General features: G+C 47.7%; 95 protein-coding genes, 8 tRNA genes and 1 riboswitch (1 of these 104 running past the window's edge). Of the genes, 60 read left to right on the top strand and 43 right to left on the bottom strand.

The features are described from left to right. The 10 genes from ndk to EOPP23_RS18930 all read left to right on the top strand — a co-directional run. Window positions 1-183, top strand: partial view of a nucleoside-diphosphate kinase gene (gene ndk, locus EOPP23_RS18975; protein WP_153767551.1) — the 3' end only. 249 nt of this gene lie to the left of the window's left edge; only the last 183 of its 432 coding nucleotides appear in the window; its start codon lies off the left edge, out of view; the stop codon is at window positions 181-183. Window positions 184-253: 70 nt separating this feature from the next. Further along, window positions 254-1402, top strand: coding sequence for a 23S rRNA (adenine(2503)-C(2))-methyltransferase RlmN (rlmN, locus tag EOPP23_RS18970; RefSeq protein WP_153767550.1), 1149 nt, complete (start codon window positions 254-256; stop codon window positions 1400-1402). Between the two features lie 96 nt (window positions 1403-1498). After that, window positions 1499-2224, top strand: coding sequence for a type IV pilus biogenesis/stability protein PilW (pilW, locus tag EOPP23_RS18965; protein ID WP_153767549.1), 726 nt, complete (start codon window positions 1499-1501; stop codon window positions 2222-2224). A 20-nt stretch (window positions 2225-2244) separates the two neighbouring features. Further along, window positions 2245-3297 carry a RodZ domain-containing protein gene (locus EOPP23_RS18960; protein WP_153767548.1) on the top strand — a complete coding sequence of 351 codons (1053 nt, stop codon included), beginning with the start codon at window positions 2245-2247 and terminating at the stop codon, window positions 3295-3297. 138 nt (window positions 3298-3435) lie between these two features. Further along, a complete protein-coding gene (hisS, locus tag EOPP23_RS18955) occupies window positions 3436-4713 on the top strand; it encodes a histidine--tRNA ligase (RefSeq protein WP_153767547.1) in 1278 nt (425 codons plus the stop codon). A 96-nt stretch (window positions 4714-4809) separates the two neighbouring features. Further along, on the top strand, window positions 4810-5484 hold the full coding sequence (locus EOPP23_RS18950; protein ID WP_153767546.1) for a tetratricopeptide repeat protein: 675 nt from the start codon (window positions 4810-4812) through the stop codon (window positions 5482-5484). 4 nt (window positions 5485-5488) lie between these two features. Next, on the top strand, window positions 5489-6643 hold the full coding sequence (bamB, locus tag EOPP23_RS18945) for an outer membrane protein assembly factor BamB (protein ID WP_153767545.1): 1155 nt from the start codon (window positions 5489-5491) through the stop codon (window positions 6641-6643). Window positions 6644-6801: 158 nt separating this feature from the next. Then, on the top strand, window positions 6802-8277 hold the full coding sequence (gene der / locus EOPP23_RS18940) for a ribosome biogenesis GTPase Der (protein WP_153767597.1): 1476 nt from the start codon (window positions 6802-6804) through the stop codon (window positions 8275-8277). Between the two features lie 22 nt (window positions 8278-8299). Beyond that, window positions 8300-8671: a cupin domain-containing protein gene (locus EOPP23_RS18935; RefSeq protein ID WP_153767544.1), complete on the top strand. Its 372-nt coding sequence runs from the start codon at window positions 8300-8302 to the stop codon at window positions 8669-8671. Between the two features lie 188 nt (window positions 8672-8859). Continuing rightward, window positions 8860-10653: a hypothetical protein gene (locus EOPP23_RS18930; protein ID WP_153767543.1), complete on the top strand. Its 1794-nt coding sequence runs from the start codon at window positions 8860-8862 to the stop codon at window positions 10651-10653. Window positions 10654-10765: 112 nt separating this feature from the next. Here the strand turns inward: EOPP23_RS18930 and xseA are convergent, their stop codons facing one another. Then, window positions 10766-12181 (bottom strand): exodeoxyribonuclease VII large subunit, encoded by a 1416-nt coding sequence (gene xseA, locus EOPP23_RS18925; protein WP_228550782.1) that lies wholly within the window; start codon window positions 12179-12181, stop codon window positions 10766-10768. A 144-nt stretch (window positions 12182-12325) separates the two neighbouring features. Between xseA and guaB the strand changes: the two genes are divergently transcribed. The 5 genes from guaB (at window position 12326) to EOPP23_RS18900 (ending at window position 21575) form a co-directional block, all read left to right on the top strand. Then, window positions 12326-13795 carry an IMP dehydrogenase gene (guaB, locus tag EOPP23_RS18920; RefSeq protein ID WP_153767542.1) on the top strand — a complete coding sequence of 490 codons (1470 nt, stop codon included), beginning with the start codon at window positions 12326-12328 and terminating at the stop codon, window positions 13793-13795. A 105-nt stretch (window positions 13796-13900) separates the two neighbouring features. After that, window positions 13901-15478: a glutamine-hydrolyzing GMP synthase gene (guaA, locus tag EOPP23_RS18915; RefSeq protein ID WP_153767541.1), complete on the top strand. Its 1578-nt coding sequence runs from the start codon at window positions 13901-13903 to the stop codon at window positions 15476-15478. A gap of 199 nt (window positions 15479-15677) precedes the next feature. Further along, window positions 15678-15869, top strand: a riboswitch (Lysine riboswitch). 188 nt (window positions 15870-16057) lie between these two features. Next, complete coding sequence (locus tag EOPP23_RS18910) at window positions 16058-17650, top strand: Na+/H+ antiporter NhaC family protein (protein WP_153767540.1); 1593 nt, start codon at window positions 16058-16060, stop codon at window positions 17648-17650. Window positions 17651-17764: 114 nt separating this feature from the next. Beyond that, window positions 17765-18175: a CesT family type III secretion system chaperone gene (locus EOPP23_RS18905; protein WP_255471737.1), complete on the top strand. Its 411-nt coding sequence runs from the start codon at window positions 17765-17767 to the stop codon at window positions 18173-18175. A gap of 10 nt (window positions 18176-18185) precedes the next feature. After that, window positions 18186-21575 carry a glycosyltransferase gene (locus tag EOPP23_RS18900; protein ID WP_153767538.1) on the top strand — a complete coding sequence of 1130 codons (3390 nt, stop codon included), beginning with the start codon at window positions 18186-18188 and terminating at the stop codon, window positions 21573-21575. 23 nt (window positions 21576-21598) lie between these two features. Here the strand turns inward: EOPP23_RS18900 and EOPP23_RS18895 are convergent, their stop codons facing one another. The 4 genes from EOPP23_RS18895 to sctD are packed head-to-tail and all read right to left on the bottom strand — an operon-like array spanning window position 21599 to window position 23974. Then, a complete protein-coding gene (locus EOPP23_RS18895) occupies window positions 21599-21973 on the bottom strand; it encodes a M48 family metallopeptidase (RefSeq protein WP_153767537.1) in 375 nt (124 codons plus the stop codon). Between the two features lie 31 nt (window positions 21974-22004). Then, complete coding sequence (sctF, locus tag EOPP23_RS18890) at window positions 22005-22235, bottom strand: type III secretion system needle filament subunit SctF (RefSeq protein ID WP_153767536.1); 231 nt, start codon at window positions 22233-22235, stop codon at window positions 22005-22007. A 19-nt stretch (window positions 22236-22254) separates the two neighbouring features. Beyond that, complete coding sequence (locus EOPP23_RS18885; RefSeq protein ID WP_194842677.1) at window positions 22255-22509, bottom strand: EscE/YscE/SsaE family type III secretion system needle protein co-chaperone; 255 nt, start codon at window positions 22507-22509, stop codon at window positions 22255-22257. Beyond that, entirely contained in the window at window positions 22484-23974 is a 1491-nt protein-coding gene (gene sctD, locus EOPP23_RS18880; RefSeq protein ID WP_153767534.1) for a type III secretion system inner membrane ring subunit SctD, read from the bottom strand. Before sctD ends, EOPP23_RS18885 begins: the two co-directional genes overlap by 26 nt. A 357-nt stretch (window positions 23975-24331) precedes the next feature. Between sctD and EOPP23_RS18875 the strand changes: the two genes are divergently transcribed. Then, window positions 24332-26038 (top strand): AMP-binding protein, encoded by a 1707-nt coding sequence (locus EOPP23_RS18875; protein WP_153767533.1) that lies wholly within the window; start codon window positions 24332-24334, stop codon window positions 26036-26038. Window positions 26039-26072: 34 nt separating this feature from the next. On the opposite strand, the gene EOPP23_RS18870 is transcribed toward EOPP23_RS18875, so the two are convergent. The 12 genes from EOPP23_RS18870 to acs form a co-directional block, all read right to left on the bottom strand. Beyond that, window positions 26073-26504, bottom strand: coding sequence for a hypothetical protein (locus EOPP23_RS18870; RefSeq protein ID WP_153767532.1), 432 nt, complete (start codon window positions 26502-26504; stop codon window positions 26073-26075). Window positions 26505-26622: 118 nt separating this feature from the next. Next, window positions 26623-27201: a DJ-1 family glyoxalase III gene (locus EOPP23_RS18865; protein WP_153767531.1), complete on the bottom strand. Its 579-nt coding sequence runs from the start codon at window positions 27199-27201 to the stop codon at window positions 26623-26625. A gap of 193 nt (window positions 27202-27394) precedes the next feature. Beyond that, a complete protein-coding gene (locus EOPP23_RS18860) occupies window positions 27395-28312 on the bottom strand; it encodes a patatin family protein (protein ID WP_153767530.1) in 918 nt (305 codons plus the stop codon). A gap of 45 nt (window positions 28313-28357) precedes the next feature. Then, window positions 28358-28434: transfer RNA gene (locus EOPP23_RS18855), tRNA-Met, on the bottom strand. 62 nt (window positions 28435-28496) lie between these two features. Continuing rightward, window positions 28497-28573: transfer RNA gene (locus EOPP23_RS18850), tRNA-Met, on the bottom strand. A 63-nt stretch (window positions 28574-28636) separates the two neighbouring features. After that, window positions 28637-28713, bottom strand: a tRNA-Met gene (locus EOPP23_RS18845). A 62-nt stretch (window positions 28714-28775) separates the two neighbouring features. Further along, window positions 28776-28852, bottom strand: a tRNA-Met gene (locus EOPP23_RS18840). Window positions 28853-28915: 63 nt separating this feature from the next. Then, window positions 28916-28992, bottom strand: a tRNA-Met gene (locus EOPP23_RS18835). A gap of 63 nt (window positions 28993-29055) precedes the next feature. Continuing rightward, window positions 29056-29132, bottom strand: a tRNA-Met gene (locus tag EOPP23_RS18830). A gap of 89 nt (window positions 29133-29221) precedes the next feature. Continuing rightward, window positions 29222-29298, bottom strand: a tRNA-Met gene (locus EOPP23_RS18825). Between the two features lie 103 nt (window positions 29299-29401). Further along, window positions 29402-29478, bottom strand: a tRNA-Met gene (locus tag EOPP23_RS18820). 269 nt (window positions 29479-29747) lie between these two features. Continuing rightward, complete coding sequence (gene acs, locus EOPP23_RS18815; protein WP_153767529.1) at window positions 29748-31703, bottom strand: acetate--CoA ligase; 1956 nt, start codon at window positions 31701-31703, stop codon at window positions 29748-29750. Window positions 31704-32264: 561 nt separating this feature from the next. Between acs and EOPP23_RS18810 the strand changes: the two genes are divergently transcribed. Then, window positions 32265-35720: a PAS domain-containing hybrid sensor histidine kinase/response regulator gene (locus EOPP23_RS18810; protein ID WP_153767528.1), complete on the top strand. Its 3456-nt coding sequence runs from the start codon at window positions 32265-32267 to the stop codon at window positions 35718-35720. A 31-nt stretch (window positions 35721-35751) separates the two neighbouring features. Here EOPP23_RS18810 and EOPP23_RS18805 read toward each other — a convergent pair whose 3' ends face one another. Beyond that, window positions 35752-36687 carry a GlxA family transcriptional regulator gene (locus EOPP23_RS18805; protein ID WP_153767527.1) on the bottom strand — a complete coding sequence of 312 codons (936 nt, stop codon included), beginning with the start codon at window positions 36685-36687 and terminating at the stop codon, window positions 35752-35754. A gap of 100 nt (window positions 36688-36787) precedes the next feature. On the opposite strand from EOPP23_RS18805, the gene EOPP23_RS18800 reads away from it, so the two are divergent. After that, window positions 36788-37324, top strand: coding sequence for a cysteine hydrolase family protein (locus EOPP23_RS18800; RefSeq protein WP_370514826.1), 537 nt, complete (start codon window positions 36788-36790; stop codon window positions 37322-37324). 159 nt (window positions 37325-37483) lie between these two features. On the opposite strand, the gene EOPP23_RS18795 is transcribed toward EOPP23_RS18800, so the two are convergent. Together EOPP23_RS18795 and EOPP23_RS18790 are read right to left on the bottom strand one after the other, a co-directional pair. Next, window positions 37484-38143 carry a response regulator transcription factor gene (locus EOPP23_RS18795; RefSeq protein ID WP_153767526.1) on the bottom strand — a complete coding sequence of 220 codons (660 nt, stop codon included), beginning with the start codon at window positions 38141-38143 and terminating at the stop codon, window positions 37484-37486. 46 nt (window positions 38144-38189) lie between these two features. Further along, window positions 38190-38801 (bottom strand): lysophospholipid acyltransferase family protein, encoded by a 612-nt coding sequence (locus EOPP23_RS18790; protein ID WP_153767525.1) that lies wholly within the window; start codon window positions 38799-38801, stop codon window positions 38190-38192. A 415-nt stretch (window positions 38802-39216) separates the two neighbouring features. Here EOPP23_RS18790 and dinB point away from each other — a divergent pair, with 415 nt between their 5' ends. Both dinB and EOPP23_RS18780 read left to right on the top strand, forming a co-directional pair. Further along, on the top strand, window positions 39217-40317 hold the full coding sequence (dinB, locus tag EOPP23_RS18785; protein WP_370514825.1) for a DNA polymerase IV: 1101 nt from the start codon (window positions 39217-39219) through the stop codon (window positions 40315-40317). A gap of 58 nt (window positions 40318-40375) precedes the next feature. Next, window positions 40376-40768 carry a DUF2721 domain-containing protein gene (locus EOPP23_RS18780; protein ID WP_153767524.1) on the top strand — a complete coding sequence of 131 codons (393 nt, stop codon included), beginning with the start codon at window positions 40376-40378 and terminating at the stop codon, window positions 40766-40768. Between the two features lie 161 nt (window positions 40769-40929). Here the strand turns inward: EOPP23_RS18780 and EOPP23_RS18775 are convergent, their stop codons facing one another. Both EOPP23_RS18775 and recJ read right to left on the bottom strand, forming a co-directional pair. Continuing rightward, window positions 40930-41538, bottom strand: a complete 609-nt coding sequence (locus tag EOPP23_RS18775; protein WP_153767523.1) for a paraquat-inducible protein A — start codon at window positions 41536-41538, stop codon at window positions 40930-40932. Window positions 41539-41605: 67 nt separating this feature from the next. Continuing rightward, on the bottom strand, window positions 41606-43330 hold the full coding sequence (recJ, locus tag EOPP23_RS18770; RefSeq protein WP_153767522.1) for a single-stranded-DNA-specific exonuclease RecJ: 1725 nt from the start codon (window positions 43328-43330) through the stop codon (window positions 41606-41608). 163 nt (window positions 43331-43493) lie between these two features. Between recJ and EOPP23_RS18765 the strand changes: the two genes are divergently transcribed. Continuing rightward, complete coding sequence (locus EOPP23_RS18765) at window positions 43494-44090, top strand: hypothetical protein (protein WP_153767521.1); 597 nt, start codon at window positions 43494-43496, stop codon at window positions 44088-44090. Here EOPP23_RS18765 and EOPP23_RS18760 read toward each other — a convergent pair. After that, complete coding sequence (locus EOPP23_RS18760) at window positions 44087-47320, bottom strand: hypothetical protein (RefSeq protein ID WP_153767520.1); 3234 nt, start codon at window positions 47318-47320, stop codon at window positions 44087-44089. The two genes, EOPP23_RS18765 and EOPP23_RS18760, sit on opposite strands and share 4 nt — an antisense overlap. A gap of 288 nt (window positions 47321-47608) precedes the next feature. Between EOPP23_RS18760 and EOPP23_RS18755 the strand changes: the two genes are divergently transcribed. The 7 genes from EOPP23_RS18755 (at window position 47609) to EOPP23_RS18725 (ending at window position 53619) form a co-directional block, all read left to right on the top strand. Beyond that, window positions 47609-48685 carry a TRAP transporter substrate-binding protein gene (locus EOPP23_RS18755; protein WP_153767519.1) on the top strand — a complete coding sequence of 359 codons (1077 nt, stop codon included), beginning with the start codon at window positions 47609-47611 and terminating at the stop codon, window positions 48683-48685. Between the two features lie 84 nt (window positions 48686-48769). Next, window positions 48770-49306: a TRAP transporter small permease subunit gene (locus EOPP23_RS18750; protein ID WP_194842676.1), complete on the top strand. Its 537-nt coding sequence runs from the start codon at window positions 48770-48772 to the stop codon at window positions 49304-49306. 18 nt (window positions 49307-49324) lie between these two features. After that, window positions 49325-50617 (top strand): TRAP transporter large permease subunit, encoded by a 1293-nt coding sequence (locus EOPP23_RS18745; protein ID WP_153767517.1) that lies wholly within the window; start codon window positions 49325-49327, stop codon window positions 50615-50617. Between the two features lie 133 nt (window positions 50618-50750). Continuing rightward, window positions 50751-52106: a cache domain-containing protein gene (locus EOPP23_RS18740; RefSeq protein ID WP_370514824.1), complete on the top strand. Its 1356-nt coding sequence runs from the start codon at window positions 50751-50753 to the stop codon at window positions 52104-52106. 2 nt (window positions 52107-52108) lie between these two features. Then, window positions 52109-52750, top strand: a complete 642-nt coding sequence (locus EOPP23_RS18735; RefSeq protein ID WP_153767516.1) for a response regulator transcription factor — start codon at window positions 52109-52111, stop codon at window positions 52748-52750. A 113-nt stretch (window positions 52751-52863) separates the two neighbouring features. Further along, window positions 52864-53223, top strand: a complete 360-nt coding sequence (locus EOPP23_RS18730) for a VOC family protein (protein ID WP_153767515.1) — start codon at window positions 52864-52866, stop codon at window positions 53221-53223. Window positions 53224-53376: 153 nt separating this feature from the next. Beyond that, complete coding sequence (locus tag EOPP23_RS18725) at window positions 53377-53619, top strand: YdcH family protein (protein WP_153767514.1); 243 nt, start codon at window positions 53377-53379, stop codon at window positions 53617-53619. 49 nt (window positions 53620-53668) lie between these two features. On the opposite strand, the gene thrC is transcribed toward EOPP23_RS18725, so the two are convergent. The 3 genes from thrC to EOPP23_RS18710 form a co-directional block, all read right to left on the bottom strand. Next, the gene (thrC, locus tag EOPP23_RS18720) at window positions 53669-55069 is read right to left on the bottom strand and encodes a threonine synthase (RefSeq protein ID WP_370514828.1); all 1401 of its coding nucleotides are present in this window, start codon (window positions 55067-55069) and stop codon (window positions 53669-53671) included. 158 nt (window positions 55070-55227) lie between these two features. Then, the gene (locus EOPP23_RS18715) at window positions 55228-56529 is read right to left on the bottom strand and encodes a homoserine dehydrogenase (protein ID WP_153767512.1); all 1302 of its coding nucleotides are present in this window, start codon (window positions 56527-56529) and stop codon (window positions 55228-55230) included. Between the two features lie 311 nt (window positions 56530-56840). Next, complete coding sequence (locus EOPP23_RS18710) at window positions 56841-58160, bottom strand: hypothetical protein (protein ID WP_153767511.1); 1320 nt, start codon at window positions 58158-58160, stop codon at window positions 56841-56843. A 688-nt stretch (window positions 58161-58848) separates the two neighbouring features. Between EOPP23_RS18710 and EOPP23_RS18705 the strand changes: the two genes are divergently transcribed. Then, a complete protein-coding gene (locus tag EOPP23_RS18705) occupies window positions 58849-60276 on the top strand; it encodes a hypothetical protein (protein ID WP_153767510.1) in 1428 nt (475 codons plus the stop codon). 244 nt (window positions 60277-60520) lie between these two features. Beyond that, a complete protein-coding gene (locus tag EOPP23_RS18700; protein ID WP_153767509.1) occupies window positions 60521-61963 on the top strand; it encodes a hypothetical protein in 1443 nt (480 codons plus the stop codon). 54 nt (window positions 61964-62017) lie between these two features. On the opposite strand, the gene EOPP23_RS18695 is transcribed toward EOPP23_RS18700, so the two are convergent. Continuing rightward, window positions 62018-62887 (bottom strand): LysR family transcriptional regulator, encoded by an 870-nt coding sequence (locus tag EOPP23_RS18695; RefSeq protein ID WP_153767508.1) that lies wholly within the window; start codon window positions 62885-62887, stop codon window positions 62018-62020. Between the two features lie 283 nt (window positions 62888-63170). Here EOPP23_RS18695 and leuC point away from each other — a divergent pair, with 283 nt between their 5' ends. From leuC to asd, 4 genes are all read left to right on the top strand, one after another. Then, on the top strand, window positions 63171-64604 hold the full coding sequence (gene leuC, locus EOPP23_RS18690; protein WP_153767507.1) for a 3-isopropylmalate dehydratase large subunit: 1434 nt from the start codon (window positions 63171-63173) through the stop codon (window positions 64602-64604). Next, window positions 64604-65251, top strand: a complete 648-nt coding sequence (gene leuD / locus EOPP23_RS18685; RefSeq protein WP_153767506.1) for a 3-isopropylmalate dehydratase small subunit — start codon at window positions 64604-64606, stop codon at window positions 65249-65251. Before leuC ends, leuD begins: the two co-directional genes overlap by 1 nt. An 89-nt stretch (window positions 65252-65340) precedes the next feature. Beyond that, window positions 65341-66423, top strand: a complete 1083-nt coding sequence (leuB, locus tag EOPP23_RS18680) for a 3-isopropylmalate dehydrogenase (protein ID WP_370514823.1) — start codon at window positions 65341-65343, stop codon at window positions 66421-66423. A gap of 11 nt (window positions 66424-66434) precedes the next feature. Continuing rightward, window positions 66435-67544, top strand: coding sequence for an aspartate-semialdehyde dehydrogenase (asd, locus tag EOPP23_RS18675; protein ID WP_153767505.1), 1110 nt, complete (start codon window positions 66435-66437; stop codon window positions 67542-67544). A 34-nt stretch (window positions 67545-67578) separates the two neighbouring features. Here asd and EOPP23_RS18670 read toward each other — a convergent pair whose 3' ends face one another. Beyond that, complete coding sequence (locus tag EOPP23_RS18670; RefSeq protein ID WP_153767504.1) at window positions 67579-68097, bottom strand: hypothetical protein; 519 nt, start codon at window positions 68095-68097, stop codon at window positions 67579-67581. A gap of 169 nt (window positions 68098-68266) precedes the next feature. Here EOPP23_RS18670 and EOPP23_RS18665 point away from each other — a divergent pair, with 169 nt between their 5' ends. The 12 genes from EOPP23_RS18665 (at window position 68267) to purF (ending at window position 81905) form a co-directional block, all read left to right on the top strand. After that, window positions 68267-68710 carry a PaaI family thioesterase gene (locus tag EOPP23_RS18665; RefSeq protein ID WP_153767503.1) on the top strand — a complete coding sequence of 148 codons (444 nt, stop codon included), beginning with the start codon at window positions 68267-68269 and terminating at the stop codon, window positions 68708-68710. Further along, window positions 68707-69165 carry a PaaI family thioesterase gene (locus EOPP23_RS18660; RefSeq protein ID WP_370514822.1) on the top strand — a complete coding sequence of 153 codons (459 nt, stop codon included), beginning with the start codon at window positions 68707-68709 and terminating at the stop codon, window positions 69163-69165. Before EOPP23_RS18665 ends, EOPP23_RS18660 begins: the two co-directional genes overlap by 4 nt. Window positions 69166-69365: 200 nt before the next feature. Next, on the top strand, window positions 69366-70364 hold the full coding sequence (locus EOPP23_RS18655) for an Asd/ArgC dimerization domain-containing protein (RefSeq protein WP_153767502.1): 999 nt from the start codon (window positions 69366-69368) through the stop codon (window positions 70362-70364). Between the two features lie 304 nt (window positions 70365-70668). After that, window positions 70669-73194, top strand: coding sequence for a FimV/HubP family polar landmark protein (locus EOPP23_RS18650; RefSeq protein WP_153767501.1), 2526 nt, complete (start codon window positions 70669-70671; stop codon window positions 73192-73194). Between the two features lie 127 nt (window positions 73195-73321). Next, a complete protein-coding gene (gene truA, locus EOPP23_RS18645) occupies window positions 73322-74125 on the top strand; it encodes a tRNA pseudouridine(38-40) synthase TruA (RefSeq protein WP_153767500.1) in 804 nt (267 codons plus the stop codon). A gap of 269 nt (window positions 74126-74394) precedes the next feature. Continuing rightward, a complete protein-coding gene (locus EOPP23_RS18640) occupies window positions 74395-75033 on the top strand; it encodes a phosphoribosylanthranilate isomerase (protein ID WP_153767591.1) in 639 nt (212 codons plus the stop codon). Window positions 75034-75045: 12 nt separating this feature from the next. Then, on the top strand, window positions 75046-76269 hold the full coding sequence (gene trpB, locus EOPP23_RS18635; protein ID WP_153767499.1) for a tryptophan synthase subunit beta: 1224 nt from the start codon (window positions 75046-75048) through the stop codon (window positions 76267-76269). Window positions 76270-76281: 12 nt separating this feature from the next. Then, window positions 76282-77085 (top strand): tryptophan synthase subunit alpha, encoded by an 804-nt coding sequence (gene trpA, locus EOPP23_RS18630; RefSeq protein ID WP_153767498.1) that lies wholly within the window; start codon window positions 76282-76284, stop codon window positions 77083-77085. A gap of 111 nt (window positions 77086-77196) precedes the next feature. Continuing rightward, window positions 77197-78132 carry an acetyl-CoA carboxylase, carboxyltransferase subunit beta gene (gene accD, locus EOPP23_RS18625; protein ID WP_153767497.1) on the top strand — a complete coding sequence of 312 codons (936 nt, stop codon included), beginning with the start codon at window positions 77197-77199 and terminating at the stop codon, window positions 78130-78132. A 204-nt stretch (window positions 78133-78336) separates the two neighbouring features. Continuing rightward, window positions 78337-79626 (top strand): bifunctional tetrahydrofolate synthase/dihydrofolate synthase, encoded by a 1290-nt coding sequence (folC, locus tag EOPP23_RS18620; RefSeq protein WP_153767496.1) that lies wholly within the window; start codon window positions 78337-78339, stop codon window positions 79624-79626. A gap of 42 nt (window positions 79627-79668) precedes the next feature. Next, window positions 79669-80163: a CvpA family protein gene (locus EOPP23_RS18615; RefSeq protein WP_153767495.1), complete on the top strand. Its 495-nt coding sequence runs from the start codon at window positions 79669-79671 to the stop codon at window positions 80161-80163. 230 nt (window positions 80164-80393) lie between these two features. Beyond that, complete coding sequence (gene purF / locus EOPP23_RS18610; RefSeq protein WP_153767494.1) at window positions 80394-81905, top strand: amidophosphoribosyltransferase; 1512 nt, start codon at window positions 80394-80396, stop codon at window positions 81903-81905. Between the two features lie 28 nt (window positions 81906-81933). On the opposite strand, the gene EOPP23_RS18605 is transcribed toward purF, so the two are convergent. After that, entirely contained in the window at window positions 81934-82722 is a 789-nt protein-coding gene (locus EOPP23_RS18605; protein WP_153767493.1) for a 5'-3' exonuclease H3TH domain-containing protein, read from the bottom strand. Window positions 82723-82804: 82 nt separating this feature from the next. Between EOPP23_RS18605 and EOPP23_RS18600 the strand changes: the two genes are divergently transcribed. The 5 genes from EOPP23_RS18600 to EOPP23_RS18580 all read left to right on the top strand — a co-directional run bounded on the left by EOPP23_RS18600 (window position 82805) and on the right by EOPP23_RS18580 (window position 90483). Beyond that, complete coding sequence (locus tag EOPP23_RS18600) at window positions 82805-85072, top strand: lipopolysaccharide assembly protein LapB (protein WP_153767492.1); 2268 nt, start codon at window positions 82805-82807, stop codon at window positions 85070-85072. Window positions 85073-85169: 97 nt separating this feature from the next. After that, complete coding sequence (locus tag EOPP23_RS18595) at window positions 85170-86366, top strand: O-succinylhomoserine sulfhydrylase (RefSeq protein ID WP_153767491.1); 1197 nt, start codon at window positions 85170-85172, stop codon at window positions 86364-86366. 203 nt (window positions 86367-86569) lie between these two features. Continuing rightward, entirely contained in the window at window positions 86570-87469 is a 900-nt protein-coding gene (locus tag EOPP23_RS18590) for a MoxR family ATPase (RefSeq protein ID WP_153767490.1), read from the top strand. 9 nt (window positions 87470-87478) lie between these two features. Further along, the gene (locus tag EOPP23_RS18585; RefSeq protein ID WP_153767489.1) at window positions 87479-88450 is read left to right on the top strand and encodes a DUF58 domain-containing protein; all 972 of its coding nucleotides are present in this window, start codon (window positions 87479-87481) and stop codon (window positions 88448-88450) included. Further along, on the top strand, window positions 88447-90483 hold the full coding sequence (locus tag EOPP23_RS18580) for a DUF3488 and transglutaminase-like domain-containing protein (RefSeq protein WP_153767488.1): 2037 nt from the start codon (window positions 88447-88449) through the stop codon (window positions 90481-90483). Before EOPP23_RS18585 ends, EOPP23_RS18580 begins: the two co-directional genes overlap by 4 nt. Here EOPP23_RS18580 and EOPP23_RS18575 read toward each other — a convergent pair. The 4 genes from EOPP23_RS18575 to ppnN form a co-directional block, all read right to left on the bottom strand. After that, window positions 90480-91544, bottom strand: coding sequence for a hypothetical protein (locus tag EOPP23_RS18575; protein WP_194842675.1), 1065 nt, complete (start codon window positions 91542-91544; stop codon window positions 90480-90482). The genes EOPP23_RS18580 and EOPP23_RS18575 overlap by 4 nt on opposite strands. 191 nt (window positions 91545-91735) lie before the next feature. Continuing rightward, a complete protein-coding gene (locus tag EOPP23_RS18570; protein WP_153767486.1) occupies window positions 91736-92191 on the bottom strand; it encodes a YiiD C-terminal domain-containing protein in 456 nt (151 codons plus the stop codon). Window positions 92192-92288: 97 nt separating this feature from the next. Next, window positions 92289-94880, bottom strand: coding sequence for a bifunctional aconitate hydratase 2/2-methylisocitrate dehydratase (locus tag EOPP23_RS18565; protein ID WP_370514821.1), 2592 nt, complete (start codon window positions 94878-94880; stop codon window positions 92289-92291). 489 nt (window positions 94881-95369) lie between these two features. Continuing rightward, the gene (gene ppnN / locus EOPP23_RS18560) at window positions 95370-96743 is read right to left on the bottom strand and encodes a nucleotide 5'-monophosphate nucleosidase PpnN (RefSeq protein ID WP_153767485.1); all 1374 of its coding nucleotides are present in this window, start codon (window positions 96741-96743) and stop codon (window positions 95370-95372) included. A gap of 183 nt (window positions 96744-96926) precedes the next feature. On the opposite strand from ppnN, the gene EOPP23_RS18555 reads away from it, so the two are divergent. The 3 genes from EOPP23_RS18555 (at window position 96927) to EOPP23_RS18545 (ending at window position 98812) form a co-directional block, all read left to right on the top strand. Further along, complete coding sequence (locus tag EOPP23_RS18555; RefSeq protein ID WP_153767484.1) at window positions 96927-97403, top strand: aminoacyl-tRNA deacylase; 477 nt, start codon at window positions 96927-96929, stop codon at window positions 97401-97403. 195 nt (window positions 97404-97598) lie between these two features. Continuing rightward, on the top strand, window positions 97599-98144 hold the full coding sequence (gene yfcD / locus EOPP23_RS18550) for an NUDIX hydrolase YfcD (RefSeq protein WP_228550781.1): 546 nt from the start codon (window positions 97599-97601) through the stop codon (window positions 98142-98144). A gap of 50 nt (window positions 98145-98194) precedes the next feature. Further along, window positions 98195-98812: a riboflavin synthase subunit alpha gene (locus EOPP23_RS18545; protein ID WP_153767483.1), complete on the top strand. Its 618-nt coding sequence runs from the start codon at window positions 98195-98197 to the stop codon at window positions 98810-98812. Window positions 98813-98826: 14 nt separating this feature from the next. Here EOPP23_RS18545 and EOPP23_RS18540 read toward each other — a convergent pair whose 3' ends face one another. Together EOPP23_RS18540 and lon are read right to left on the bottom strand one after the other, a co-directional pair. Beyond that, window positions 98827-102030 carry a hypothetical protein gene (locus tag EOPP23_RS18540; RefSeq protein WP_153767482.1) on the bottom strand — a complete coding sequence of 1068 codons (3204 nt, stop codon included), beginning with the start codon at window positions 102028-102030 and terminating at the stop codon, window positions 98827-98829. A 225-nt stretch (window positions 102031-102255) separates the two neighbouring features. After that, window positions 102256-104766, bottom strand: coding sequence for an endopeptidase La (lon, locus tag EOPP23_RS18535; protein WP_153767481.1), 2511 nt, complete (start codon window positions 104764-104766; stop codon window positions 102256-102258). A gap of 146 nt (window positions 104767-104912) precedes the next feature. Here lon and EOPP23_RS18530 point away from each other — a divergent pair, with 146 nt between their 5' ends. Beyond that, entirely contained in the window at window positions 104913-105506 is a 594-nt protein-coding gene (locus EOPP23_RS18530) for a DUF924 family protein (RefSeq protein WP_153767480.1), read from the top strand. Between the two features lie 90 nt (window positions 105507-105596). After that, window positions 105597-106187 (top strand): chalcone isomerase family protein, encoded by a 591-nt coding sequence (locus EOPP23_RS18525; RefSeq protein ID WP_194842674.1) that lies wholly within the window; start codon window positions 105597-105599, stop codon window positions 106185-106187. Here the strand turns inward: EOPP23_RS18525 and EOPP23_RS18520 are convergent. Then, window positions 106184-106549, bottom strand: coding sequence for a hypothetical protein (locus EOPP23_RS18520; RefSeq protein ID WP_153767478.1), 366 nt, complete (start codon window positions 106547-106549; stop codon window positions 106184-106186). The two genes, EOPP23_RS18525 and EOPP23_RS18520, sit on opposite strands and share 4 nt — an antisense overlap. A gap of 229 nt (window positions 106550-106778) precedes the next feature. Between EOPP23_RS18520 and EOPP23_RS18515 the strand changes: the two genes are divergently transcribed. The 3 genes from EOPP23_RS18515 (at window position 106779) to EOPP23_RS18505 (ending at window position 109317) form a co-directional block, all read left to right on the top strand. Continuing rightward, window positions 106779-107057, top strand: a complete 279-nt coding sequence (locus EOPP23_RS18515) for a hypothetical protein (protein WP_153767477.1) — start codon at window positions 106779-106781, stop codon at window positions 107055-107057. A gap of 213 nt (window positions 107058-107270) precedes the next feature. Then, window positions 107271-108461, top strand: a complete 1191-nt coding sequence (locus EOPP23_RS18510; RefSeq protein ID WP_370514820.1) for an acetyl-CoA C-acyltransferase — start codon at window positions 107271-107273, stop codon at window positions 108459-108461. Between the two features lie 82 nt (window positions 108462-108543). Next, window positions 108544-109317, top strand: coding sequence for an enoyl-CoA hydratase (locus EOPP23_RS18505; RefSeq protein ID WP_153767476.1), 774 nt, complete (start codon window positions 108544-108546; stop codon window positions 109315-109317). 96 nt (window positions 109318-109413) lie between these two features. Here the strand turns inward: EOPP23_RS18505 and EOPP23_RS18500 are convergent, their stop codons facing one another. The 5 genes from EOPP23_RS18500 to ectA all read right to left on the bottom strand — a co-directional run bounded on the left by EOPP23_RS18500 (window position 109414) and on the right by ectA (window position 112909). Next, window positions 109414-109695 (bottom strand): peptidylprolyl isomerase, encoded by a 282-nt coding sequence (locus EOPP23_RS18500; protein ID WP_153767475.1) that lies wholly within the window; start codon window positions 109693-109695, stop codon window positions 109414-109416. Window positions 109696-109807: 112 nt separating this feature from the next. Continuing rightward, entirely contained in the window at window positions 109808-110332 is a 525-nt protein-coding gene (locus EOPP23_RS18495) for a ProQ/FINO family protein (RefSeq protein ID WP_153767474.1), read from the bottom strand. A 279-nt stretch (window positions 110333-110611) separates the two neighbouring features. Further along, window positions 110612-111010 carry an ectoine synthase gene (locus tag EOPP23_RS18490; RefSeq protein WP_153767473.1) on the bottom strand — a complete coding sequence of 133 codons (399 nt, stop codon included), beginning with the start codon at window positions 111008-111010 and terminating at the stop codon, window positions 110612-110614. A 46-nt stretch (window positions 111011-111056) separates the two neighbouring features. Beyond that, entirely contained in the window at window positions 111057-112364 is a 1308-nt protein-coding gene (gene ectB, locus EOPP23_RS18485) for a diaminobutyrate--2-oxoglutarate transaminase (protein ID WP_153767472.1), read from the bottom strand. A 17-nt stretch (window positions 112365-112381) separates the two neighbouring features. Next, complete coding sequence (ectA, locus tag EOPP23_RS18480; RefSeq protein WP_153767471.1) at window positions 112382-112909, bottom strand: diaminobutyrate acetyltransferase; 528 nt, start codon at window positions 112907-112909, stop codon at window positions 112382-112384. 226 nt (window positions 112910-113135) lie between these two features. On the opposite strand from ectA, the gene EOPP23_RS18475 reads away from it, so the two are divergent. After that, window positions 113136-113633: a MarR family winged helix-turn-helix transcriptional regulator gene (locus EOPP23_RS18475; RefSeq protein WP_153767470.1), complete on the top strand. Its 498-nt coding sequence runs from the start codon at window positions 113136-113138 to the stop codon at window positions 113631-113633. A 31-nt stretch (window positions 113634-113664) separates the two neighbouring features. Here EOPP23_RS18475 and EOPP23_RS18470 read toward each other — a convergent pair whose 3' ends face one another. Next, complete coding sequence (locus EOPP23_RS18470) at window positions 113665-114945, bottom strand: tetratricopeptide repeat protein (protein WP_153767469.1); 1281 nt, start codon at window positions 114943-114945, stop codon at window positions 113665-113667. A gap of 8 nt (window positions 114946-114953) precedes the next feature. Beyond that, window positions 114954-115343: energy transducer TonB (locus EOPP23_RS21585; protein WP_228550780.1), on the bottom strand; the 390-nt coding region annotated here is incomplete at its 5' end.

The raw sequence follows: 115343 nt of genomic DNA, 5'->3' as shown, positions 1-115343 counted from the left end.
CTGGCTCACCGTGACCTGATGGGCGCTACTAACCCGGCTGAAGCGGCTGAAGGCACTATCCGTGCTGATTTCGCTTCTACCATTGATGAAAATGCTGTGCACGGTTCCGATTCTCTGGAATCTGCTGCGCGCGAAGTGGCTTACTTCTTCGAAAGCGAAGAAATCTGCCCGCGCACACGATAAGTAAAATTGCGGGGCGGTTGATCTGTGGGAAGGACAGATCAACCGCCCCGTAGTTTTTTGAGGTAAAAAAATGTCCGATATCATCACCGTCAGTTCCGCATCGGAACCTGTTCAGGAACCCAAAATCAATCTGCTGGATTTCTCCCAGGAGAAGATGGTTGAGTTCTTCCTCAGCATCGGTGAGAAAAAATTCCGTGCGACCCAGATTCTGAAGTGGATTCATCACTTTGGCGTCTCTGACTTTGACGAAATGACCAATGTCAGCAAAGCACTGAAAGAAAAACTGAAAAAGATCGCTGAAATTCGTGGGCCGGAAGTCGTCAATAGCCTGTTCTCTGAAGACGGTACCTGTAAATGGATTGTACGCGTTGCCAGTGGCAGCTGTGTGGAAACCGTTTATATTCCCGAAGGTAAGCGCGGTACGCTCTGCGTATCTTCCCAGGCCGGTTGTTCACTGGACTGCAGTTTCTGTTCAACAGGCAAGCAGGGTTTTAACTCTGATCTGACTGTGGCTGAAATTATTGGTCAGGTGTGGATAGCTGCCAAGCATTTGAATAATGTGCCTGCCAAAATGGATCGTTCCATCACTAACGTTGTTATGATGGGTATGGGCGAACCTCTGATGAATTTTGACAATGTCGTCGACTCCATGAACCTGATGATGGACGACTTTGGTTATGGTCTGTCAAAGCGACGAGTCACCCTGAGTACTTCTGGTGTTGTGCCGGCCCTTAGAAAGCTGGGCGACGTGACCGATGTATCTCTGGCCGTTTCCCTGCATGCACCTAACGATGAACTGCGTAATGTTCTGGTTCCCATCAACCGCAAGTACCCACTGGCGGAATTGCTGGATGCCATTGATCAATACATGAGCGGCCTTCGCGACAAGCGCGTAGTGACTATTGAGTACACTATGATGGCCGGTATCAATGATCAGCCTGAGCATGTTGAGCAGTTGATCAAGCTGTTGAAAAAGGTACCTTGCAAGATTAACCTGATACCCTTTAATCCGTTCCCGCATTCCGGTTACGAGCGTCCAAGCGGTAATGCTGTACGTCGTTTCCAGGAAAGCTTGCAGCTGGCCGGATTTAATGTGACTGTAAGAAAGACCCGTGGCGATGATATTGACGCCGCCTGTGGTCAGCTGGTTGGTCAGGTTGCCGACAAAACTCGAAGAAGTGAACGTTATCAGTCTGCCAGGCAGCTGAGCGAAGCGTAATCGAGTAATTAAAAACGGAGCCAGAGGCTTCGTTTTTTTTAATTCAAAAAATGTGATATTCGATTACGTGTGTCTACACACTGATTAAGGAACTGCATGGCTGCTATGTTAAGAGCGATTTTTCTGGTTGTTACCGTGCTGCTGGTGGGCTGTGTGTCCAACGGTGGTAATCGCCCGGTCAATAAGAACAATGCTGTGCAGAGCTATCTTGAGCTGTCTCGGGGCTATCTTCAGCAGGGATACGCCGAACGAGCTATTAATCCGGTGAATCGGGCCCTTGAACTGGACCCTGATTCAGCAGAAGTTTACGGTACGCTGGGTCTGATTTATCAGGTGCAGGGTGAGAATTTGCTGGCGGACCAGTCGTTTAAAAAGGCTCTCTCTCTGAAGTCGGATGCGGCCGATATTCGTAACAATTACGGAGCTTTCCTCTTTGGTGAAGGTCGCCTCAATGAAGCTTATCGACAGTTTGCCGTGGCTGCGGATAATGTGAAATACAGTAGTCGCAGTCGTGCCTATGAGAATATGGGTTTAGTGTCGTTAAATCTTGGACGACTTTCTCAAGCACGGGAACATTTTCAAAAAGCCCTCAAGCTTAATGGTAACCTTGCCAGAGCAAGACTTGAGCTGGCCACCATTCTGGAAGAGCAGGGTAAATCGAGAGAGGCCTGGGGTCACTATCAGATTTTTACTCGTCTGGCTGGTCAGAATGAACAAAGTTTGAAACTGGGTATCAAGCTCGCAAAAGCAAATGGCGATAACAGTGCCGCCGCCAGCTATACCCTGCAATTAGAACGTTTGTACCCATCATCCACACGATGAAGGGGTGGGAGTAAGCAGTAATGAGTAGCGAACAATCTGCTGAACAGCAGTCAGAAGCATCAGCAACCGGACAGCAAAAACCGGGTGACTTTCTCAGGCAGGCCCGTGAAAAGGCCGGACTTTCTATCGCTGATATCGCTGATCGAATGAAGCTGCCTGAATCCTATATCATTGACATTGAAAGCAGTGACTACAGTCGTTTGCCTGGGCTGGTGTTCGCCCGTGGCTGGATCAGAAGCTATGCGAATGTTCTTGAGTTGAGCGCCGAGGAGATGGTCGACCGGTTTGACCGTTTTACCGGTGATGATCGTTCAGAAACCCCGCATCTGAAAGAAGGTAATCCTATTTCCAATCGTAGACCTATGTCGCCTGTTGTGGCACTGAGCGGTCTGATTGTTGCGATTATTATTGCCGGTGTTATCAGTTACTACGGCTTTAAAGGTGATGATGAAGCACCGATTCAGGAAGATATCGAGACGGCCCCTGCCTTGATTGAACAACCTGCTGAATCTTCTTCTGAAGAGCCAAAGCAAACTGATGCTTTTAATCAGTCTCAGGAGCAAACTCCGATAACAGTCGCTGAAAAACCGGATCCGGTTGAGATACCTCTGGAAGAGGCTGAAGCTGTAAAGGAACAGGAAATCATTGATGATCTTGCTTCAGAAAGGTCGGTGGTGAGAGAGGCTGAGCCGGAGACTGCAACCGTTGAAAAGGCTGTAGCGGTTGAAAAAGTTGCTGCAGAAGAACCAAAGGCAGAACTGATTAAACCGCTTGCTGAGAACAAAGCTGAATCGCAGGTGACTGAGTCGGCTTATGTGCTGGTGAAGCTGTTAGTCAGTTTTTCTGATGATTGCTGGGTGCAGGTAAAAAACCTCAGTAATAAAGTGTTGTATACCGACGTGCAAAAAGCCGGTTCCACACTGGATTTAGAAGTGCCTGAAAAGGTCATTGTCCGTTTCGGTAATGTCGGTGGTGTCAGCAGCCTGACCTTTGCCGGCAGAGAACAAACCATTAAAAGCAGACCAGGCAAGAACGTGGCCAGTCTGGTTCTGGATGCTACTGAAGCGGGTTAATACGGCATAGCGTGTACTCACAGGCCTTGAAAGGGTATAGTTGACCATTTTGCGGGCCGGTTTTTTCTTCGGTGCGCGTAAGTGATTGATGCAGCTGCCGAATGTTGTGCTGCAGTTGAGGATTGAGGACGTTAGAAGTTGGCCAAGCAACTCCAAGCCATTCGCGGTATGAACGATCTCCTGCCTGAGCAGAGCCCTGCCTGGCAATACCTGGAGTCCAAGCTTCGACATTCGATGGCCGCCTATAGCTATCGTGAAGTCCGTATGCCGATCGTTGAACCGAGCCCACTGTTCAGTCGTGGTATTGGTGCCGGTACTGATATTGTTGAAAAAGAGATGTACGCCTTCGAGGATCGCAACGGTGAAGGCCTGGCTCTGCGCCCTGAAGGGACTGCCGGTATTGTTCGCGCCGGTATCCAGCATGGTTTGTTTTACAACCAGACCCAGCGTCTCTGGACCATGGGGCCAATGTTCCGTTATGAACGTCCACAGAAAGGTCGTTACCGTCAGTTCCACCAATTCAGTGTTGAAGCTTTTGGTATGGCCGGTCCGGACATCGATGCCGAACTGATTCTGCTGACCGCTCGTCTCTGGAAAGAGCTGGGCATTGATAAGCACGTTCGTCTTGAACTGAATACGCTCGGTACTCTTGAAGCCCGCACTGCATACCGTGCCGCGCTGGTTGAGTATCTGAGTCAGTATGAAAGTGAACTGGATGAAGACAGTCAGCGTCGCCTGAGTATTAATCCGCTGCGTATTCTCGACAGCAAGGACAAACGTACTCAGGAAATTGTGGCTGATGCGCCGGTAATGTCTGATTACATGGATCAGGAGTCTGCTGAACACTTCCAGCAGTTGCGTGATATTCTCGACGCTGCCGGTATTGAGTATGTTGTGAACCCGACACTGGTTCGCGGTCTCGATTACTACAGTAAAACCGTATTTGAATGGATTACCGACAGCCTCGGTGCCCAGGGTACTGTGTGTGGTGGTGGTCGTTATGACGCTCTGGTCGAAATGCTGGGCGGCAAGCCTACGCCGGCTATCGGTTTCGCCATGGGTATTGAACGTCTGGTACTGATGCTTGAAACTCTTGAACTGGTTCCGGAGTCTGTTAACAAGACGGTTGATGTCGCCGTGGTGACTCGCGGTGAAGGTGTCAGCGGTAAAGCCATGCCGATGCTGGAAGAAATTCGTACCGGTTTGCCTGAGCTGAAGATGCTGGTGAACTGTGGCGGTGGTTTTAAAGGCCAGATGAAGCGCGCCTTTAGCAGTGGTGCCGATTTTGCTCTTATTATTGGTGAGGATGAGCTGACAGCCCGTCAGGTGTCCATCAAGCCATTGACCACTGAAGGTGAGCAGGTCACCATGTCGGTAGCAGAAGCTATCAGCTTTCTGGCAAAGCAGTCGTTTTAAATAAAAAATGATCGCTGACGTCAGTAGAGGTCAGCGAGAGAAACGTTCCAAACCTTGATAATAAACTCTGAAGTTTCTGGATTCAGGAGAGATTGAGTGAGTCGTACAGACGAAGAAGAAGTTGAACAGCTTAAGAACCTCTGGCAGGACTATGGTAAGCCAGTTATTGCCGGTGTAGTGATTACTCTGGTCGCTGTTTTTGGTTATAAAGCCTATAAACAGAACCAGTATGAAACGTCTGCAGCCGCTTCACAGTTGTATCAAAGTCTACTGGATGCTTCTGCCAGTGCTGCTCAGGGTCAAAGCCTGACTGAACAGCAGAAGTCTACTGTCCAGCATGTTGCCGAAACATTGAAGGCTGATTACAGCGGTTCCCGCTATGCAGCCTACGCCATGCTTCAGCAGGCCAGGGTACAGGTTCAATCCAATGATCTGGATGGCGCTCGTGCCAGCTTGCAGTGGGTTGTTGATCAGAACACCAATCAGGAAACCGAGCTGCTGGCTCGTACCCGTCTGGCGCGCGTCATGCTGGGTCAGTCTGCGGACAATGCTCAGGCGGCGCTGGATGTACTGGCCGCTGCCAGTTCTGAGGCCGGTTTTGTTGCCACCATTGAAGCCGTTCGCGGTGATGCACTGTTGGCCAAAGGTGACAGGGATAGTGCCCGGGCTGCTTACCAGAAAGCTCTGGATGCCGCTCAAGCCAATGGTGAAGCTCGACCACTGTTGCAATTCAAGCTGGATGATCTGGCGGTAAAGACCACAGAGGGCTAAAGGAATGATGGAGAGGATTTGCCGGCTGGCAGTGGTTGTTGCACTGGGTATGAGTGTAACGGCCTGCAGCATGTTTTCTTCCGATGAGGAAGAAGTACGTAAACCAAAAAGTCTGACCGAATTCAAAGCGGATGTTGAGCTGACCGAAGTCTGGTCAAAAGGCATTGGCGAAGGAACCAGAGGCAGTCTTGAACGTCTGGTGCCGTCCATTTCCGGCAACGTTATCTACACCGTGGGTGCTGATGGTGAGGTTACAGCTCTGAATCGGGAAACCGGTAAGGTGCTCTGGAACAAGGAACTCAAACTTAAAGTCAGTGGTGGTATTACCGCTGATGCAGGTTTGTTGTTATTCGGAACGCTGAATGGCCGCCTGGTTGCTCTGAAAGAAACAGACGGTACCCTGTTGTGGAATATTTCGGTCAGCAGCGAAGTAATTTCCTCTCCGCAGACTAATGGCCAGATCGTTATTGTTCAGTCCATTGATGACACCGTAGCGGCTTACGACGCTACAGACGGTAAACAGTTGTGGCGTCAGGAAAACCTGCAGCCAGCACTGACCCTGCGTGGTACCAGTACCCCTCGTATTGAAGGCGAAGCTGTGTTTGTTGGTCTTTCCAACGGTGAAGCGAAAGCGTTTCGTATGACGGATGGTGCGCCACTCTGGTCCAGTCGTGTGTCTATTCCAAAGGGAACGTCTGAACTGGAACGTATGGTGGACATCAAGGCGCAGCCATTGATTGTCGGCGACAGTATCTTCCTGGTGAGTTTTCAGGGTAATGCTGCGGCCATGGATAAGTATTCCGGCCGTGTAAAGTGGACCCGTGAACTGTCCAGCTACAAGACCATTTCCGAAGGCTTTGGTTCTTTGTACCTGACCGATGACAGCAGCTATGTCAGCTCACTTGATCAGCGTTCCGGTGCAGTAAGCTGGCGTCAGGACAAGCTGGAATACCGTCTGCTGACAGCGCCTGTGACTTACAGCAGTTATGTCGCTGTTGGTGATGCCGAAGGCTATGTGCACCTGATGTCTCAGGTTGATGGTGGCCTTGCAGGTCGTTACAAAGTGGGTGGCGCTATTAAAGCACCACTGACAGTTGGCGGTGACTATCTGTATGTATTGAATGCTGACGGCAAACTGACAGCACTCAAGCAGAAGTAATACCGATTCAGTAGGCCTGTAGCAGGTCTCTGAAATGAATGGGCTGAATCCGAAGGGGTTCAGCCCTTTTTCTGTTTCAAGGCGTCGGTAATATATCCGAAGCTAAATGAAAAATTATCACTGCCGTGCAGTATCGGCAGTGAGTGGAAATGAAGAGTATGGTTCCTGTAATTGCCCTGGTAGGGCGTCCGAATGTGGGCAAATCTACCCTGTTTAATCGTTTGACCCGTTCCAGGGATGCACTGGTAGCCAATGTTGCTGGTTTGACCCGTGACCGTAAATACGGTGAAGGGAAAATGGGCGAACGCCCTTACATTGTTGTTGATACCGGTGGTATCAGTGGTGACGAAGAAGGCATTGATTCCGCTATGGCGGAACAGTCTCTGGCCGCTATTGATGAAGCCGATATTGTGCTGTTTATGGTCGATGCCCGCGCTGGCATGACGGCGGCCGACGAAATGATTGCTGACCATCTGCGAAAGCAGGGTAAAAGCTACAAGCTGGTATTGAACAAAACCGACACCGTAGATGCCGACCAGGCGGAAGCGGATTTTGCCAGACTTGGTTTTGGCGAAGCTTACCATGTCGCTGCGGTACACGGCCGTGGTGTTAAGCAGATGATTGATGATGTGCTTGAAAGAGTCACCGGCCTGACGACCGAAGAATTTGAAGCGCAAGCTGAGGAAGAGGAAGAAGACGATAAAACCCGTGGTATCAAGATTGGTATCGTGGGTCGTCCAAACGTCGGTAAATCAACACTGGTTAACCGTCTACTGGGTGAAGAGCGGGTTGTTGTATACGACCAGGCTGGTACAACCCGGGACAGTGTTTATATTCCCTATGAGCGTTTTGGTCAGGATTACACCCTGATTGATACCGCCGGTGTTCGTCGTCGCGGTAAGGTGCATGAGATTGCCGAGAAGTTCTCGGTGGTTAAAACCCTGCAGGCGATTGAAGACGCTAACGTAGTGGTTCTGGTGCTGGATGCTCGTGAAGGTATTGTTGAGCAGGATCTGCACCTGCTGGGCTTCATTCTGGAATCCGGTCGTGCCGTCGTTCTTGCTGTCAACAAATGGGACGGGATGAAGGAAGAAGAGCGTAAGAAGGTGAAGGAAGAGTTGAGTCGTCGTCTGGACTTTATCAACTTTGCCCGCATTCATATGATCTCTGCCATGCACGGTACCAATGTCGGTCACCTGTATGAGTCTATTGATGAAGCTTATGAGTGTGCAACCAAGAAGTTGTCCACTAACCAGCTGACCCGTATTCTGGAAGATGCTGTTAAGGTTCACCAGCCTCCGTTGGTTCGTAACCGTCGTATCAAGCTGCGTTACTGTCACGCTGGTGCAATGAATCCGCCGACCATTATTATCCACGGTAACCAGACGGAGGAAGTACCAGCTTCCTACAAACGTTATCTGGAAAATACCTTCCGTAAGGTGTTGAAGATTATGGGTACGCCAATTCGCATCGAGTTCCGCTCTTCCGAGAACCCTTTTGCTGATCGTAAAGCAGTGCATAAGAAGAGTCATGGTGACGGCGAGCGCAAAGTGACTCATAAGCGTCGTACGATTGAGTTGAAGAGTAAGAAGAAAGACAGTCCGAATAAGAAAAAGCAGAAAGCGCGTCGTTAATTCTCTAAGGAGATAAATAGCCATGAACCTCTTTGATACTATTCAGGGCGTCTCTTCTGAAGGGTCTTCTGGAGGGTTTTCTGAAGACTGTTCAAGAGAGCTACCAGGAGAGCTACCTGAAGAGTTGATAGAGGTTCTGGCTGAAAACGATAATGTTACGATTGAGCGCATTGTGTCCCGTGGTCACGCCACTCCGAAAGGTGAGTGGTATGATCAGCCGCGGGATGAATGGGTTGTTTTACTGTCCGGTGCTGCCCGTTTGAAAATAGAGGGGCAGGATCAGGAAGTTGAAATGAAGGCGGGTGATTATCTTTTGCTGCCTGCTCATCTTCGACACAGGGTTGAGTGGACAGATCCTGCGACTGAGTCGGTTTGGCTGGCTGTGCACTATTAAATAGACCTACGCACTGATCAAAGAATACTTCTTCTTTGAGGTTATTTTATGATGTTTTCGGGTAAGATTTATTTGTATCTTTCTAGGTCGGTTGCTGTCAGCTGTTCTAACTGAATGGTTAGGGGAAATAGAAACTATTTGGATTCTTATACTTCTAAATATCAATATTAATTTATTGGTGTTGTATTATGTTTGGAAAGAATCTTCCTCAAGCTGCTATGGATAAGCTCTTTCAGAATCCTGAGCAGTACTTTGATTATGAAAATGGTACTGAATCTGCGCGGATTAGTTCAACTATAACCATGAGGGACGGCTCAAAAAAGACATTTCGTGTCAGGAGTGATGTTTATCCTGTTGTAAAAGATCATCTTCAGCATTGTGAGTATGATGAGGAAATGATTAAAGAAAGAGAGGTCGGAGTTTTAGGTTGGTCATATTGCTCTTTTCAAGACGAAGAAATAAATTTTAGGGCTGTTGATTTTGAAAGACTACCTCCTGATGAATTATTGGTTCCAAGTAAAAAGTTAATGGCGGCTATGCATGACCACTCGATTGGAGATTTTCAGTCCTCCTATGCAGCAATTTTAAAGAAAAAGTATCAAAAAGAATTTGAGAAATTAACTGAGATTGATCGCCTTAAAGCAGAAAAAATTCTCGATAAAATTTTGGATAAAAGGAATATGATTCCAACCTTGTCAGAGATAGGAGGGAAGTTAAGAGCAAGCTACCAGGAAAAAAATGACAAACAGATACCTCATAGCAAAGTTAGAGTAGGGAACGATGTCCCTCTCTTTAAAGTGCATAACTCAGACAGATGTAAGCGACAAAAATTTGGTACAAGTTGCGATAATGGCGAGTTCTTTAGAGGGCATATAGGTTATGTGAATACAAGTTTCAATGAGCTTTTAGATAAGGAGCTTCCCGATATTTCTGGAGAGATTCGAAATATACTCTTAAATAAATTTAGGTCGGCTGGAATTAATGCTTCCGGCTTAATTTTGGCAGGTTATGCTCCAGTACCAATTGGGAATGCGGTCGCAGAGAATGATGCCTATCAAGAGTTACCAGAGCTTGTGTATGTAGAACATGGAGTGTTCTCTCATATGTATCAGCTTGTAATGCTTTTTGAATCAGGTTTGTTAAATCAGGAGCTTTTGAAAAAAATTGTCAGGGCTGGCTTGTGGAACTGTATATTTGATCTTGAGACAACCATACACCCAAATTATCTCGATTACCCGTTTAGAGCTGACTCCGGTGTTGAAAAAGGTGTTTACTATCATTTGAACAGTGTGTGTAGCGCCTATCCGCAAAGTCTATATCGAATGCTGTCATCAGGCGCATTGAGTAGAGGTATTGACACTATTCTAACAGAGGGAGACCCGGAGCGGATAAAGAAACTGGCGTTAGTTGCATTGTGTGAAAGTAATGATGCTGTAGATAAAATGGGGCTGGGTGACCTCGTTCAGAAGCTTGAAGTCGTTAGAGATAATTTGAGAACCTTAGAGGTCGGAGATATAGATGGGCAATATAAAGCATTAAGAAGGATTTATCCGGATAGTGATGATGTTCATAAATTATGCTTTGGAGGCAAGCGAAGGTTCTTGATTGACACTTGTAACCTCTCAGAGATTAGGAGTTATCAGCAGAATGGTTGGAAAATTTATGAAATAGAGAGTAAGAATGATAGCCATGAGTTGAAAATACTGTCATCTGAAGAGCTTGCTGTTGATAGAAATGGTAATTTTGTCTTACTTCCCCCTGAGGTGTCAGAGCTTCCTCCTTACCTTGCTGAATTTCAAAGTAAGGAAGGCTTTAATACAGGGAGTGAATTGTCAGGAAAACGCACCTTAAAGGTTGGTGCTAAATGTGTGATTAAATGTTTATTTGATCGCCTGGTCAGCAAATGTGACCGAGCTATTGCCCCTAGTGTAAGTAATAAAACCAGTTTCTTGCTTCCTCTTCGTTATCTATCACGAAGTTAATACCTGCTGACATGATCGATTGTCTTAACTCTTGTTGAGAGTCGTCATATCGTATATGAGCAACTGTCTTGTTTATATACTGTTCTGAAAATCTGGCCAGAAATATGCCTGCTTATCTGGAAACAGAAATAACCTGCATATCCGCTTTTCCTTCCTTAAACAGGGTTTCAATCTGATCACCAGGATTCAGTTGCTCTGAATCGGTAATCACGCTGCCACCGCTGCGAGTAATAGAGTATCCCCGCGAAAGAGTAGCCAGGGGGCTGACAGTAGTCAGCTGACCGCAAAGATTCTGGAACTTTGACGCCTTTCTTTCAAGAACTCTTTGCATCAATGTGGCCAGTGTTTCTTTTCGATGTTCAAGCCGGGATTTAATCTGGCTTACTCGATGTTTCGGTGAATTCTGCTGCAAACTTCCCTGTGATTTTTGCAGACTGGACTGCTGCATTTGCAGCTGCATTCTGATGGCCTGCTGCAAGCGAATATCGAGATCAGCCAACCGCTGGCTGTGTTCACTAAGCTTATCTTTCGGATTACGCAGTCTAAGGCTGGAATTGTCCAGTGCCTGAGCGGATATCTGAAGTTTATGTTGAATCAGGGTGTTCAGCTTTCTCTGGAAAAACTGCACCTTACTCAGCCATTCCATACGGTCCGGACTTAACACTTCTGCTGCCGCCGAAGGTGTTGGTGCTCGGTAATCGGCAACAAAGTCGGTAATGGTAAAATCAATTTCGTGACCTACCGCACTGACGACAGGTGTTGCAGATGCAGCAATGGCACGGGCAACCTTTTCTTCATTAAAGGGCCATAGGTCTTCCAAAGAGCCACCGCCTCGGCCAACAATCAATACATCAAACTGTTGTGACTGATTAGCAACTCTCAGGGCATTTACCAGTTCATCGGCTGCCGCATCGCCCTGAACCAGACTGGGAATAACGGTCACCGGAATGGTCGGAAAACGTCGTTTAAGTACGGCCAGAATATCCCTGATAGCGGCGCCTGTTGGTGAGGTGATTACACCAATATGTTGTGGCAGCTCGGGCAGGGGGCGTTTATTTTCGGTGTTAAACAGACCTTCAGCAGCAAGCTTGCGCTTCAGTTCTTCAAAGGCTCTCTGCAGAGCACCCACGCCCGCTTCTTCCACATGGTCTGCGATCAGCTGATAGTCGCCTCTGCCTTCGTAGAGACTTACTCTGCCCCTGACCAAAACCTGCTTGCCTTCCGCTGGCAGGAATTTAACCGAACGATTTCTGCCCTTGAACATGGCGCAGCGAATCTGGGCAGAGGAATCCTTCAGAGTGAAGTACCAGTGTCCTGAAGCAGGTTTAACAAACCCTGAAATCTCGCCTTCTACTCGAATGCTGGCGAAACGTGTCTCCAGCAGACGACGTGCCTGACTGTTCAGTTCGGTAACGGTAAGCGGCTGGTTTTCCTGCTGTGAACCCTGATTCAGGAACGAAGGAAGGTCTTGGTCATACATAGTCGGACATATCAATTCAGGCTGGCCAGTGGTTATCCTACCACTCATCCATTCCGTGACCCACTGTGACTCTAGGTCGATCAAATAACAGTCAATTTATTTGAATGTATTTTCTCTTTGTCAGAATGGGCTGCTGATGTATAATCATGGCGATTCTTTCCATCCATTCAATTGTCGGATCGGTAACAGGTAATGCTGAGAATCGCCCAAGAAGCCCTTACGTTTGATGATGTCCTGCTCCTGCCAGGGTATTCTGAAGTCCTCCCCAAAGATGTTTCCCTGTCTACTCGACTGACTCGTGGTATCGAACTGAAAATCCCGCTGATTTCTGCAGCCATGGATACAGTGACCGAAGCCCGTTTGGCTATTGCCATGGCTCAGGAAGGTGGCATCGGTATCATCCATAAAAATATGACCGTTGCCCAGCAGGCTAATGAAGTGCGCAAGGTTAAGAAGCATGAAAGTGGTGTGGTGAAAGACCCTATCACTATCGATTCTTCTGCCAGTGTTCGTGACCTGCTTGATCTGACCACCTACCACAAAATTTCTGGCGTACCGGTTCTGGAAGGTGATGATCTGGTCGGTATCGTAACCAGCCGAGACGTTCGTTTTGTTTCTAACCTGGACAAAACCGTTGCGGAAATCATGACCCCTAAAGATCGTCTGGTCACCGTTAAAGAAGGTACCGATCAGGAAACTGTTCGCAAGTTGCTGCATAAACACCGCATTGAGAAAGTGCTGGTGGTGGATGCTGACTTTGGTCTGGTCGGCATGATGACCGTTAAAGACATCAAGAAAGCTCAGGATTACCCTAACGCCAGTAAAGACAGTCATGGCCAGCTGCGTGTCGGTGCTGCTGTCGGTACGGGCCCAGAAACGCCGGATCGTGTAGCCGCACTGGTTGATGCCGGTGTTGACGTAATTATTGTTGATACCGCCCATGGTCACTCTATTGGTGTGATTGATCGCGTTCGCTGGGTTAAGGAAACTTATCCACAGGTTCAGGTGGTTGGCGGCAATATTGCTACCGGCGCTGCGGCTAAAGCTCTGGCTGAAGCTGGTGCTGATGGTGTGAAAGTCGGTATTGGTCCAGGCTCTATCTGTACAACCCGAATCGTTACCGGTATCGGTGTACCGCAGATTACTGCAGTAGCCAATGTTGTAGAAGCACTGAAAGGCACCGGTGTTCCTGTTATTGCTGACGGTGGTATCCGTTTCTCCGGCGATTTGGCCAAGGCTATTGTGGCCGGTGCCAGCACCGTAATGCTGGGCAGCATGCTGGCCGGTACTGAAGAAGCTCCGGGTGAAGTTGAGCTGTTCCAGGGTCGAAGCTACAAGGCTTACCGTGGTATGGGTTCTCTGGGCGCCATGTCTCAGGCGTCCGGTTCCAGTGACCGTTACTTCCAGAGTGCAGAAGACGGCACCGAGAAGCTGGTACCGGAAGGTATTGAAGGCCGTGTTCCTTACAAAGGTCCTATCCATGCCATTGTTCACCAGATGGTGGGTGGCTTGCGTTCTTCCATGGGTTACACCGGTTCAGCTGATATCGACACCATGCGTACTCTGCCGGAATTTGTTCGAGTGACAAATGCGGGCATGAAAGAGTCCCATGTGCACGATGTCACCATTACCAAGGAAGCACCTAACTATCGCGTAGGCTAAAGGTCCTCGTATCGGTTAATAGTTAGGCCAGTGAATTATGGCGGAACAGGTGAAGAGTATTCAGCTGTTCCGTTTTTGTATCTGAAGAATCATTAGAGAAATAAGATGTCACAGGATATCCATGCTGAACGAATTCTGATTCTGGATTTCGGTTCCCAGTACACTCAGCTGATTGCTCGTCGGGTTCGTGAAATTGGTGTTTATTGCGAGCTGCACCCATGGGATATGGATGAAGCTGATATTCGCGAGTTTGCGCCAAAAGCCGTCATTCTTTCCGGTGGCCCTGAATCTGTAACCGGTGACGACTCTCCAAGAGCACCACAGCTGGTATTTGAACTGGGTGTACCGGTTCTGGGTATTTGCTACGGCATGCAAACCATGGCTGAGCAAATGGGTGGCAAAGTGTCCACTTCCAACCTGCGTGAGTTCGGTTACGCTCAGGTTGATCTGGATAATAAGACTCGCCTGTTTGATGGTATCGAAGACCATATCAATGCTGCGGGTAAAATGAGTCTTGATGTCTGGATGAGCCACGGCGACAAGGTATCCGAATTACCGGAAGGATTTGTAGTTACCGCTTCTACCGATTCCTGCCCGTTTGCGGCCATGGCCAATGAAGAGAAGCAGTTCTATGGTATTCAGTTCCACCCGGAGGTGACTCACACCAAGCAAGGCGGACGTATTCTCGAACGTTTTGTTGTTGAACTGGCTGGCTGCCAGAAACTCTGGACACCAGGGCAGATTATTGAAGACGCGATTGAGCGTGTTCGTGAACAGGTAGGCGACAGAAAGGTTCTGCTGGGTCTGTCCGGTGGTGTGGATTCCAGTGTTGTTGCAGCACTGCTGCACAAGGCTATCGGTGATCAGCTGACCTGTGTATTCGTAGACAATGGTCTGTTGCGTCTGAATGAAGGCGATCAGGTGATGTCTATGTTTGCTGAGAACATGGGTGTCCGTGTAATTCGTGCCGATGCTGAAGAGCTGTTCCTGGGTAAGCTGAAAGGTGTCAGTGATCCGGAAGCCAAGCGAAAGGTGATTGGTAATACCTTTATCGATGTTTTTGATGAGCAGGCAACTGCGATTAAAGACGTAAACTTCCTGGCTCAGGGTACTATCTATCCGGATGTTATCGAGTCTGCCGGTGCCAAGTCCGGTAAAGCCCATGTCATCAAGTCTCACCACAATGTCGGTGGCCTGCCTGATGATATGGAGATGGAGCTGGTAGAACCACTGCGCGAATTGTTTAAAGACGAAGTGCGCAAAATTGGTCTGGAATTGGGTCTGCCATACGACATGGTTTACCGTCATCCATTCCCGGGACCGGGTCTGGGTGTTCGTGTTCTGGCGGAAGTGAAGAAAGAGTACTGCGATATTCTTCGTCAGGCTGACGCGATCTTTATCGAAGAACTGCACAATTCTGGCTGGTACCAAAAGACCAGCCAAGCCTTTGCGGTATTCCTGCCGGTTAAGTCTGTGGGTGTAGTAGGTGACGGTCGTCGCTACGAATACGTGATTGCTCTGCGTGCCGTCGAAACCATCGATTTCATGACTGCTCGCTGGGCGCATCTGCCTTATGAACTTCTAGAGAAGGTGTCTGGTCGAATCATTAACGAGATCGAACATGTGTCCCGTGTGACCTATGATGTTTCCAGTAAGCCGCCTGCGACTATTGAGTGGGAATGATCAAACGGTAGTAATTAACAGGTTAATTTACTGTTTCTAATAATAAAAGCAGTAAATATAGGAGTCGTTTTTATCTTTACAGTTGCCAGGCATTGGCTACTGTGGATAATGGCTCTCTAATCAGGGGTGACGTGGCAGGATGCCGTCGCTACGTCCCTGCCTGTGATCCTCTTTACCGGGAGCTCCACAAGGAGCTTCAGAAGAGAGTAGAGGCGCACCATTTATCAGTAATCCGGAGTAGGGTGACTCCATTGAACAGCCATTGCTGTTCAACAAACCGGATGAAAGGGAAGGGTGCCGAAGTAGACGAGACCGTCATGTTCGTCTGCTGGTGATGCATTTAACAGGTGTATCACTGTCACAGTTTTTACTGTGGAGCGCTACTGGATTCAGTTGTTCAAGAGTCTGCTTACCGGCAGATTCTGAACAGCTAAAAGCAAGAGTCGTATTTTCATACAACTATTACAGACTCTTCCTTTCCTCCATTGCCCTCCTGATCCGACATCATAAGAGTTTTATCAATCGCCCAGATAATGGATTTCTGTGCCTGTTCTGCTCTTATCCAACGAGATCAGTTTTATGGACTTGATAAGTTACGACCAATCTTTTTTATCCTTGCTGGCACCGGCAGTAGCCATTGTGCTCGCTATTGTTACCCGCCATGTGCTGCTTTCTCTGGGGGCGGGCATTCTTACCGGCAGCCTGTTGCTGACCAATTTCAATATCATGCATACTCTGGAGTATCTGGCTAAGGGCTTTCTGGAAGTATTCTGGGATGATGGCCTGAACACCGGCAGTGTTTTTATTCTGCTGTTTCTGGTGATGCTGGGTGTTATCACAACCCTGATTGATGTATCCGGTGGTGCCCGCGCTTTTGGTGACTGGGCGCGTCAGCGAGTGAAAACCCGTCAGGGTTCCCAGCTGCTGACTGTACTGCTGGGTGTGATTATCTTTATCGATGATTACTTCAATGCCCTGGCAGTGGGCAACATTGGTCGCCCACTGACCGATCGTCACGGTGTTTCCCGTGCCAAGCTGGCTTATCTGATCGATTCTACTGCTGCGCCGGTTTGTGTTATTACCCCTATCTCCAGCTGGGGTGCTTATATCATTGCCCTGATTGGCAGTATTCTGGTGGCTCATGAGATTACTGAAATCAGTGCTATTTCCGCCTTTGTCACCATGATTCCAATGAATCTCTATGCAGTGTTCGCGCTGGCTCTGGTGATTTGTACCGCCGCTATGGATCTTAATGTAGGCCCTATGCGAATCCATGAGCGTCGTGCCAAGGCCGGTGAACTGTATGATTGCAAGAAAGGTACTCCCCCTGGTGGTGTGACCATCAGTTCCAGTGAGAAAGGTACGGTAATGGATCTGGTATTGCCGATTCTGGCGCTGGTGATTGCGACTACCGCTTCTCTGATCTGGACTGGTGCAGAAGCTCTGAAAGAATCAGGTACTGCTTTCTCCATTCTGGGTGCCTTCGAAAACACCAATGTTGTGAACTCACTGGTTTATGGTGGTTTAGTGGGACTGCTGTTTACCGCTGTTCGTATGACCCGTCATAAGCTGTCTGCGGATATCTGGGTCAAGGCGATCGTGGAAGGTACCAAATCCATGTTGCCTGCCATTTATATCCTGATCATGGCCTGGGTGCTGGTGGACGTTATTGGCTCGCTGGAAACTGGTGAGTTTCTGGCTGGACTGGTTAAAAGTTCTGAAATTGATCCGGGTTACCTGCCACTGATTATGTTTGTGGTGTCCGGAGCTATGGCCTTTGCTACCGGCACCAGCTGGGGCACTTTCGGCATCATGCTGCCGATTGCCGGTGATATGGCAGCTGCTGCGGAGATAGGTATGATGCTGCCAATGCTGGCCTCTGTTCTGGCCGGTGCGGTATTTGGGGATCACTGCTCCCCGATTTCCGATACCACTATTCTTTCCTCTACCGGTGCCTCCTGCCACCATATTGACCATGTGATGACTCAGCTACCTTATGCTATTGGTATCGCTCTGGTAGCCACTATAGGTTATCTGGTTATGGGTATTACCGACTCGGCTGGTACCGGCTTTATGGCATCCAGTGTTGCCTTTGTTGCTCTGGTTTTGTTGTTCAGGAAGTTATCTGGCTGCAATCAACCCAAGCCGTTGAACAATGCTCTTACGGATTAAGTTGCTGCTGCATAATCCGGCTTCAGGTTTTCATCCCGATTGCCTGAAACCGGATTAAACTGAAAGAAATGGATTTCTTTTCAAGGCACGGATGCTATGAGTTTTGATCATCTTATGAAATCAGTTGCTCAGCGCAATGAGCTGGGCGACCTGGACTTTCGCGATAACCGTTACCACCTCACCATTGATGGCCGTATTGAGCTGACCTGCTTTCAGGCCAATGGTAAATTCTATCTGCACGGTTTGCTTGCAGGTTTACCTGCAGGTGCCAGTGAACGTGAAAAAGTGTTGAGAGATATCATGAAGAAAACGCTGGGTCTTTCCACAACCCAGCGTGTCATTCTCTCTGTAGAGCCTGATCAGGATGCGCTTGCGCTCCATTACTCTTGTAACCTGCAAGGGCTGGATGAAGAGGCTATAGAAGAATCTTTGTCTGAATTTGCCAATAATTTTGAGTATTACACCAGCCTGATTCATCAGGATCAGCTGATGATGCCAGCTATGCCAACCATGATTATGCCTTGAAGGAGTGCTTATGAGTTCTTCTCTGTTTGGTGCACTGGTTTCTTGGTATTCCTACGATAACCGCAGTATTAATGGTCTTCGAAAAGCCAACGAAGATTTTATTCGAGCGGTTATTCGATACAGCAATTTTGATCAGCTTCACCTTTTCTTCCTGCCGGAACAGATTGAACGATTCACAGAAGATAACCGTAACTGGATGCAGCTGTTTGGCGCCGATAAAAAAATATCGCTTATTTCGGTCAATGAGCTGCCAGAGTATCTGGCACAGTATACCTATACAGTCTTTCATCAGGGCGATCATCACCTTGTCCATCTGGCTGAATTGCGCAACCAGTTTTCCGAAACACTCTTTCCTGTAACAGGTAGAGCTCATAGCTTGAGTGATGATCCTTCGCTGTCCAGAGCGCGTGATCTGATTCTTGCTCCGCTGAAAGCCTGTGATGCCATTTTGTGCAGTTCGAGCGCTCAGAAGAAAGTGATGTCCAAACTATTGTCAGCTGCCAGTGCTTCCTTGTCAGATTCTGTAGGCATTGCTGTTCCTTTTTCGGGGCAAGTTTCTTCGCTACCGTTGGGAATGGCCATTACCGAGAGTCGGCAGGATTTTGGGAATCCGGTTAATGGTGTGATGAAGGCTGAGCTTAAAAACAGTCTGGGTCTTGATCGTGCAAAGCCTGTCATTCTCTGTCTTGGGCGAGTTACTGCAGCGGATAAAGTGGATTTACAGCCGCTACTGGTGGCACTGAATAACCTGATTGAGCAGAAAAACAGTCCTGACTTTCAGCTGGTGGTAGCAGGTGCTGGTGACCCGGGTTCGGAAGAAATCAGAATGCTGACGTCTATGGCGTATGAATTAAACCTTGAAGACAGAGTCAGATTCGAGCTGTCCATTGATGAGCCACGTAAACAGATGCTGCTGTCTGCGTCCGATATTTTTGTTTCAATATCAGACAATACTCAGGAAAGCTTTGGGCTGGCTATTGTCGAGGCCATGAAAGCGGGGTTGGCTGTGGTTGCCTCTGACTGGAATGGCCACCGGGATTTAATTGAGCATGGACAGTCGGGCTATCTGATAGAGACACAAACGCTTAACTGTGAGTTATTAAGCCGGCCATTAAGTCTTTTGAATAAGCCAATAGCGAACTTTATTGAAGCGCAAAGCACTGCTGTGAACAGTGAAAAACTGACGGTTACTCTTAGTGAATTATTGGCTGATGAGCAGCTTCGACTGGAGACAGGAGCTGCAGCCAGAAGCAGGGCAGAAGAGTTGTATGACTGGCCTGTTGTTATGGCACAGTACCACGACCTGGTTGATCAGCTTGGGACCAGAACAGAGGGCCAGTATCAAAGCCGCCGTCTTTGCGGAACGCCTTACCTTGACGCTTTTGGCCACTATCCTTCCCACTATCTTCAACAACAAAGCCTATTACAAACCACCGACCGTGGACTGCGGGTTTATCTGGAATCTGAAAGGCATCCGGTTTATAAGCAGCTTCGTTTTCTGTTTGATCAAGAAAACATTCGGACTGTGCTGGAGCAAGCTATTAGTGGGGAGGAGGTGGTTAAGCTTCAGTCACTGATCAAGCGCGACAACGGTGCAGCTGCTGTGCTGGGCTGGATGCTAAAGCACAATCTGTTAAAAACGGTAGACAGCAAGGTACAGAGAAATGTGCCTTACCGGCTCAAACTCCCCGAATATATTGATGACTGCGGAGTCGTTTACCCGGAAAGTATCAGGTCAGAACTCCTAAAGCCTGTTGTCAGTCATTTTGTAGACTGTCTCAGGCAATCTGTTAAGCAGCCTCTTGTCTGCGAGCAATCGCTGGCTCAGTTATTTGCCGGGCATATGGATGTCAGACTGTTTCAGGCTATCTGCTGGTATGGAGAGGAAGAGCAGCTGCTTGACTACCATGAGATGCTTAAGCAGTTGCAAAAAGCGGGAGGGCTCGCAGTCCTCGCAGAACGTTACCCTCTTTGGTTTCGCAATAGCAGGCGACAGTTTATCCGTGAGTTGAAGCAATATCGTCGTCTGTTGACAAGATTCAATAAGAACCTGAGTGATATCAATCGTGTTTTTTTTGCCGATGAGACGCAGGCTGCTGACATTATCGAAGTGAAGTCCCTGTTTTCCGAGCAGGCTGGTCGAGTCTATAAACTTACCCTGAATAGTGGCCAACAGCTTGTCTACAAGGAGCGCAATCTCAGGGTTGATAATGCACTGACTGGCAAGGAAGGTTTGATGGCTAACCTGGCTGGGTGGTTATCGGACTTTCCATGCCCGGTTGTTCACAATATCCTGCCACTGGCTGATGAGCAGGGTGATTTTGGGTTCACAGAATATGTCGAAACAGAATCATCTGTTGCTAGTTATCAGAATTATCAAAAGGCTCTGGGTGCATTAGCGGGTTTTTGTCTTATGAGTGGACAGGGTGATATACACCACTTGAATGTACTGATTAAAAATGGCTTGCCCTGTCTAATTGACGCTGAAGCGCCTTTTCACAACCCCGTGATTATGAGTCTTGCCAGTGAAATCAATAATCCTGAAGCCGCCTTTGCACGGGGACTGAGAGAGTCCAGTCTGGGTCATACCAATCTGCTGGATATCTGGGAATCATTTCATACTTTTAGAGTAAGTCTTTGCAGCCATGAGCTAGTGAATGGCAGTTTGCAGGAAAGTCCTGCACAGCAGTTTCAGGCAGTTACCATTCATTGTCTGCAGCAAGGTGCTCGCCATGTGCTGGATGGCAGGCAACCATCTTTAGCCGTGGTGCATTCAAAATATGTCGAAGAAGGCTTTGAACAAGCGGTTAGAGCGATTATTGCCCATGCTGATTTGTGGTGTCAGGCATTGCAGGGGTTAAGTCAGGAAGCGATCAGTTACAAGCCGAGACTTGACTGTGTGGCGGTCAAGCAGCAATCACGGCACTCCTTTGTTGAGAAGGCATTTCAGCAGTTGTCGCTGAAAGACAGTAATGACTACTTCCGGCGAATGGCTCACAGGATCGCTGGTGCTGCAGAAATCAATCAGCGTTGGCTAGAGCCTCAGTGGCAGGAGCCCTCCAGTAAACTATCGAATGCAGTGTATAAGTCGTTTGTTCGCCAGCATGATATTTATTTTTCCCGGGTTGCCAGCGATCATCCATGCAGCATGCTTGTCAATTCAGGTAAGGGGGGGAAGGTTGTGGAAAACTTTTTTGCTACGAATCCCTGTGATGCTCTGGTAAATCAAGTGGCGGGGCTGGCATCGAACAAGGATAAGCTGGAAGATTTTCTTAAGTGTTATAAGAGCGCTCTTGAGGACTGGTTTAAGAATGACTGCCAGCCAGGTCGAGGACTGGGTCCTGACCATTTGAAAGAAGTCGTTAACAGGAGTGGTTTGAAACCCGAGCAATCAGGGTAATCTGAGAAGTTAATCGACAGGGGCTAGCCCTGACGTATTTCGGCCAGCAGTTCTTCGGCCATCACTTTTGCTTCCGGATCTTTAGTCGCTGCAGCATCAGCCAGAGTGTCTTCGCTTTCCTTGTTACGACCTTCCAGCATCAGCGCTAAACCGATAAAGGCTTTTACAGCGGGGCTGTCAGGATCTTTGGGGATGGCTTCCTTGTGCAGAATTTCCAGAGCTTCCTGGTTCATTTTCTTGTTGATGAAGACAGTAGCAAAACCCAGGCTGGGAAGAACGCTGTCCGGACGAACTTTTTCCAGTGCGCAGAAGATACCGAATGCATGCTTGGACATACCATTGGTAGCCGCCATAAAGCCGATGTCGGCAATGGTTTTGATGGTGTTGTCGCTGACCATGGTTTGGCTCTCCTGTTAGTTCTATCTGGTATCAGAGCTTCTGAATAATACTCTGCAGGGTGTCTTTGATGGATTTGATAATGCTTGATCTCAAACCTTCTACCACCATGTATTTGTTGAACATGACCTGAAATTCCACCATATCTTTGGTGTTGTTCGGGTCCATATCCGAAATCTTGGCTGAAAGTTGTTCGTTCAGTGTATTAGCTGATGCCCCGAGTTTGTCCTGAACATCATCGAAATTGAATGAGGTGTTGGCCATGGTGAACTCCTGTTATCTGTTAACCTTTTCCATGATGTTTGCTCCAGGTCTGCTCAACCACTTCAGCAGCAGCCAGAATGGCGGTAATCATAGAGCTGTTTCGGTCAAATTCGTCCGGCGACAGCCCTTTGTTCTGCTCAGACTTGAGCTGCATGGCTTCATCGACCAGATCTTTTAGCAGCTGCTCGCGTAGGCTACCGTCATCATCGATGATCAGCTGCTCTTCCAGATCCGAGAGGTGTACCTGCTCATTGTTTGCTTTGTGTTCCGCCACGGCTCCCTCCAAGACGATATTTGATCCGGTTGGTACCCTTGGTTAACAGCAGATACTCAAGATTGATCTCTTCAATAACATACCCGTTCGCCAGTTTGGCCCCGATCAGGTATTTGGCACCATCTTCCATTACTACAAAAGGAACTCGTCCCATACTGACTCCGGTGATACTGAGTGATGGACTCAGAGGTCCTGCCACTTTACCGGGTGAGCCTGCGTGCTTGGTAGCAAGCTTGAGCTCTGGGCGGTTGCCATATCTTTTTCTGAACCGGTTAACGATATTATTCAGGTTGTATACCTGTTCATCGTCCAGCAGGTGGCCTTCTAAAGTAATCTGGTTAGGTTTTTGGATAAGATGAATGCGCGGTGCAAGGCCTTTTTCCCTGAGCATCGACTTCAGAGTGTTAACTCGCCCCGTCTGATTCTCTACCTGATCGACAATGGAAACCAGGCCGTGAACTTCCTGCTTCAGCATGGAAACTATCTTGTTCAGCTCTTCAGAACTGCTGACATAACCGGTCATAACCAGCGAGCCTGGGGAATTGTCGAGTTCCAGGCTCAGGGATTTATAGCCTCTGTTGTTGAGAATGGCATCAGCATTGGCACGTAACTCATTCATTATGACCAACTGGGAGGTAAAGGGGATACCTCTTTCCTGCAGAACCCTCTGTAAATTCTGTTTATCGCTGATGGTCATAATGTAGCCGGAGACCAGAATGCTCTTGTCGGGTAGCTCTCTTAGCTTAACGTTTTTCTGTCTGAGCTCTGCCCGGATATTCTTGGCCTGTTGCAGGAAATCGGCGATGTCAGGCTCATCAGACGAGCCTGACAGGCTGAGAATTATGATCGAGAGTAAAACAATCAGTACGCCGACCGGTACGCCAATCAGCCATCGCTTATCAATGCCGGCCAGAGGATTCTCAAAGTCTTCGTCTTCAGAATCATCGTCATCAATTTCCTTAGCGTTATCTGTTGCATTATCTGGCAGAGTGAGAGCTGGCGTCTCATTATCAGAGGCTTCGAGGTCATCAGGAAAGCCCAGATCATCCGGGAATTCGCCACTATCAATTTCATCACCTGAGGGTTGCTCTCCTTCGGGAAGTTCATCTTCCGGTTCAGGTTCTGGTCGTTGTAATTCAGGGAGTGGCTGGTCAGGCCAGTCAGCGTCAGCAGGCCCCAGAGAAAAAAACAGGTTGCTGGAAGTGATAATGTCAAAATGGTTGATCTGAATACTGGAAGGAGCCGGGTTGCCATTCAGATAAAGGTTATTGTTTTGTTCCTGTGAAGAGATGGCGAGCAAGCCATCTTCGGAGATGGTGATAGTGAGTTCAATATCGGCCAGTGAGGCGTCAGAAAGCACCAGATCACTGTCGTCACCTCTGCCCAGGGTATATTGACCTGGCTCCAGAGGGATCTCGGCACCCAGATGGTTTCCCGAGAGAATTTTCAGGTAAAACTCACTCATGGCCAGCTTCCGTTCCGGCTGTAAGTGTTCATATACAGAACTTACAAGACCTCAGCCTGCCTCGGGCAGGCAAAGTACTGATGACTATTCGATTCAGTATGTCTGAACACCTAATATGTGCAGTGCATCTTTATAAGACTATTTGAATCTATTTATCATTACCAGTAATGATTTTTTGAGTGAAAATGACTGAAATTGTTAAAAAAACTATAAAAATACATGAAAATGCTGGCAAAATGGCTTCTGCTTCGGCACGGTTAACAGAGTTAAATACCTGACTTCAGCAATAGGCAAAAGCTGCTTTTTGCGAATAAACGACTAAAAAGAACAACAAGAAAAAACAAGAGAGTTGGCACTATGGAAGCATCCTTCTGGCAGGGCAAGCGCCCGGCAGGCGTAGAAGATACCATTAATCCGGATATGTACCCCAATCTGGTCAGTATTATCGATGACCTGTTGTGTCGTCACTCAGACCGTCCGGCGTTTACCGGTATAGGCCACACCCTGAGCTTTGCTGATCTTGATCGTTACAGTCAGCAATTTGCCAACTATCTAAAAGAGTGCACCAATCTTCAGCCTGGAGACCGCATTGCCATACAGATGCCTAACCTGCTGCAATATCCCATTGCAGCCTATGGCGCTATTCGTGCTGGACTGACTATTGTAAATACTAACCCGCTTTATACTGCCCGGGAGATGTTGCACCAGTTCAATGACTCCGGAGCCAAAGCTTTGGTCTTTATGGATAACTTCGGTCATCTGGTTGAAGAAGTTATTGCAGAGACAAAGATTGAACATCTGATTGTCACCCGTGTTGCAGATATGCTGCCAACGCCTAAAAGGCAGTTGATTAACTTTGCAGCCAAACACATTAAAAAAATGGTGCAGCCGTTTAACCTGCCAAAGGCTGTTGGTTTCAGGGATGCATTGAATAAAGGCTCTACCTATTCCTACAAAACGCTGGAGAACCCACCTTCCAGCGATATGCCTGCTGTATTGCAGTACACCGGTGGTACAACGGGAGTGGCGAAAGGCGCGGAGCTGACTCAGCGAAACCTGATTGCCAATATGCTGCAGGCAAAAGTTATGCTGTCACAGCATAACGAAGAAGGCAGGCCGGTTCAGGAGGAGGGAAATGAAATCATCATTGCGCCTCTGCCTCTTTATCATATTTATGCGTTCACAGTGCACCTGCTTTGTATGCCATTGATGGGTAACCAGAGCGTTCTGATTGCCAATCCCAGAGATACCAAAACCTTTATCAAGTTTATAAAGCCCTGGCAGTTTACCGGCTTTATTGGTTTGAATACTCTGTTCGTCAGTCTGATGAATCATCCGGACTTCCTAGAGTGTGACTTTAGTCGTCTGAAATTGACGCTCTCCGGCGGTACAGCTTTGCAGCATGAAACCGGTGTGCGCTGGCATAAAGTTACCGGTTGTCATGTATCGGAAGCTTATGGTTTGACCGAATGTTCACCTGCGGTTTGTATGAACCCGTTTGGCCCAACGTCTCAGCTGGGAACGGCGGGGTTGCCAGTATCAAGTACCGAGCTGAAAGTGCTGGATGAAAACGGTAATGAGATGGGTATTGGTGAACGTGGCGAGCTGTGTGTCAAAGGCCCGCAGGTCATGAAAGGATACTGGGGCAGGGAGGAAGCTACTGCTGAAGTACTTGGAGCTGATGGCTGGTTGAAGACCGGTGATGTCGCCATTATTAAAGAAGATGGATTTGTTCAGATAGTGGATCGCCTGAAAGATATGATTCTGGTTTCCGGCTTTAATGTTTATCCCAATGAAATTGAGGATATTGTTGCCGGTTTTGATCGGGTCGAAAACTGTGCTGCCATTGGTTTACCGGATGATGTAACCGGAGAACGTATCAAGCTGTTTGTCATCCCATCTGATGATGGTCTGACAAAGGAAGATGTTCAGTCCTACTGCCGTGAGCATCTAACGGCTTATAAAGTGCCTAAGGATATTGAATTTCGTGATGAGTTGCCTATGACACCAGTAGGTAAGATTCTAAGAAAGGATCTTCGTGCTGAGGCGATTGCTCAAGGCTGATCTGGGTTCAGGATGTTCACACTGTCGGAAACAATCAATGACTGGTTGTTTCCGGTTTAGCTCTGCTGCTCTGCTTACCTGCTTTATCTTCGGGAAAATACTTCAGTATCAGTGACTGCTCACCTTGAAGTGCAGCTCTTGCTTCTTCCTGTTCGGCTGGAACAATATTAGTCGACTGAACTCGCATAAATCGAATGTTAGCCTCAAACCAGAACCACTCTTTCTGTTCTGTCATGCATAAGGCTTTAGCCGTATAGCTCAGTGATGGGATCATCGGAATGCCGGGAATGGCCCGCAGTTCTTTCAATACAACCTCAGAGTCGGGGCAGCTGTATGTCACCTTGTTATACCGTCGCTCAAAGCGGCTGTATGTATTGGCAATCAGCTGATTAGCAATCTTGTTCTGGCGTACGCTCAGCTGGTAGAGAGCAAGCAGGCAAATGATGAGGAGAATAATGCTTTCCATGAAGATACCTCTGGACAATGGTATATATCTCTAGCGTCCAGAATGGTTATTTCTAAACCCTGCTTTTTGTAAAAAAGTGCTGTCGAATGGGCCGTTCGTCAGCACTTCGAATGAGGTGCTATAAAGCCCAGTCTGCCAGCATTTGTTTGGCGATGGGGCGATAGGCATCCTTACCATAAACGGCGTCTATCAGAGCCAGACTGAATGCCATGGCACACCCCGGCCCCTGAGCGGTAATTACTTTCTTTTTGGCATCCACTACCACCGGATCACCGGGCTGGGCAAGAGCCCCTTCAAGCTGATCAAAAAAGCTGGGATAACAGGTGGCTCTGACGTTATCCAGTAATGAGTGGTGTGCCAGTACCACGGCTGAAGCCGCGCATATGGCTGCATACCAGCGGCCCGCAGCTTGTTGTCTGGCCAGCAGTTCGGTCAGAGGTTGGCAGTCCCGGAGATGGGCGGAACCAGGCATGCCACCGGGAAGAGCAATAAGGTGGTAGTTATTTTCAGTGCAGTGTTCGATATGACAGTCAGCGATGAAGCGAATGCCTCTGGAGGCTTCGATCTCCAGAGAGTGATCAGTTGTGCAGGCAGCAATGGTAACCTGGGCTCCAGCCCGTCTGAGGGTATCAATAATAGTAACGGCTTCTATCTCTTCGCAGCCATGTGCAACGGGTACCAGTATCTGCCTTGGCATAGTTAACCTCTTAATGGTCAGCTTGTTAACTGGCAGGTGACGAAGCCAAACAAAAGCTTCGCTTGGGTGGTCACCAGATCCTGAAATTTCACACAAAGACTAGCTATGATCGACAAGAAAGCCAGTGCCAGAGATTAAAGAGGCGGTAAAAGGTAAGGAAAAAAAAGAGAGGAATTGAATAAGCCTCTAAGGCTTATTCATTAATATCAACAACACTGTTGATATGAGCTTGATTCAGAAGGGCATAACCTTCGCTGTAACCGCGATGGTAATCAGAGACCAGTCTTGTTCGGTTACGAGTACTGCGTGTACAGGCCAGCTTCGATTGCGGTGCAATTTCCGTAATACGAATACCCTGCTGTTTGAGTTGTTCGATCTGGTCAAGGCTGTCGTTATAAATTCGATACTGTTCCCGAATCAGCTGAGCCAGTTCAGGTTGTTTGCGAAACTGCCAGGCCATCAGTCGGTTGGCTGAAGAAGGCGTCTTTCGATAATTGCTTTCCCGGGTTCGAATCAGAACGATATGCTGGTGGCCATCTTCGACGGCTTTCATGATTGGCAGAGGGTCAGCCATAGTCCCGTCCACCAGTTGCCGGCCATCAATGTCTATGGGCTGACGGTAGATCATGGGCAGGGCACTGGATGCTTTCAGCATTTCGAAGAGCTGATCCAGATCGGAATGCTCATCTATGCGGTGATAAACCGGATAGCCTGTATTGGAGCAGGTCGTAACAATGGTAAAGGATTTGCCTTTAAGGCTCTGCAGAAACTTTCCCTGATCCAGGTATAGGCGGCCAATGCGATCAAAAAACCAGTCCAGATCGAAGAGGTTTCCGCCTTTCAGGTGACGTTTGATACTGATGAATTTCGGATCAAGACAAGCGCCGGTATAAATGTCCAGATTACGACCACGTTGGGCATTTATAAAGGAGAGAAGGTTCAGAGCGCCGGCTGAAACACCGTAGTAGGCATCAAAATTGCGATGTCGTTTATCGAGAAAAGCATCAAGCACGCCAGCAGAAAAAACACCGCGCATACCGCCACCTTCAACAATCAGAGCAGTTTTTACCGGAGTATTCTCGGAGATATCGCAGGAAGAGGTGCTGTGCATAGGGCCAGATAAAAATAAAGCCGGATAAACCGGCTTATATTTGTTTGGTAGCGGGAGCCAGATTCGAACTGACGACCTTCGGGTTATGAGCCCGACGAGCTACCAGGCTGCTCCATCCCGCATCGAAACTTGTAGAACCCGACTCTGGTAATAACTGCCGTGTTCATTGTCTTTTAAAATTAATTGGTAGCGGGAGCCAGATTCGAACTGACGACCTTCGGGTTATGAGCCCGACGAGCTACCAGGCTGCTCCATCCCGCACCGAAACTTATAGAACTCGACTCTGGTAATAACTGTCGTGTTCGTTATTTTCTCACAATTAGTTGGTAGCGGGAGCCAGATTCGAACTGACGACCTTCGGGTTATGAGCCCGACGAGCTACCAGGCTGCTCCATCCCGCACCGAAACTTATAGAACTCGACTCTGGTAATAACTGCCGTGTTCATTGTCTTTTAAAATTAATTGGTAGCGGGAGCCAGATTCGAACTGACGACCTTCGGGTTATGAGCCCGACGAGCTACCAGGCTGCTCCATCCCGCACCGAAACTTATAGAACACGACGCTGGTAATGAATGTCGTATTCGTTGTCTTCTTACAATTAATTGGTAGCGGGAGCCAGATTCGAACTGACGACCTTCGGGTTATGAGCCCGACGAGCTACCAGGCTGCTCCATCCCGCACCGAAACTTATAGAACACGACGCTGGTAATAAATGTCGTGTTCGTTGTCTTCTTACAATTAATTGGTAGCGGGAGCCAGATTCGAACTGACGACCTTCGGGTTATGAGCCCGACGAGCTACCAGGCTGCTCCATCCCGCACCGAAACCTGTAGAACCCGACCCTGATAAATAATGTCGTGTTCGTTGTATTTACATAACTATTTATAGAAACTGATTTCAGTAAATAGTTGGTAGCGGGAGCCAGATTCGAACTGACGACCTTCGGGTTATGAGCCCGACGAGCTACCAGACTGCTCCATCCCGCACCGAAACTCTGTAGAACACGACGCTGGTAATAAATGTCGTATTCGTTGTATTCACATAGCTATTTAAAGAAGCTGTTTATAGTAACCACTTTCAATAAATAGTTGGTAGCGGGAGCCAGATTCGAACTGACGACCTTCGGGTTATGAGCCCGACGAGCTACCAGGCTGCTCCATCCCGCACCTGAAATCTGAAGCTCTCAGATATCCTTTCGTTGATTGGTAGCGAGGGCCGGATTCGCTCCACCCCTGCTTCAACGAGGAGCGCATATTAGGAACGATCATGCTCAAAGTCAACCGATTAATGAGCGAGGTACGGTTTTAAATTTCCAGTACGTATATTTTCCAGTAAGCGAGAAATAGGAGTGATGACAAAGGTTTACTTTTCAAAGGTAATAAAAAAGGCTGATGCAATTCTGAACTGCATCAGCCTTTTATTAACTCGCTATTGATCAGCCAGCCAATGTACGTTCCTTGATCAGGTGATCAACAACACCCGGGTCAGCCAGAGTGGAAGTGTCACCCAGAGTATCGTACTCGGAAGCAGCAATCTTGCGCAGAATACGACGCATGATCTTGCCGGAACGGGTCTTTGGCAGACCTGGCGCCCACTGGATGATATCCGGTGTCGCAATCGGACCAATCTCGTGACGAACCCACTGACGCAGAGTCTTTTTCAACTCATCAGTGTATTCAGTGCCGGTATTCAGGGTGACATAGACATAGATACCCTGACCTTTGATGTCATGCGGGAAGCCAACCACTGCCGCTTCAGCAACAGTCTCATGGGCGACCAGTGCGGATTCAATTTCAGCCGTACCCATACGGTGACCGGAAACGTTCAGCACGTCATCGACACGGCCGGTAATCCAGTAGTAACCGTCTTCATCACGGCGTGCGCCGTCACCGGTGGTGTACATGGCACGGAAGGTTTTGAAGTAGGTCTGAACAAAGCGATCGTGATCTCCATAAACAGTACGAGCCTGGCCAGGCCAGCTGTCCAGAATAACCAGATTGCCTTCCACATTGTTGCCTTCAACAATCAAACCTTCGTTATCAACCAAAGCGGGTTTAACACCGAAGAATGGGCGGGTTGCAGAACCTGGCTTCAGGTCAGTTGCGCCTGGCAGAGGCGTCAGCATGGCGCCACCGGTTTCTGTCTGCCACCAGGTGTCTACAATCTGGCAACGCTCACCACCGATGGTGCTGTAATACCAGTTCCAGGCTTCAGGATTGATCGGTTCGCCTACCGTTCCCAGTAGACGCAGGCTGGAACGATCAGTGCCTGCAACGGCTTTTTCACCTTCTGCCATCAGAGAGCGGATAGCGGTAGGCGCGGTATAAAGAATGTTGACCTTATGCTTATCAACAATCTTGCTCATGCGATTGATTTCGGGGTAGTTCGGCACGCCTTCATGAATAACCTGAGTGGCACCATTCAATAGTGGGCCATAGGTTACATAGCTGTGACCGGTTACCCAGCCGACATCTGCCGTACACCAGAAGACTTCACCATCCTGATAATCAAACACATATTCGTGAGTCATGGAGGCATAAACCAGATAGCCACCTGTGGTGTGTACGACACCTTTGGGTGTTCCGGTAGAGCCGGAGGTATAGAGAATGAATAGCGGGTCTTCTGCTTTCATCTCGGCGGCAACACAGTATGGATTGCACAGAGCGACCAGCTCATTCCAGCAGACATCACGGCCTTCCTGCCAGGAAGTTTTGGCGCCGGTATGACGGTACATGATGACTTTTTCTACGGAGGTGATTTCGCCGTGGCTGCTCAGTGCTTCATCAACATTGTCTTTCAGGTGAACATGTTTGCCGGCACGCACGCCCTCATCGCAGGTAACAACGACTTTGGCATTGGAGTCTTTAACTCGGCCGGCCAGAGCTTCCGGAGAGAAGCCACCGAATACGACGGAATGAACAGCACCGATACGGGTACAGGCCAGCATGGCAACCACAGACTCAACAATCATTGGCATGTAGATAGCGACGACATCACCACGGCGCACGCCCTGACTCATCAAACCGTTAGCAAAGCGACAAACCATTTCATGGAGTTCGCGGTAAGTGATTTTGCGAGCTTCATCGGTCTCTTCATCCGGTTCCCAGATCAGGGCAATTTGATTGCCGCGGGTTTCCAGATGGCGATCGAGGCAGTTGTAGGAAGCGTTGGTGGTACCGTCGTAGAACCAGCGAATGTCGAGGCTGCGATCGTCAAACGATACTTTTTTAACTTTGGTGTAAGGCTTGAACCAGTCGATGCGCTGACCGTGTTCTCTCCAGAAGGTGACAGGGTCAACAACAGACTGCTGGTACATTTCCAGATAACGCTTGTTATCGACGTGGGTGTTTTCGAGAGCGGATTCCGTCACCGGATAAACACTGGTTGTCATAAGCTGTCCTTGATTTCTTCTTGTTGTTTTTTAAGGCTGTGAGCATCTACAAATTTTCAGATGCCGAGTGCCACTATTTTTATTATTTGGGTTTTATTGTTCAGACTGCATCAAGTGGGCTTTTCACTAAGGCAGTTTCGATCATGCTTGCGCCTTCAATCATGCATTCACAGAGCATTCAAAAATATCGTGTGTAAAGAGCTGGTGCGCAAAAGTATAACCGGCGTCTTGTGAGTCATCTTAAAAGGATCGTCATTCCATTAAATTAGACTTTGGTATTGTCTAACCGGAAGCGGTAATGCTCAAGCAGAAATTTATGACTTAAAAAGGACAGGGGAGCATCCCCTGTCAAGAGCACGATTCGTTAAGCTGGAACGCTTGTATTCAGGGCAGTATGGTTTCAAATGAATGCATTTTGATCACCCCTTTCAAGCAGCAAGAGCAATCATAAAAACACCTGATGAAAAATTAGCAGTTGTTGCTAACTCAGCTATGCGACTTTGGTCGTAGTAATGTATATTTCCTGCCAGAACAAAAAATAAATGAGGTTTCAGGTCTACTATGGCCGGATGGTTGTTGGCACTGATTGCACTGGTATATGTGGCTCTGCTTTTTGCAGTCGCATGGTATGGAGACCACCGTGGCGCACAGCTCCGGGAGAAGTGGCGTGCTGTCATCTACAGTTTGTCGCTGGCGGTGTATTGCACGGCCTGGACCTATTTTGGCGCAGTAGGGCAAGCGAGTCAGGATCTTTGGTCGTTCGTACCTATTTACCTTGGGCCGGCACTGGTCTTTGTGATTTTCTGGAAGCTGCTCAGTAAGCTGATTCTGGTCAGCAAGCAGGAAAACATCACCTCGATTGCCGACTTTATTGCTTCACGCCACGGCAAATCGCGCTGGCTGGCCATCATGGTGACCTCATTGCTGGTGGTGGGAACTCTTCCCTATATAGCCCTGCAGCTGAAAGCCATTGTCACCGGTTTTGACCTGCTCTCGTTCAGTGGCCTTAATGGCTGGACCCATGAGGATATGGCTCTCAGCGTTACTTTATTGCTGGTGGTCTTTGTAATCATGTTCGGTACCCGGCATCTGGATACCACTGAACATCAGTACGGCGTAATGACGGCCATTGCCTTTGAGTCGATTTTAAAGCTGGTAGCCTTTTTGATTGTCGGAGGCTGGATTACCTATAAATTCTTTGCCACCGTTGAAATACCTTCACTTTATCTGGCCGATGCGGTTGAACGTACCCGACAGGAACTCAGCTTGTCGTCGATGTTGATCCCTTCGTTTATGGCGATGGCTTCTATTATCTGCCTACCCAGAGAGTTTCATGTGCTGGTGGTAGAAAACAGCAATGTGAAGGATTTGAATAAAGCTCGCTGGATGTTTCCGCTCTATCTGTTGCTGTCCTGCATGTTTGTGTTGCCTATGGCTCTGGCTGGAAATGCCTGGCTGGGTAGCAGTATTTCACCGGACGCTTATGTTATTGCACTGCCAAGAGTGCTGGGCAGTGAAGGGATGGCTCTACTGGCTTATATGGCAGGAGTTTCTGCGGCGATCAGTATGGTTATTGTGGCAACTATTGCCTTATCAACCATGATCTCCAATGAAATTCTGATGCCGATGATTCTTCGGAAAAGCTACCACGGACGTCAAGACTACTATCGCTTCAGTGGTCTGCTGCTCAATGTACGGCGCTCGACCATCATTGGCATTCTGCTGATGGCCTACGTGGTTTATAGAATTATTAACGAGAGTCATATTAACAGTCTAGCAGGGCTGGGTATGATCTCTTTTGCAGCGGTAGCCCAATTACTTCCGGCCATCGTTGGCTCTCTGTATTTAAAAGAAACTAATAAAAAAGCCGTAGGATTGGGCCTGACAGTAGGCAGCCTTGTCTGGTTTTATACCCTGATAGTCCCACTCTTTGCCGAAGCCAGTGGTACATCTGCTTCACTGCTGAATGAAGGGCTGTTTGGTATCTATGCCCTGCGGCCGGAATCCCTGTTTGGGCTGGAATTTACCGGCAATGTTAACGGTGCCAGTGCGTTGGCCTTCAGTCTTAACCTGATTCTGTATTTACTGGGGTGTGTCTATTTTCGAGTGGATCCGCTGGAAAAACGACAGGCTCGTCGTTTTGTGGATGTGTCTCTAAGTCCTCAGGATGATCACGATTATAAGACTGTCACCGTTCAGGAGCTGAGCTCACTGGTCGGTCGCTTTCTGGGTGAGCAAAGAGCACGTCAGCTGGTCAGAAGTTTTCATCCTTCAACGCCAACAACGGTTGCAGATTCTGAAATGGTCGCCGCCACCGAACGAATGCTGGCCGGTGTGATGGGCGCATCTTCAGCCAAAGTACTGATGAAAACGGCTTTGTCCCGGGATGAGATTCGCTTTGAAGATGTTGAAGCCATGGTGGACGAAACATCGGAAGTTATTCAGTTCAACCGTGAACTGCTCAGTGGTGCCATAGAACATATTGATCAGGGCATCAGTGTGGTCGATAGCGAGCTGAGGCTGGTGGCCTGGAATCAGCGCTATCTGGAGCTTTTTTCCTATCCGGAAGGTTTAATAAAGGTCGGGCGGCCTGTTGCAGACATTATTCGTTACAACGCCAGTAAGGGGCTTTGTGGTGCTGGTGAAATAGAAGACCATGTACGAAAGCGTGTGAGCTATATGAAGCGAGGGCAGGGTCATAAGTCCGAGCGTGTGCGCAATAATGGTCAGGTGATTGAAATGCACGGTAATCCGATGCCCGCCGGTGGTTTTGTAATGAGTTTCACCGATATCACCGAATTCAGGCAGGTTGAATCAGCCCTGAAAGATGTTAACGAGAGTCTTGAGCAGCGAGTTGAAGAACGAACCCGGGAACTCTACGAGCTGAATAAAGAGTTGCTCAGAGCGAAAAGTGCTGCGGAGCGAGCAAACAGTCTTCGGTCACGTTTCTTTGCGGCGGTCAGTCATGATCTGATGCAGCCCATGAATGCGGCGAGATTGTTTACTTCTACTCTTGAAACCGTTGTCACAGAGAAAGACCAGAAAGAGCTGGTGTCACATCTGACGGGCTCTCTTAAATCATCAGAAGATCTGATTCGTGACCTGCTGGATATGTCCCGACTTGAAGCAGGCAAATTGACGGCTTCCGTTAAAGACTTCCCGCTGTCGGATATTCTTGGCTCCATGAAAGCTGAATTTACTTTGCTGGCAAAAGAACAGGGTATTGAATTCAGGCTACGGGAGTCGTCGGAATGGATTTCCAGCGATCCGGTTCTGCTACGAAGAGTGTTACAGAATTTTCTGACCAATGCCTTCCGTTATTGTAATCCTGATCATGGACGTATCATTCTGGCCTGCCGCAAGCGTGCCGGAAAGCTGCAGTTGGAAGTTCGGGATAATGGCCCGGGTATTCCGGAAGATAAGAAGGCGTTGATTTTTGGTGAATTTGAGCGGTTACATCAGGATGCCAAAGGTCTGGGGCTGGGGCTTTCAATTGCTCAAGGTATTGCCAACGTTCTTGGTCACGGTTTGAAGCTTGATTCGAAAGAAGGCAAAGGTGCCGTGTTTGCGGTCACGGTTAATCTGGCTGAAAGAAAGCTGATTCAGAAGCAAACCTATAACGTCATCAAGCGATCAAAGCTGACTGGTTTGAAAGTACTTTGCGTTGATAATGAAGACGATATTCTCAAGGGAATGAATGCTCTGTTGTCTCGCTGGGGTTGTGACGTTTCCTGCGCAGCGACTATTGAAGAAGCCATATCCTTACTAAATGATGGATTGTCTCCGGATATTCTGCTGATGGATTACCGGTTGGAGCAGCGCTTGAATGGGATAGAACTGATCGAAGAAATTCGCAGACAGCTGGATATTGAAATGCCAGCTATTCTGATTTCTGCAGATAAACAGGGTGATATTGTCAGTGAATGCAGAGAGAAGGAAATTGATTTCCTTGCTAAGCCAGTAAAGCCTGCATCACTACGGGCTTTGATGAATGCCAGAGCCGTGGTTCACTCATGATCGTCGAACTGGCATCGAGCTGCCTTGTAAACTACCTGGCAACCAGTGCAGTACTGAAACGTCTTCTGAATTCGGTAGGAGTAATGCCGAATTCTCGCAGGAATATTTTTCTGAAAGCACTGATATCCTGGTAGCCCACAGCATAAGCTATTTCAGAAATACCCTTTTTAGTCAGTTCAATTAACTGGCAGGCATTATGCAGGCGTAACTTTTGCAGGTAATGGATAAGGGTTAAACCGGTTACTTTTGAAAATCGCCTTTGCAGGGTTCGAGGACTCACACAATAGCTGTCTGCGATGGCTTTTATTGAGAGCGATTGAGTGTGGTGTTCGTCTAAATAGCGTTGAACTTTCAGAATCAGCTCGTCTCCATGATTTAGTTTTGGCGTGAATTGATGGTAAAACCGCTGCTCACGAAAGCCAATATCAATCACCATTTCCTTGGATAGTTGTTGCGCAATAGTGGGTGAGGAGAATACTGAGATAATTTCGAAAGCCAGGTCCAGCCACGCCATACGGCCACCTGCGGTAATGATACTTCCTTCGTTTACAATGATGGCGTTGTCATTAAGTTTTACTTTGGGAAAGGCTGCTTGAAATGATTCGCTCAGTCGCCAGTGAGTTGTACAGGACTTATTGTCCAGAAAACCACACCTTGCCAGGATAAATGCACCGACACAGGCAGAAGTAAGCACTGCACCCTGGTGCTGCATTCTTGAAAGGTACTGGTTCAGTTTGACGTTTGTCTGAGAATAGAAGTCACCGCTGTTGCAAGGGGGTAACACGACAACATCAGCGTGTTCACCTGCCTCGAGACTTTCCAGCGTAATGATAGTGACTGCGAATCTAACCGCAACGTTCAGCTTCTGGCAAATAGTGTTGGCAAGGCTCATTGTTTCATCAACGCCGTATACCGCTGATAAGCTGGCAGTTGGGTAGTTAATGACCACAGTTTCTACTTCTTTCATTTTGATTTCTTTGTCGTATTTGCCTCTTAAAGTGTCATTTTAGACTCTCTTAGTGAAGGCTAAAAGTAAGCATAATCACTGCATCAAAACGACACACTCAGTGGAAGTATTTATGGCTAAGCAAGCGCTCATCGTAATAGACATTCAAAATGATTATTTTTCAGAAGGAAAATACCCTCTCTATCAAACAGAGTTAACCGCAGAGAAAAATCTGGAAGCCATTGCGCTTGCGAATGAAAAGAATATTCCTGTCATTCATATCCAGCATCTCGTATCGCCAGAGCTTGGTGAAGGGCTGTTTTTTTATGACAACTCGAAAGGTGCTGAAATCCATAAAGACATTATGGCAGCATCACCAGACTCTCCAGTTGTGGTTAAACGCCATGCTGACTGTTTTGAAAAAACCAACCTTGAAGAACTCTTGCAAGATATGGAAGTAGAAGAGATTCTGTTGACCGGCATGATGACGCACAATTGTGTGACCCATACAGCTCTCTCTCCGGCAGCAGCAAAGTACAACCCAAAGGTGATTGAGGAGTGCTGCTGTACTATCGACCCCATTGCTCATGCACTGGCTGTAGACTCTATGCAGGTTCTTGATATTGAAATGAGAACTATTGAAAACGCATTCTCATAAGCGCATGTGACCTTGATTCGGTGCAGTGAGTCGTAAAGGAACTGATGAGAGTACGATTGAAGTTGTACTCTCATAAAGTATCGAAGCTGGACTGGTTAAGTATTTGAAACAGTACCAGTCCAGATTTGGTATTGGTTGCTGAATATGAGCCAAAGGCTCTCAGAGAGCGGGAGGATGGTTGCTGGGTGCTTCGATTTCCAGCTCTTTCAGCGCAATGACCGCTTGAGTACGATTGCGAACGCTCATTTTTTTGAAGATGGCGGTCACATGAGCCTTGATTGTGGCTTCGGAAACTTCCAGCTCGTAGGCGATCTGTTTGTTTAGAAGGCCTTCGCTGATCATTCCCAGAACCCGGAACTGTTGTGGTGTCAATGACGCTAGCTTCTGTTCGATGTCGCTGTTGGCCTGCAGGTCACCCATATCGGACACGCCTTCAGGCAGCCAGTTCTCGCCATCAAGCACCTGTACGACAGCATCCTTGAGAACATCGAGAGGGGAAGACTTGGGAATAAAACCGTTAGCGCCATGCTGCATGGCTTTTTGAATGACCTGAGTGTCTTCCATGGCGGAAACGACAACTACAGGTACTTCAGGGTACTGCCCTCGAAGGAAAATCAGCCCGGATAGTCCATGTGCACCAGGCATATGAAGATCAAGGAGGATAAGATCCGGTGACGGAATTTGCTCCAGCAGATTCTGGAGTGCGGCAATAGATCCGGCTTCGTGAATTTCCGGATTTTGAAGTCCCTGTCTCAGAGCTGCCTGAAGTGCCGCTCTGAAAAGAGGATGATCGTCTGCGATGATAATCTTCTGTTCCATCTTTCAAAGATTGCCACGCTGTCGTACGACTGTAAAGGAAATACCCCTATACGGAAGAGGTTTTTTTACGGGAAAATACTGGACTAAAACAGTGAGGGACTTTTCCCTGAATGTTTTCATAGAACGCCTGAATTTCTGCCAGATCTTTTTCCATGTTGTTTCCGGGTTTGATAATAGGGCCAAAGCCGGCTTTTTTCTTACCGAAATCCATATACGCCAGTACTATCGGAATATCCGCGCCTTTGGCGATATGATAAAAGCCTGTACGCCAGCGGTCACCGCAACTGCGGGTGCCTTCCGGACAAATCACCAGCCCCAGCTCACGATTGCCTTTGAAGCAACAGACGGTTTGATCGACCAGACTGTTTCTTTTGGTGCGATCCACTGGAATGCCGCCCAGCCAGCGCATGATGGGGCCTAGAGGTCCCCAAAAAAGACTGTTTTTACCTAACCAGTGACAGCGTATGCCTTTGCTCAAACCAACCGCCAGACCTAAGAAAAAGTCCCAGTTGCTGGTGTGGGGTGCTGCGACAAGAATATATCTCGGAACACGAGGTTTACTACCTTCAACCGTCCAGCCGGAGATCAATAATGCAAGCTTGGCCAGAAGGGCCAGTAGCTGGCTGATCACCGGTGTATTGAACACCGTTAAACGCATAGCCAATGCCTTGTATCTTTGCTTCGGAGCTGCTGACTCGGCGTTATTGTTGGAGTCAGCCCCTGCTCTGGGAGCTTGTTGTAAAGTCTCCGAGGTGAGCGGAGGCGGATTTGACGCCTTTCTTAAAAAATAGGGAATACGTGAATATTCGATCTTGAAAGTTGAGTTTTTACTCTCAGGCGAACTGTTTCCTGAACTGTTTTTAAAACAAGCGTCCTTGATTTTTTTTCAGTCAGGAGGAAAATTCTGAAAATAACCTCGTTTCAGGGGAAATATCTGGTGAGTAACCGAGATCATAAAAACAACAAAATGATGAAATTTATTAATAACTGTTTTTATATACAGTGTTCTATTGCTATTGAAACCGCTAAATCGCTAAAATATCCTCACAAGAACTTACGTCTGATCGTTTATCGTGACAGAAAAGACTCCCAGAAAAATTCTCCATGTTGATGCAGACGCTTTCTATTGTTCAGTGGAAGAGCGTGATGATCCTTCATTACAGGGCAAAGCCTTTGCGGTGGGTGGTAAAGCTGAGCGTAGAGGTGTGATTGCTACCTGCAGCTATGAAGCCAGAAAAGCAGGTGTTCGTTCTGCTATGGCATCATACCGTGCTTTGAGAGAATGCCCTGAGTTGCTGATTTTGCCCGCCCGTTTTGATGCCTACAAAGAAGCCTCACGACAGTTACATACTATTTTTCAGCGTTACACCGATATTATTGAGCCATTATCGCTTGATGAAGCCTATCTGGATGTTTCAGGTGTTGAGCGTTGCCGTGGCAGCGGTACGCTAATGGCGAAAGAAATTATGCAGGCAGTCAAGGATGAAGTCGGTATAACTGTTTCTGTCGGTGTTGCTCCCAACAAGTTTCTGGCCAAGGTGGCTTCTGACTGGAACAAGCCCAATGGCATCTGTGTTATTCCTCCGGCAGACGTTGAAAACTTTGTATTCGAGTTACCTGTGGAAAATCTGCACGGGGTGGGCAAGGTCACCGCAGAAAAGATGCACAGTAAAGGCATAGTCACCTGCGGGATGTTGAGACAATATTCAAGGCTGGAACTCAGTCGCTGGTTTGGCAGTTTTGGTGAACGACTCTGGGAATTGGCTCGGGGCATTGATGATCGCTCCCTTGAGGTGGACCGTCGCCGTAAGTCTCTTTCTGTTGAACATACCTACGACCATGACTTAACCGATCAGCAGGCCATAATGTCTCAGGTTCGACCTCTGCTGGATGATCTGAGCAGCCGCTATCAAAAAATCAGTAACGAATACTCTGCCACCAAACGCTTCGTTAAGGTGAAGTTTGCAGATTTTACTCAAACGACGCTGGAAGAAATGATCGAGCGGGAAGATCAGAAACCGGAAGATCATTACCGTGAAATGTTTGTGAAAGCATGGGAGCGAGGGGGCAAACCTGTACGCCTTTTGGGTATTGGTGTTCGACTTTTGGACTTGCGGGTTTCCGGGCATATGAAGCAGTTGGAACTCTTTGAACGGCGCCGGGGAAGGTTGTAGACTCTGGTTTTTAATCCGCTTCTTCAACCCTCTCTTTTAAAGGTTAATTTAAAAACTTATGGAGCTGACGCTGACGACTCCGGCGCTGTTGTTTCCGGCCATTTCCCTGTTGTTTCTCTCCTATACCAATAAATTTCTGGCATTGGCTTCGTTGATTCGAAACCTGGTGTCCGAGCATAAGCAGTTTCCCGATAACCCGATTATTAAAGAGCAGATCGCCAGCTTGCGTCGGCGCATGGAGCTGATCAAGCATATGCAGGGTGCCGGTATTGTCAGCTTTATTACCTGTGTTGTTGTGATGTTTTTGCTGCACCTGCATCTGGTGGAATGGGCCGTGGTTATTTTTGGCATCAGTCTGGTCACCTTGCTGATTTCTCTGGTGATTTGCCTGGCAGAGATCAAGATATCGATTGATGCGCTGGAGCTTCAGGTTCGGGAGTTGGAAGATTAGTTCAATCCGAACTCTGGCTCAGAGTTTGTTTTTCCCTCTCCGCTGATCGCCCTCAAAGGGCGTACCCCCCCTGATCTTTGCAATAATAAGTCCTTTCCCCGCCGGGGGTGGGGAAAGGACAATCTAATATTCGATTACGTTTGGCTACATACTTATTTTATCTAAACGATCCTGTTTTTTAATAGATACTGTCCTGCCAGACTTGAAACCAGACAGTAAGCCAGAAACCAGTAAAATCCTGCATGCAACTCCGCATGAAAGCTGATTAATGCACTGCCCTGACTTGAGCCATTGGCTGCCAGCATGGCGATAAAAACGCCCATGGCAAACACATCAGCCATTGACCATTTACCGAGCAGTGCATTGACCTTTAATGCTTTCTCATTAGAGGCTGGATGGCAGGCAAACCCTAGCAACAGGGTTTTGATTAAGGGAACCACAACGCTGAAGGTCAGAATAAGGACCGCAACCAGCTTGAAACCAAAGTTCCATAAATCGCTGGCTGTGCCAATAATACTGCGAGTCTTCTTGTAAGCGGGATACTCACCGTCGACCTTTACACCATCCAGAAATTGATTGGCCATCGACATAATGGTTGGGTGAATGCTTTGTTCGTTGAGCAGTTTTTTACCTTCAGAGATCAGAGCTTGTCTCTGAATGCCTGCTTCAAAGGTCATAAGAGGCTGACTGATGCCAGGTATCAGCAGGGCCAGTGAAATCACTAAAGCGAGCAGGTAAGGGAGCCTGGAAGCCTGTCTTGTTTGTTCCATGATTTTATCATTTATTGTTGGACTGGCTTACAGGTTAGAAGATAAAGCGCCTGACGGCTAATAGAGATCAGGCGGGTTCCAGATAATCAATCATCAGCTGCAGGCTATGCTGGCCCCTGAACTCGTTGATATCCAGTTTATAAACAGTATGAATTTTCTGAATTGAAAGGTCTGGCCAGACAGCGGTATCAATATTGAAAGCAATAGCGTCCAGATAAAACTCGGAAGAAGGTACTTTTAAAACCAGCTTCAGATGCTTCTGGCCAACCAGTCGTTGTTGCAATACCTGAAAGGTGCCGTCGAATGTCGGCTCAGGGAAATTTTGTCCCCATGGGCCTGCATCACGAAGCAGTGCTGCGGTGTCCATACTGAGGTCAGACACTTTCAGCTCGCCATCGGTGTGCAACTCGGCTTCCAGTTGCTCAGGCTTCAGCTGGTTTCTTACCTCACGATCAAAAGCCTGCTGGAACCGTTCGAAATCCTGTTTCTTTATACTGAGTCCTGCTGCCATGGCGTGACCACCAAACTTGAGAATAACGCCGGGGTTTTCGCGGGCAACGGAGTCCAGAGCATCCCGCATATGCAGGCCTTTGATGGAACGGGCGGAGCCTTTCAGTTCGTCATTATCAGCATCTGCAAAAGCGATCACCGGGCGGTTAAGCTTTTCCTTGATACGTGATGCCAGAATGCCAATCACGCCTTGATGCCAACCTTCCTGAAACAGGCTGACACCCCAGGGTTGTTCTTTCTCCTTATCCAGCTCCAGAGTTGCCAGCAGCTTAAGAGCTTCCTGCTGCATGCCTGACTCGATCTCTTTGCGGTCACGATTGAGACCATCCAGCTCGGAGGCCAGCTCACGGGCCTGGTCAAGATTGTTGGTCAGTAGTAGTTCAATGCCTGTGGACATGTCGTCCAGACGACCAGCAGCGTTTAGTCGAGGCCCAAGAGCAAATCCCAGGTCAGTTGATGTCAGTTGCTGCTGGTTACGATTGGAGATCTCAATCAGAGCCTGAATGCCGGGTCGACAGTGTCCTGCCTTGATTCGGGCAAGTCCTTGCCAGGCCAGAATACGGTTGTTGGCGTCGAGACTGACAACATCAGCAATGGTGCCGAGAGCAACCAGATCCAGCAGGTTGAACGGGTTAAACGCCTGATGGTTTTCAAACCAGCCTCGGTTTTTAAGCTCGGTTCTCAGGGCGCACATCACATAGAAAATAATGCCGACACCTGCCGTGTTTTTGCCGGTGAACGGACAGCCATGCTGGTTAGGATTAACGATGGCGTCGGCAACGGGTGTTTCTCTGCCAGCCAGGTGATGGTCGGTGACCACAACCTGCCAGCCACGGCTTTTAGCCGCAGCGACACCTTCAATACTGGAGATACCGTTATCAACGGTGACCAGTACTTCCGGCTGGTACTGTTCGGCAACTTCGACGATTTCCGGTGTCAGGCCATAGCCGTATTCAAAACGATTTGGTACCAGGTAGTCTGCTCTGCCTCCCATGCCCCGTAATGCCAGAACACCGAGAGCGCTGCTGGTGGCGCCGTCGCAGTCAAAGTCGCCGACAATAAGAATCTGTTTATTACTCGTGACAGCATCCGCCAGAACCGAGGCTGCTTTATCAATATCTTTCAGGGAGTGATACGAATGCAGACCTTTCAGTTGCCTGCTGATTTCTTCTGAATGTGAGACGCCACGGCCGCTGTATATACGTGCCAGCAGGGGATGAAACTCAGGCAGTTGTTGCAGGTATTCAGGATTAACTGGACGACGAAGTATTCGGGTAGACATTCTCAATAAAATTCCGGCAACAGAAAGTAAATATCAGACTATGGTTATCAGGTTGATACAGTGTGTGGACACACGTAATCGAGTATCTAGCTGTCATTAGCCCGCCAGCGGCGGGCTAATGACGTATGATTCAAGGTGATCTGGTATTAAACAGGGTAACATAATGAACAGAGAGTTCAGCCCGAAGGCCTGTTTTGCGGTTCTGTTCTGTGCCATTACTTTACTTGCTCTACCTGATAGCGCTCGGCCATCACTGGCTGGCACCATGCCGAATTATTCAGCGGAGAACATAAGAACCGGCACTGTCGTAGACATTAAAAACAGCTTTAAAGGGCAGGTTCTATTGATCGTCAATGTGCCGATGGATTGTAAAGGGAAAAATCAGTTTGTTGGTTTGCAGAAACTCTATCAACGCTATCGTGATCGTGGTTTTGTTGTGATTGGTCTGGTCAGTAACCAGTTCAGGCCACAACTCTATGCAGATAAACAGCATTTTCTGGAAGATTGCCGAAAGAGATATAAGCTCAGTTTTCCGATGTTTGAGCATAAAGGTCCATCAGAGTTGAGTGATGACCCACTGTTTCACTGGCTCGAGCAGGATTCAGGTGTAGCAGCACAGGATGACTTCACTAAATATCTGGTGGGCAGGAATCTTGACTCTGTCAAAGCTTATGCACATTCAGCCCGGCCGGATGATATACGTCTTTCTGTGAGCATAGGCAAGCTATTGCAGGTTCGGGAAGGGAAGGCTCCTGATTAGGTTTCGTTGTTATCAGTAGATGGATAATTTTCCAGAATATCCGAAGGAATGTGTCTGCCTTCCCACTCCTGTACATATTGTACGACTTCAGGTCTATCTCTATCTTTTAGCTCGATACTGCCTACATAGCCGGGAGTACCGTGAGCTTCTACATAAGAAAACCAGTCTTGAAGTGTTGTTTGAACAGAGTGGTGTTGGGTAGAGAGTCGATCTGCCAGAGGCATATCGTAGGGGAGTTCGCATCCAGATAAAGAGCCCGTGTTGTCTGTAGGGTGCCCGGTTTGCTTAACCAGATCTCTGACGGCATTCTGATCAATTTGTTCCTTCATTCTTTTCCAGCAGCAGGGAGAACATTTGAATTCCATTCTTCTCAATGTATTCAGCATGGAGCTCTCGAATTCGCCGTCAGCCTGTTTAACCAGTGCCAGTGAGCCAAGCTTGTGCCTGAGGTCGAAGCGTTGAAACTGCTCGGTGCGATCATCAAAGAAATGGGCGCCTCCTGTGGTTTCCATAAGGTCAACGAGACCATTACAGAGATGATGAAAACGTTCCGAAAACCCCGGTGAAGACAACCACGATTGAGGAATACCCCAAGCCTCAATCTCTTTTTTATCAGGGAAAGATTGGCTGATATGAGTTGACTCAGGGATATGGGTGATTTTACGGCTGACGTCCAGAACCTGTCTGAATGTAACTGCGTCACCAGTTATTGGTTGCTGCTGGTCGTATAAAGCCTGTAAAGCCGTATGAACTTTTTCGAATGAGCCTGCACTGATATTTGCAGAAACAGGAGACTCCTTGCCAAATAGTTTGCTGAACTCTTCAGATGCTTTTTCTGGTCCAAGCAGCCCTACCAGTAATTGAGCGTATGAGAGCAGTTTTCTCTCCTGTTCACTGATCTGGCAAATAGACGCTGGCATTATTTCCATAAGAGCCTCAGATGTAATGACCGTATGGCTGGCAGGAATAATCTTTTTTGCGGCATCTGTATGCTCCGAAGGAAACAGCATAAAACAGGTTTCGATATCTTTCTTCGATCTGGAGGTGAAACCATACCGAAGAGTCATAGCCTGTATTGTACTTTCCTGATCATCCGGGTCTGCTATATGAGCAGGACGATTGACCATCTCAAGATAGAGCGTGATCAGGTCGAGACCATTCGTTTTCTGTTGCTCAGCATAATTTCGCCGTAATAGCTCAATACGATCCTTGACGGGCAGTAACTGGATTTTTTTGGCTAACAGTTCGGTTGCTGAGGTTTCGTTCTTGCTCTGATTTATCTGAAAACTGCTCTGCTCAAAAGCGGTGATATAGTACTCCCATAAGGTTTTGATTTTTTCAGGATGCAGAGCGCGCCACTGTACCGGAGCGACTTCTTCAAAGGTCCCCGCGTCAAGCAGGGTCTGGCTTTCGATAGAGTGAACCAGTAATACTGGTTGAAAATCCTCGCTGGCTCCAGAGGCTCCCCATCGTTTCATATTTTCTTTCAGCTGTTTTAGTTCGGCCAGATCAGAACCTAGGCTTTTGAGATTGTTCTTGTTATGAGAAATATGAACAATCCCTCTAATAGTATCTGGTTCGATGCTTTCACAGACTACTTCAGAGTGGTTGGCAGCATAACCAGCTGAGAGTCTATGGTGGCTTTTTACTTTGCCCTTACTGTGTTTGTCAGACTTCCAGCTGCCTGATGTTTTTTCTGTAACATCAAGACTGCAGCTTCGCTGAGCCTGCTCATCTATTTTCTCAAATACCTGATTAAAACCGACAAGTCTTTTAATTGGGTAAGCTTTCGATTCATTTTCTTTATGGGGCGTTTTCCTGGTATCAGCCAAGTCTTCAAGGACTCTTTCATTGTACGGAAGTGTTTTATTTTGATGTTCTAAATGAGGTGATCGCCATTGATTGCTGGGCTTAATAAAGTCATCAGTCATTGCTCTTCGTTTGTAAACCGCCCAGGGAGTGAGCAAATCGGGATCAAAGAAATAGAGTGTAGATCTGCTTCTGTCAGGATATGAGATGACAGTATTTTCATTCAAACAAATGACTGGCCGTCTTTCACTTGTGGGAGGTGACTGAAATACTGACTTACGACGATTAGAAAAATACATATCATGATCTTCAGGCTTTGCTCTCCGGGCGGCTATGCCATTATTCTTGAATAATGAAGTAGCCTGGTCAGTGTAGCGGTGGCTGTGTTGAGCTGGGGGAAGGTCAAGCGTCAGATGATCAGGAGGTACTGTTTGTGTGTCCGGAGCTGATAACTTGGTAATGCCAGATTGTTGATAGAGTTGCGGCTTGTGTCTGGCAAAAAACTCAAATTGTGCCTGAAGGCAGTTTGGTGACTTCTCAAAAGATAGTTTTCTTCCTGTGTCGTATTTGATCGGATGAATCTCTGCTGGAGTGCTGGATTTTGGGTCAGGAATTATGCAATCACTCCTCTGATCACCCTGTGCGGATATCGCATCGCAAACCTTGCCCGCATGATCGACAAGAAAGTCGCTTTTCTCAGTATCGGTTTGGTGCGCCTGATAGATTTCGAGGAAGTTAAGGTCGAAGTGCCTTCGTGCCCGAATAACCTCCAGGGTATCCGCATCATGAATCAGGCAGCGGAAGAAATCCGCCTTCTCCCCCCAGTATTGTTTGAATTCATCTGGGGAATCCTTCATCACGATGCAATCAGACAGCATTAATGCGGTTGTTTCATCAACCCCCATGGCCATAAGTTCATTGAAACAGTTCAGTGCACTTTGAGCTTCCCATTCCGGCTTATCTTCCGCGTCTCCCTCACGGCCAGAGTCATGAAGAATGAAGGCAATTATCAGGTTTCTGATGTCTGAAGCAGTCAGGCTTCTGGCATGAGGGTTTCCCCACTCCTTGTGCAGTGCCAGTAGATGAAGAACATGGAAAGCCCCTCGAGTAGCATGTTGCACGCCGTGAACGGGTCTGGACACCTGATAGGGTTGTTCGACACAGTTGGGAAAGGGCTTAAGGTAGTATTTTTCTGTCAGTTTATGGGCATGTATAAGAAAACTCTCTGACAATACAGCCTGGCTCGATGTTTCTGATACTGCTTGTGTAGACAGAGTAACGTCCTTCTCGGAAATCTTTACTCCATAACCTGTATTCGTGGGGGCGACAGGAATTTGTTTCTTTATTAACGGCTTTTCAGCAGACTCTGGTTGGAGTCTTGATGGTGGTTTTGGTGAGGGGGGCGGTGTCACGCTATCCATGTGACGGATATCCCTTTAATGTCCTTACTTGTTTTAATGATAGCCAGAATAGAGCAGGTCAAGCAGGAGAGTGGTTTTAGGTGTTTTTACGTAAAAAGTACTAGGTAATATTTGAGTACTAAGCCGCAGGAGCCCGAATAGAGAACTATTGTTCCAGATGTCATTATTTGTTCCGCACTGTACAACCCTGAGATGTACAGGGAAATGTATTGAACGCCTTAGGCTGGTACCTCGCAGTCATGGCGAAACAGCTATAAACAAAAATGACGTTGTGTGAGAACAATAATAATGATCTCGAAACTGACTAAAACTCTGGTAGCAGCATCCGCCTGTGTCGCCATGATGGCAGGTTCTGCCCAGGCTGCTGAAAAAGTGTATCGCCTGAAAATGGCTGAAACCTGGCCAACCAACTTCCCTATCTTTGGTGACGCTCCTCGTAACATGGCTAAGATGGCTGAGGAAATGTCCAATGGTCGCTTGAAGATCACTATCGATTCCAAGAACAAACACAAGGCGCCTCTGGGTATCTTTGACATGGTGCGCGCAGGTCAATATGACATGGGCCACTCTGCTTCTTACTACTGGAAAGGTAAGGTACCTAACACTCTGTACTTCACCACCATGCCATTCGGTATGACAGCACCTGAACAGTACGGTTGGTTCTATCACGGCGGTGGTATGGAACTGATGAACAAGGTATACGGCAAGTTCAACCTGATGAGTTTCCCGGGTGGTAACACCGGTAACCAGATGGGCGGCTGGTTCCAGAAAGAGATCAAATCTCTGGACGACCTGAAAGGCCTGAAGATGCGTGTACCAGGCTTTGCCGGTGAAGTTATGGCCAAGCTGGGCGCCAAGCCAACCAACATTCCTGCGGGCGAACTGTACACAGCTCTGGAGCGTCGCACTATCGATGCACTGGAATGGGTAGGTCCTTCTCTTGATCTGCGTATGGGCTTCCACAAGATCGCGCCTTTCTACTACACAGGTTGGCACGAGCCAGCGACTGAGCTGCAGTTCCTGATCAACAAGCGTAGCTGGAACCGTTTGCCAAAAGACCTGCAGGAAATCCTACGTGTTTCCATGCGTACAGCGGCGTACGACATGTACATCCAGTCTTACCATGAGTCTGCAGTTAATCTGGAAAAGATCCTGACTGAATATCCAAACATCAAGATCAAGTCCTTCCCTACCGACGTAGTGTCTGCCATGCGCACCGCTAACGATGAGCTGCTGGCTGAGAAGTCTGCTGCTGATCCACTGGCTAAGGAAATCCTGGACTCTCAAGCTGAGTATCTGGGTAAAGCCCGCGCCTGGACCGATATCTCTGATAAGGCTTACCTGAACAGCCTGTCTGCAGAGTAAACACAGCGTTACCTTCCTGTTGCTGAGGCCCGAAAGGGCTTCAGCTTAATTCCAGATTTTTTTGTCCCCCCGAGAGGTGAGCTGATGTTTTTAGTGCAGCTGGAAAACACCATTCATCGGTTTTCCGATTTGCTGGGCCGAATAGCCGCGTTTCTTTTTGTGCTGCTGCTGTTCAATGTTTTTTACGATGTAGTGGCCCGCTACGTATTTAACGACGTATCCATTGCCATGCAGGAGCTGGAATGGCATCTGTTTGCCGCCATGTTCATGCTCGGGGTTCCATACACTTTAAGAACAGACGGTCATGTTCGTGTAGACCTGATCTACGAACGTCTGTCGATGAAAAATAAAGCACTGATTGACCTGTTTGGTTCTGTCTTTCTGCTGCTGCCTTTTGTGCTGCTGGTGGGCTATTACGGCGTTGGTTTTGCCCGTGAAGCGTGGGAGCTGGGAGAAATATCCGGTGACCCGGGTGGTTTGACCAATCGCTGGATTATTAAAGCAGTTATTCCCTTTACCTTCTTTTCACTGGGAATCAGCGGTCTTGGCATGATGCTGCGCAGCATCAATGTTCTTCGTGGTCATCATAACGATGTCCATTACACGCCACCTCAACACTAAACCAGGGAGACTGACGACATGATCGGTATAGTAATGTTTTTTGTGGCCCTGGTGATGCTGTTAATCGGCTTTCCGGTGGCCTTTATTTTTGGCGGTGTGGCGTTGATCTTCGGTGTTTTTGCTGAAGGTCCGGACATGTTCGCCTTTATGCCCTTCCGTATTCAAAGCATCATGGAAAACGTGGTGCTGATGGCGGTGCCACTGTTTATCTTTATGGGTATTGTTCTGCAGAAGACCCGTCTGGCAGAGCAGCTGCTGGAATCCATGGCGAAGTTGTTTGGTGGTGTTCGTGGTGGTCTGGCGATATCTACCGTATTGGTAGGCGCGCTGCTGGCTGCGTCCACTGGTGTAGTAGGTGCTTCTGTTGTGGCAATGGGTTTGATTTCCCTGCCGGTAATGATGAAGTACAATTACGACAAGTCTCTGGCCTGCGGCACTATTTGTGCGTCCGGTACTCTGGGGCAGATTATTCCCCCGTCCATTATCCTGATTATTCTCGGTGATGTACTGGGTATTCCGGTAGGCGATCTGTTCCAGGCAGCGGTAGGTCCTGGCTTCATTCTGATAGGTATCTACATAGTCTACATTCTGGTTTACAGCTTTCTCAAGCCTGAAGCGGCGCCAGCGCTGCCAATGGACGACGACGTCTCCAGCAGAAAAGAGCAATATATCGTTGCTCTGAAAGCGATCATCCCACCGCTGGCCCTGATTCTGATTGTATTGGGTTCCATTTTTGCCGGTGTTGCTACACCAACTGAGTCGTCTGCTTTGGGTGGTATTGGTGCACTGTTTCTGGCAGTCATCTACAAGCAGTTCAGCTGGAAGATGGTGTTTGAGTCCGCTCAGGAAACGGTAAAAGTTACCTCAATGGTATTTGCCATCCTGTTGGGTGCAACAGCATTCTCTATGGCCTTTACCTATACTGGTGGCGACTACATTGTTGAAGAAATTCTCTCTGACCTGCCGGGTGGCCAGATGGGCTTCCTGTTGCTCTCCATGCTGGCGATTCTGATTCTGGGTTTCTTTATCGATTTCGTGGAAATCAGTTTTATCATCGTGCCGATTCTGGCGCCGGTTGCTGAAGCTCTGGGCATCGCGCCAGTCTGGTTCGCCATTCTGATTGCCATGAACCTGCAAACCTCGTTCCTGACGCCACCCTTTGGTTTCAGTCTCTTCTATCTGAAAGGGGTGGCACCACCAGGTATTAAAACGGTGGATATTTATAAGGGTGTGATACCGTTTATTATCATGCAGGTAGGTGTAGTGATTTCTATCCTGCTGTTCCCTGAGTTTTACGGGTTGACTGGGTAAGCTTACCGGTTAGTTATAAAAAAGCGGCCTCAGTTTAACTGGCGCCGCTTTTTTTGCGTTGAGACACAGGGGATAAATCGATGTACCATTATATTCACATTTCACGGATGCTGATTACTCACAGGACGTCGTCGTGAGCCTGAAAATCAAGATACTGCTTCTCGCTCTCTTGCCACTGATCTTAACCACTGCAGCCATTACCTGGATTACCCAGAAACAGGCTCATGATCTGTTCGAACAGGAAATCAAAACCTTTGAAGAAAATCTGATTGCCTCGAAACGACAGCAGCTTAAAGACTATGTGAGCCTTGCCAATCATGCTATCGAACACAGTATTGCAGGGTTGAGTCATGGTGTCAGTGAGGAAAAGGTTGAAGAGAAAGTAAAAACCATTCTTCATAATCTTCGCTATGACACCGACGGCTACTTTTTTGCTTATCGACAGGACGGTGTCAATGTAGTCCACCCGCCACAGCCGGAGCTGGTCGGTCAGAATTTGATGGATATTACTGACAGTGACGGTACACCTCTGATCAAGGATTTATTGGAAAAAGCTGCTGAAGGTGGTGGTTTTAGTCGGTATAAATGGGTGAAACCCTCGGTTCGTGATCAGGAAGACAAGCTCAGTTATGTGATGAATATCCCTCACTTTAACTGGATGATTGGTACCGGCCTTTATCTTGATGATGTTACGGAAGAAGTCGAAAAAATTCGTAAGGAAGTGAATCAGAATATTCGTGGCACCTTCTTTACCGTGCTGATGATTCTTTCAGGCACCATTATCATCATTATTCTAATTGGCCTGGCCATTAACGTGCATGAAAGCAACCAGTCTGAGCGAAGGCTTCAGGAGATGGCTCACCGCTCTCTGCAAGTGCAAGTGACACAAAGGCGACAGTTTGCCAGAGAGTTGCACGACGGCATTAATCAACTCATGGTATCGATTAAACTGAGAATTAATCTGGTTCATAAAAAGTGGAATAACGAACCGCTGGCCAAAGAGCATCTGGGGAAAGCGGCCGAGATGCTGGATATGGCAATACAAGAGGTGCGTCGTGTTTCTCACGATCTGAGACCGATATTGCTCGACGATCTGGGCTTGAGAGCTGCTCTGGATACCTTGATGACCGAACTTACCGAACGGAGTGATGTTCAGGTTAAGTCGGATATCCGTCTGCCTGATTACCATCTGCCGGATACCATCGAAATCACCCTGTACCGAATTGTTCAGGAAGCTCTGACGAATATTGAGAAACATGCGGGTGCCGCCACGGTTTCATTGAAGCTCTGGCAGGACCGCAATCATGTTTACCTTGAGCTGCATGATGATGGTGTGGGTTTTGATGAACTGATCGACTCAAAAGGAATTGGGTTATCCAATATGAGGGAACGGGCTGAATTATTGGGTGGTAGTTTTGATCTTTATACCAGCTCAATGACGGGTACAAGAATTCGTACTGTACTGAACCTGGCTCTGACAAGTGAATAGTAATGATGAATGAGATACGAGTACTGCTGGCTGACGACCATCCGATGGTTCGTGAAGGGCTGAGAGCCAGCCTTGATGGTGAAGACGGAATCAGGATTGTCGGCGACGTTAGTAATGGCCAGGAAGCGTTAAACCTTGCCAGTGAAATAAAACCGGACGTGGTCATGATGGACATTTCCATGCCGGTCATGAATGGACTGGAAGCGGCTGAACTCTTTAAACAGCAGCAGCCGGATGTTCGGGTGTTGATTCTGTCCATGCACGAAGACCGTGAATACATCATGAAAATGGTACAGTCTGGCGTGTCAGGCTATGTGCTGAAAGATGTTGCTGCAGAAGAGCTGGTGCTGGCGATTCAAACGGTGCATAAACGTGGCACCTATTTCAGTTCCGGGGCCTCCAGTATTCTGTTTTCACAGATGGGACAACAGCAGGAAGAGGCGGCTGTCAAAATCAGCAAGCGGGAAGAAACCGTATTAAAACTGATTGCTGAAGGTCTGTGCAACAAAGATATTGCCCGGCGACTGGATCTTTCCGTTCGAACCGTTGAAGCGCATAAACAGAACATTAAAAAGAAGCTTGAGATTACGACATCGGCCGGCCTGATTCGTTATGCACTGGATAATGGTTTGGTTGAGGGGTAATAGTAATAAAGCAGCTTTTACATTATCTGGCATCACGGTCAGTATTGACGAGTGTTCCTATTGATATTTGTTTCTATTGATTGTTAACCAGTAATACCTTGTCGGAGTGAGTGATGAATAAACACGAGAAGCTCAACTATGTAGAATTTGCTACCCGGGATCTTGTTGCCAGCAAACGTTTTTTTGTTAAAGCCTTCGGTTGGGACTTTGTTGATTATGGTCCCGACTATTCTGCATTTTCAGGTTATGGACTAGACGGAGGGTTCTTTGCATCAGAACAGGTTATGCGTGCTGAAGCAGGGGGCGCTTTGCTGGTCTTTTACAGTGAAGATATCAAGGCGACTGAAAAGAAAGTGCAGGAAGCGGGCGGTGAAGTTGTTCGGGGTATATTTGATTTTCCCGGCGGTTGTCGTTTTCACTTTGTCGAGCCGGGTGGCAATGAACTGGCAGTCTGGTCAAAGGCCATTGTTTGAAAGAAGAATAATAAAGAGGCTGTGAGTTGCAGCTACTGAAAAAGAGTTTGATGAGTAAGTCAGCGAGTACTGATATAGATCATGGTTGCGGCTAGGCAGTGTTGTAATCTGAGTACAGGAAATTAAAACAACAACGAACGGAGAGCCGCTACTATGCTGACTGAACACCATGATTTGCTGCACGAATTACCACAGTACAAAGACCAGATTCACGACCTGAAAATCAACGACCGTCATTTCCGTCGTCTGTTTGATGCCTATCACGACCTGACTCGCGATATTGAAAACATGGAAAGCGAAGTCACCCCGGTAACCAGCCATGTAGAAGAAGAATATAAGCTGCGCAGGGTACGTCTTAAAGATGAGCTGCACCGCATGTTGCAATCTGTCAGCTGAAGTAAAGGTATGAATAACGCCTGTTCCGGGTTATTCATACCTGATCAGATTAACTGTGCTTTGAGTGTTCCTGAATAAAGCCATGCAGCTTCTTCAGGTCATTCTCAAGCACTGAGTAACGCTCTTCACGTTCCATCAGATCTGCCATATGGTGAGGCAGGGCCGGTGTTTCCAGGCCTGCTTTCTCAATGGCTTCACCAAATTTCACCGGATGTGCTGTAGAGAGTACAACCTTTGGCATCTCTTCAGGAATATCCACTTCAGCCAGAGCACGAACACCGGTAATAGTGTGAGGGTCGGCCAGATATCCCGTTCTGTCGAACAACTCTTTGATGGCGCTACAGGTGCTTTCGTTGTCTGTACGACTGCTGTTGAACAGTACTTTAATATCGTCCCATGCAGAATCACTGACTGACAGAGTTCCTGTTTGCTGGAAGCTGTCCATCAGGCTGGCCAGTGCCGCTCCGTCACGGTTCTGCATATCAAACAGCAGACGCTCAAAGTTGCTGGAAACCATGATGTCCATGCTCGGTGACAGCGTGTGCTTCAGCTCTTGCTTACGATAGTCATTGTCCTTAAAGAAACGATGCAGAATATCGTTAGTGTTAGTGGCTACCACCAGTTTGCCCACTGGCAGACCCATACCTTTGGCAATATAACCGGCGAAGATATCACCGAAGTTACCGGTAGGTACCGAGAAAGCCACTTCACGATCAGGTGCACCCACTTGAAGGGCTGCGTGGAAGTAGTAAACCACCTGAGCCATGATGCGAGCCCAGTTGATGGAGTTTACAGCGACCAGACGAGTATTTTCCGGCAGGAAGGATTGGTCAGCAAAAGACTCTTTCACCATAGACTGACAGTCATCAAAGTTGCCATGAATGGCAATGTTGTTGACGTTGTCGTCCAGCACGCTGGTCATCTGGCGACGCTGTACTTCTGATACCCGCTGGTAAGGGTGCAGAATAAAGATATCCAGCGCATCACTGTGACGGCAACCTTCAATAGCGGCAGAGCCGGTATCGCCGGAAGTCGCTCCTAATACAATGGCTCGCTCACCGCGTTCGGTCAGAACATGGTTCAGCAGTCGTCCCAGCAATTGCAGGGCAAAATCTTTAAAGGCAAGAGTTGGGCCATGGAACAGTTCCATAATCCATTCGTTGTGGCCAATCTGTGTCATCGGAGCGACGGCTGTGTGTGCGAAAGACGCATAACTGTCGTCAATCAAGCCTTTAAGAATACTGTCTTCTATTTCGCCATTCACAAATGGTTTGATGACTTCAAAAGCCAGCTCGTTGTAGGGAAGGCTGCGCAGTGATGAGATTTTTTCGGCGCTGAACTGTGGCAATTCTTTAGGTACATAAAGGCCGCCATCTTCTGCCAGACCGGCCAGCAGAACATCCTTAAAACCTTTCTCGCCACCCTGTCCACGGGTACTGATGTATTTCACGAGTCTATCCATTAATAACAGCTGAAAATCAGGTTTGAAGGCCTGTTCAGGCCTTCAAAAATAGCGGTTGGCCTTAGGCCATTCTCTCGATTAACCCATAGCCTCGATTAAGCCAGAGCTTTTACTAAGACATCGCATTTACTAAGGCATAGCTTTTACTAAGCCATAGTCTCGACGCGAATGCGGGTAACCGGTGTCTGTACATCATCGAGACTTTCAATAGCGGTCAGAGCCTGATTAACCACGGCTTCCTGAGTGCTCTGGGTCAGAATAACGATGTCAGCAAAACCATCGCTTTCACGAGCCGCTTTCTGAGTCATAGCATCAATATTAATGCCTTTATCAGACAGAATGCGGGTAATGGCATTCATTACGCCGGGATGGTCGTCTGCATGAATACGCAGGTAAACGGGAGAGTGAGTCTCGTCAATAGACAGAACCTGCGTATCTTTCAGGCTCGAAGAACCAAAGCCCAAAGGTTGAGGTGCTGTAGCTGGAGCATTGATTGCTCTGGCAATATCAACAATATCTGCAATCACAGAAGACGCGGTTGGTTCCGCACCGGCACCTGGACCCACCTGCATGGTTTCGCCCACGGCATCGGCATTGATAACAACTGCATTCAGTACGCCATTGATATTGGCCATTGGCCGACTTGCAGGAATCAGGGTTGGGTGCACACGCAGTTCAACGCCGTTGTCTGCCTGACGGGCAATACCCAGGTGTTTGATGCGATAGCCCAGTTCCTCGGCGTATTGAATATCGGCAGGGGTTACCTTGCTGATGCCCTCGGTATAAGCCTTGTTGAACTGCAGGGGAATACCAAAGGCAATGGACGCCATAATGGTCAGCTTATGGCAGGCATCGATGCCTTCAACGTCAAAGGTTGGGTCCGCTTCCGCGTAACCCAGTTCCTGAGCTTCTTTCAGAACGTCTTCGAATGGACGATTCTTATCGCCCATTTCGGTCAGAATAAAGTTGCCAGTACCGTTTATAATGCCAGCCAGCCAGTTCACGCTGTTACCAGACAAACCTTCACGCAGACACTTGATTACCGGAATACCACCGGCAACAGCCGCTTCATAGGCGACAATTACATTTTTATCGTGAGCGGCCTGAAAAATCTCGTTACCGTGCTCGGCAATCAAAGCCTTGTTAGCAGTTACAATATGCTTGCCATTTTCGATAGCGGTAAGGATCAGCTCTTTGGCAACGTCGTAGCCACCAATGGTTTCGACCAGAATATCGACTTCAGGATCACGGGCTACATCAAAAATATCGCGAGATACTTTTGTGCTACCAGTGTTGCAGGCAGGGTTGTCTCTGCGGGCACCAATATGTTCAATAATAATCGGGCGTCCGGTGCGAGCAGCAATACTTTCTGCATTGCGAGTCAGTACGTTGAATGTACCGCTGCCGACGGTACCCAGGCCACATATTCCTACTTTGACCGGTTTCAAGCTGTTATCCCCCGGGAGCTTCTAAGCCCGTTGATTGGTTTTGGCGTCACTGAAGCAGTGAGCGCTTCTGAATTATTGTTACTTGTTTTACCCATAACGCTTTGAAGGTTTATCAACCTGAAATATCAGGTTGAAGCTTCATGCGCCCATGGCTGGTGGGTGCTGTGATGCGGATTATAGCCATAAATACGTACGTAGAACAATGAAGCCAGTATTTGCAGGATATTTTGTCAGGTAGGTGATTCCCGGGACATTTTTTGTGCTCGTTCAACTAACCAAGTATTACATGATGTAAGGAGCAATGTGTGATGTTATGGCAAATGGGTCAGTTGCCTATAACAGGAGAGATGATCCAGTACAGTATTCAACGCAGCTCTTGTCTTTTCCAGACTTCCTCTGATTTCTTTGCCAATAATTTCGGCAGGTCTTTTTTCTATTGTTTCACTTAACCGGAGGTACTTTTCTGATAGATAGTCAATTTTTTTTATAATCTCCTCCATTTTGAGTGTGGAGCTTTTCGATGTACTGGAAAGTTTAATACTTTGTTCCAGTTCACCCAGTTGTTCATCCAGATTTACACTGATGCCTATTACTTGATTTCTTAATTCCAGGTAGCATGTTTCATCTCCTGAATAGTCGAGCAAATATTCAATTGAACGGCTGACCTTTTTTAAACCAAGCATTCCTTTTTCGATAAATTCATGCATTTCTTCTGAGCTGAATTCTGGGTGCTGCTGATGTGTATAGCTGGCAATAGTTTTACCCGCATAAGTCATCAGGGACTTACACCCAGAGTATAAACCGCCAGCAGCACCGATAAGAACTCCGACCAACATAATGTTACTGCTGATTTCAGTATGAGGATCCTGTAATAGGCCTTGTGTACGGTTCCTGGTCCAGGATTGCATCCGATCGCTCACCGTGTCATCGAGCTCGTAGGGTTTATTGGTCATGGCTATAAAGCCGTTTGCGATTCCTCCATATTTTGTCATTTGGTCATTATTGAAGTGGCTGAGCCAGTGGCCACCCTGTTCTGCCGACTGATAGATATCCTGAACAAAATCCACACAATTATGGGTGATCGGGTTGTAGTAGCAACGTTCGTCTCCTGTTGTACACCAATCTAAATATTGACTGAATTTCTCATGAGCATTATCAGCTTGTTCATTGGTAAGTGATATTCTGACAAGCGGCCAGCCGCCATCTTCAGCTTCAGCCCGGTAAGATTCTTTTTCAATGCGACCTTCGCCGGTTACTAATGATGTAGTAGAGGCAGGGTAGAAACCAGCCGTTATGCGAGAGTTGTCTGTTTTGGTTAGTTCAAAGGATGCATGTCCGTCATAGATGTACATCTCCAGTCGAGCTTCTGATCGAGGTACTGTCTGTTTTGGATGAGGGGGAATATGCCGTGAGCTCGTATCTGCTGGAATCGATGTAATAGCCCGAGCGTGTTTGAATGACTGTAGATACGTCTTTGTTGCTTCTTCAGTAGGGATTTGCTTTGGTAAATCACACCGCTCAATTTTGTGGCCTCCATGATACTTGGCAGTTGATGCCTTTTCCGTCAACGGTTGATTATCTACAGAAGGTCCTGATTGATGAGGTGTTGTTCCAATCGTAAGTTTTGGCATAAATATGTGTAAGTCAAGGCGTCGAATTTTAAGTGTAGATCATTGAAAAGGGAGAACTCCGACTGTGCTCTGAACCTTTGAGATAGCAGGGTGTTTACTAATGGTAAGAAAAACTTTAAGGAAAAATGAGGGGTTTGCAGCAAGAAAGTCTTCAGCGGGCTGTTATAGAGTTCAATGGTTTCTGAACCGTATATAGTATTTGGTAAGTTCTTTAAATTATTGGCATCATTTTTCTTATTCTTTCGCCCTGTCTTATCATGTGACTCTTGTTCGCTTTTTCCTGTTCCATTCAATCGGCCTTCAGTGCAAATAAAACTCAGAGGGAGGCTCAGAACAGGAAGATGTTTAAAATAGCCAGATTGCTCAACATCCAATTAGCGCATCATGTTAGTGCAGTCTAGAGTAGTTAAGGCTCTCATGTTGCTAATCTGAATTGAGGTTTATATTTAACAATTAAAGTTGTATCGATGTATTTTAGAAAAATAATTATTGCCTTCTGGTTCAAAGATAACTCTGAAATCTTTGAAGATGAGCTTTCGTACGACTCTAAACGTCAGGATCAAGCATGAATCATTGTCAGGTATGACTGTTTTCCGGTTTGCAGTTGAACTGTTTTTCAGCAATCTGAACTTTGATCCGTACCTTCAGTCTTATTCAGACATTGCCATACAAGGTGGTATTAATAAATATGAATAAACAATCGCTATTGAAAATTAAAATAATAACTTCATTCGTTCTTTCATTATTTCTCTTCAGCACATCAGTGTTTGCAGAAGAGTGTTCTGACTCACGTCTTCTATCCGATGATTTTGATAAACCTGATTGTTGGCACCAGGAAAAAAGTATCAAGCTTTTGGAAACAAGAGAAGGGTATCAAATATCTGAAAACCTTGTGGAGCGGCGAAAAAGCGAGGGTGAACAGTTTTCCATGCCGGAGCTGGAGGCTGTTGTGTCAAATATGTTGAATATTGTTAAGAAAATGTCCCTCTACAGTCATATTAACAATGAAGAACAGTCTGTCTTGTCAACAGTGGAAAAACGACTGCTGGAGCAAAAAGAGAGAGGTTTCCCTTACAGAGCGACCGTTGAACTTTTGGTTAAAGCGAATATTGTTAGAGATTATATTTACAATCGATTGCTTGAAATCCCCTCACGAAAAGGAATCATTGACGGTTCATTGAAAAGAATGAAAGTGACCTTACGCTTGGAAGAGCACTTTTCTCCAAAGCAATATCTTGAAGTTAATGGCGTGCAGTATGCTCCAAACTTGACTGCAATCTACTATTTTGACAGCTTCACTGTATCTGAAATTATGGATATCAACCTGAATCCTTCTACGGTAGAAGAGTCGAGCCGCTGGTATGAACGTCTTCCGTATGAACTTTGGAATCTGCATCTAGCACTTGAGCAGCAGATTGTATTTATCCCTACATTCGATAACCCCCCTCCTGAGTTCTATATTCATGCAGCACTCTACCCTGTTTTTCCTCTTCGCCTGGGGCATTCAGTTATAAATTCTATTGGAAAGCATAACTATTCTACAGGCGCTCTGTTATTACTCGATGTTTACTCTGCAAGTATAAAAACTGGATCCTGTCGGCTCGAGATTAAAATGACGGGTGAACTTGTATATTGTCACGGGAAAAATAAGTCGCGTATTTTAACGTTCAGTGATCCAGAGAGAAATAAAATCATACTCGATAGCATTTTCAGCAGTGTCAGGTACGCGAAAAATGAGCAATACGTTCCACCTGCCTTTAATGAAGAAAAAATATTCAGTGATGCGCTGACTTTGTTTGTATCATCCTCGTTGGATAAACAATCTGCTGTCGATATGACACAAGCAGGAGTCGGAGAGGTAGTCTTGTCGGCATTCGATGCAGTGAACTCACCCCAGAAAGAAACAGTCAGTGAGCGGGGGGGCATTGTATCGAGATTGTATATTGCTTGCGCAGCTCAATGGGTTGAAGAGGTGAGTAAGAGCCTCGTTGATTCCGGGTATCAAGCTTTACCAGGAGATGTTCTGGAAGATATATATAGACGGGTGACCATAAAGTTCGGATTAAAAACGGCAGCAGGTAATTTTCCGAGTTTATTTACACCTGATGATCAATAAAGCATCTTCAGGTTATATGCTCATATGTTGCAACTGAACAAGGACGTTAGTCACTACTGAAAGTCTGTTGGATTGCCTGAGAGCGGGCTTTCGAATGAATTTAAAAACAACAAAAACGATTATGAATCACTGTCAGGTTTGACAGTGATTCAACGTGCAATTGGACTGCTTTACAATAGTTTGAATTTTGATCTGTACCATCAGTCTTATTCAGACGGCATTACATAAGATGGTATTAATAAATATGAAAAAATACTCGATATTGAAAATTAAAATAACAATTTCTTTTGTTCTTTTACTATTTTCTTTCAGCACAACAGTGTTTTCAGAAATGTTTTCAGAAGCGTGTTCTGACTCACATCCTCTATCCGGTGATCTCAGTAATCCTGGTTGTTGGTATCAGGAAAAAAGTATCAAGACTCTGGAAACAAGAGAAGGGTATCAGCTATCTAAAGATCTTGTGGAACGGCGAAAAAATGAGGGTGAGCAGTTTTCCATGCCGGAGCTGGAAGCTGTAGTGTCAAATATGCTGGATATTGTGAAGAAAATGTCCGGCTACAGTAATATTAATTATGAAGAACAAACTGTTTTGTCAGCAGTAGAAAAACGGCTGCTGGAGCAAAGAGAGAGAGGCTTCCCTTATAGAGCGACCATTGAGCTTTTGGTTAAAGCGAATATTGCCAGAGATTATATTTATAATCGATTGCTTGAAATCCCTTCACGAGAAGGGATTGCTGAAAGTTCATTGAAAAAAATGAAAGTGACTTCGCGCAGGGAAGAACACTTTTCTCCCAAGCCATATCTTGAAGTCAATAGGGTACACTATGCTCCGAACCTGACTGCAATCTACTATTTTGACAGCTTTGCTCTATCTGAAATTCTGGATATCAACCTGGATCCTTCTACATCAGAAGAGCTGAGTTACTGGTATGAGCGTTTACCGTATGAGCTTTGGAATCTGCATTTGGCTCTTGAACAGCAGCTTGTATTTATTCCTACGTTCGGTAACCCACCTCTCGAGTTCTATATCCATACCAGACCTTACCCTGTTTTTGTTCTGCGCCTGGGAAGTACAGCTATTAACCCTATAGGAGAGGAGAACTATTCTACTGGAGCTCTGTTGTTAAACGATGTGTTCACTGCAAGTATAAAAATTGGTTCCTGCCGGCTTGAGAATAAAATAACGGGTGAATTTGAATGCTGTCTCAGAGGAAAGGGAGGGTTCAGTGCTCTAGCCTTCAATGATCCAGAGGGAAATAAAAAAATGCTGGATAGCGTATTCAGCAGTGTCAGGTACGCGAAACATGAGCGCTATGTCTTACCAACCTTTAGTGAAGAAAAAAAATTCAGTGATGCGCTGACTTTGTTTGTAGCATCCTCGTTGGAAAACCACTCTGCTGTTGATATGGCAAAAACAGAAGTAGGGGAATTAGTCTTATCGACATCATATGCAGTAAACGCGCTTCAGGAAAAAACAGCCAGTGAGCGGGGTAGCAGTGTATCGATACTGCACATTGCTTGCGCAGCTCAATGGGTTGAAGAAGTGAGTCAAAGCCTTGTTGACTCTGGGCATCAAGCCTTATCAAGAGATGTTCTGGAAAATATATATAGGCAGGTGACCATAAAGTATGGACTAAAAGCGGAGGCAAGTAAGTTCCCAAATTTATTCGTACCGGATGAACAATAAAATACGATCAGAGTTAATATTCATATGGCTGCAACGGTGCAACAGTGCTAGCCACTATTGAGGTTCCGTCAGCAGCTCAAGAAAAGCTTTGGCGGCATTGGAAAGCGTCCGCTCCCGGTGAGTAATGTGACCCAACATACGAACCGGTGGGCGGCAAAGAGTATCAAGCTCCACAAGATCATCTCCCAGCATAGATTTTGGCAGAATGGTCCAGGCTAATCCGATGGATGCCAGCATTCGTATAGTCTCCAGATAGTTCGACGACATGGCGGTATGCAGTTCCAAGCCTTCCTGTTCAAAAAGTTCCTTAACCAGTGTGTAAGTGAAGGTGTTGGAGCCTGGCAATATTGCCTGATGCTTGCTCAGCTGTTTTGTCGTGATGGACTTTTTGCCAGCAAGCGGGTGATCGTTAGCTGCCATAAATACCAGGGGGTCCTCCCAGATCAGCTCAGCATTAAACTTCTCTCTTTCTTCTGGTGAAAGAGTAATAACTCCCAGTTCAATCTCACCATGATGAATCATTTCGTAAGCGGCTTCGGAATCGACAAAGTGAATATCCAGTCGAACCTGTGGATAACGTCGTGAATACTCTTTCAGAATCGTCGGCAGTTTTCGCAAACCAATATGGTGGCTGGTGGCCATAGAGAGCGAACCTTTGACCTGTGTCCTTAAGTTGTTAATTTCTTGTCGTGTATCCTTCATTAAGGACAACATTTCTCTGGCTTTGGGTAACAGGATTCTGCCCGGCTCACTGAGACTGACCTGTCGGCCAATACGGTCGAACAGCTGGCTGTCCAGTTGTGACTCCAGAGTGGCTATGCGTTTGCTGACAGCAGGCTGAGTTAGATGCAGCCGTTCTGCGGCCAGAGAAAAGGAGCCGGTTTCAGCAACGGCCAGAAACGCATTGAGGCTGGGAATGTCCATAAATCAGGGAGCTCGAACAATAATTGAGAGAATGTATTCCTAATTGTTATTAATAGCATAAAAAAGATGAATTTGAGTAATTCGATGTTCAGCGCTAGGATGCAGCATATAGACAGTAGAGCAATCAGAAGAGCACTGAAAGGTTTGAGATAGAGCCTCTGAATGACTCTCGAGAAAGAATAAAAAATAGCCAGAGGCTGATCACAGCCCTGAGCAAAAACTTTCAATAGCAGCCTTGAGCAGGTGCTTTGAAAGACGCCGCAGTTGATGAGGGATTAACGGAATGGCAGGCAAGACTCTTTACGACAAGTTGTGGGATAACCACCTTGTTCAACAGCGTGATGACGGTTCAGCATTGATCTATATCGACCGTCAGCTACTCCATGAAGTGACTTCCCCACAGGCTTTTGAAGGCCTGCGACTGGCTGGGCGACAGCCATGGCGTATCGATGCCAATCTCGCGACACCAGACCACAATGTACCGACCACCAGTAATGAACGTGAGTCAGGCATTGAAGGTATTGAAGATCCCATCTCAAAGATTCAGGTAAAAACACTGGATGATAACTGCAATGACTTCGGCATTGTTCAGTTTGATATGCAGGACAAGCGACAGGGTATTGTACACGTCGTTGGTCCGGAGCAGGGCGCAACCCTACCGGGTATGACGGTTGTATGTGGTGATTCTCACACATCTACCCATGGTGCTTTTGGCGCACTGGCGCACGGTATTGGCACGTCAGAAGTTGAGCATGTGATGGCGACCCAGTGTCTGGTTGCCAAGAAAATGAAAAACCTGCTGGTGCGTGTTGATGGCAAGCTGGGTCTTGGCGTAACACCTAAAGACGTTGTACTTGCCATTATCGGCAAGATTGGCACCGCTGGCGGTAACGGCTGTGCGCTTGAATTTGGTGGTCAGGTGTTCCGTGATATGACCATGGAAGGCCGCATGACGGTCTGCAATATGGCCATTGAAGCCGGTGCCCGTGCTGGCATGGTAGCGGTCGATCAGACCACTCTTGATTACGTAAAAGGTCGTCCTTTTGCGCCTCAGGCTGATCTCTGGGAGAAGGCTGTAGCCGCATGGTCTGACCTGCATTCCGACGATGATGCCGTATTTGATGAAGTGGTTGTGCTGAACGGTGAAGAGATCAAGCCGCAAGTAACATGGGGTACTTCTCCGGAAATGGTCTTGCCGATAGACGCTCATGTGCCAACACCTGCCGATGGTGTTGATGAAACCCAGCAGGAAGGTTATGCCCGCGCGCTGGAATATATGGGGTTGAATGGCGGTCAACCGATTACCGATATTCCTGTGGATCGTGTCTTTATCGGTTCCTGCACCAACTCCCGTATTGAAGACCTGCGTGAAGCGGCATCTGTCGTTAAAGGTCGCAAGGTCGCTGACTCTGTTAAAGAAGCGCTGGTGGTTCCCGGTTCCGGCTTGGTGAAAGAGCAGGCAGAAGCAGAGGGTCTGCACGACATATTTATTGCTGCAGGCCTGCAATGGCGTGAACCAGGTTGCTCCATGTGTCTGGCGATGAACGCTGACAAGCTGGGTAATGGCGAACACTGTGCTTCCACTTCAAACCGTAACTTTGAAGGTCGTCAGGGCTTTGGTGGTCGAACTCATCTGGTGAGTCCGGCGATGGCAGCCGCTGCAGCGGTGAAAGGCCACTTTGTTGATGTTCGGGAAATGATGGCAGGAGCGCAATAATGAGAGCATTTACTGTACATACCGGTTTGGTCGCTCCATTGGATCGTGCCAATGTCGACACCGACATGATCATTCCCAAGCAGTTTCTGAAATCCATCAAACGCAGTGGCTTTGGCCCGAACCTGTTTGATGAACTGCGCTATCTGGACGAAGGACAGCCAGGTCAGGACTGTTCAAACCGTCCCCTGAATAAAGAGTTTGTATTGAATCAGGCTCGTTATAAAGGCGCTTCCGTATTACTGGCTCGACAGAATTTTGGTTGTGGTTCCAGTCGAGAACACGCTCCCTGGGCATTGGACGATTTTGGCTTTCGTTGTGTGGTTGCGCCAAGCTTTGCAGATATTTTCTACAACAACTGTTTCAAGAACGGTATTTTGCCCATCACTCTGTCTGAAGCAGAAGTGGATCAGCTGTTTAACGAAGTTGAAACTGAGCAGGGTTATCAGCTGACCGTTGACCTCGAAAAAGAAGTGATTACTTCGCCATCAGGTAAAGAGCTGAAGTTCTCTATTGATGATTTCAGACGTCACTGTCTGGTTAATGGTCTGGACGATATTGGTCTGACACTGCAGAACGCAGATGCGATCAAAGAGTTTGAAAAAGGCCATAAAGCCAGCAGCCCATGGCTGTTTGGTGCGGTTCAGTAAAAAAATAAAAGACTAAGTACACGGACGCATGACGATTAAATATTCGATTACAAGTGTCCGTACACTTAAATAAACAGAGGTAAAGGGAAGTGAGCAAACAGATTTTATGCCTGCCAGGCGACGGTATCGGTCCTGAGATTATTACTGAAGCACTGAAGGTTCTGGATGTTATCAAACAGAAGTTCAATCTCGATATTGAAATCAGTGAAGGTCTGGTGGGTGGAGCTTCCCTTGATGCCCATGGCGTGCCTCTGACCGATGAAGTGCTGGCCGTTGCCAGGAAATCTGATGGTATTTTATTTGGAGCTGTGGGTGGTCCTAAGTGGGACGACCAGCCAATGATGAACCGTCCAGAACGTGGCCTGTTAAAACTGCGCTCGGAAATGGGACTGTTCGCTAATCTGCGTCCCGCCATGCTGTTTCCTCAGCTGGCTGAAGCTTCCAGTCTGAAGCATGAGCTGGTGGCCGGTCTGGATATACTGATTGTTCGTGAGCTGACTGGAGGCATCTATTTCGGTGAGCCGCGAGGCGTTCGTACGCTGGAAAATGGTGAGCGTGAAGGTTACAACTCCTACGTTTACCGTGAATCTGAAATCAAGCGTATTGCTAAGGTGGCTTTTGAAGCCGCTCAGAAACGTGGTGGTCAACTGACGTCTGTTGATAAATCCAACGTTTTGGAAGTAACGGCTCTCTGGCGTGAGCTGGTTACTGAAATGGGTGCGAAGGATTACTCCGATGTTGAACTCAGTCATATGTATGTAGATAACGCAGCCATGCAGCTGGTTCGTGCGCCAAAGCAGTTCGACGTACTTGTGACCGGTAATATGTTCGGAGACATTCTCAGTGACTGCGCGGCGATGCTGACTGGTTCCATTGGTATGCTGCCATCGGCGTCTTTGAACGAAGCAAATCAGGGTATGTATGAGCCGGTCCACGGTTCTGCACCGGATATTGCCGGCGAAGGTAAAGCAAATCCGCTGGCACAGATTCTCTCTCTGGCTATGTTGCTGCGTTACTCTCTGGCTGAAATTGAAGCGGCGGATGCTATCGAAAAGGCGGTCAGTGATGTGCTGGATCAGGGGTTGCGAACCGGCGATATTGCGTCCGAAGGTTGCACATTAGTCAATACGTCTGACATGGGTGATGCCGTAGTAAGAAGTCTTCAGGCATAAGGAAAGGTAAGATGAAAAAAGTAGGTTTTGTCGGTTGGCGCGGAATGGTGGGTTCTGTGCTGATGGAAAGAATGCGTGAAGAGAACGATTTTGCTGGCATTGATCCGGTGTTCTTCACTACCTCACAGCATGGTCAGCCGGGTCCTGATGTTGGCAGACCGGTTAATCCTTTGCAGGATGCTTTTTCTGTCGAATCACTGGCAGAGATGGACATCGTTATTTCCTGTCAGGGTGGCGATTACACCAAGAAAGTCATTGGTCCTCTGCGTGAAAGTGGCTGGAACGGCTACTGGGTGGATGCAGCGTCTTCACTGCGAATGAATGACGACAGTGTGATTGTTCTGGATCCGGTCAATCGTGAAGTGATTGACCAGGCTATAGCCAACGGAACCAAAAACTTTATCGGTGGTAACTGTACCGTCAGTCTGATGTTGATGGCGATTGGTGGCCTGTATCGTGAAGGGCTGGTGGAATGGGTCAGTGCCATGACCTATCAGGCAGCCTCCGGTTCCGGTGCACGTAACATGCGTGAACTGATCACCCAGATGGGTGTGATTCGTGACAATGTTGCCGAAGAACTGGCTGATCCGGCCAGTGCCATTCTGAATATTGATCGTAAGACGTCTGATCTGCTGCGCAGCTCTGATCTGCCACAAAGCGAGTTTGGCGTACCGCTGGCAGGCAGTCTGATTCCTTACATCGACAGCCAACTGGAAAACGGCCAGAGTCGTGAAGAGTGGAAGGCTGAAGTTGAGTCCAACAAGATTCTTGGTCTGTCAGGCGACGATGTAGTGCCAGTTGATGGTGTCTGTGTTCGTGTTGGTGCCATGCGCTGTCACAGTCAGGCGCTGACCATCAAACTGAAGAAAGACATTCCTCTGGCAGAGATCGAACGTATCATTGGTAGCTCCAGTGACTGGACTCAGTTTGTTGCTAACGATCGTGATGCCAGCATGAATGATCTGACACCTGCGGCAGTGACCGGCAAACTGACCGTACCTGTAGGTCGTGTTCGCAAGCTGAGCATGGGGCCTGAGTATATCTCTGCCTTTACTGTCGGAGACCAGTTGCTTTGGGGTGCTGCTGAACCTCTGCGTCGTATGTTGACCATTCTGGTTTAAGTTTTAAAGCTTTCTGAGGGTGGCTTTGCTGCCCTCATTGCTTTTTAGCAAAATCCTTATCGTTGCTCAGAATCATATAGGCAATGCTCGATTTGTCCTTTATATCTTCTGGCGATTCAATCAACCGATAGTGCTTGAGCAGCATGGCTGTTTTGATCTCATTGGATGCGTAGGTTGTGAGAGCTTCAGTCAGGTTTCTTCCTTCTCTTGAGCGAAGACGGGTAAGGTCTCTGTTCGGGTGTTCATCTATATAATCTTGCATCAGTAAATGAACGGCTTCCATTTTCTTTTGTTCGATAGCGAAGAACAGTATTTCACCTTCCTCTTTTTTATCTGTGTCGTAGACATCTAAACCAAGTGTTTCAAGCACAACCAATAGTTCCAGTTCCCCAATAAATGAAAGGTGGTTGCCTTCATTAAGTAGTATTTCGAGAGATTTTGGTGATACAGCTAACGGTATGTCTTGTATCTCTTCATCAGATGCTGCTGCCAGAGATATTGCCAGGGCAATAGCTGGTAGAAGAGTGTGAAGCAAAGTGCGGCTGGGATTCATAGAAAAGTCCTTAATAATTCTATTCCTGAGACTATTGGATGCCGTATTTGCCTGGGAGTTCCTGATTGGACTTGTCTTACTGAAAATTATTTAAACAAATGTTTGAAACCAGTTATAGTTCTACTCATTAATAACAATAAGCTGTATGACAATGATCTCTGACGAACAAATGAAATCAGCCGCCTCGCTGTTTCTCGGGGCGATACCGCACTGTCGTATATTGGGCATGTATGTTGAGGAAGTTGAAAGTGGCAGTGTTATCGTTAACATGCCCTTTTCTGAAGACCTCGAGGCCAACCCTGGCAGTGGTATTATTCATTCAGGCTCTATTACAACCTTGATGGACTCCACTTGTGGTATGGCGGCCTGTATGTCTGTTGAAGGGTTTGAAACCTGCCCGACTCTGGATCTTCGGCTGGACTATCTGGGGCTGCCTGATCCCTTCGAGCCAGTCAGGTGTGCAGCAGAAGCTTATCAGGTGACTCAGTCGATTATCTTTACTCGTGGTATCTGCTACCAGAGTGACAGGGATAAACCTTTTGCTCATGGGGTGGGTACTTTTATGAGAATGGGCAAAAAGCTGAGTGATCTGGCAAAAGAGATGGGGTTGTGACTGTGACGAAAATATTGCCGAAATTTAAAAACTCCCTGTTGGAAGCCAGATCAACCAAAGACTACAGTCAACTGACCGAGCTGATTCCCTACGCCCGTAAAATAGGTATGAAATGCCAGTCATTAGGGGACGATGCGCTGTTCATTCTGCCGGCCAATGATGAAAATATTGGTAACCCGGTTTTACCAGCCGTTCATGGTGGTGTCATTGGTGGGTTTATGGAAATGTCCGCCGCCATGCATCTGATGCTGTTTATGGATGAGCCCAAGGTACCCAAAGTTATCGATTTTTCTCTGGATTATCTACGCAGTGCCAAGATTAAGGATACCTATGCCGAGTGTCGTGTGGTGCGTCAGGGAAGTAGAATTGCCAATGTCATGATCACGGCTTGGCAGAGTAAGCGGGATACGCCGGTAGCCATGGCCAGGGTTCATTTTCGTCTTGAGAGTGATTGATCTGTTTTCTAAATAAATGCCTGCTCAGTGAAGGAAGGAAGTCGCTGTAGAGTACTTTCTCCCTCTACTGAGTTCAGTGCTTTCAGGTGATATAAAAGTATTCCCCTTTTATTTTCCCCGCTGTTCCTGCTACATTTCGCCGATTAAGTTCATTTCTGTTCTGACGTTTACTGTCAGGGCTGTCAAAGATCGGATCTCCTATGTTTCAAACCTGTGATATTGCCGTATTGGATGCTGCTTCTCTGGCGGGTGAAAATCTGCTGAGAAGTCTGGAAGAAAGTGTCATTGAAACCGGTGTTCTCTATCCGTTGAGTGCGGAGCTGGAAGAGGGTGCTGTGATTGAGTTTCAGGCGACAGAGTTTGATGTTCTGAACGTTGAAACATTTAACTTTGCTGATGCCACTCTGTTCTTTGTTCCGGCTGGCAGCAAGATTGATGCTGAAATCCTGAACCGGGCCAGAGATGCTGGCTGTATGGTTATTAATGGTGGCAAGTCTGATGCCAGCCTGGTACTGCCTGGCTTGAATGAAGAGTTGCTGGGTGATGCGGTTGAGTTGCGTGAAGTTGCAATTCCGTCCAGTGCTGCAGGCTTGTTATTGAAGTTGTTGAAGCCGGTTCAGGAGTCTGCGGGCATTGACTCGGTGAATATTGTTGCTTCCATGTCGGTCTCTTCTGCAGGTCAGAAAGCCGTTGAAGAGCTGCGTAAACAGACCATTGACCTGCTCAGTGGCAAGCCAGTCAGCAGTGATTTCTTCCCGCAACGGGCTGCATTCAACCTGATTCCTCAGGTAGGAAGCCTTGAAGTGAATGGCAGTACTGACACTGAAGCTGCGATTGCTGAAGAATTGATGGCCGGGTTGGGCAGTGAAGATCTGCGTGTCAGCGCCACTTGCGTGACAGCACCGGTGTTCTTCGGTGACAGTCTGGCTGTGCATCTTGATCTGGATAAGCCGGTGGAAGCGGCTGCTTTTTCCAGAATGATCATTACTGCAGATAAAGTTGAAGTATTGCCACCAGAAGAGCTGCCAACGATTGAAACTGCAGCCGGCGCTGACCAGATTCAGGTAGGTCGAATCCGTCAAAATCCACATCATGCAGATCAATTAAGCTTCTGGTTGGCAGCCGATGGTGTGAGGTCCAACGCAAATAATGCAGTTGCTGTGGCAGAGATATTGCTAAAAGACTTTTTAAAATGCTAATTTAGTTGAGATAGTGTAAATTCTGAAGACAATAGGGGTAACTCCCTGAAAAACAGCAATTTCAGACGCTCTTCAGAGCAGGCGTACGTCACCTTTTTTGTGCGCCTGAACAGACCTGCTTAAAACTGTTTTATTATTAAAAAGAGCAGTTTATACACTTTTTGTGAAATGCGACGACCTATATAAGACAGGCATTTCATATTTGAAGGCGACAGCGGACAGTCACTGTTAAGGCTGATCGGGGCAGACTGTAGAACTTATTACCGGGCGGGTTGCTGGTACGCGCTGAACACAAGGATTCATAATGAGACTGCAAAAACTTGTAGCAGCCATGGCAATGGCAGGAGCGTTGGGCTCCGGTTATGTCAATGCGCTGGGGCTGGGTGAAGTACGCCTGAACTCAGCGCTGAATCAACCTCTGGATGCCGAGATTGAGCTGCTTCAGGTTAGAGAGCTGACCCGCAACGAAATTCTTCCCAATATGGCGGCCCCTACCGACTTTAAGAGGGCAGGCCTGGATCGCCCCTTCATTCTTAGCGGAATGAAATTCAAAACGGTACTAAGGACTGACGGCACTGGTTTTATTCATGTCACCAGTAGTCAGGTGATCCGTGAGCCATTCCTGAACTTTCTGTTGGAAGTCCACTGGCCAAGCGGTCGATTGTTGCGTGAATACACTATGTTGCTGGACCCACCGGCATTCAGCGAGCAGCCTGCGGCTCCGGTAAAACCTGCCAGTGCTTCAAACTACAATGGTGGTCTGCCATCACAGCAGAGAAGCACTAACCCGTTTGACCAGCGTTCAGGTAATCAACCTCCTCAGCCTCAGTCTTATCAACCGGTTCAATCTCAAGCTGCACAACCTGTCAGCTCTCCGAGTGGTGCTGTACAGGCAGGACAGCCAGAGAACTACCAGGTCAAGGCTAACGATAATCTCTGGAATATTGCCCGTTCAGTGCGCCCGTCTTCTGATCTGAGTGTTCAGCAGACCATGGTCGCTTTGCAGCGCAAGAATCCTGATGCTTTTATCAAAGGCAATATTAATCGCCTGAAAAAAGGTCAGGTGTTAAGAACACCAACCCGTGATGAAATCAATCAGATTTCCTTCCAGGAGGCTGTCGGTGAGGTTGCCCGCCAGCAGCGCGAATGGCAGACCAGACTCGAACAGCTGGATGCAACCCGAAGAACCTCTGCGGATACGGGCGCTTCTGGTGGCAAGAGTGATGGCAAACTGTCCATTGTTTCCAGTGAGCAGAGTTCCGGTTCTGGTCGTGATCTGGGTGGCGGCTCTGCTGATGCTGATGATTCTGGTTTACAGAATGAACTGGTAATGACTCGGGAGAAGCTGGACAAGCTGACCCGTGATAATGAAGAACTCAAGAGTCGGCTGAAAGATCTGGACGACCAGATCAGCACTCTGAAGCGGCTGATCAGTCTGAAAGACGATCAGCTGTCCGCTCTGCAGCAACAGCCAGGCACTGATACAGATGTTGCTGTTACGCCAGAACCGGTTCAGCCTGTTTCCGCAAAGGTTGAGCCAAAGCCTGCGCCCGTCATTACACCGCCTGCGCCGACACCGCAGCCAAGCTTTATTGACTTCCTTTTCTCTAACCCGTTATTCCTCGCTATCGCCGCTCTGATTCCACTGGGGCTGATTGGTGCTCTGTTGGTTTACAGACGTCGCAAGCAGGAAGCGGAAGAAGAGGATGAGCTTGAAGCCGCCATGCTGGAAGAGCCGGAACTGCCGGTTGATTCCCACGATGGCATGATTGAAGAAGAACTGGAGCTGGATGAAGAAGCTCTGGAAATAGATGAAGAGACTCTGCTGCAGGAAGAATTCGACGAAGAGCCTGCTGAAGAAACGGTCCAGCAGACTGATGATGCCATCAGTGAAGCGGATATCTACATCGCATACGGTCGATTCCCACAGGCAGCGGAACTGCTGGGTAATGCGATCGCTGCAGAACCTCAGCGAGCCGATCTGCGTTTGAAACTGCTGGAAGTTCACGCTGAAAATAACGATATCGACAACTTCAAGGTAGCTCTTGCGGGTGTTGAGCAGCTCGGTGATGACGATGCCATGAGGCAGGCGGATGCTTTCAAGGCGCGTTTCCCTGTTGAGATGTTTGCTGGCGCGGCTACAGCTGCAGTGGCCGCTGGTGCAGCTATTGCCAGTGAGCCGGAGCCCAGTTTCGATATTGATGATTCTCTGACGATTGATAGTGATGACGATGATCTGGGCAGTCTTGATTTTGACCTTGATGATCTCGATCTGGGTGAAGAGCCTGCTGAAGAAACAGCGCAACCTGCTCAGGAAGAAGACGGCTTAAGCTTCGATCTGGATAATCTGGACGACCTTGATCTGGATCTCGATCTGGATTTGGACGATCAGCCTGAAGCAGAAGCGCCTGTTACTCAGGAAACAGAGTCTGATGAACTGCCTGATCTTGGTGATCTCGACTTTGATGAGCCGGTTACTGCAGAAGAAGATAGCTTCGACCTGCCGGATCTGGATCTTGACTTCGATCTGGGTGAAGAACCTGAAGCAGAAACTGCTATCAGCTCGGATGAGAAGCCAGCGGCAAAGCCTGAACCGTCTGATGATGTATTGAGTTTTGAAGACGGCCTTCCAGATCTGGAAGCGGCGCTTGATGATGACCTGGACTTCCTGTCCGATGATGATGAAGCCGCTACCAAGCTGGATCTGGCTCGTGCCTATATCGATATGGGTGATAATGAAGGCGCCCGTGATATTCTTCAGGAAGTTCTGGAAGCGGGCACTGATGAACAGAAGCAGGAAGCTCAATCCCTGCTGGATCAGGCTCAGTAGTTAGCTGATAGCTAACTCGGTATGAAGGCGGCCTCGGTCGCCTTCTTTATTTCTGCTTGTCATTTTATGCCTTCCTGATACAGTCTTTCGCCTTTTCAAATATCAATATTTAAGGATCGAGTGATTCATGCCTCGTTTTGTTGCCAGTGTCCAATATGATGGTTCCCGTTATCATGGCTGGCAGAGCCTGAAGACAGGCCACCCCTCTGTTCAGGAAACTGTGGAAAAAGCGTTATCCAAGGTAGCCAATCATTCTGTCAGCGTGGTTTGTGCTGGAAGAACGGATGCCGGTGTCCATGGTTGTAATCAGATTATTCATTTCGACTCGGATGCCGAGCGCAGCAGTTATGGCTGGACTTTTGGTACTAACTCTGGCCTTCCGGATGATATTGCCCTGAACTGGGTGCAGCCTGTTTCTGATGATTTTCATGCCCGCTTTTCAGCGGAATGGCGTCGATATCGTTACGTGATACTTAATCGCCGAATTCGTCCGGCGCATCTTCCTAAAGGCGTGACCTATTACCATCGTCCACTGGATGTGGAGCTGATGAATATTGGAGGGCAGTACCTGATTGGTGAGCATGACTTTGATTCTTATCGTGCGGTTCAGTGTCAGGCCAAGCATGCGGTTCGTGAAATGCAGAAGCTGGAAGTCCATCGTCATGGCGATATGGTGATTATTGATATTCGTGCCAATGCCTTTTTGCATCACATGGTTCGGAATATTACTGGTGTCCTGCAGGAAGTGGGAAGCGGTCGTAAGCCGCCAATCTGGGTTAAGGAAGTGCTGGATGCCAGAGATAGATCAAAAGCGGGTGTCACGGCTAAGCCGCATGGCCTGTATTTCGTCGATGTAGGTTACCCAGAGCAGTTTGATCTGCCAAAAAGTGAACCTAACCCGTTTTTTGTTGCTGCTGCATTGCCCTGGTAATTCCGCCTGATACTGTCCTCAGAGGCTGAGACAAGCCTCTGAACTTTCTGTTACTATCCCCTGTCTACATTCGATAAACCGTTGCTTTAAGTACTCGGACATTTGAATTCGTATGTCCTTTCCCCGCCTACGGCGGGGAAAGGACAATCTAATATTCGACTACGTGTGTCTGCACACTTAGAGAGTAAATGTCCGTTTATCCGTAGAAGAAATTTGACTGTTCAAGTCCGTTATACATCCAGTAATGCCAGAAATAGGGAGTGGCATTTTTGAAGACTCGTACTGAAACTCGCATCAAGGTATGCGGAGTCACTTCTGTAGAAGAAGCCAGAGCTGCTGTTGCTGCCGGTGCTGATGCACTGGGCCTGGTATTCTACCCTGCCAGCCGTCGTTTTCTTACGGTGGAAAAAGCCCGTGAGATTGCCTTGTCCGTGCCACCATTTATAACGTTGGTTGGACTCTTTGTGGACGCTGGTGAACAGGAGATACAGGAGATTCTGGATCATGTTCCATTAGGTTTGTTGCAGTTCCATGGCAATGAAACCGACCAGGAGTGCGGACGATGGCGAAGGAGATATATGAAGGCGTTACGGATACGTCCGGACACGCCGGTCAGGAAGCTGGTAGACGCTTACCCGGGGGCCTGTGGCCTGCTGCTGGATACTTACCGAAAAGGTGTGCCAGGCGGAACCGGAGAAGCTTTTGACTGGCAGCTGACGCCAAAGGAACTGATTGCATCATTGGATAAGCCAATCGTTCTGGCCGGAGGTCTTACTCCTGATAACGTTTCTGAAGCTATTGAACAGGTGGCGCCATACGCTGTTGATGTCAGCAGTGGCGTAGAAAATTCACAGGGCGGAAAAGACCCTGAAAAGATGAGAGCCTTTATCCAGGCGGTAAAGAGCTGAGGCTGTAAAGCAATGACAAATACTCCCTTTGATTTCCAAAAACTGAAAGACCTGCCGGACGAAACCGGACACTTTGGCCGCTTTGGTGGTCGTTATGTGGCAGAGACCCTGATGGCGGTTCTGCAGGAGCTGGAAGAAACTTATAAAAAACTCTGGAATGATCCAGAGTTTCAGGCGGATTATGACCGGGATCTGGCTCATTTTGTCGGTCGTCCATCACCGCTTTATCACGCTGAAAGATGGTCTAAAGAGCTGGGCGGTGCCCAGATTTACCTGAAGCGTGAAGACCTGAACCACACTGGTGCACACAAGATCAACCATGCGATTGGTCAGGCTCTGCTGGCCAAGCATATGGGCAAGAAGCGTATTATTGCTGAAACCGGTGCCGGTCAGCACGGTGTGGCAACAGCGACTGTTGCTGCACGATTGGGACTGGAATGTATTGTTTATATGGGTGCCAAGGACGTTGAACGTCAGGCACTGAACGTATATCGCATGAAGCTTCTGGGCGCGACCGTTGTTCCGGTTGAAAGTGGTTCCCGTACCCTGAAAGATGCCATTAATGCGGCACTGCAGGACTGGGTAACCCAGCCGGAAGAGACTTTCTATATTCTCGGTACCGTTTGTGGTCCTCATCCTTATCCGGAAATGGTTCGTAACTTCCAGAGCATTATTGGCCGCGAAGCCCGCCGTCAGTGTCTGGAAATGACCAGCAAGCTACCGGACGCACTGGTGGCCTGTGTCGGTGGTGGTTCTAATGCCATGGGCTTGTTCTACGAATTTCTGTCTGATGAAAGCGTAAAAATCTACGGCGTTGAAGCGGGTGGTCACGGTGTTGAATCCGGTGAACATGCTGCACGTATGGCAGGTGAACGTCAGGGCGTATTTCAGGGGCAGCGCAGTTACCTGATGTGTGATGACGATGGCCAGATTACTGAAAGCTATTCAGTGTCTGCCGGTCTGGACTATCCGGGTGTTGGGCCTGAGCACAGCCATCTGCGTGCGGTTGGCCGAGCTGAATACCCTTACATTACCGATGATGAAGCATTGGCTGCCTTTAGAAAACTGACACTGATGGAAGGTATTATGCCTGCGCTCGAGAGCTCTCACGCTCTGGCTTATGCAGAGAAGCTGGCACCGACCATGGACAAGGATCAGATTATTATCATCAATCTGTCCGGTCGTGGTGACAAGGATATTCACACCGTTGCTGAAATCGACGGCCTGTCATTCTAAGGGAGAACAGTCATGAGAATTAAAACTTGTTTTGAACGACTGTCCTTGGAAGACAGAAAAGGTCTGATGCCTTATATCACTGCGGGTGATCCGCAAGTTAACAAGACCGCTGACGCCATGCATGCCATGGTGAAAAGCGGTGCCAACCTGATCGAACTGGGCTTTCCGTTCTCCGATCCGGTGGCCGATGGACCTGTGGTTGCAGCAGCTCATGAGCGGGCATTATCACAAGGTGTTACATTGAATGACGTTTTCTCAATAGTCACCGAGTTCCGTAAGACCGATAATACCACCCCAGTTGTTCTGATGGGCTACCTGAACCCGGTAGAAATCATGGGTTATCAGGTGTTTGCCGAGAAGGCAGCCAACGCAGGCGTTGATGGCGTATTGATTGTTGATCTGCCGGCCGAGTTTGCCGGAGAGCTGGTGGCTGAACTGAAGCCACGACAGATTGACATGATTTATCTGGTCACACCGACAACAACAGACGAGCGTATCAGCAAGATCTGTTCGGTGGCGTCGGGCTTTGTTTACTATGTCTCTGTAAAAGGAGTAACCGGGTCCCACAAACTGGATCTGGAAGGTATACAGGCCAGAGTGAATCATATTAAAGGCTTCACTGATTTGCCGGTAGGCGTTGGCTTTGGAATTAGAGACGGTGAGTCTGCTGCCGCCATTTCCACAGTTGCGGATGGTGTGATTGTAGGCTCGCTGCTGGTAGCCGAGTTGGCAAAGTATGCAGAGGAAGGTGAAGCCTGTATCGATCAGGTGGCCGGACATCTGACTGCTATGCGTACGGCTATGGATAAACAATAATTGTTTGCAGAAGGCTGCTCTCTTTAGGTCAGATCTTCTGCCTGAAGTGAGCTAGCCGTTATCCAGAGGCTGCCTCTGGATAATAGTCGCCACAAAACACAGGATGCGTGAATGAGTAACTGGTTAGTCGATAAACTGATTCCTTCGCTGTCAAGATCTTCAAGTCAGGCGAAAAGCAGTAACGTGCCTGAAGGTCTGTGGCGCAAGTGCGTAAAGTGTGAAGCAGTACTTTACCGTCCGGAGCTGGAACGTGCTCTGGATGTGTGCCCTAAATGTCGTCATCACATGCGGGTGTCTGCCCGTAAGCGTCTCGACTATTTTCTGGATGCTGAACAGCGTGAAGAGCTGTTCTCTGATCTCGAACCGATTGATCGCCTGAAGTTCAAGGACTCCAAGAAGTACAAGGATCGTCTGGCCGCTGCCCAGAAGCAGACCGGCGAGAAAGATGCCCTTGTCGTCATGAAAGGCACGCTGGAAGATATTCCGGTGATTGTTGTTGCTTTCGAATTCAGCTTTATGGGCGGTTCCATGGGAACCGTTGTCGGTGAGAAATTTGCCCGCGCTGCCGAGCAGGCTTTGGAAGAGCGTGTACCTCTGGTGTGTTTCTCCGCTTCTGGTGGCGCCCGTATGCAGGAAGCCTTGTTCTCCCTGATGCAGATGGCTAAAACCAGTGCCGCACTGGAACGCATGAAGCAGAACGGTGTGCCTTATTTCTCCGTACTGACTGATCCGGTATACGGTGGTGTTTCTGCGTCACTGGCGATGCTGGGCGATCTGAATATTGCTGAGCCGGGGGCTCTGATCGGTTTTGCTGGTCCTCGTGTTATCGAGCAGACAGTTCGTGAAAAACTGCCGGAAGGTTTCCAGCGCAGTGAGTTTCTGCTGGAGCATGGTGCTATCGATATGATCGTTGATCGTGCCGAGATGCGTAATACCATTGCCCGTACCTGCCGCAAGATGCAGGGACTGGCTGCGGTTAATGCCCCGGTCATTGAAGCAGACAGTAACTTTGATGAGATCGAGCAGTCCGAAGAAGCGTCTGCCTGATGAGTGTCTGGATTCTATCGAAGATCCAATTATTATTTGCCCGCCGTAGGCGGGCAAATAATGGATGAGTTCGTTAGGTTGTCAATGAAGTCCAGGCATTAAAAGCAGAGGTAAACCATGCTAAGTGGTTTACCTCTTTTCATTTTCCGTCCATTATTCCAGTCCTTGTCTTTGCTTTGAATTACAGACATCAAGGATTGCTCCATGACTTCGCAGAACCCTCTGCAACCTCCCTTTGACCATCTCGATGGCTGGCTCTACTGGCTGGAAAATACCCGTCCAGAACATGAAATGGATCTGGGTCTTGATCGCATTAAAAAAGCCGCTGAAAAACTCGATCTGACCAAACCAGCACCTTTTGTTTTTACTGTGGGTGGTACTAATGGCAAAGGCTCGACGGTTGCCTTATTGGAAGCCATGCTGATCAATGCCGGTTACACGGTGGGGGTATATACATCCCCACACCTGATTCGATTTAACGAAAGGGTTCGTGTTAACGGCGAAGATGTTGCGGATCAGGATCTTGCTGACGCATTCAAAAAAGTGAACGAAGGTCGTGGCGGTGACTGGCTGACCTATTTTGAATTTGCCGTACTGGTCGCTGTGGATTGTTTCCAGAAGGCGAAGGTTGATATTGCCATTATGGAAGTAGGCTTAGGTGGTCGTCTGGATGGCACCAATGCCATTGACCCTGATGTCTCTGTTATTACTACCATTGGGCTCGACCATCAGGAGTGGCTTGGTTTTTCCATTGAAGCCATTGCCCGTGAAAAAGCAGGCATTATGCGAGCAGGAAAACCTGCGGTATTTGGTGATGCAGAAGTGCCGAACAATATTGTTCGAGAAGCCGTTCGACAGGAAGCTATTCTGCATCGCAGAGGTCAGGAATTTAATCTCAATACTGATGCAACTTTCTGGAACTGGCAGGGTGTCAGCAAGACCGGTGAGCAGTTTGAAATGAGCGATCTGCCTTTGCCTGAGTTGCTTATCGACAATGCTGCAACGGCGATTCAGGCAGTTCAGTTCATGCCTGAGCCGCCTGCCTTTGATGCAATTGCAAAAGCTGTTGCTGAAACCCGTCTCTCGGGTCGCTGTGAAATACGTCAGGTTACTAATAGCAAAGGTGAAGAAATAGAGTTGGTGCTCGATGTGGCTCACAACCCTCAGGCCGCAGGAAAACTGATTGAAAAACTGGCGCAGAATCCAGTCTCAGGCAAAACCCGCGCTGTAATTGCCATGTATAAAGACAAGGACTCTTCCGCAGTGATTGATCAGCTGGAAGACCTTGTCAGTGAATGGCTGGTCAGTGACTTCGAATCACCGAGAGCCTTGGCGAAAGAAGAGCTGCTGGCACAGCTGGAACGTAGAGAGTTATCAGCGCAGTCAGCAGAAACGGTTGAGCAGGCTTACAAGGCTGCGGTCGAAGCCAGTTCCGCCGGTGACAGAGTGCTGGTGACAGGCTCTTTTCTCACAGTTGCGGCTGTTTCAGCCTGACCGTACACTGGATAAATAGAAAACAGACACAAGGAGTCTGACTTGACCTTTACCTGGATCGATTGGGTGATTGCTGGCATTATTTTAATTTCTGCGCTGGTCAGTCTGATGCGCGGATTTTTTAAGGAAATACTTTCGCTGATTACCTGGGTAGCGGCTATTTTCATAGCCTGGACCTTTAATGGCAGTGTTGCCCAGTTGTTGGCTCCCTACAGTGATACCCCTTCTGTCAGAGTCGTAGGCGCATCATTGATGTTGTTTATCGCCACGCTGTTGGTGGGTGGTTTGATCAATAAAGTCTTTGCTCAACTGGTGAATGCTACCGGATTGACCGGCACAGACCGGGTACTTGGCATGGTGTTCGGTGGTCTGCGAGGCTGCCTTGTAGTGGTACTTGTGGTCGGATTAATGACTTTCGTACCATTAGAGAATGACGTGGCATGGAAAGATTCGGTATTATTGCCGCACTTTCTGTTGCTTGCTGACTGGTCGAAGCAGACGGTTATCAGTCTGGTTGGTCCAGCCATGCAAGCTTGAGTTAGCTGCAGACCCCATGAACAGGCAAATTCCGGGGATTGTGGTGAACTCCTGACAATAAAAAGGCTCTAAGCCATGGTGTTGAATTACTGAGTATGCAGACACGCGTAATCGAGAGTTAAGTTGCTGATTTCCTGTCGGAGGTGAGTGAACAGCTCAATATATTCGTATGTCGGGGTGCTAACGGCCATGGCTCTAGAGTCGCTGATCAAAGCCTGAGGATGTTATACATGTGTGGAATTGTCGGTATCTCGGCGACGGTGAATGTGAATCAGCTGTTGTTCGATGCGCTGACCGTGCTTCAGCACAGGGGGCAGGATGCAGCGGGAATGGTGACGCTCGAGGATGGTCACTTCTTTCTCAGGAAAGACAATGGTCTGGTTCGGGATGTTTTTCGAACCCGCCATATGAAAAAACTCAGCGGTAAAATGGGTATTGCCCATGTCCGCTACCCCACCGCAGGAACGTCCAGTTCCGCCGAAGCTCAGCCTTTTTATGTTAACTCTCCCTACGGTATCGCTCTGGCCCACAATGGTAATCTGACCAATGCCGAAGCGATCAAGGAAGAGCTGTTCAATGCTGACCTGCGCCATATCAACACCAGCTCAGACTCAGAGATTCTGCTCAATGTCTTTGCCCACGAACTGGGAAAGCTGAACAAGCTGACACCCCAGCCGGAAGATATTTTCGCTGCTTTGCAGCAGGTTTATCGCCGTTGTGAAGGTGGCTACGCCGTGGTTGCCATGCTGAATGGTCATGGTGTGATTGGCTTCCGTGACCCGAATGGCATTCGTCCGCTGATTTTTGGTAAGCGTGAAGGCGAGCAGGGCACTGAATACATGATGGCGTCAGAATCTGTAGCGCTTAGTGCTTCAGGGTTTGAAGTGGTTCGTGATGTTGAGCCAGGCGAAGCTATCTACATTGATTCAAAGAATAATTTCCACAGTTTTCAATGTGTGCACGGTGTGAAAACTCCCTGCATGTTTGAGTATGTTTATCTGGCTCGTCCTGATTCCATTCTTGATGGTATTTCTGTTTATCAGTCTCACCAGAGAATGGGGCAGACACTGGCGAACAAAATTCTTCGGGAATGGACTGACCATGACATTGATGTGGTCATGCCAATTCCGGATACCAGTCGTACTTCTGCACTGGAAATAGCAACTCGACTGGGCCTGCCCTATCGGGAAGGCTTTGTTAAGAACCGCTATATCGGTCGCACCTTTATCATGCCTGGTCAGGAAGTACGGGAAAAATCGGTTCGCCAGAAGTTGAGTGCTATCGGTCAGGAATTTAAAGGCAAGAATGTGTTGCTGGTAGACGACTCCATCGTTCGTGGTACCACCTGTCAGCAGATCATCGATATGGCCCGTGACAGTGGCGCGAAGAATGTGTATTTCTGTTCTGCAGCACCGGCCATTCGTTATCCGAATGTTTATGGCATTGATATGCCGACCTCGGAAGAATTGATTGCCCATGGTCGTACAGAGAAAGAGATTGAAAAAGAGATCGGCGCTGACCGGTTGATTTTCCAGGAACTGGATGATCTGAAGAAAGCGGTAACGTCATTGAATCCGGCTATTACCGAATTCGACTGTTCTGTTTTTGATGGACATTATATTGCCGGTGGAATCGATCGCGCTTATCTCGATCGACTGGCAGAAAGTCGTAATGAAGATACCAAGGCCAAAGAACGAGGAAACTCGATCATTGACCTTCATAATGATGAAGAAGTCGCCTGATAGCTTTCTCAGTAGCAACTATCTTCATTCATGAGCCAGCAGCTTCGGTTGCTGGCTCATACCTTAAATCCTTCAATCTAAGACCTAACTCCAGTTCTGATGCCAGTCTCGCCAGCTTGTGAGACATCAAAGCCATTTCCTTTTGCTCGACCACTTTTTTAGCAGCGCCACTGGCAGAGTCACCCAATTCCAGAATTTCTGAAAGTGTGTTGTGAACCTTAAGCAGGGTTGATGCGCCTTTATCACCAACACCTGTCACTCCAGGCACGTCTCCAACACCGGACAATGCCCAAAGGTCGACCAGCTGTTCAGGCTCAAAGCTGAACTGACTGACGACGGTATCATGATTAAAGTCCAGCTTCTGGAAATGATCCCGTTGAGTAATATTGGGATTGCCCAGTAACTGAAAGAAAACCCGGTCTGTGGATAAAATGGTGACCTGTACGCCAGCGCTGGCTGCTTTATTCGCTACAGCGGCAATCACGTCGTCGGCTTCCAGTCCGGCCTTGCGGTAACTTTTAAAGCCATTGTTAAGAAAAGCCTGATTGAAATCCCCCAGTCGCTGCCTGAGAGCATCCGGCATCGGCTTCCTGCCTTCCTTGTATTGCGGATAAAGTTCGTGCCGCCAGGTCGGCGGGTTGCCATCAAAGACCACCAGAGTATGAGTGGGTTGGCAATCCCTGGCTGCTCGTGACAATGACGAGAGCGAAGATGCAATAGCACCGTCTACCCGACTGTAATCATCAGGAGCTCTGACCGCAGCGAAGATTCTGCGTATCAGGTTGAGGGCGTCGATCAGTAGGAGGTGTGGTTGCATGGCCAGTCATCAGAGCTGTACTTGCTTAATGGCAAGAGAAAAAAGGCGATAAGAATATGTAATCAATTGAATATTATGGATTATGGATTCCACTGGCTCAACTCCTAAAGGCGGTTCACCCGGATCTGGCTCTGATGCGGTTGGCTGCGGTCAGCCAAAATTCAAAGGTGAAGAAGCTCGCACGAATAAAAAGAAGCCTTTTGCGGGTAAAGCTGAAGTCGAGACTTCTTATCATACAGACCCCAGGGTTGTTGCCAAAAAGGAGGGGCAGGTCTGTTCTGGTGACGTCAGGCTGACGATGAGAGAAAAAGCCCATATTGACAGTATCAATCGAGCTGAAAATGCGCTGAAAAAGAGTTCACCAAAAGTCATGGGCGCAAAATGGGCAAGATGTTCCGAAGGTGGTTTTGTCTATGCCAGCGAAGCAGAGGAAGAGTATGGAAAGCTGTTTGGCAGATGCATAGAGCTTCTTCGAAGTAATGGCGACAGCATGGAGTTGCGTTTTGTTCGAATGCAGGTGTTTTATCATCTGAAAAATTATTCCAACCTTGAAAAAATGATTGCTGAAGTGCTTGAAAAAGATGCCGAGGATCCATTGATGTGTGCCCGAGCTTACTGTCTTAAAGCCAAGTCTCTGTTGCGAAGGACAAATCGATTTACGGATGAAAGTGCTGAGCTTTTCCGGAAAGCCTTTGAATTAGGGTTGCCGGAAGCAGGCATCTACTACGCTCAGGCGAGTATTGGGCTCTCAGGTGATCTTTCCTGGATGAAGTGGTGTGATTCTCTTAAAACGGTTCAGATTACCAGTCAAATGGCTGGGTTGCAGAAGGTAAGAGTCAGGGAATTGGTTCTTGCCAGAAGTAAGATGGCCAGTGATTCTAAAGATTCTCCACATAGGCTCTATGTTGATACCCAGTGCTGTAACGAGCAGAGTATTTTTCATGAATTTCCTTCGAATGAAGAATCAGCCTTTGCTTTTGCCCTATATCTTCTGTTTCGTGAAGATAAATCTGAGCTGCAAAGCGTGTATCGAAGGTTTGAAAAAATTTTCATTAGTTTGCGTAGCAAAAAAGTAAATGCTGATCAGCTAAAAGCGCTTTACCTGTACGCAAGAGTGGAGCGTGAAGGTTATTCTGCAAATTTGTTCGATCAGCTCAAGGCAGTCGATCACTTTACGGCCTTTTTTCTCTGTGGGTATTTGCTATTAAAATCTCGGAGAGGCAGTTTGGAGGAAGCAAAAGAGTGGTTTGATAAAGCGTCTGAAATCCCCCAGAGTTTTCTTTATAAAGCAGAGATCTATCTTTCCAGAAAACAGTTTAGTGAAGCGCAGGCTACCTATTATCAAGCGATGGACCGGTTAATGGCTAGCCTGACATTTGATGCCACCTTTTTCGAATCGACATGGTTTCATCAAGCTGGCTGTTACTTTTTGGCGAGGCTTGACGGTACTTCAACCCAAAAGGAGCTGGATGCGTTAAGAGATCATGCGGATGAAATTGTTGCTCAGGGCAAGAAAAGTACATTCAGCTTAATGTTGGGGTATGAAATAAGAGCAGAGTTTCTGGAAGAAATGATGCAAACGGGACTTAAAAATACCGAAAGTGATGGTTCTGATGAAGGCAGTAACGAATCTGGAGAAGAGAGTGATTCAGACTCAGACGGTTCACAGGAGGCCGATGTTTTTCAGAACACTGCCGCAGTAGTGGCAAAGCTGGGGGACACTGGCAGCGTCACGGTAGAAGCAGATGACGTGGTCACTGATAATAGTGATTCAGGTGAGGCCTGGATTCAGGTCAGGCATGTAAAACGTTCCACAAAAGCTATCCGGCGAATATTAACAAAAGCAAATACTTTACTGGCAGAAGCCAAGTCGTTTGAAGAAGTGGGTAAGCTTCTTGACCGTATAGAGGCAAAAGAAGGAACCAGTCTCTGGTTCAGAACACTTCAGTCCCGAAACTGGCTGGTGTTACAGAGGGCCATGCAATGCCCTGAAGGTAAAGAGCAGGACAGGCTGGTTCGGGAAGCAGTATCAATGGCTAATCACGGTATTGAATTGCTTGAGAAAAAAGTGGTTCAGCCATCATTAAAGACTAAAAAAGAGGTGAAAAAAGCAAAAGCGCTAACGGATGAAGAGAGGGTTATGAGCACGGCCGAGCAGTTGGAAGTAATGGCCCCTTCGTTTAGGAGGCAGTACGGAGGTTTGTATTCAGTGCTAGGGCACTCATACACACTTTCGATGCAAACCAGTAAGGATGAAAAGACAAAGGGGCAGAATGAAGCTCTCAAGAAACATAATTATCATCTGGCAGACCTGATCAGAGGGCGGGAAGAGTACAAACCTTCTACCTGAATCGGCTCTGTTCTAGCCTTGCCATTTCCGCTACTCTTTGCACTTCAAGACCGAGCGTGACCAACAGCGCTGTGGCAGTAAAGCAGGCAGTTTAAGAATGAACAACAAAGAACATAATCCTGAAGACTGGGAATTTGAAACTCTGGCCGTTCGTGCTGGTAGCATTCGCAGTGGTGAACGTGAACACAGTGAAGCGATTTATCTGACGTCCAGTTTTGTCTATGAGAGTGCCCAGCAGGCTCAGGCTGTGTTTGCCGGAGACGAAGAAGGTAATGTCTATTCCCGCTATACCAATCCATCGGTGAAAATGTTTGAAGAGCGGATGGCCGCGCTTGAGGGTGGAGAGCTGGCCTGCGCTTCCTCTTCCGGCATGGCGGCCATTCTTGGTATGTGCATGGCACTGTTGAAAGCCGGTGATCATGTAGTCTGTTCTCGCAGCGTTTTTGGCACTACGGTTACTGTCTTTAATAAATACTTGGCCAGATTTGGTGTTGAAACCACCTTTGTTGATTTTACTGATTATGATCAGTGGCAGCAGGCCTGCCGTCCCGAGACCAAACTGTTCTTTCTGGAGACGCCTTCCAACCCTCTGGGTGAAGTGGTTGATATCGAGAAAATGGCTTCATTGGCACACGACAATGGTGCCTGGCTGATGGTGGACAACTGTTTCTGTACGCCAGCCTTGCAACAACCGTTGAAGCTGGGTGCTGATATTGTGGTGCATTCCACGACCAAGTTTATTGATGGTCAGGGTCGCTGCATGGGTGGCGTGGCTGTTGGCAGCAAAGAGCTGATCAGTGAGATGCATCTCTGGCAGCGTGCAGCAGGTGCCAGTATGAGTCCGTTTAATGCCTGGAACTTCTTTAAGTCTCTGGAAACGCTCAGTCTGAGAATGGACGCCCATTGTCGTAATGCTATGGAGCTGGCTCAGTGGTTAGAACAACATTCTGCTGTTGAAAAGGTTTATTACAGCGGTTTGCCTTCTCACAATGGTCATGAACTGGCTAAGAAACAGCAGAAAGCCTTTGGTGGTGTGCTGGCCTTTACAGTGAAAGGTGGACGTCAGGAAGCCTGGTCTGTGATTGATCGTTTGCAGATTATTTCCAGAACAGCAAACCTGGGTGATACCCGGAGTACAGTGACCCACCCTGCAACAACGACTCATAGTCGCCTTTCTGATGAAGACAAGCAGAGAGCTGGAATTACCGAAAATCTGGTTCGAATCTCGGTAGGTCTGGAAAGTGTGAACGACCTCAAAAAAGATCTTGAATCCGGTCTCTCCTCTCTGACGTAAGATATATCTCTGAAGATAAAAAAATCATGAATGCCATGCCTGTTTTTTCAGACATGGCATTCATTTGAGTCGTGGTTTTTGAATGCCCGCTAACTGCCAGTGTCTCGTTGCTTTATCGAGATAAAGAAAAACCATGGACTGGATGGTGGAGATGGATTTCTGCCGATAACAGTAATTAATTAAGCTAATGGAAATCTCCACTGATGAGTGATGTAAATCAGGCTCTGGATGCACTCAGCCAGATTATTCGCGGCAAGAAGCAGGAAGTTCGTCTTTCAATCTGTTGTCTGCTGGCTCGTGGTCATTTGTTGATTGAAGACCTGCCTGGTATGGGCAAAACAACACTGGCTCATGGTCTGGCTCAGGTGATGGGGCTCGATTACCAGCGAGTGCAGTTTACCAGTGACCTTTTGCCTGCGGATATTATTGGTACTTCTCTGTTTGATCAGAATTCGTCATCCTTCCGTTTCCAGCAGGGGCCTGTTTTTACCCAATTGTTACTGGCTGATGAAATTAACCGGGCCTCTCCCAGAACCCAAAGTGCGTTGCTGGAAGCCATGGAAGAGCGACAGGTATCCATTGACGGTAAAGCGTTAGCTTTGCCTGAACCTTTCTTTGTAATTGCCACTCAGAATCCGGTCAGTCAGGAAGGCACCTTTCCGTTGCCAGAGTCTCAGCTTGATCGATTCCTGATGAAGCTGTCTCTTGGTTATCCTGACTCCGCAGCAGAAAAAGCCATTCTTAAGGGTGAAGCGGGTCGCAGTGAATTGAGCCGGCTCAAGCAGCTGTTCTCTGATCAGCAGCTGGCTGACCTGCAGAAACAGGTCGGGCAGGTTCAGGCACGAGATATGCTGCTGGATTATGTGATGCGATTGATCACTGCCAGTCGCGAGAGTGGCAATTTTTATGCTGGCCTTTCTCCTCGAGCAGGGCTGGCTTTGCTGCAGGCGGCAAAAGCCTGGGCTCTTATGGCAGGTCGCGATTATGTGATACCGGAAGATGTTCAGGCGGTATTTATTCCCGTTGCAGGGCACCGTTTGCAACAGAGAGAGCAGGGTGGTTCTGTGCGTGAGCTGTTGGCCTCTGTTGATGTGGTAGGTTGAACCGTTATTGTGAAATTACCTGCTTCTATTAAGGCTGCTTATCAACGCTGGCTGGATAAACGTATTCCTTCAGCCAGTCGTGTAACGCTCGACCAAAGCCGTATATTTATTGTGCCGACCCGGGCCGGTTTTCTCTGGCTGGGTATTGCTGTCCTGATTTTTCTGCTGGCTGCCAACTATCAGAACAGTCTGGCATTTGGCCTTACTTTCTTCATGATCAGTCTGTTTATGCTGTCGATCTATCATACCTGGAGAAATCTGGCAGGTATGACCGTTGTCGCCCGGGGTTCAGAACAGGTGCATGCAGGGCAGACGACGCAGGTTGAGTTGGAGCTTCAGTCCGAAGGTCGGGAAAGGGTTGCTATAACCATTGGCTGGCCCGATGAAGAAACTACAGCGACTTCATTTTCATCGTCAAAGCGATTATCTCTTGGTTGCCGAACCATCAGTCGAGGTTACTTTCAGCCTGGTCGCTTTAAAGTCGAAAGTGTTTACCCGTTGGGCCTATGTCGTACGTGGAGTTGGGTGAAGCTGGATTTCCATTCGCTGATCTATCCTGCTGCAAACAGTTCAAGAGACCTGCCTTCAGCCTCAGGTGAAGGTGAGCAGTTGGGTAAGGCAACAACAGCAGGACAGGAAAGTTTTGCCGGAGTCAGAAGCTTTAATTCTTCCGATGCTTTGACTCATGTGGACTGGAAGGGCTATGCCAGAAGCGGTGAAATGAACACCAAGTTGTTTCAGGATAATGTCGGTTCCGATATTTGGCTGCGACTTAATGAGACCGGTGTGACCGGACTTGAGCTGCAGTTATCGGTCATAACAGGTTGGTGTCTTGTATGTCACCAGCAGCTGATCCCTTTTGGTCTTGATCTGCCTGAGCAGAAAATTGATCCGGCAACCGGGCAGGCGCATCTGGAAAAGTGTCTGTCGATACTGGCTCTGTGTGGGCTGGCGAAGAAGCAGTCAGGTGATCTGGTATGACTGAAAAAACATCAAAGAATAGCGCTTTGCCTCAACAGGAGTTTGTCAGTCGTGCTTCTACTGTCTGGTTGATTGTTGCGCTGCTGATGGTTCAGTTGCCGGTCTGGCAGGAAATACCAATAGCGATTTCTGCGGTCAGTGTCCTGAGTATTGTCTGGCGAGTTCTTATACTGCTGGGACGTGGCTTCTGGCCACCAACATGGCTGAGAAGCCTGCTGGTGGTTGCGGCTATGGTGACGGTTGCTTTCAGTTTTAAACCCTTGATATCGCTGGAATCAGCGGTTGCTGTTCTGGCGGCTGGTTACTCACTTAAACTGCTTGAAATGCGCAGTCGACGGGATGCCCTGGTCGTCGTCTATATTGGTTATTTTCTGATTGCCAGTAGTGTGCTGTTTTCCCAGACCCTGTTGCAGACACTTTACCTTTTTGCCTGTATTGCTGTTCTTACTGCTGCTCAGCAAGGTCTTTATCGTCGCTCAACCAGTATAAAAGTGTCGTCAACCCTGCGTTATGCGGGAATGCTGGCACTGCAGGCTATGCCACTAACCATAATACTGTTCCTATTGGTTCCGAGAATTGGTCCGCTCTGGTCTGTGCCGCTTCCTGATAACAGTGCCCGTACCGGACTGACCGATGAGATGACGCCCGGTGATATTGCTCGCTTGAGTAAATCCGATGAGCTGGTGTTCCGAGCCAGATTTTCTTCTGCACTGCCTGCTCCTCAAGAGCGTTATTGGCGAGCGGTAGTACTGGATCGTTTTGATGGTAAAACCTGGCGGCAGAGTGATTTTCAACGCTCAAGAGTGGCTAGGACTGACTGGAAAACAAATCAGCCAGTAGTCAGTGGCTGGTGGCAGACTCAAGAGTCAGATTTTGATTATGAAATCATGATGGAGCCTACCGGCAAGCCATGGCTGTATAGTCTGGGTCAGTCTGCCAGTGTGCCGAAAGACAGCTCTTTGCTAAGAACCTTGCGGCTGGAAGCCAATAAGCCCGTTGATGTCAGAACAGTTTACAGTATTCAGCCTGTGACGCCTGAACCAGTGTCTCTAAAGCCGCCGGAATGGTTGCGGAAGATCAATCTGCAAACGCCTGATGTGGGTAACGACAGAAGTCGTAAGCTGGCCCGGCAGCTCTGGCAGCAGTCAGGAAACGATGCGGTAAAAATGGCTGACCGGGTCATGTTGATGTTCAGGCAGGAACCTTTTTTCTACACACTCAACCCACCATTGTTGACCAGTGCCGGACGCAGTTCCATCGATCGTTTTCTGTTTGATAGCCGACAGGGTTTTTGTTCCCACTATGCAGGAGCCTTTGTCTATCTGATGCGAGCTGCAGGCGTGCCAGCCAGAGTTGTTGGCGGTTATCAGGGAGGCGAGGTTAAAGAAGAGGAAAACCTGATTCAGGTACGACAGTTTGACGCTCATGCCTGGGCTGAAATCTGGGTAGAAGGTCAGGGCTGGCTTAGATACGATCCAACCGCCATGGTGTCACCGGAAAGAATTAATTCTGGTCTGGAAGCTGCTTTGGCTAATGAGGGCTCGTTTCTTTCCGACTCCCCGCTTTCTCTGCATCGATATCGTCAAAGCAGTGTCCTGAACGGTATTCGTCTTGCGTTTGAGCAACTGGAATACCGCTGGCAGCGATCAGTTATCAATTATCGGGAAGAACAACAGCGGGAATTTCTGTCCAGTCTATTGGGTAAAGGTGATTTGTTGCAGAAACAAACCCTGGCCCTTATTGTTTCCATTGCCTTCCTATTGCTTTTATCGGCACTGTTGTTATTGAAGAATGCTAAACCCGCTTCTGCTGAGCTGGCTCTGTACCAACGATTCAGTAAGAAGATGGCTAGAAGAGGATTTCAACGATCAGCAGATGAGACCGAGCTTGCTTTTGCTCAAAGAGTATCAAAGCAGTCTCCGGAACTTGCCGCTGTTGTCAGTCAATTCACCAGTGGTTACTGCAAGCTGGTGTATGGCGCTGATAAGCATGAAGGCATCGACAAATTGAAATCAATATTGAGACAGCTCTAAGGTTGCAGGTGCTGTTTCAGTATTGTCTGAATCTCATAACCTTCTTCAGTAGCTGGGCAGATAAGATGGATTTTGGGAGGAGGATTATCCCAGGTGCATTTCTGCAGGTAGCGTTTAACAGCCAGAACAGCAATAACGGCTGATCTCTGGCTGGAGCTAACAAGTCCAATACTGAGTATTGGGATAGCCACTGACGCTTTTTTTTGTTGATGAGCAACACTGATAGCCTGTTCGTATGTGCTGATCAGTTGCTGATCAAGGTTGGCAGAGTCCTGGTCTGGCAGACAACTGAAGATAATATGATTAAAACCGAGTCTGCCAAGACTTCTGGTTTCTTTTATTTCTGACTGCCCAGGGTGCATTTTTCGAACCGATTTCATAAAGCTTTTGTCGCTTATCATGGGATTATGTTCGGTCAGCCTGTCCTGAATCCCGGTTGTTCTTTTTCGGGATGAAAGAACCGGACAGACAATGGTGTCGGTAATGGGAGTCTGTCCCTGGTTGATCTTTGTTATATCACCAGCCATAAGCTCAATATGCTTACTGGCCACACGCCAACTGTCTTCTGCTTTTTCTGGAATGTACTTTGCCGGAGTAGAAATTTGAAACTGCTCTAATGCTTCTATAAAAGGGGCGAACTGTGGGCAAAGTGGCTGTACCACAGAAGATAATGTGCTGAGTGCTTCAGGCCAGTTGTTGCTGAGAATCAGGTTTCTCAGTCGGGTCAGTGCAACCAGTTCTTCGGTTGAACCGTGCTTAAAGGCTTTAGCATGAGCTGATTTTGCCTGTTCACTGAGCAGTCCCTGAAATTCATTAAGGGTTTCCTCTCTGGGTCTGGGAGTACCGTCTTCAAGTGAGGTTCTGATACCGAGGTTGGAAAGAGCTCCGGCAAATTTGGGGTAGTTAAAAACCTGTTGCTTGCTGCGAAGGTTGAGTTGTCTTCCCGGTAGATGGCTGTAAGGGCTATATCCGGTATCACGGCTTTCTTTGAGCTTTACTCTGGGGTCAACGAGTACAATAGCTCGTCGTTTCCAGGTAAAGACTGAGCGCAGTTTATGCATAATCCAGCTTCCTGCTATTCGCAGGGTGGATTTGCTCTGATGGGTACCTGAAGTTGGGTTCATTCCCTAAGCCATGAAAAAGTCATCATTCTCAGTATAAACAGACGATCTGATCAGCGTTTTTAACTATCAGAGCCTGTATCGGCCTATTAGCGAATATCTCCGGTACTTTACTGGTGTGTTTTGCTGATTCAGCTTTTGGCTCGGGCGATATAGAAGCCTTTGTAGGTTGCCGCTTCAACACCTTCAGATTGAATGAAGATCTCAAGATTCAGCTTGCCACTGCGACCTTCCTGCAGTCTCTGGTAAAAATCGTCGGGTATTTTACTGCTGCAAATTGCCTTGAATGATCCTGTCACTGGCGCTTTAAAGCTCATGCTCTGCTCGACAATCATGGCTTCCGGGTTAGCAATTGCTGCTTTGGCGTGGATGGTGGTATAAGTCCAGCCGCAAATAGTCGCCAGAGTACCAATGCTGCCACCAAACCCGGTGCCTTTGTCATTAATGTTGGGTTCCAGCGGGCAGCTCATCACCAGCCCTTGTTCATTAAAAGAATCAAAGCTCAGTTGCATGTAGTTGAGCATGGGAATGTTGCTCAGAACCCATTGTTGAAAGGCTTCTGTCAGCTCGGGCTTTCTTTCTATCATTGTTCGTTCCCTTTTGACGGATGAAAAAAATCCCCGCACTCAGTAGCTTATTCAGCAGTAAGGGCAGGGATTCTTGTCAGCCAATTAATTAACTGGCTTAGCTGGCCTTGGCGATGATTTCGTCAGCAGCTTTCTGATAGCTGTCAACTTTGTCAAAGTTCAGGTAGCGGTATACTTCGCCGGACATGGAATCCAGGCTCTGAGCGTATTCCATGTACTCATCAGCAGATGGAATCTTGCCCAGGATAGCGCCAACGGAAGCCAGTTCTGCAGAGCAGAGGTAGACGTTTGCGCCGTCACCCAGACGGTTCGGGAAGTTACGGGTAGAAGTAGACAGTACCGTTGCACCGGCTTCTACACGTGCCTGGTTGCCCATGCACAGGGAGCAGCCCGGGATCTCGGTACGAACATCATTTTCTTTGTAGATGTCGTAGTAGCCTTCTTCTTCCAGCTGAGCCTTATCCATCTTGGTTGGAGGCGACATCCAGAAGCGGGTCTTCAGTGGATCGCTGTTCTGCTGAAGCAGTTTACCAGCGGCACGGAAGTGACCGATGTTGGTCATGCAGGAACCCAGGAAGACTTCGTCAACCTTGTCGCCGGCCACATCAGACAGAGTGCGGGCATCGTCCGGATCGTTGGGTGCGCAGAGGATGGGTTCCTTGATCTCGTTCAGATCAATTTCAATCACTTCAGCGTACTCAGCGTCGGAGTCGGCACGCAGCTGACTTGGGTTGGCCAGCCACTCTTCCATCTTCTTCGCACGACGTTCCAGTGTACGTGGATCGCCATAACCTTCACTGATCATCCAGCGCAACATAGTGATGTTGGAGTTCAGGTACTCGGCCACGGATTCGTCAGACAGAGTGATGGTACAACCGGCGGCGGAACGCTCGGCAGAAGCATCGGACAGTTCGAATGCCTGTTCGGCAGTCAGACTTTCCAGACCTTCAATTTCCAGAATCTTACCGGAGAAAGCGTTCTTCTTGCCTTTCTTCTCAACAGTCAGCAGGCCTTGCTTGATGCCGTACAGAGGAATGGCGTGAACCAGATCACGCAGGGTGATGCCTGGCTGCATTTCGCCCTTGAAGCGAACCAGAATGGATTCCGGCATGTCCAGCGGCATAACGCCGGTAGCGGCAGCAAAAGCAACCAGACCGGAACCAGCAGGGAAAGAGATACCCAGAGGGAAACGGGTGTGAGAATCACCACCGGTACCTACGGTATCAGGCAGCAGCATACGGTTCAGCCAGCTGTGAATGATACCGTCACCTGGACGCAGGGCAACACCACCACGGTTCATGATGAAATCAGGCAGAGTGTGTTGCGTTTCAACGTCAACCGGCTTGGGATAAGCGGCTGTGTGACAGAAAGACTGCATCACCAGGTCGGAAGAGAAGCCCAGGCAAGCCAGGTCTTTCAGTTCGTCACGGGTCATTGGGCCAGTGGTATCCTGGGAGCCAACGGTGGTCATCTTTGGCTCACAATAAGTGCCAGGACGAATACCGTCGGTGCCACAAGCCTTACCCACCATCTTCTGTGCCAGAGTGAAGCCTTTGCTGGACTCAACAGGTGCAACCGGACGACGGAAGATGTCGGTTGGTCCCATGTTCAGAGCTTCACGGGCTCGCTCGGTCAGGCCTCGACCAATGATCAGGTTAATACGACCACCGGCTTGTACTTCGTCCAGAATGACATCGGACTTAAAGCTGTACTCGGACAGCACTTCACCGGACTCGGACAGAATCTTGCCGTCGTATGGACGGATTTCAATGACGTCGCCCATGTTCAGTTTTTCAACGGGTGCTTCAAAGACCAGGGCGCCAGCATCTTCCATGGTGTTAAAGAAGATAGGGGCAACCTTGTCACCGATGCAGATACCGCCAGTACGCTTGTTAGGTACGCCCGGCATATCATCGCCGAAGAACCAGAGTACGGAGTTGGTAGCAGATTTACGGGAAGAACCGGTACCCACAACGTCACCAACGAAGGCAACGGGCAGGCCTTTGGCCTTGATATCTTCGATCTGCTTCAGAGGACCTTTAACAGCGTGCTCTTCTGGTGTCAGACCATCACGGGTCATCTTGTACATGGCATTAGCGTGTACAGGAATGTCCGGACGGGACCAGGCATCAGGCGCTGGAGACAGGTCGTCCGTGTTGGTTTCACCGGTTACCTTGAACACGGCAACCTTGGTGCTTTCTGCCACAGCAGGACGGCTGGTGAACCATTCGGCTTCAGCCCAGGATTTCAGAACGGCAGCAGCGTTGCTGTTACCTTCTTTGGCCTTTTCTTCCACGTCATGGAATGTATCAAAGACCAGCAGGGTCTTCTTCAGCTGTTCGGCCGCCAGTTCACCCAGCTCGGCGCTGTCCAGCAGGCCAACCAGAGTTTCGATGTTGTAACCACCCAGCATGGTGCCCAGCAGCTCAACGGCTTTTCTGGTGTCAACCAGTGGTGATTCCACTTCGTTCTTGGCAATGGCGGACAGGAAACCGGCCTTTACATAGGCCGCTTCGTCAACACCGGGAGGAATGCGATTTTCCAGCAGGTTGAGCAGGTATTCTTCTTCACCTGCAGGTGGGTTTTTCAGTAGCTCAACTAGGTCTGTAACCTGTTCAGCATTGAGTGGTTTAGGTGGTACACCTTCTGCGGCACGCTCTTCGACGTGTTTTCTGTAAGCTTCTAGCACTGATCTACCCTCATCATCTGTGCTGCCTGCCTGTCATGATCCAGAGACGAGCATCCTGAGACAGGATGTCCCGAGACAGGACAGGAAGTGACAGATGTCCTTTGTTGAATCTTGTGGCCAGTGAGGTGCGATGGATATTTAACTGGTGAATGGTTACTGCAGTTGTTTCTCTCGCCTGTAGTTCTCGGCAAAAGCAGGATAGCAGAACCTTTTCTTATCCAGTTTAACCTCGACTGGCGGCTGAAAACCGGTGGAATTATTGTGTTGCGGTTGCTCTGATATGGTTAGGCAACCTGCTTTCATCAGCCGGTGGCGCGGGCAGTATAGCGGATAGCTATATGCAAGTTAAGTAGATTCCGTTATCCCGAGTATAAACAGGGTGAATATTGCTCGGTTTTGTGCGTGGTTGGAAAAGAGTACCTGCAAAGGGACTATTTAGAGAAGCTATACAGAACAATAAAGCATTGTTCTGTATAGCTGCAGGATGGATTAACAGTTGATTTCGTAGCAGGGCTGATAGTCGCTACCGGGCAGTTTCATTCGATACTGGTCAACAAACGACTGCAGTAGTTGATCTATCTGTTTCATCAATTCTGCTTCGCCAGTGAGTTGATAAGGACCATGGGCCTTGATCAGTGAAACACCGTCTTCCTTTATATTTCCTGCGACAATACCGGACATGGCTTTCCGCAGGTTTGAGGCAAGAATATGCGGAGGCAGAGCTGTTTCCAGTTGTAGCTCGGCCATATTGTCATGGGTCGGCTCAAAGGGAGTCTGGAATGCCTGTTCAATCTGCAGTAACCAGTTGAAATAATAGGCATCGCCTCGTTTACGACGGAAGCGGGTCACTTTTTCCAGTCCATTGCGCATGATACGGCTGACTTCTACCGGGTCATCGATCACGATTTCGTACATTGCCTGGGCTTTCGGGCCGAGAGTATTGCCGATGAATACATCGATTTTTTCAAAATATTCTTTGGCTGAGGCGGGTCCACTGAATACCAACGGAAAGGGGATTTCCTTGTTCGCCGGATTCATCAGTATGCCGAGAATATAAAGTATTTCTTCACAGGTGCCTGGACCGCCCGGGAAGACAACAATGCCATGACCCAGTCGTACAAAAGCTTCAAGACGTTTTTCGATATCCGGAAGAATAACCAGCTCATTCACTATGGGATTAGGAGATTCAGCGGCGATAATGCCGGGCTCGGTTAAACCGATGAATCGACCTTTGGCTATACGTTGTTTGGCATGGCCGATGTATGCACCTTTCATTGGGCCTTTCATGGCTCCGGGTCCACAGCCTGTGCAAATGTTCATGCCACGCAACCCTAACTGGTAACCGACCAGCTTCGTGTACTCATATTCATGTCTGGAAATTGAGTGGCCACCCCAGCAAACGACGATACTTGGCATTTGGTGGGTAATAAAAGCGTTGGCGTGTCTCAGTATCTGAAACACAAGATGAGTAGTATCAGTGGATTCCTGGTTAGCGAAGCGCGGGTCTTCAGTAAAATGAGAGGATACATAAAGAATATCTCTCAGAACGGAAAACAGATTTTCCCTGACACCACGAATCAGTTTTCCTGCGACAAAAGCTTCTGCCGGTGCATTGATCAGCTCGAGCTTCAGGCCCCGATGCTCGGAGATGATTCGAATATCAAAGTCTTTGTACTGCGCCATTAACTCTGCAGCATCGTCGCCTTCTTTTTCACAATTGAGAATGGCCAGAGCACATTGTCGGAATAAACAGTGTAATCCGGACTGACTGGTGTCCTGTAGTTTATTGACTTCACGGTTGGATAAGACCCGCATAGGGCCAACGGGGTTAACGGTTGTGGTAATTGTCGGGTTGATCGTCATAAAGCCCCCTTGAAAAATGACTGATTGGTTATCGGCCATAGGTCTATTATATGAGGGTTGTCGGAAGGATATCAGTCTTGATGTATGGGCTTTCCTCTGACATATTCAGGGTGATCAGATTTTTTTGAATTCTGATGCATTCAGGTCTTGCTGCTATCTGGCTATTGAAAAGAGGTTGTAGTGATGGCGGATCAGAAAGTTGTCGATTATCTCGAACAGCACCATGTCAGTTACTCCTCCTGTAAACATGAACCTGCTTTTACTGCTCAGGAAATCGCTGAAAAAGCGCATATCAGTGGCCGTAGTATGGCCAAGACGGTCGTTGTAAAGCTTGATGGACGTCTGGCTCTCTGCATTTTGCCAGCGGCCGAGCGAGTCAATTTCAGCCAGCTCAGGCATATCGCAGGCAGTCATACCGCAGAACTGGCCAGTGAAGATGAATTCATCGACCGTTTCAAACACTGTGAGCCCGGTTCCCTACCTCCTTTTGGTGAGCTGTTTAATCTGCCAGTTTATGCTGTTGGCAGTCTGGGCAGCCAGCCATCCGTTGCTGTCAGCAGTGGCGACTCCTCAGAATTGTTGCTGTTAGCCTGGCAGGATTTTGAAGGGTTGGTGAAACCGGTTGTGCTGATGGAACAACAGAAATCTGCTATAGCCTGATTGTTCAGAAAAATTGTTCAGGAAATACGCATCATCATAGAAATCTGGCATAGATGGCATTAAATACTTATTATGAGTTTTTTATGCTGACTCTGATGAATATCAATGGTCAGTATATGGATGCCAGCGACCAAAAGGTGCTGGTATGAACAGCGATCTGTGACAATAAAAACAGCTAATGACCGGAGCCTGCTCATGATGCCATCAATGCCTGAGTCGACACCTTCTTCTGCCAGTAACCAGGGGGCAGTAGAAAATGTCATTGTCGTAGACGAACATAACCATGTTCAGGGGGCTCTGCCCAGAGCCGAAATGAGGCAGAGGAAACTCTGTCATCGGGCTACTTATGTCTTTGTCTTCAACAGCAAGGGCGAGCTCTATGTTCAGGAACGTACCCTGAGCAAGGATATATATCCCGGTTTTTATGAACCGGCTACGGGTGGTGTTGTCGCTGAAGGTGAAGAGTACGATGAAGCTGCCGTCAGGGAGCTGGAAGAAGAGCTGGGCATTCATGGTGTGCCACTGATGCCGCATTTCCACTTTTATTTCCATAATGACGACTGCAAAGTCTGGGGACGGGTGTATACCTGTCAGTATGACGGTGAACTGTCACTGCAGGAAGAAGAAGTGGTCAGTGTCGTGATGGAAAGGCCTGAAGATATTCTTGCCAATCATTACCATCGTCAGTATACGCCGGACAGCATGGTCGCGCTGGAGCGTCTCGTTCAGAAACACCTATGACATATGAATGCATATGTCTGGGTACTCAACCCAATCAAAGAAGTGTGTGAATGTTTACTGGCATAGTAAAAGGTGTTTTTTCAGTCGAAGCACTGGAATTCAGTGAAAAGTTCTTGCGTCTCTCGGTGCACTTGAATGAGACGCTTTGCGAAGGTTTGCAGGTGGGGGCCAGCGTAGCAGTCAATGGCGTCTGCCTGACAGTAACCTCTTTTACTAAAGAGGGGCTGGTGACCTTTGATGTGATGCAGGAAACGCTTCGGGTGACAAATCTGGGAGAATTACTGGAAGAATCGGATGTTAATATTGAAAGAGCGGCTCGTTTCAATGATGAAATAGGCGGCCATCTGCTTTCAGGCCATATCCACGACACAGTTATTGTGTCAGATGTCACTCGAACCGAAACCAATACGACAATACACTTTGAGTTTGATGAACAGTGGTCAGATTATCTGTTACCCAAAGGCTATGTTGCTCTAAATGGTGCCAGTTTAACGATTGGTGAAAAAGTTGAGAATAACTGTTTCCGTGTTCATTTGATTCCTGAAACCCTGCAGATGACTACTTTTGGTAAAGTTAAACAGGGAGACAGGGTTAACCTTGAAATAGACAGCCAGACTCAGGCTGTTGTTAATACAGTTAAGAAGTATCTGAGTAAAACTATTCGTTGATTATCAGAGATGAGTTATGAGCGGCTCATTTGTTGCAGCATGGCTCTTCTTTGATGTTTTAATCCGTTTTTCATTGCTCGTTTCAATTCAGGAACGGTTTCCCTGAAAGCCAGTAACTGGTCGCAGAAGTCTGTGGCTGCAGAGTTTTCTGTTTCATTAATTTGTTCTTCACCTGTAAGGGGAGGGATTTGTTCTTGTGGAGTTCTGCTTTGTCTTGGCAGAGCTCTTTCTATACCCCTTGTGACACTGTTTCCAGGCTCTTGGGTGGCAGCTGCGCTGACTGCAGATGTAACGCCTGTTGCGCTTAATCCCATGGCTATAGGGCTGAGTGTGTCGTTGAGATACTGGGCGACCCTTAAGGCTGCATCCGTTCTGTTTAATAGTCTGGCTGCGACTTCTTTTGGCAGGTTTTTATCGTTAATGAGGGCTTTTAGTTGCTGAAGAGGGGTGGCCATTTCTCTTATGAAATAGTTTTGCAGCATAAGAGGGTTGGTGACTTTTGTCAGGTCCAGTCCAGAGGCGGTTTGCAAAATACCCTTTAGCTGTAAAACCATTTCTTCTGTTTCACTGTTGTTGTCAGTAAATGTCAGGTCACGGGTAAACAGTGTGGCAATATCATTATCTTCATTCTGTATCAAGGTGCCCAGACTTCTTGCCGAGGCCTCAACAATCTGGGGTGTTGATTCAGGGTTTTCCAGACGACCAATCAAGTGTTCAATTTCCTGATCGATGGTATGCCCGGTAATGCCGTGATAGCGTGCAACCAGTTCGGCTCGTTTGCTGATGGCCTGAGAGTGATTACTTTGCACTCCACGGTTTAATACGTCTATGGCAGAATCAAGTCGATTAAGTTTAATCAGTATTTCTGCACCGGAGTTATAGGCCCGGGCCGTTGATATTAATGTCTCCATAAGAGCGAGAGTATCTGTCGCCTCCATGTCATCTTTTGCCAGTCGCTCAGCCAGATCGCCAAGGGGAAAGTTCTCAAGATCAGACTGTACGACTTCAGGAATATACCTGACCATTATATCGAGCAGTTTTAGACGTTGGTCAGGCGTTTTGAAATAAGAGTTACCAGCGAGTTGCTGGCTTATGAATCTGGAAAGACGTTCATGTGAATATGACTTTTTGTTATGAAGTTCAATTAATAAAGAAAGCGCTTTAGTATTCTTTTCCGGATCCCGCAGGTGAGCAAATTCAAGAACCTGAATGATCACATCCATTTTCGGTGGTTTTTCTTTCAGAAGGCTCTCTCCAAGAGTGAGGAGTAATTCTGGCTTCTCCACGGAAGGAGATTCATCATGAATGTTTTTCTGCTTCAGAAGTTCGGCGAATAGTTCAGTCGCTTTTTCTTTATCGTGATAATGCAGAGTCTGAGCCTGCTCAATCATCCATTGCCAGTCAGAGTCTTCTTTCATCGTTCTGCTCTGTTCCAGCAACTGGTCTTTTGGCAGGGCAAGCAATGCTGCGCGAGCTTCATATTTATGGCCACTCTGGTCATGATTTCTGGCCGCCTGAAACAGTTGCACACCTGCTTTTTTGTCTCCCTTTATTGCTTTCTCTGCCAGCTCTTCCAGGTCGCCTGAAATAACAGTAAGAGGGAAGTGGGAGCCTTTAACGGTACCAACGCATTTTGAGCAGAATCTAGATAGGTAGGATGGAACGACAAAGTAACCTTCCTGTCTGTCAGCTTCTCCCTGGCAGGATGTTTTGGATCTGGCCGCCTGGAAGCCAGCCAGAGCGACCGGGATTGGAACGGTCAGCCCTTTTTGCCCTCTCAACTGAATTTTGGGTTTGGTTTCTGTGCCCAACAGCTTTGTCTCTGGATGATTAAGTAGCCATCCTATAAGTGTTCTGGCAGGAAGTGGTCCGGTAATAGTTAGCGATTGTTTAAGGTCTTTCAGTCTCACTTCACCTCTAACCATTGGGCAGTCAATATCCAGTGTGAGAGGGCTTGGGCATAAAAAGCTGATAATTGAACCGAGAGGGATAGGTATTTTCACTATTGGAAGCTTCCAGGTAAAGCCTTTCAATCGATCCGGTTTTATCTCGATCTTTGCTTTGAGTCTGCCATTATTCATCTTATCTGAGTGGCAAACGGCTATTTGTGGAATCTCAATGACTGCAGGCATATCTTTTTTTGGGAAGCAGGTGTGGTGCAGTTCGCGAAAACTGAGATAGGAATTTTGACAAGCTTCCTTTTTAAACAAATTAGTCGGAGCTGCAAACTTTAAGTCTCTGAAGGTCACCATGCCTTCATCAAAAGCATAGAGAAACTTTTTGGCGCCTTCACTTGAATGAGGAAGCGCCTGGGTTGAGCTCAGAGCGTCGTAACGAACATTAACTTTTTCAGCTTCCAAGCTTAGCGCAGTAGCGTCATGGTAAGTGCTCTTTCTCCCTTGTTTAAACTCCCATGCAGCTCTTGAAAGACTGAGGTTTGTTGAGACAGAGAGTTTTGCGTCCTTTATACCAACTGAAATTTTCATGGGTTCAAATCCCTCGAAAGGGATATTAATATGACAGCTGAGGTTTTTAATTCGGAACTGGTTTGACAGGCTGCCCTTGCTGGTCAAAATGCCAGTGCTGGGCTCTTTGATTGGCTCTATCTCAAATTTCAGGTTCTGGACAGTGACCTTCTTGTCCCCCTTGAGTTTTTTGACAATCTCGGGAAAGTCAAAATGCTTCCCTGCAGGTAGTACTTTGTCCAATGCATAGTTTTGCAGAAAATTCTTTAGAAGGGCTTCAAGGTTCTTCTGAGTTTCCTGATTATGATGCAGTAGTTCAATGCCAGCCTGTTTCGTTACACCTTTTACAATACTTTCGCCCTTATAGTTTATGTAGGCGCCGGTTGCTTTTAGAAAGCTTCTTCGTACCGGACCACCGACCAGACGCTCAGTTCCACTAGCTGCTTTAAGACCAAAAACAGGTATGTCGACGAGGGTTTTTTTCAAGCCCCATTTTGGAACATCCCAAAGAAGCTTTTTAGCCATTCCACCAAATCTGGATAACAGCCCCGGACCGGCTTTAACTTCTCTTTCTTTAATTGGGGGAACAGGCTTACCCAGATGCTCTGCATGATAATGAAAGGGGGAGCTGGACTCTTTCTCGCTGATGGATCTGTTAATACCAGCCCCTTCAGCCGGAGGTGTGGGAGGTGTGGGGATTGGTGATGAGCTACCAACTCCGCTACTCCTGCTGGAATCCAGTGGTTCAGACATTTGTTGGCAATCCGTTGCTGCAGTTTATTTTATGTCGTTTCTTTATCTGATTAAGTCTAGATTAAGCTGATATTGATTGGTTGAAGTGACAAAAACAGGACTGAATAAGATCTGATCGGTTGATTTGGAGGTAAACAAGGTCATGGATATGACATATGGCTTGCAGTAAGGCTATTGAATTTAGTGCCGCTCGTGTATCTGAACGGCACAGGTTTCTATGGGACACTATTTCTTAATGCGCTTTCGGATGGTTTTCTTGGCCGCAGAAGGACCTTTGCTTTTTCCTGCAGGTTTTTCAGGGAAAGCCAGGGAGTAAACATCATCAAATGTTTTGGCAAAATGGATGGTGACACCGTCCCGAATATAATCCGGTAGTTCCTCCCAGTCCCTGCGACAGTCTTCCGGGACAATCAAGGTTTTAATCCCCTGTCTTCGAGCCGCAATGATCTTCTCCCTTATGCCGCCAACGGCCAGAACCCTGCCCGTAAGAGTTAACTCTCCGGTCATGGCTATAGCAGCAGGCTTTTTTCTGCTAGCCAGAGACAGAATGGCTGTGGCCATGGTGATGCCAGCTGAAGGGCCATCCTTCGGTGTAGCGCCTTCCGGAACATGCAAGTGGATGAAGGCTTTCTCAAAGAATTCAGGCTTGATTCCGTATTTCCCCGCGTGGCTTGCAATGTAGCTGTAGGAGATTTCTGCCGATTCTTTCATCACATCGCCGAGCTTCCCTGTCAGTTTGAAGCCCGCTCTGTGTTGATGGATCAAACTGGCTTCCACTGGCAATGTAGCGCCACCCATTGAAGTCCAGGCCAAACCTGTAACAACACCAATACCCTGAATCAGAGGATCTTTACGGAAATAGGGGGAACCGAGGAAATCAGACAGGTTTTTAGTGGTGATACTGAGACTCTTGCCGCCTTCTTCAAGGAAGCGGACCACTACTTTTCGGATAACTTTCTGCAGTAATTTTTCCAGATGACGAACGCCTGACTCACGAGCGTATCCTTCGATAATAGCGCGCATGGTGGCATCCGAGATTCGAATCTGACTCTTTTTGAGACCAGCTCTTTGCAACTGTTTTGGCCAAAGATGGTTCTTGGCAATGGCCAGCTTCTCTTCGGTGATATAGCCGGACAGGCGTATAATATCCATTCGGTCGAGCAGAGGGCCGGGAATCGTATCCATCTGGTTAGCCGTGCAGATAAACAGAGCTTTGGACAGATCAATTCTCATATCCAGATAGTGATCCAGAAACTCACTGTTCTGTTCGGGATCAAGAACTTCCAGCAGGGCAGAAGCAGGGTCGCCACGGAAGGAAGCGCCTATCTTGTCAATCTCGTCGAGCATGATGACCGGGTTGGCAACACCAACTTCCTTCAGTGCCTGAACAAATTTACCGGGCATTGCCCCGACATAGGTACGACGATGACCCTTGATTTCTGCTTCGTCGCGCATGCCGCCAAGGCTGAATCGATAGAATTTTCTGCCTAACGCTTTGGCTACGGATTTACCAATTGAGGTTTTACCAACACCGGGAGGGCCTGTCAGCAGCATGATGGAGCCGGCCACTTCATTTTTATAGGCGCCTACGGCCAGAAATTCCACGATCCGGTCTTTGACATCTTCAAGCCCGTCATGATCGCCGTTCAGTACTTCTCTGGCATGTTTGAGATCAAGCAAGTCATCAGAGTATTTACCCCATGGAATGGAGGTGGCCCAGTCGAGATAGTTTCGACAGATGCCATATTCTGGCGAACCGATTTCGAGAATGGCCAGTTTTTTCAACTCATCCTTAATTTTCTTCAGTGCGGCTTCCGGCACATTAAGCCCTTCAAGGCGTTGGCTGAATGTTTCCAGCTCTGCTGTCTTATCGTCTTTAGAAAGCCCCAGTTCTTTCTGAATAACCTTTAACTGTTCTTTCAGGAAGAACTCACGCTGATGCTTGCTTATTTTGCGATTAACTTCGTCGTTAATTTCACCCTGCAGGCGCGCTACTTCCTGTTCTTTGCGAATCAGGGTCAGCACCTTTTCCATGCGACGCTGGACAGGCAGGGTTTCCAGAACTTCCTGAAGATCCATCCCGGAAGCCGTAGTAATAGCGGCGGCAAAATCCGAGAGAGGTGACGGGTCTTTCGGGCTAAATCGGTTCAGGTAATTTTTAAGTTCTTCGCTGTAAAGTGGGTTTAGTGGAATAAGTTCTTTAATGGCCTGAATCAGAGCCAGAGCATAGGCTTTGATTTCATCGGTATCGTCTTCCTTGCTCTCCGGATATTCAACCTGAACCAGATAAGGTGGGCGTCGTCTCAGCCACTGTTTGATACGAAAGCGCTGCATGCCAAGGGCAATAAACTGTATCTGGTCGCTCTCGTTAACAATGTTGTGAATTTTAACGGTGCAGCCAATTTCGGGGAAATCGTCAGGGTCAATGTCATCGGTATTGCCCGGCAGTCCGGCAACGTAGCTGAGCCCGACAACCTTTTGTGGCGATTGGCTGACTCGTTGCAGGGTTTCTTCCCAGTCATTACTGTTGAAAACCAGAGGTTGAACCTGGGCGGGAAAGAAGGGGCGGTTGGATACCGGAATCAGATACAGTTTGTCGGGCAGGGCCTGCTCTGGCAGCATCAGCTCTGTGTTGCTCTGTTCTTCGGTATCCAGCTCTTCGGTATCGTTAGTGGATTCATCAGCAGAAATAACTTCCGGTTCCTGATGATCCTGGTCTTTGTTGCGTTTTGCCATAGTCGCCTTGAAAAGAATCTGCAGTTATCGGTTTCAGAAAGGTGTTACTTTCTATCTGGTGTCACAATATGATTTTTCAATGGTACGCATAACAGTATGGTTGACCAGAAAATGCGTGCCATGTTGAAGCAGGGGTGGATAAACCTATGAAACAGAACAATTATCAGGACGTGCTGGATTTCTGGTTTGAGGGAGAACCGCTGGGTGAGCTGCAGATGAGCCGCTGGTGGAAGAAGGATCTGGAGCAGGATGAGCTGATAGCCGACAAGTTTGGCTACCTGGTTGAGCGTATTTATTCAGGAGAGTGTGATAAGTGGCTGCAAACAGCAGAGGGAAGGTTGGCAGCAATAATTTGCCTTGACCAGTTCCCCCGCAATATATTCCGTGGTTCAGGCCAGAGCTTTGCCTATGATGAAAAAGCTCTTGAGCTAAGCCTTGCAGGTGTTGCTGCTGGCCATTTGGAGCAGCTGGATAACCTCAGGCAGCCATTCTTTATCATGCCTATGATGCACAGTGAAAAATCGTCGGTACAAGAGCAGTGTGTGGAACTGTTTGAAAAACTGGTGGCTGATTCTGATTCGATCTTTCAGAAAAGTTTAAAAAACAACCTTGATTTTGCTATACGACATAGGGATATTGTTCTTCGTTACGGTAGGTTTCCACATCGTAATGAGTTGTTACAGCGTAGGAGTTCTCCCGAAGAGTTAGCTTTTCTTTCTCGTCCGGGGTCGTCATTTTAGGGGTTTTTATCCTGAGTGAAGAGGAAACTGCTGATGTACTAACAGCTTGCGATCTAATAACAATAACGATAATTAACGCAAGGGATGTTTATGAGAAAAATACTTTTGGCTGTACTTGGGGTAATGCTTTCTCAATCAATACTTTCTCAGCCAGTGCATGCCCGGACTCTGGAAGGTATTGAAATTCCTGAGGCAGTTTCAGCCAAAGATGGCACAGAACTGAAGCTTCAGGGGGCTGCTGTTCGTAGTTTCTATCATGTCATCGATGGTTATATTGGTGCGTTATATCTGGAAAATAAGTCGACAGATGTCGCCAGTATACTGGCTGATAACGGCTACAAACGTATGACGTTCACTGTACTGCTATCGAAGATGAGTGCCAGAAAAATTGGTAATGCCTTTTATGAAGCAATTCAGATCAATACGTCACCGGAAGAACAGAAAGAGCTCGAAAAAGAGATTCAGCAGTTTGTTACTATGATTGATGGCACGGTCACCAAGGGTGAGGGTGGTTCTTTTGAATACATCCCCGGCCAGGGAGCGAGAGTGACTGTTGCCGGTGAAGTGAAAGGAGTTATTCCTGGCAAGAAGGCCTTCAATGTCATTCTCAAGGTCTGGATAGGTGATACACCGCCAACTCAAAATTTCAAAGATGGCGTTCTGGGACGCAAAACAACCTAAAGCGAAGCAATCTGAAAGTGACGAGTCATCTTTGGGCTGATATCCCTGATCACCAGCGAGTCAGCCTGATAATCGACAAAGTGCATTAAATCCTGCCATTCCACAAATTCCCTGATCACATAACTGCTGGCTCGGCTGTGGGTGCGATATTCAATATACAGGAAGTACCTTTCTTCCCTCTGGTCCTTATTAAGCTTGATACTGCCGAAAGCAGACCAGAGATACAGAGGGCAGTCATAGATCTGGTGCTGAACAGTTTGGCAGAGGGAAAGGTCTGTGGGCAGTTCCGCAAAGGTTGGAAAGCGGTTCTGGCTGTAGCAGTTGCTGGTAATCATCAGCTTGTCGGGTGTCAAAAAGTTCATTCGATTAAATCACTGCCAGAGCTTCTTCAGTATGGGGGATTTTGCTTATAAATATTGTCATGGAGAACAGCAACTTGCCATGAATTGGTCGTCAGATTCAATGATTGAACGCAAGGAAAAAACGGATTGGGCCGATAACTTGAAAATATGACAGGTATCCCTGCTGACCTTCTTCAGCATTGCCTGTTGTAGCTACTATTTACTCCCATCCAGCACAGAGGATGCGCTTATGTCCAAATCTATTGATAAAGCCGTGCTAACCATGACTGAATCGAGCCAGGGAGAATATCTCATCAGGGTCACCCAGGGAGGGTCCATACTGTTTGGTGATGTGGTTCTGAGATTTCCCGCAGGTCTGGGAGAATCTTTGAAAAGTGAAATGGCCTCGGTGATGGCTAATGCTGTGCTCAGGCATATCGGTCAGGCTGACCAGGAAGCAATCAGGGAAGTAGAAAGTCTGTTTGCCCAGTGGGGCTGTATGGACGTTGTGGATGACAGCTGTATTTGATTTCTATAAAGGCGAGTGGGCGGCAATCCGCTCGTCTGATTTTTAACGCTATTTCTTATAAATATATTTTCCCGAACGGTTCTTGAAAAAATAACCCTCCTTCTAATACGTACGTATACTTACATACTGATATTTCTCAGGTAAAATTTTTCAGTCAGTAATAGATGGCAGGGCGTTCTGTTCGTACTGCTGAAGAATAAGAAAGAGATTACTATGTCCGATCAAAGCATGTCCGATCAGAGCAATATCGTTATCGTCTCTGCAGCAAGAACCCCAATGGGCGGTTTTCAGGGAAGTCTTGCTGGTGTTTCATCACCAGAGCTGGGTGCCGTCGCTATCAAAGCGGCTGTTCAAAAAAGTGGTGTGGATGCCAGCGCGGTTTCTGAAGTCTACATGGGCTGTGTACTGCCAGCAGGTTGTAAACAGTCTCCGGCCAGACAGGCCGCCAGAGGCGCAGGCTTACCTGACGCTACCTGTACCACAACTGTCAACAAGGTCTGTGGTTCCGGTATGAAAACCGTGATGATGGGCGCTGACCAGCTCAAGCTGGGTGAAGCCGACGTAGTTGTCGCTGGTGGTATGGAAAGCATGTCTAATGTTCCTTATCTGCTGGATAAGGCCCGTTCCGGCATGCGTCTGGGGCATGGGCAAGTTAAGGACCATATGTTTACTGATGGTCTTGAAGACGCTTATGCTGGCCATGCCATGGGTGTATTTGCTGAGCAGACGGCAACGCGCTTTGAAGCCAGCCGTGAAGCTATGGACGACTATGCTCTGGAATCTCTGGCCAGAGCTCAGAATGCGATCGCTGAAAACCTGTTCGCCGATGAAATCACTCCGGTCGAATTGCCCAAGGGTGACGTTGTTTCTGTTGATGAGCAGCCAGGTAAAGCCAGACCGGAAAAAATCCGCAAGCTAAGACCGGCCTTTGATAAAAATGGTGCAGTGACCGCAGCAAACTCAAGCTCTATTTCTGACGGTGCTGCGGCACTGGTGCTGATGAGAGAAGAGGATGCAGCTGCGCAAGGTTTGCAGCCTCTGGCTCGTATCAAGGGTTATCAGAGCCACGCTCAAATGCCGGCAGAATTCACCATCGCGCCGATTGGTGCGGTAGAAAAACTGTTGGCTAAAGTGGGTTGGCAAGCTACTGATGTTGACCTCTATGAAATCAATGAAGCTTTTGCTGTGGTCAGCATGGTATGCATGCAGCAGCTGGGTGTGGAGCATTCAAAGGTAAACGTTAATGGTGGTGCCTGTGCATTGGGTCATCCATTGGGTGCCAGTGGTGCTCGTATCATCGTCACACTGCTTCATGCACTGAAGAGAAGCGGTGGTAAAAAAGGCATTGCCTCCCTTTGTATTGGTGGTGGTGAAGCGACAGCAATTGCCGTAGAAATGATCTAAAGACTCATGGCTCTAACTGCTTCTGGCATGAAGGAAACTGTTTTTATGCCGGAAGCAGTCCAATCAAAAGAGAAAAATAATAATGAATGCACCTCTTCTCCTGACGACTGATGGCCATATTGCCACTATTACCCTGAATAATCCGCCAGCCAATACCTGGACTCTGGAAAGCCTTAATTTACTGAGAGATACCGTTCGAGAGCTGAACAGTCATTCTGCCATTACCGGTTTAATCATTCGTTCTGACAGCGAGAAATTCTTCAGTGCTGGCGCTGACCTGAAACTGTTTCAGGGTGTCACCCCTGAGCAGGCGCGACCCATGACGGAAGCCTTTGGTGAAGCCTTTGAAGCACTGACTGATTTTCGCGGCGTCAGTGTGGCTGCGGTGAATGGTTTTTCTCTCGGTGGTGGTTTTGAAGTAGCTTTAGCCTGTGATTTCCGTGTTGTTGAAAAAACGGCATTGCTGGGTTTACCGGAAGCAGCGGTTGGTTTGTTGCCCTGTGCTGGAGGAACGCAGAATCTGATGTGGCTGGCCGGTGAAAGTTGGGCCAAACGTATGATTCTCTGTGGTGAAAAGGTTTCTGGTGAAAAGGCATTTGAAATCGGACTTGCAGATGAATTGGTAGAGCAGGGGGAGGCCAGTGAAGCCGCTGTTAGGTTACTGAAAGCTACTGATGCTCAAAGCCCTGACGCCATTTTGGCCTGTAAAGAGCTTATACAGATGAACAGAGTGGGTGCTCGCAATAGTAATATTGTCGAAAGAGAGCTGTTTCTGGAATTGTTTAAAGGCACTAATCAGAACGAAGGTGTTTCTGCTTTTCTGGAGAAGCGTAAGCCTGAGTGGGACTATTCTTGATTAGAATCGTTCTTGATTGATGCCGCTTGATTAGAGTTATTCCTGACTCTGTATTTTGCTGACTGAACTTGAGTGAGTTCAGTCAGCAGCAATATTTTAATCGTTACGGAAAATAGTCTGAATCAGGTGAAAGCCAAACTGGGTTTTCACCGGACCGTGGATATCCATTACGGATTTTTTGAAGACCACATCATCAAACGCTTTAACCATCTGACCTTTACGAAACTCACCCAGATCGCCACCCTTCTTGCCGGATGGGCACTGAGAGTGTTTCTTTGCCAGTTTGGCGAAGTCTTCACCCTTGTCGATACGCTTTTTCAGTTGTTCGGCTTCATCACGAGTGTTAACCAGAATGTGACGTGCAGATGCAGTTGCCATTGTGAAATTCTCAAGCTAGTAGTAGATATGCAAGCAAGCAGGTATGCAGTAAAGCGCATTAAAGATCAGACAGCATCAAGCGGCCATCGGATCTTTAAAGAAGAGCAGTCAATCACTCTTCGGTGCTGGTGCTTTGTTCTTTCAGCTCTTCAGACGACTCAGTTTTAGCTAGAGTAGCCGCAGAGATTTCTTCCGCGGTAGCCACTTTCATCTGACCAACAAAAACACGCTGATTTTTCATTTCTCTGGAAAGATGGCGCTGATAAAGCAAAACTTCAGCATTAACGGCTTCCTGAAGTTTAACCTTGCCTGAAGGCTTCCCGTCCAGACCGACTCTGGAACGACCTTCCTTGATGGAAAGCAGGTAGCGTTCCTGACCAGTAAACAGCTTCAGGGCTTTCTTTACAGTACTGAGAGGGAATTCTTCAGTCTGTTTGATTTCATTATGAATACCAATCTTCAGCGGACGCGGTCTTGAGACACTGAAAGCTTCCGGCCAGCGTTCGCGGATCAGACGCAGTGCTTCGGACTGAGAAACGTCTTCCGTGGCAACGGCCTGCCGGTTTTCATTACCCTGATTGTCATTACTCTGGTCTTCAGTTTCAGAGTGGACCTCTGATGTTAACTCTTCTGACATGTTTGTATTCTGGCTGATTGATAGCAGAAGCCTGAATTTAAGGCTGTATGGACTTTAGCAGGGATTGTGCATGTTTATTGGATAGAGTTGAAGTAGTGACGGATTTTTATTTAAGTGCTAAAACAGTATAAAGCGAATTTGATATTAGATTGTCAGCAAATTTTTATTGTTTCATTGCTTGCTGCTGGAGCTACCGGATTTAAATCTATCAGACTACTGACCTTCCAATTGAGGGCATAAAAAAGGCAGTAGTCTGAGGAAAACTATCTATATCCTGCTTTAAACCGCTTCAGCTTCCAACTCATAAGCACCCTCAGTGTTATGAACTTCTTTACCATTTAAAGGCGGGTTGAATACACAGGCCATCTGCATCTCTTCAAAAGCACGTAATATGTGTTTGTCGTGTTTATCGAGAATATACAGAGTGCCCGGTTTTATAGGATATTTCTTACCGTCAGCCAGCGTTTCCACCTCACCCTCACCGGAAACGCAGTAAACCGATTCCAGGTGATTTTGATAATGCATCTGAAAATCAGCATCTTTGTAAATAGTGGTGATATGGAAGGAAAAACCCATGTTGTCATCTTTCAATAACATTCGGGTACTTTCCCAGTTGCCGTCAGGAGAGACGATTCGGCGGTTACTCTGCTCGGCTGCTTTCAGGTCACGGACGATCATGTTCTATTCCTCTAAATTATTGTTTTTTTGATGACGTTGGTTCTGGTCAGCAGGCAAGCTCTAGCGGGTCGAAATACTTTTTCTGTTCTGGAATTGAATCTTCTTTTGCACAGACTTCCCGAACCGCTTCTTCGATGATGTCCAGTCCTTTGGCGAGATTGTTGATATCAATAATCAGAGGGCACAGCAGTTTCACCACATGATCATCAGCGCCGCTGGTCTCGATCATCAGGCCCTTCTGGAAGGCTATCTTGGTGATTCTGCCCGCCAACTCACCGTTCACACAGTTGATGCCCTGAAACATACCACGGCCACGTGTCGTAAAGTTTCCATCGCCGTATTGTTCAACAATTTGTTGCAGACGCTCGGAAACAAACTGACCCTTGCGCTGAATCTCTTTAGAAAAAGTGTCATTCGACCAGTAGTGATCAATGGCGGCTTTGGCTGTGACAAAGGCAAAGTTGTTGCCACGGAAAGTGCCGTTATGTTCACCAGGTTTCCATTGATCCAGTTCGGGTTTGAACAGTACAACGGCAAAAGGTAAACCGTAGCCACCAAGAGATTTAGACAGGGTCACAATGTCAGGTTTGATACCAGCTTGCTCAAAGCTGAAATAGGTGCCGGTTCGGCCACAGCCTGCTTGAATGTCATCAATAATCAGCAGCACATCATGCTTTCTACAAACGGCTTCAAGCTGTTTTAACCAGCTGAAATCAGCCGCATTGATTCCGCCTTCACCTTGTACGGTTTCAACGATAACAGCGGCTGGCTTATCAATACCGCTGCTGGAGTCGCACAGCACCTTATCGAGATAAAGCGTGGTATCAATCTCATCACCCAGATAACCATCGTAGGGCATACGACTAACGCCGCTCAGGCTGACACCGGCAGCACCACGATGATGAGAGTTACCAGTAGCGGCAAGGGAACCCATGCTGACACCATGAAAGCCGTTGGTGAAACTGATGACGTTTTCACGGCCCGTGATGTTACGGGCAAGTTTAAGCGCAGCCTCTACAGCATTGGTTCCGGTTGGGCCGGTGAATTGCATGACATAGTCAAGACCGCGAGGTTTAAGGATTTTTTCATTGAAAGCTTCCATAAATTCACCTTTGGCTCTTGTGTGTAAATCAAGGCCGTGGGTGATGCCGTCACTGTGAATGTATTCCAGCAGTTTTTCCTTAAAAATAGGGTTGTTGTGGCCGTAGTTCAGAGTGCCTGCACCGGCAAGGAAGTCGAGATACTGATTGCCGTCTTCGTCGTATAAAAACTCCCCCTGAGCCTTGTTAAAAATACGTGGAAAAGAGCGCGCATAAGACTGCACTTCCGATTCGATCTCTTCAAAAATTTTCATAGTTGAGATTCCGTAGATTAAATAGTGTATTTGTTTAGCACTGCGAAGCATTGGTTGCGAATCGGGCCGATGCGAGCCAGTAGTTCAGTGTCGTGTTCATTTTTGAAATGAGTGTTACGGTCAAACATCACTGAACGTTCAAGAGGCGCATCAAAATTGTTGGCTAACCGGTTAAACAAGGCCCATGACGCTTTGTTGTCATCGGTGATAGTGGTTTCCAGGTGTGTTATGGCCGCTGTTTCCCGTCGATTTAACAGTTGTTTGAGCATCTCGCTGGCAATACCCAGACCTCTTGCCTGTTGGCTCACTGCTACTTGCCAGATAAACAGGGTTTTTGGGTCTTTGGGTTGAATGTAACCGCTGATAAATCCCAGTACTTCACCCTGTTTCTCAACAATGATAGAAGTGTCGGAAAAGTGGCTGCATTGCAGCAGATTGCAGTACGAAGAGTTGCTATCCAGTTCCGGAATGCTGTTGATCAGCTTGTTGACTGAAAGGCCATCCTCGGCTGTGGGTTTGCGTATTACAGGCTCACTGTCTTCCATAGTGCTTCTATTATTTTGAATTACGAATATTTAGTAATACTAAATTGTTATCCTATTATAAAGCCCTTCTACAGTGGTAAATCAACGAATAAATGTGGGTTTGTAAATAGTTCAGTCTATGTTATTAGTTTGTATTGCTAATTAATTTGTTTGAATCGTTCAGCTTGATAGATCAGACAGTGAAAGGTAGGTACACTTCTCGTCAGAATTCAGTCTGGAAAAGTCGATGGAAAACAGTCAGAAGGCTCTGGTTTTACTGAGGCAGATCATTCGATCTGCGGATATGCAGGATAAGGACATCAGCCGCGGTACAGGCCTGACGCCAGCCCAGTTAATGCTGATGCAAACAGTTCGCGAGAAATTTCGCCTGACAACGGGTGAGCTGGCGAAAGAGATGGCGCTGACTCAGGCGACAGTGACCAGCATTCTTGATCGTCTTGAAAGGAAAGAGCTGATTGCCCGGGAGCGTGGCACTGACGATAAACGTAAGGTCTGGATCAGTCTGACCGATGATGGCGTGGAATTAATGAAGGGCGCACCCACTACTCAGCAGGATATTTTTGTACGACATTTTGAAGATATGCAGAGTTGGGAGCAGTCGACGGTAGTAGCAAGCCTTGAAAGGATTTCATTTATGCTGAATGCCCAGCACCTTGATGCAGCACCATTGCTGGATATTGGTCAGATAGATAGAGCACAGAATGAATCAGTAACAAGCGAGTAAGCTTGTTACTGTTGGTTGTTAAATAACCGGACTATTGCAGTGCTGCTTCTCTCTGTTCGGTTTTCTTCAAATGAGTCAGCCATTTCTTGGCAGTTGATGTTGAGCGTTTATCTTTCTTTGCCAACAAAAATGAACGACGAGCGGCTTGATACTCTTTCTGGTTGAACTGCGCCATTCCTAATGACATTTGTGCCAGATCTGTTCGTCGAACGCCCTCTTTAGCCAGTCCTGATTTAAAGGCTTGAATGGCTTTGTCGTAGTGTTCACTGTCAAAATAGATATTGCCCAGTTGAATCCACAACTCTCCCTTATCAGAAACGGGGGCGACCTTTTCCATTACATCAACAGCCTTGTCCAGTTCCTGAGCCTGACGCCAGGCATTGGCCAGTAGCTCAAGGTTTCTGGTAGACGGCTTTAGGTGTTTGTTGTTGATGGCTTTTTCCAGCAGTACCGCTGCTTTATGAGGCGTCGAGGCATTCAGATAGAGATAGGCGAGGTTGGTCAGTTCCTTTTCCTTATCCAGTAGGCCCTGAATATAGGCTGACTCTAACGCAGATAACTGCTTCTTCTCCTGGCCCAGTTCTGAATGCAGGTAAGCCAGCTGTAACCAGTACATTTTCTTTGGGTAATGAATCAACAGCTTGTTGAGCGTGGTGACGGCGGCTTTCAGATTGCCTTTTTTATGGTAGAGAAACCTTGCCAGACTCAACCATTGCTCTTTCGCTACTTTGCCCTTATTTTCGTACAGAGAGATGGCTTTATTGATATCCCTTAAAGCCCGATCATGGTTCTGCAGCTGGTAGTGAACCTGCGCCCGCATAACAAAGGCATTACTTCCAACCGTTGTCGCCAGCTTAAACCACTTGTTCAGCTCCTGTAGAGCGGGTTGCCATTGTTCCTGCATCATTAGAATCTGGCTGATAGTAAAGCGTGTGTTTTGCTCCAGAGCTAACGGAATATCTGGCTGGGCAATGACTTTTCTATAGATTTTTACTGATTCCGATAGTTTGTCCTGACTGAATAATACAAAGGCTTTCAGATTAAAAACGTTGGCCAGTTCATAGCTGTTCAATGCCCTTTTACCGGTCTGTCCAGCCAGAGCATTCAGAGCCGACAGGGCGCTGGCAAAACTCTCCTCGTCCACTGCTTTTTGAGCGGAAGATAGCTTTTCATACACTTTGCTGGTCAAAGCCGGTGTTTTTCGTGTTTTCTCTTCACTCTGTCCTGTGGCTGTCTGTGCAGGCGCTTCTGTAGCTGAAAGCCCTGCCAGCACAGCAGTGAGTAAAACCGTTGAAAACAAGTTCTTTTTCATAATAACTCCTACTCAGCCGTCAGAAAGGTGAATTTATTTCTGACACCCGCTACAGCAATGGCTTCACCATCAACGACTCTGGGTTTGTACTTAAACTTCATGGCAGCAGTTACTGATGCTTTTTCAAAAATACCCTGAGGCTGGCAGTCCACTGGAACAGGATTGTTGACGGAACCGGAGCGAGTCACCGTATATTCAACAATACAGTGGCCGCCGATGCCTCTGCGCTCTGCACGGCGAGGATAAACAGCCTGAACCTTTACGATAGGAAGATATTCTCCATCCGATGATGAAAACCCTGCCCCTGAAGAGATATTAAATTCCAGCTTCCCTGCCGGTGCTATTTCAATGGCTTCCAGATCAACCTCAAAACTTTCTGGCAGTGACTGAGGGGGGGG

It is taken from the genome of Endozoicomonas sp. OPT23 (genome assembly GCF_009653635.1).
GTDB lineage: Bacteria > Pseudomonadota > Gammaproteobacteria > Pseudomonadales > Endozoicomonadaceae > Endozoicomonas_A.
This window is presented reverse-complemented; position numbering and strand designations above follow the sequence as displayed.

Coding starts and splice junctions, on each gene's coding strand:
- rlmN (WP_153767550.1), top strand. CDS start 254: ATGTCCGATATCATCACCGTCAGTTCCGCATCGGAACCTGTTCAGGAA.
- pilW (WP_153767549.1), top strand. CDS start 1,499: ATGGCTGCTATGTTAAGAGCGATTTTTCTGGTTGTTACCGTGCTGCTG.
- EOPP23_RS18960 (WP_153767548.1), top strand. CDS start 2,245: ATGAGTAGCGAACAATCTGCTGAACAGCAGTCAGAAGCATCAGCAACC.
- bamB (WP_153767545.1), top strand. CDS start 5,489: ATGATGGAGAGGATTTGCCGGCTGGCAGTGGTTGTTGCACTGGGTATG.
- der (WP_153767597.1), top strand. CDS start 6,802: ATGGTTCCTGTAATTGCCCTGGTAGGGCGTCCGAATGTGGGCAAATCT.
- EOPP23_RS18935 (WP_153767544.1), top strand. CDS start 8,300: ATGAACCTCTTTGATACTATTCAGGGCGTCTCTTCTGAAGGGTCTTCT.
- EOPP23_RS18930 (WP_153767543.1), top strand. CDS start 8,860: ATGTTTGGAAAGAATCTTCCTCAAGCTGCTATGGATAAGCTCTTTCAG.
- xseA (WP_228550782.1), bottom strand. CDS start 12,181: ATGAGTGGTAGGATAACCACTGGCCAGCCTGAATTGATATGTCCGACT.
- guaB (WP_153767542.1), top strand. CDS start 12,326: ATGCTGAGAATCGCCCAAGAAGCCCTTACGTTTGATGATGTCCTGCTC.
- guaA (WP_153767541.1), top strand. CDS start 13,901: ATGTCACAGGATATCCATGCTGAACGAATTCTGATTCTGGATTTCGGT.
- EOPP23_RS18910 (WP_153767540.1), top strand. CDS start 16,058: ATGGACTTGATAAGTTACGACCAATCTTTTTTATCCTTGCTGGCACCG.
- EOPP23_RS18905 (WP_255471737.1), top strand. CDS start 17,765: ATGAAATCAGTTGCTCAGCGCAATGAGCTGGGCGACCTGGACTTTCGC.
- EOPP23_RS18900 (WP_153767538.1), top strand. CDS start 18,186: ATGAGTTCTTCTCTGTTTGGTGCACTGGTTTCTTGGTATTCCTACGAT.
- EOPP23_RS18895 (WP_153767537.1), bottom strand. CDS start 21,973: ATGGTCAGCGACAACACCATCAAAACCATTGCCGACATCGGCTTTATG.
- sctF (WP_153767536.1), bottom strand. CDS start 22,235: ATGGCCAACACCTCATTCAATTTCGATGATGTTCAGGACAAACTCGGG.
- sctD (WP_153767534.1), bottom strand. CDS start 23,974: ATGAGTGAGTTTTACCTGAAAATTCTCTCGGGAAACCATCTGGGTGCC.
- EOPP23_RS18875 (WP_153767533.1), top strand. CDS start 24,332: ATGGAAGCATCCTTCTGGCAGGGCAAGCGCCCGGCAGGCGTAGAAGAT.
- EOPP23_RS18870 (WP_153767532.1), bottom strand. CDS start 26,504: ATGGAAAGCATTATTCTCCTCATCATTTGCCTGCTTGCTCTCTACCAG.
- EOPP23_RS18865 (WP_153767531.1), bottom strand. CDS start 27,201: ATGCCAAGGCAGATACTGGTACCCGTTGCACATGGCTGCGAAGAGATA.
- EOPP23_RS18860 (WP_153767530.1), bottom strand. CDS start 28,312: ATGCACAGCACCTCTTCCTGCGATATCTCCGAGAATACTCCGGTAAAA.
- acs (WP_153767529.1), bottom strand. CDS start 31,703: ATGACAACCAGTGTTTATCCGGTGACGGAATCCGCTCTCGAAAACACC.
- EOPP23_RS18810 (WP_153767528.1), top strand. CDS start 32,265: ATGGCCGGATGGTTGTTGGCACTGATTGCACTGGTATATGTGGCTCTG.
- EOPP23_RS18805 (WP_153767527.1), bottom strand. CDS start 36,687: ATGAAAGAAGTAGAAACTGTGGTCATTAACTACCCAACTGCCAGCTTA.
- EOPP23_RS18795 (WP_153767526.1), bottom strand. CDS start 38,143: ATGGAACAGAAGATTATCATCGCAGACGATCATCCTCTTTTCAGAGCG.
- EOPP23_RS18790 (WP_153767525.1), bottom strand. CDS start 38,801: ATGCGTTTAACGGTGTTCAATACACCGGTGATCAGCCAGCTACTGGCC.
- EOPP23_RS18780 (WP_153767524.1), top strand. CDS start 40,376: ATGGAGCTGACGCTGACGACTCCGGCGCTGTTGTTTCCGGCCATTTCC.
- EOPP23_RS18775 (WP_153767523.1), bottom strand. CDS start 41,538: ATGGAACAAACAAGACAGGCTTCCAGGCTCCCTTACCTGCTCGCTTTA.
- recJ (WP_153767522.1), bottom strand. CDS start 43,330: ATGTCTACCCGAATACTTCGTCGTCCAGTTAATCCTGAATACCTGCAA.
- EOPP23_RS18765 (WP_153767521.1), top strand. CDS start 43,494: ATGAACAGAGAGTTCAGCCCGAAGGCCTGTTTTGCGGTTCTGTTCTGT.
- EOPP23_RS18760 (WP_153767520.1), bottom strand. CDS start 47,320: ATGGATAGCGTGACACCGCCCCCCTCACCAAAACCACCATCAAGACTC.
- EOPP23_RS18755 (WP_153767519.1), top strand. CDS start 47,609: ATGATCTCGAAACTGACTAAAACTCTGGTAGCAGCATCCGCCTGTGTC.
- EOPP23_RS18750 (WP_194842676.1), top strand. CDS start 48,770: ATGTTTTTAGTGCAGCTGGAAAACACCATTCATCGGTTTTCCGATTTG.
- EOPP23_RS18745 (WP_153767517.1), top strand. CDS start 49,325: ATGATCGGTATAGTAATGTTTTTTGTGGCCCTGGTGATGCTGTTAATC.
- EOPP23_RS18735 (WP_153767516.1), top strand. CDS start 52,109: ATGATGAATGAGATACGAGTACTGCTGGCTGACGACCATCCGATGGTT.
- EOPP23_RS18730 (WP_153767515.1), top strand. CDS start 52,864: ATGAATAAACACGAGAAGCTCAACTATGTAGAATTTGCTACCCGGGAT.
- EOPP23_RS18725 (WP_153767514.1), top strand. CDS start 53,377: ATGCTGACTGAACACCATGATTTGCTGCACGAATTACCACAGTACAAA.
- EOPP23_RS18710 (WP_153767511.1), bottom strand. CDS start 58,160: ATGCCAAAACTTACGATTGGAACAACACCTCATCAATCAGGACCTTCT.
- EOPP23_RS18705 (WP_153767510.1), top strand. CDS start 58,849: ATGAATAAACAATCGCTATTGAAAATTAAAATAATAACTTCATTCGTT.
- EOPP23_RS18700 (WP_153767509.1), top strand. CDS start 60,521: ATGAAAAAATACTCGATATTGAAAATTAAAATAACAATTTCTTTTGTT.
- EOPP23_RS18695 (WP_153767508.1), bottom strand. CDS start 62,887: ATGGACATTCCCAGCCTCAATGCGTTTCTGGCCGTTGCTGAAACCGGC.
- leuC (WP_153767507.1), top strand. CDS start 63,171: ATGGCAGGCAAGACTCTTTACGACAAGTTGTGGGATAACCACCTTGTT.
- leuD (WP_153767506.1), top strand. CDS start 64,604: ATGAGAGCATTTACTGTACATACCGGTTTGGTCGCTCCATTGGATCGT.
- asd (WP_153767505.1), top strand. CDS start 66,435: ATGAAAAAAGTAGGTTTTGTCGGTTGGCGCGGAATGGTGGGTTCTGTG.
- EOPP23_RS18670 (WP_153767504.1), bottom strand. CDS start 68,097: ATGAATCCCAGCCGCACTTTGCTTCACACTCTTCTACCAGCTATTGCC.
- EOPP23_RS18665 (WP_153767503.1), top strand. CDS start 68,267: ATGAAATCAGCCGCCTCGCTGTTTCTCGGGGCGATACCGCACTGTCGT.
- EOPP23_RS18655 (WP_153767502.1), top strand. CDS start 69,366: ATGTTTCAAACCTGTGATATTGCCGTATTGGATGCTGCTTCTCTGGCG.
- EOPP23_RS18650 (WP_153767501.1), top strand. CDS start 70,669: ATGAGACTGCAAAAACTTGTAGCAGCCATGGCAATGGCAGGAGCGTTG.
- truA (WP_153767500.1), top strand. CDS start 73,322: ATGCCTCGTTTTGTTGCCAGTGTCCAATATGATGGTTCCCGTTATCAT.
- trpB (WP_153767499.1), top strand. CDS start 75,046: ATGACAAATACTCCCTTTGATTTCCAAAAACTGAAAGACCTGCCGGAC.
- trpA (WP_153767498.1), top strand. CDS start 76,282: ATGAGAATTAAAACTTGTTTTGAACGACTGTCCTTGGAAGACAGAAAA.
- accD (WP_153767497.1), top strand. CDS start 77,197: ATGAGTAACTGGTTAGTCGATAAACTGATTCCTTCGCTGTCAAGATCT.
- folC (WP_153767496.1), top strand. CDS start 78,337: ATGACTTCGCAGAACCCTCTGCAACCTCCCTTTGACCATCTCGATGGC.
- purF (WP_153767494.1), top strand. CDS start 80,394: ATGTGTGGAATTGTCGGTATCTCGGCGACGGTGAATGTGAATCAGCTG.
- EOPP23_RS18605 (WP_153767493.1), bottom strand. CDS start 82,722: ATGCAACCACACCTCCTACTGATCGACGCCCTCAACCTGATACGCAGA.
- EOPP23_RS18600 (WP_153767492.1), top strand. CDS start 82,805: ATGGATTCCACTGGCTCAACTCCTAAAGGCGGTTCACCCGGATCTGGC.
- EOPP23_RS18595 (WP_153767491.1), top strand. CDS start 85,170: ATGAACAACAAAGAACATAATCCTGAAGACTGGGAATTTGAAACTCTG.
- EOPP23_RS18590 (WP_153767490.1), top strand. CDS start 86,570: ATGAGTGATGTAAATCAGGCTCTGGATGCACTCAGCCAGATTATTCGC.
- EOPP23_RS18580 (WP_153767488.1), top strand. CDS start 88,447: ATGACTGAAAAAACATCAAAGAATAGCGCTTTGCCTCAACAGGAGTTT.
- EOPP23_RS18575 (WP_194842675.1), bottom strand. CDS start 91,544: ATGCATAAACTGCGCTCAGTCTTTACCTGGAAACGACGAGCTATTGTA.
- EOPP23_RS18570 (WP_153767486.1), bottom strand. CDS start 92,191: ATGATAGAAAGAAAGCCCGAGCTGACAGAAGCCTTTCAACAATGGGTT.
- ppnN (WP_153767485.1), bottom strand. CDS start 96,743: ATGACGATCAACCCGACAATTACCACAACCGTTAACCCCGTTGGCCCT.
- EOPP23_RS18555 (WP_153767484.1), top strand. CDS start 96,927: ATGGCGGATCAGAAAGTTGTCGATTATCTCGAACAGCACCATGTCAGT.
- yfcD (WP_228550781.1), top strand. CDS start 97,599: ATGATGCCATCAATGCCTGAGTCGACACCTTCTTCTGCCAGTAACCAG.
- EOPP23_RS18545 (WP_153767483.1), top strand. CDS start 98,195: ATGTTTACTGGCATAGTAAAAGGTGTTTTTTCAGTCGAAGCACTGGAA.
- EOPP23_RS18540 (WP_153767482.1), bottom strand. CDS start 102,030: ATGTCTGAACCACTGGATTCCAGCAGGAGTAGCGGAGTTGGTAGCTCA.
- lon (WP_153767481.1), bottom strand. CDS start 104,766: ATGGCAAAACGCAACAAAGACCAGGATCATCAGGAACCGGAAGTTATT.
- EOPP23_RS18530 (WP_153767480.1), top strand. CDS start 104,913: ATGAAACAGAACAATTATCAGGACGTGCTGGATTTCTGGTTTGAGGGA.
- EOPP23_RS18525 (WP_194842674.1), top strand. CDS start 105,597: ATGAGAAAAATACTTTTGGCTGTACTTGGGGTAATGCTTTCTCAATCA.
- EOPP23_RS18520 (WP_153767478.1), bottom strand. CDS start 106,549: ATGAACTTTTTGACACCCGACAAGCTGATGATTACCAGCAACTGCTAC.
- EOPP23_RS18515 (WP_153767477.1), top strand. CDS start 106,779: ATGTCCAAATCTATTGATAAAGCCGTGCTAACCATGACTGAATCGAGC.
- EOPP23_RS18510 (WP_370514820.1), top strand. CDS start 107,271: ATGTCCGATCAAAGCATGTCCGATCAGAGCAATATCGTTATCGTCTCT.
- EOPP23_RS18505 (WP_153767476.1), top strand. CDS start 108,544: ATGAATGCACCTCTTCTCCTGACGACTGATGGCCATATTGCCACTATT.
- EOPP23_RS18500 (WP_153767475.1), bottom strand. CDS start 109,695: ATGGCAACTGCATCTGCACGTCACATTCTGGTTAACACTCGTGATGAA.
- EOPP23_RS18495 (WP_153767474.1), bottom strand. CDS start 110,332: ATGTCAGAAGAGTTAACATCAGAGGTCCACTCTGAAACTGAAGACCAG.
- EOPP23_RS18490 (WP_153767473.1), bottom strand. CDS start 111,010: ATGATCGTCCGTGACCTGAAAGCAGCCGAGCAGAGTAACCGCCGAATC.
- ectB (WP_153767472.1), bottom strand. CDS start 112,364: ATGAAAATTTTTGAAGAGATCGAATCGGAAGTGCAGTCTTATGCGCGC.
- ectA (WP_153767471.1), bottom strand. CDS start 112,909: ATGGAAGACAGTGAGCCTGTAATACGCAAACCCACAGCCGAGGATGGC.
- EOPP23_RS18475 (WP_153767470.1), top strand. CDS start 113,136: ATGGAAAACAGTCAGAAGGCTCTGGTTTTACTGAGGCAGATCATTCGA.
- EOPP23_RS18470 (WP_153767469.1), bottom strand. CDS start 114,945: ATGAAAAAGAACTTGTTTTCAACGGTTTTACTCACTGCTGTGCTGGCA.